88 protein-coding genes (2 of these 88 running past the window's edge) are annotated in these 115,343 nt (G+C 64.4%); 33 read left to right on the top strand and 55 right to left on the bottom strand.

Translation table 11 applies throughout. The annotated features are described in order from the left end of the window. The 6 genes from AC1DE1_RS00700 to AC1DE1_RS00675 all read right to left on the bottom strand — a co-directional run. A protein-coding gene (locus AC1DE1_RS00700) for a M20/M25/M40 family metallo-hydrolase (protein WP_441602827.1) crosses the window boundary here: on the bottom strand, positions 1 to 822 show its 5' end (the start). Its footprint begins 828 nt before the window's first position; the window shows 822 of its 1,650 coding nt (coding positions 1-822); the start codon lies at positions 820 to 822; the stop codon falls past the left edge of the window. Between the two features lie 120 nt (positions 823 to 942). Then, the gene (locus AC1DE1_RS00695; RefSeq protein ID WP_441602826.1) at positions 943 to 1,917 is read right to left on the bottom strand and encodes a glycoside hydrolase family 43 protein; all 975 of its coding nucleotides are present in this window, start codon (positions 1,915 to 1,917) and stop codon (positions 943 to 945) included. Continuing rightward, a complete protein-coding gene (locus AC1DE1_RS00690; protein ID WP_441602825.1) occupies positions 1,914 to 3,491 on the bottom strand; it encodes an exo-alpha-sialidase in 1,578 nt (525 codons plus the stop codon). Before AC1DE1_RS00690 ends, AC1DE1_RS00695 begins: the two co-directional genes overlap by 4 nt. 106 nt (positions 3,492 to 3,597) lie before the next feature. After that, a complete protein-coding gene (locus AC1DE1_RS00685) occupies positions 3,598 to 6,375 on the bottom strand; it encodes a TonB-dependent receptor (protein WP_441611445.1) in 2,778 nt (925 codons plus the stop codon). A 110-nt stretch (positions 6,376 to 6,485) separates the two neighbouring features. After that, positions 6,486 to 7,670: a glycoside hydrolase 5 family protein gene (locus AC1DE1_RS00680; RefSeq protein ID WP_441602823.1), complete on the bottom strand. Its 1,185-nt coding sequence runs from the start codon at positions 7,668 to 7,670 to the stop codon at positions 6,486 to 6,488. 126 nt (positions 7,671 to 7,796) lie between these two features. Then, positions 7,797 to 8,927, bottom strand: a complete 1,131-nt coding sequence (locus AC1DE1_RS00675) for an aldose epimerase family protein (RefSeq protein ID WP_441602822.1) — start codon at positions 8,925 to 8,927, stop codon at positions 7,797 to 7,799. Positions 8,928 to 9,352: 425 nt separating this feature from the next. Here AC1DE1_RS00675 and AC1DE1_RS00670 point away from each other — a divergent pair, with 425 nt between their 5' ends. The 7 genes from AC1DE1_RS00670 to AC1DE1_RS00640 all read left to right on the top strand — a co-directional run bounded on the left by AC1DE1_RS00670 (position 9,353) and on the right by AC1DE1_RS00640 (position 15,905). After that, a complete protein-coding gene (locus tag AC1DE1_RS00670) occupies positions 9,353 to 10,078 on the top strand; it encodes a FadR/GntR family transcriptional regulator (RefSeq protein WP_441602821.1) in 726 nt (241 codons plus the stop codon). Next, positions 10,075 to 10,995, top strand: coding sequence for a 2-dehydro-3-deoxygalactonokinase (locus AC1DE1_RS00665; protein WP_441602820.1), 921 nt, complete (start codon positions 10,075 to 10,077; stop codon positions 10,993 to 10,995). The genes AC1DE1_RS00670 and AC1DE1_RS00665 overlap by 4 nt, the downstream gene beginning before the upstream one ends. Before the next feature lie 4 nt (positions 10,996 to 10,999). Beyond that, positions 11,000 to 11,638 (top strand): 2-dehydro-3-deoxy-6-phosphogalactonate aldolase, encoded by a 639-nt coding sequence (locus AC1DE1_RS00660; protein WP_441602819.1) that lies wholly within the window; start codon positions 11,000 to 11,002, stop codon positions 11,636 to 11,638. Beyond that, a complete protein-coding gene (gene dgoD, locus AC1DE1_RS00655) occupies positions 11,635 to 12,783 on the top strand; it encodes a galactonate dehydratase (protein WP_441602818.1) in 1,149 nt (382 codons plus the stop codon). The genes AC1DE1_RS00660 and dgoD overlap by 4 nt, the downstream gene beginning before the upstream one ends. Positions 12,784 to 12,785: 2 nt before the next feature. Beyond that, positions 12,786 to 13,547 (top strand): SDR family NAD(P)-dependent oxidoreductase, encoded by a 762-nt coding sequence (locus tag AC1DE1_RS00650; protein WP_441602817.1) that lies wholly within the window; start codon positions 12,786 to 12,788, stop codon positions 13,545 to 13,547. Then, positions 13,544 to 14,449 (top strand): SMP-30/gluconolactonase/LRE family protein, encoded by a 906-nt coding sequence (locus AC1DE1_RS00645; protein WP_441602816.1) that lies wholly within the window; start codon positions 13,544 to 13,546, stop codon positions 14,447 to 14,449. The genes AC1DE1_RS00650 and AC1DE1_RS00645 overlap by 4 nt, the downstream gene beginning before the upstream one ends. A 64-nt stretch (positions 14,450 to 14,513) precedes the next feature. Further along, positions 14,514 to 15,905, top strand: a complete 1,392-nt coding sequence (locus AC1DE1_RS00640) for a sugar porter family MFS transporter (protein WP_441602815.1) — start codon at positions 14,514 to 14,516, stop codon at positions 15,903 to 15,905. A gap of 62 nt (positions 15,906 to 15,967) precedes the next feature. Here AC1DE1_RS00640 and hrpB read toward each other — a convergent pair whose 3' ends face one another. From hrpB to AC1DE1_RS00560, 16 genes are all read right to left on the bottom strand, one after another. After that, the gene (gene hrpB, locus AC1DE1_RS00635; protein ID WP_441602814.1) at positions 15,968 to 18,484 is read right to left on the bottom strand and encodes an ATP-dependent helicase HrpB; all 2,517 of its coding nucleotides are present in this window, start codon (positions 18,482 to 18,484) and stop codon (positions 15,968 to 15,970) included. Positions 18,485 to 18,884: 400 nt separating this feature from the next. Beyond that, positions 18,885 to 21,326: a type II secretion system secretin GspD gene (gene gspD / locus AC1DE1_RS00630; RefSeq protein ID WP_441602813.1), complete on the bottom strand. Its 2,442-nt coding sequence runs from the start codon at positions 21,324 to 21,326 to the stop codon at positions 18,885 to 18,887. A 4-nt stretch (positions 21,327 to 21,330) separates the two neighbouring features. Further along, entirely contained in the window at positions 21,331 to 22,056 is a 726-nt protein-coding gene (locus tag AC1DE1_RS00625) for a hypothetical protein (RefSeq protein WP_441602812.1), read from the bottom strand. Beyond that, positions 22,053 to 22,682 carry a type II secretion system protein GspM gene (gene gspM / locus AC1DE1_RS00620; RefSeq protein WP_441602811.1) on the bottom strand — a complete coding sequence of 210 codons (630 nt, stop codon included), beginning with the start codon at positions 22,680 to 22,682 and terminating at the stop codon, positions 22,053 to 22,055. The genes AC1DE1_RS00625 and gspM overlap by 4 nt, the downstream gene beginning before the upstream one ends. Next, on the bottom strand, positions 22,679 to 23,839 hold the full coding sequence (locus AC1DE1_RS00615) for a PilN domain-containing protein (protein WP_441602810.1): 1,161 nt from the start codon (positions 23,837 to 23,839) through the stop codon (positions 22,679 to 22,681). Before AC1DE1_RS00615 ends, gspM begins: the two co-directional genes overlap by 4 nt. Beyond that, positions 23,836 to 24,696: a type II secretion system minor pseudopilin gene (locus tag AC1DE1_RS00610; RefSeq protein WP_441602809.1), complete on the bottom strand. Its 861-nt coding sequence runs from the start codon at positions 24,694 to 24,696 to the stop codon at positions 23,836 to 23,838. Before AC1DE1_RS00610 ends, AC1DE1_RS00615 begins: the two co-directional genes overlap by 4 nt. After that, the gene (locus tag AC1DE1_RS00605; protein WP_441602808.1) at positions 24,693 to 25,376 is read right to left on the bottom strand and encodes a prepilin-type N-terminal cleavage/methylation domain-containing protein; all 684 of its coding nucleotides are present in this window, start codon (positions 25,374 to 25,376) and stop codon (positions 24,693 to 24,695) included. Before AC1DE1_RS00605 ends, AC1DE1_RS00610 begins: the two co-directional genes overlap by 4 nt. Next, positions 25,373 to 25,768 (bottom strand): type IV pilus modification PilV family protein, encoded by a 396-nt coding sequence (locus AC1DE1_RS00600; protein ID WP_441602807.1) that lies wholly within the window; start codon positions 25,766 to 25,768, stop codon positions 25,373 to 25,375. Before AC1DE1_RS00600 ends, AC1DE1_RS00605 begins: the two co-directional genes overlap by 4 nt. Beyond that, positions 25,765 to 26,256: a GspH/FimT family pseudopilin gene (locus AC1DE1_RS00595; protein WP_441602806.1), complete on the bottom strand. Its 492-nt coding sequence runs from the start codon at positions 26,254 to 26,256 to the stop codon at positions 25,765 to 25,767. Before AC1DE1_RS00595 ends, AC1DE1_RS00600 begins: the two co-directional genes overlap by 4 nt. Before the next feature lie 2 nt (positions 26,257 to 26,258). Further along, positions 26,259 to 26,684, bottom strand: coding sequence for a type II secretion system major pseudopilin GspG (gene gspG, locus AC1DE1_RS00590; protein ID WP_441602805.1), 426 nt, complete (start codon positions 26,682 to 26,684; stop codon positions 26,259 to 26,261). A 41-nt stretch (positions 26,685 to 26,725) separates the two neighbouring features. Next, a complete protein-coding gene (gspF, locus tag AC1DE1_RS00585) occupies positions 26,726 to 27,943 on the bottom strand; it encodes a type II secretion system inner membrane protein GspF (RefSeq protein WP_441602804.1) in 1,218 nt (405 codons plus the stop codon). Positions 27,944 to 28,105: 162 nt separating this feature from the next. After that, a complete protein-coding gene (gene gspE, locus AC1DE1_RS00580; protein WP_441602803.1) occupies positions 28,106 to 29,839 on the bottom strand; it encodes a type II secretion system ATPase GspE in 1,734 nt (577 codons plus the stop codon). A gap of 291 nt (positions 29,840 to 30,130) precedes the next feature. Continuing rightward, positions 30,131 to 30,304, bottom strand: coding sequence for a hypothetical protein (locus tag AC1DE1_RS00575; RefSeq protein WP_441602802.1), 174 nt, complete (start codon positions 30,302 to 30,304; stop codon positions 30,131 to 30,133). A 133-nt stretch (positions 30,305 to 30,437) separates the two neighbouring features. Then, the gene (locus AC1DE1_RS00570; RefSeq protein ID WP_477178828.1) at positions 30,438 to 33,107 is read right to left on the bottom strand and encodes an ESPR-type extended signal peptide-containing protein; all 2,670 of its coding nucleotides are present in this window, start codon (positions 33,105 to 33,107) and stop codon (positions 30,438 to 30,440) included. Between the two features lie 197 nt (positions 33,108 to 33,304). Continuing rightward, entirely contained in the window at positions 33,305 to 35,266 is a 1,962-nt protein-coding gene (locus AC1DE1_RS00565) for a S8 family serine peptidase (protein WP_441602800.1), read from the bottom strand. A 566-nt stretch (positions 35,267 to 35,832) separates the two neighbouring features. Further along, the gene (locus tag AC1DE1_RS00560; RefSeq protein WP_441602799.1) at positions 35,833 to 37,791 is read right to left on the bottom strand and encodes a S8 family serine peptidase; all 1,959 of its coding nucleotides are present in this window, start codon (positions 37,789 to 37,791) and stop codon (positions 35,833 to 35,835) included. Positions 37,792 to 38,148: 357 nt separating this feature from the next. Here AC1DE1_RS00560 and AC1DE1_RS00555 point away from each other — a divergent pair, with 357 nt between their 5' ends. Next, entirely contained in the window at positions 38,149 to 38,943 is a 795-nt protein-coding gene (locus tag AC1DE1_RS00555) for a TatD family hydrolase (protein ID WP_441602798.1), read from the top strand. Between the two features lie 54 nt (positions 38,944 to 38,997). Here AC1DE1_RS00555 and AC1DE1_RS00550 read toward each other — a convergent pair whose 3' ends face one another. The 4 genes from AC1DE1_RS00550 to AC1DE1_RS00535 form a co-directional block, all read right to left on the bottom strand. Next, a complete protein-coding gene (locus AC1DE1_RS00550; RefSeq protein ID WP_441602797.1) occupies positions 38,998 to 39,531 on the bottom strand; it encodes a pseudouridine synthase in 534 nt (177 codons plus the stop codon). 43 nt (positions 39,532 to 39,574) lie between these two features. Beyond that, positions 39,575 to 40,468: a class I SAM-dependent methyltransferase gene (locus tag AC1DE1_RS00545; protein WP_441602796.1), complete on the bottom strand. Its 894-nt coding sequence runs from the start codon at positions 40,466 to 40,468 to the stop codon at positions 39,575 to 39,577. Positions 40,469 to 40,653: 185 nt separating this feature from the next. Then, positions 40,654 to 41,766, bottom strand: coding sequence for an S-(hydroxymethyl)glutathione dehydrogenase/class III alcohol dehydrogenase (locus tag AC1DE1_RS00540; RefSeq protein WP_441602795.1), 1,113 nt, complete (start codon positions 41,764 to 41,766; stop codon positions 40,654 to 40,656). A 176-nt stretch (positions 41,767 to 41,942) separates the two neighbouring features. After that, the gene (locus tag AC1DE1_RS00535) at positions 41,943 to 42,851 is read right to left on the bottom strand and encodes a LysR substrate-binding domain-containing protein (RefSeq protein ID WP_441602794.1); all 909 of its coding nucleotides are present in this window, start codon (positions 42,849 to 42,851) and stop codon (positions 41,943 to 41,945) included. Between the two features lie 98 nt (positions 42,852 to 42,949). Between AC1DE1_RS00535 and AC1DE1_RS00530 the strand changes: the two genes are divergently transcribed. Continuing rightward, positions 42,950 to 43,141 (top strand): hypothetical protein, encoded by a 192-nt coding sequence (locus AC1DE1_RS00530; RefSeq protein ID WP_441602793.1) that lies wholly within the window; start codon positions 42,950 to 42,952, stop codon positions 43,139 to 43,141. Between the two features lie 39 nt (positions 43,142 to 43,180). On the opposite strand, the gene AC1DE1_RS00525 is transcribed toward AC1DE1_RS00530, so the two are convergent. Beyond that, positions 43,181 to 45,397: a beta-glucosidase family protein gene (locus AC1DE1_RS00525; protein ID WP_441602792.1), complete on the bottom strand. Its 2,217-nt coding sequence runs from the start codon at positions 45,395 to 45,397 to the stop codon at positions 43,181 to 43,183. A 131-nt stretch (positions 45,398 to 45,528) separates the two neighbouring features. Here AC1DE1_RS00525 and AC1DE1_RS00520 point away from each other — a divergent pair, with 131 nt between their 5' ends. Further along, entirely contained in the window at positions 45,529 to 46,473 is a 945-nt protein-coding gene (locus tag AC1DE1_RS00520) for an aldo/keto reductase (RefSeq protein ID WP_441602791.1), read from the top strand. 63 nt (positions 46,474 to 46,536) lie between these two features. Here AC1DE1_RS00520 and AC1DE1_RS00515 read toward each other — a convergent pair whose 3' ends face one another. The 7 genes from AC1DE1_RS00515 to AC1DE1_RS00485 all read right to left on the bottom strand — a co-directional run bounded on the left by AC1DE1_RS00515 (position 46,537) and on the right by AC1DE1_RS00485 (position 59,982). Continuing rightward, the gene (locus tag AC1DE1_RS00515; RefSeq protein WP_441602790.1) at positions 46,537 to 47,613 is read right to left on the bottom strand and encodes a TraB/GumN family protein; all 1,077 of its coding nucleotides are present in this window, start codon (positions 47,611 to 47,613) and stop codon (positions 46,537 to 46,539) included. 186 nt (positions 47,614 to 47,799) lie between these two features. Beyond that, complete coding sequence (locus AC1DE1_RS00510) at positions 47,800 to 48,651, bottom strand: nitroreductase family protein (RefSeq protein ID WP_441602789.1); 852 nt, start codon at positions 48,649 to 48,651, stop codon at positions 47,800 to 47,802. Positions 48,652 to 48,784: 133 nt separating this feature from the next. Next, positions 48,785 to 51,016, bottom strand: coding sequence for an NADP-dependent isocitrate dehydrogenase (locus tag AC1DE1_RS00505; RefSeq protein WP_441602788.1), 2,232 nt, complete (start codon positions 51,014 to 51,016; stop codon positions 48,785 to 48,787). Positions 51,017 to 51,321: 305 nt separating this feature from the next. Next, on the bottom strand, positions 51,322 to 54,450 hold the full coding sequence (locus tag AC1DE1_RS00500; protein ID WP_441602787.1) for an efflux RND transporter permease subunit: 3,129 nt from the start codon (positions 54,448 to 54,450) through the stop codon (positions 51,322 to 51,324). Between the two features lie 210 nt (positions 54,451 to 54,660). Beyond that, on the bottom strand, positions 54,661 to 55,182 hold the full coding sequence (locus tag AC1DE1_RS00495; protein WP_441602786.1) for an SLOG cluster 4 domain-containing protein: 522 nt from the start codon (positions 55,180 to 55,182) through the stop codon (positions 54,661 to 54,663). Positions 55,183 to 55,297: 115 nt separating this feature from the next. Then, on the bottom strand, positions 55,298 to 58,534 hold the full coding sequence (locus tag AC1DE1_RS00490) for an efflux RND transporter permease subunit (RefSeq protein ID WP_441602785.1): 3,237 nt from the start codon (positions 58,532 to 58,534) through the stop codon (positions 55,298 to 55,300). Positions 58,535 to 58,707: 173 nt separating this feature from the next. Beyond that, on the bottom strand, positions 58,708 to 59,982 hold the full coding sequence (locus tag AC1DE1_RS00485; protein WP_441602784.1) for an efflux RND transporter periplasmic adaptor subunit: 1,275 nt from the start codon (positions 59,980 to 59,982) through the stop codon (positions 58,708 to 58,710). A gap of 355 nt (positions 59,983 to 60,337) precedes the next feature. Between AC1DE1_RS00485 and AC1DE1_RS00480 the strand changes: the two genes are divergently transcribed. From AC1DE1_RS00480 to AC1DE1_RS00465, 4 genes are all read left to right on the top strand, one after another. Further along, complete coding sequence (locus AC1DE1_RS00480; RefSeq protein ID WP_441602783.1) at positions 60,338 to 60,859, top strand: c-type cytochrome; 522 nt, start codon at positions 60,338 to 60,340, stop codon at positions 60,857 to 60,859. 494 nt (positions 60,860 to 61,353) lie between these two features. Continuing rightward, complete coding sequence (gene ubiE / locus AC1DE1_RS00475; RefSeq protein WP_441602782.1) at positions 61,354 to 62,109, top strand: bifunctional demethylmenaquinone methyltransferase/2-methoxy-6-polyprenyl-1,4-benzoquinol methylase UbiE; 756 nt, start codon at positions 61,354 to 61,356, stop codon at positions 62,107 to 62,109. Further along, a complete protein-coding gene (locus AC1DE1_RS00470; protein WP_441602781.1) occupies positions 62,109 to 62,633 on the top strand; it encodes a hypothetical protein in 525 nt (174 codons plus the stop codon). Before ubiE ends, AC1DE1_RS00470 begins: the two co-directional genes overlap by 1 nt. Before the next feature lie 35 nt (positions 62,634 to 62,668). Further along, positions 62,669 to 63,328 carry a Pr6Pr family membrane protein gene (locus tag AC1DE1_RS00465; protein ID WP_441602780.1) on the top strand — a complete coding sequence of 220 codons (660 nt, stop codon included), beginning with the start codon at positions 62,669 to 62,671 and terminating at the stop codon, positions 63,326 to 63,328. On the opposite strand, the gene AC1DE1_RS00460 is transcribed toward AC1DE1_RS00465, so the two are convergent. From AC1DE1_RS00460 to AC1DE1_RS00450, 3 genes are read right to left on the bottom strand one after another with little or no spacing between them, the layout of a single operon-like run. After that, complete coding sequence (locus tag AC1DE1_RS00460; RefSeq protein ID WP_441602779.1) at positions 63,329 to 64,012, bottom strand: glutathione S-transferase family protein; 684 nt, start codon at positions 64,010 to 64,012, stop codon at positions 63,329 to 63,331. Positions 64,013 to 64,032: 20 nt separating this feature from the next. Further along, positions 64,033 to 64,329, bottom strand: coding sequence for a cupin domain-containing protein (locus tag AC1DE1_RS00455; RefSeq protein ID WP_441602778.1), 297 nt, complete (start codon positions 64,327 to 64,329; stop codon positions 64,033 to 64,035). 1 nt (position 64,330) lies between these two features. Then, complete coding sequence (locus tag AC1DE1_RS00450) at positions 64,331 to 65,251, bottom strand: DMT family transporter (protein WP_441602777.1); 921 nt, start codon at positions 65,249 to 65,251, stop codon at positions 64,331 to 64,333. Positions 65,252 to 65,358: 107 nt separating this feature from the next. Here AC1DE1_RS00450 and AC1DE1_RS00445 point away from each other — a divergent pair, with 107 nt between their 5' ends. Together AC1DE1_RS00445 and AC1DE1_RS00440 are read left to right on the top strand one after the other, a co-directional pair. Then, the gene (locus tag AC1DE1_RS00445; RefSeq protein WP_441602776.1) at positions 65,359 to 65,868 is read left to right on the top strand and encodes an Lrp/AsnC family transcriptional regulator; all 510 of its coding nucleotides are present in this window, start codon (positions 65,359 to 65,361) and stop codon (positions 65,866 to 65,868) included. 122 nt (positions 65,869 to 65,990) lie between these two features. After that, complete coding sequence (locus AC1DE1_RS00440) at positions 65,991 to 67,379, top strand: sensor domain-containing protein (protein ID WP_441602775.1); 1,389 nt, start codon at positions 65,991 to 65,993, stop codon at positions 67,377 to 67,379. A 111-nt stretch (positions 67,380 to 67,490) separates the two neighbouring features. Here AC1DE1_RS00440 and AC1DE1_RS00435 read toward each other — a convergent pair whose 3' ends face one another. From AC1DE1_RS00435 to glk (AC1DE1_RS00415), 5 genes are all read right to left on the bottom strand, one after another. Next, positions 67,491 to 68,564 carry an acyltransferase family protein gene (locus AC1DE1_RS00435; protein WP_441602774.1) on the bottom strand — a complete coding sequence of 358 codons (1,074 nt, stop codon included), beginning with the start codon at positions 68,562 to 68,564 and terminating at the stop codon, positions 67,491 to 67,493. Next, the gene (locus AC1DE1_RS00430; RefSeq protein WP_441611449.1) at positions 68,561 to 70,861 is read right to left on the bottom strand and encodes a family 20 glycosylhydrolase; all 2,301 of its coding nucleotides are present in this window, start codon (positions 70,859 to 70,861) and stop codon (positions 68,561 to 68,563) included. Before AC1DE1_RS00430 ends, AC1DE1_RS00435 begins: the two co-directional genes overlap by 4 nt. A gap of 21 nt (positions 70,862 to 70,882) precedes the next feature. Continuing rightward, a complete protein-coding gene (locus AC1DE1_RS00425) occupies positions 70,883 to 72,715 on the bottom strand; it encodes a glycoside hydrolase family 9 protein (RefSeq protein ID WP_441602772.1) in 1,833 nt (610 codons plus the stop codon). Positions 72,716 to 72,816: 101 nt separating this feature from the next. Further along, entirely contained in the window at positions 72,817 to 75,585 is a 2,769-nt protein-coding gene (locus tag AC1DE1_RS00420) for a TonB-dependent receptor (protein ID WP_441602771.1), read from the bottom strand. Between the two features lie 134 nt (positions 75,586 to 75,719). Next, the gene (gene glk / locus AC1DE1_RS00415) at positions 75,720 to 76,793 is read right to left on the bottom strand and encodes a glucokinase (protein WP_477178827.1); all 1,074 of its coding nucleotides are present in this window, start codon (positions 76,791 to 76,793) and stop codon (positions 75,720 to 75,722) included. Positions 76,794 to 77,411: 618 nt separating this feature from the next. On the opposite strand from glk (AC1DE1_RS00415), the gene pxpB reads away from it, so the two are divergent. From pxpB to pcp, 6 genes are read left to right on the top strand one after another with little or no spacing between them, the layout of a single operon-like run. Then, positions 77,412 to 78,125 carry a 5-oxoprolinase subunit PxpB gene (gene pxpB / locus AC1DE1_RS00410; RefSeq protein WP_441602769.1) on the top strand — a complete coding sequence of 238 codons (714 nt, stop codon included), beginning with the start codon at positions 77,412 to 77,414 and terminating at the stop codon, positions 78,123 to 78,125. Next, positions 78,122 to 79,093 (top strand): 5-oxoprolinase subunit C family protein, encoded by a 972-nt coding sequence (locus AC1DE1_RS00405; protein ID WP_441602768.1) that lies wholly within the window; start codon positions 78,122 to 78,124, stop codon positions 79,091 to 79,093. The genes pxpB and AC1DE1_RS00405 overlap by 4 nt, the downstream gene beginning before the upstream one ends. After that, entirely contained in the window at positions 79,090 to 79,881 is a 792-nt protein-coding gene (locus AC1DE1_RS00400) for a LamB/YcsF family protein (protein ID WP_441602767.1), read from the top strand. Before AC1DE1_RS00405 ends, AC1DE1_RS00400 begins: the two co-directional genes overlap by 4 nt. Then, positions 79,878 to 80,573 carry a DUF969 domain-containing protein gene (locus tag AC1DE1_RS00395; protein ID WP_441602766.1) on the top strand — a complete coding sequence of 232 codons (696 nt, stop codon included), beginning with the start codon at positions 79,878 to 79,880 and terminating at the stop codon, positions 80,571 to 80,573. The genes AC1DE1_RS00400 and AC1DE1_RS00395 overlap by 4 nt, the downstream gene beginning before the upstream one ends. Before the next feature lie 2 nt (positions 80,574 to 80,575). Next, entirely contained in the window at positions 80,576 to 81,544 is a 969-nt protein-coding gene (locus tag AC1DE1_RS00390) for a 5-oxoproline transporter, DUF979 family subunit (RefSeq protein WP_441602765.1), read from the top strand. Positions 81,545 to 81,568: 24 nt separating this feature from the next. Beyond that, on the top strand, positions 81,569 to 82,219 hold the full coding sequence (gene pcp, locus AC1DE1_RS00385; protein ID WP_441602764.1) for a pyroglutamyl-peptidase I: 651 nt from the start codon (positions 81,569 to 81,571) through the stop codon (positions 82,217 to 82,219). A gap of 69 nt (positions 82,220 to 82,288) precedes the next feature. Here the strand turns inward: pcp and AC1DE1_RS00380 are convergent, their stop codons facing one another. Further along, positions 82,289 to 85,078 (bottom strand): TonB-dependent receptor, encoded by a 2,790-nt coding sequence (locus AC1DE1_RS00380; RefSeq protein WP_441602763.1) that lies wholly within the window; start codon positions 85,076 to 85,078, stop codon positions 82,289 to 82,291. 78 nt (positions 85,079 to 85,156) lie between these two features. Beyond that, entirely contained in the window at positions 85,157 to 86,251 is a 1,095-nt protein-coding gene (gene glk, locus AC1DE1_RS00375) for a glucokinase (RefSeq protein WP_441602919.1), read from the bottom strand. Positions 86,252 to 86,705: 454 nt separating this feature from the next. Between glk (AC1DE1_RS00375) and AC1DE1_RS00370 the strand changes: the two genes are divergently transcribed. The 4 genes from AC1DE1_RS00370 (at position 86,706) to nagA (ending at position 91,382) form a co-directional block, all read left to right on the top strand. Beyond that, positions 86,706 to 87,992, top strand: coding sequence for a sugar MFS transporter (locus tag AC1DE1_RS00370; RefSeq protein WP_046970698.1), 1,287 nt, complete (start codon positions 86,706 to 86,708; stop codon positions 87,990 to 87,992). Positions 87,993 to 88,078: 86 nt separating this feature from the next. Further along, on the top strand, positions 88,079 to 89,131 hold the full coding sequence (locus AC1DE1_RS00365) for a LacI family DNA-binding transcriptional regulator (protein WP_441602918.1): 1,053 nt from the start codon (positions 88,079 to 88,081) through the stop codon (positions 89,129 to 89,131). Between the two features lie 62 nt (positions 89,132 to 89,193). Continuing rightward, complete coding sequence (locus AC1DE1_RS00360) at positions 89,194 to 90,228, top strand: SIS domain-containing protein (protein WP_441602762.1); 1,035 nt, start codon at positions 89,194 to 89,196, stop codon at positions 90,226 to 90,228. Continuing rightward, positions 90,228 to 91,382 (top strand): N-acetylglucosamine-6-phosphate deacetylase, encoded by a 1,155-nt coding sequence (gene nagA, locus AC1DE1_RS00355; RefSeq protein WP_441602761.1) that lies wholly within the window; start codon positions 90,228 to 90,230, stop codon positions 91,380 to 91,382. The genes AC1DE1_RS00360 and nagA overlap by 1 nt, the downstream gene beginning before the upstream one ends. A 167-nt stretch (positions 91,383 to 91,549) precedes the next feature. Here nagA and AC1DE1_RS00350 read toward each other — a convergent pair whose 3' ends face one another. Both AC1DE1_RS00350 and AC1DE1_RS00345 read right to left on the bottom strand, forming a co-directional pair. Further along, entirely contained in the window at positions 91,550 to 92,047 is a 498-nt protein-coding gene (locus tag AC1DE1_RS00350) for a hypothetical protein (RefSeq protein ID WP_441602760.1), read from the bottom strand. Between the two features lie 450 nt (positions 92,048 to 92,497). Continuing rightward, on the bottom strand, positions 92,498 to 94,222 hold the full coding sequence (locus AC1DE1_RS00345) for an LTA synthase family protein (protein ID WP_441611453.1): 1,725 nt from the start codon (positions 94,220 to 94,222) through the stop codon (positions 92,498 to 92,500). Between the two features lie 195 nt (positions 94,223 to 94,417). Here AC1DE1_RS00345 and AC1DE1_RS00340 point away from each other — a divergent pair, with 195 nt between their 5' ends. The 4 genes from AC1DE1_RS00340 (at position 94,418) to thrC (ending at position 100,608) form a co-directional block, all read left to right on the top strand. Continuing rightward, entirely contained in the window at positions 94,418 to 96,406 is a 1,989-nt protein-coding gene (locus tag AC1DE1_RS00340; RefSeq protein ID WP_441602758.1) for a bifunctional 2',3'-cyclic-nucleotide 2'-phosphodiesterase/3'-nucleotidase, read from the top strand. 802 nt (positions 96,407 to 97,208) lie between these two features. Beyond that, a complete protein-coding gene (locus AC1DE1_RS00335) occupies positions 97,209 to 98,303 on the top strand; it encodes a homoserine dehydrogenase family protein (protein WP_441602917.1) in 1,095 nt (364 codons plus the stop codon). After that, on the top strand, positions 98,303 to 99,280 hold the full coding sequence (locus tag AC1DE1_RS00330; RefSeq protein ID WP_441602757.1) for a homoserine kinase: 978 nt from the start codon (positions 98,303 to 98,305) through the stop codon (positions 99,278 to 99,280). Before AC1DE1_RS00335 ends, AC1DE1_RS00330 begins: the two co-directional genes overlap by 1 nt. Continuing rightward, positions 99,277 to 100,608 (top strand): threonine synthase, encoded by a 1,332-nt coding sequence (thrC, locus tag AC1DE1_RS00325; protein ID WP_441602756.1) that lies wholly within the window; start codon positions 99,277 to 99,279, stop codon positions 100,606 to 100,608. Before AC1DE1_RS00330 ends, thrC begins: the two co-directional genes overlap by 4 nt. Before the next feature lie 188 nt (positions 100,609 to 100,796). Here thrC and AC1DE1_RS00320 read toward each other — a convergent pair whose 3' ends face one another. Next, positions 100,797 to 102,149 carry a GH1 family beta-glucosidase gene (locus tag AC1DE1_RS00320; RefSeq protein ID WP_441602755.1) on the bottom strand — a complete coding sequence of 451 codons (1,353 nt, stop codon included), beginning with the start codon at positions 102,147 to 102,149 and terminating at the stop codon, positions 100,797 to 100,799. Positions 102,150 to 102,298: 149 nt separating this feature from the next. Between AC1DE1_RS00320 and AC1DE1_RS00315 the strand changes: the two genes are divergently transcribed. After that, on the top strand, positions 102,299 to 103,390 hold the full coding sequence (locus AC1DE1_RS00315; RefSeq protein WP_441602754.1) for an ABC transporter ATP-binding protein: 1,092 nt from the start codon (positions 102,299 to 102,301) through the stop codon (positions 103,388 to 103,390). Between the two features lie 8 nt (positions 103,391 to 103,398). On the opposite strand, the gene AC1DE1_RS00310 is transcribed toward AC1DE1_RS00315, so the two are convergent. The 8 genes from AC1DE1_RS00310 to AC1DE1_RS00275 all read right to left on the bottom strand — a co-directional run bounded on the left by AC1DE1_RS00310 (position 103,399) and on the right by AC1DE1_RS00275 (position 113,710). Continuing rightward, a complete protein-coding gene (locus AC1DE1_RS00310; protein ID WP_441602753.1) occupies positions 103,399 to 104,220 on the bottom strand; it encodes a carbohydrate ABC transporter permease in 822 nt (273 codons plus the stop codon). Next, on the bottom strand, positions 104,217 to 105,095 hold the full coding sequence (locus AC1DE1_RS00305) for a carbohydrate ABC transporter permease (protein ID WP_441602752.1): 879 nt from the start codon (positions 105,093 to 105,095) through the stop codon (positions 104,217 to 104,219). Before AC1DE1_RS00305 ends, AC1DE1_RS00310 begins: the two co-directional genes overlap by 4 nt. Continuing rightward, positions 105,092 to 106,402, bottom strand: coding sequence for a sugar ABC transporter substrate-binding protein (locus tag AC1DE1_RS00300; protein ID WP_441602751.1), 1,311 nt, complete (start codon positions 106,400 to 106,402; stop codon positions 105,092 to 105,094). The genes AC1DE1_RS00305 and AC1DE1_RS00300 overlap by 4 nt, the downstream gene beginning before the upstream one ends. Positions 106,403 to 106,405: 3 nt before the next feature. Next, the gene (locus AC1DE1_RS00295; protein WP_441602750.1) at positions 106,406 to 107,863 is read right to left on the bottom strand and encodes a glucoamylase family protein; all 1,458 of its coding nucleotides are present in this window, start codon (positions 107,861 to 107,863) and stop codon (positions 106,406 to 106,408) included. An 80-nt stretch (positions 107,864 to 107,943) separates the two neighbouring features. After that, positions 107,944 to 110,973: a TonB-dependent receptor gene (locus tag AC1DE1_RS00290; RefSeq protein WP_441602749.1), complete on the bottom strand. Its 3,030-nt coding sequence runs from the start codon at positions 110,971 to 110,973 to the stop codon at positions 107,944 to 107,946. Between the two features lie 32 nt (positions 110,974 to 111,005). Next, on the bottom strand, positions 111,006 to 112,052 hold the full coding sequence (locus tag AC1DE1_RS00285) for a LacI family DNA-binding transcriptional regulator (protein ID WP_441602748.1): 1,047 nt from the start codon (positions 112,050 to 112,052) through the stop codon (positions 111,006 to 111,008). Positions 112,053 to 112,297: 245 nt separating this feature from the next. Continuing rightward, positions 112,298 to 113,089, bottom strand: a complete 792-nt coding sequence (locus tag AC1DE1_RS00280) for a carboxylesterase family protein (protein ID WP_441602747.1) — start codon at positions 113,087 to 113,089, stop codon at positions 112,298 to 112,300. Positions 113,090 to 113,140: 51 nt separating this feature from the next. Next, a complete protein-coding gene (locus tag AC1DE1_RS00275) occupies positions 113,141 to 113,710 on the bottom strand; it encodes a hydrolase (RefSeq protein ID WP_441602746.1) in 570 nt (189 codons plus the stop codon). Positions 113,711 to 113,912: 202 nt separating this feature from the next. Between AC1DE1_RS00275 and AC1DE1_RS00270 the strand changes: the two genes are divergently transcribed. Together AC1DE1_RS00270 and AC1DE1_RS00265 are read left to right on the top strand one after the other, a co-directional pair. After that, positions 113,913 to 114,467 carry a TetR/AcrR family transcriptional regulator gene (locus tag AC1DE1_RS00270; protein ID WP_441602745.1) on the top strand — a complete coding sequence of 185 codons (555 nt, stop codon included), beginning with the start codon at positions 113,913 to 113,915 and terminating at the stop codon, positions 114,465 to 114,467. Positions 114,468 to 114,864: 397 nt separating this feature from the next. Further along, positions 114,865 to 115,343, top strand: the start of a protein-coding gene (locus tag AC1DE1_RS00265) for a 2-isopropylmalate synthase (RefSeq protein WP_441602744.1). Its footprint extends 1,129 nt past the window's final position; 479 of the gene's 1,608 nt are visible here — the first part of the coding sequence; its start codon is at positions 114,865 to 114,867; its stop codon lies beyond the right edge, outside the window.

Below are 115,343 nucleotides of genomic sequence, written 5' to 3'. Positions count from 1 at the left end.
CTGCAGTGCCTTGGCTGTGTTGCCACTGGTGCTCAGCAGCGCGTCCTCGACCTCGGCGGAGATCACCATGCTAGGGATATGGACCGGGCTGTCCGCCAGCGCCTGGGCGGGAATCGGGTTCGCCGCGTGCTCAGCCTGGTGGCCGATGCGCTTGCGCACCTCCAGCTGCGAGGGATGGTTATGCGAGGGCTCCGGCGCCAGCAGCACCGCCACCGCGCCGTGCTCCTGCGCATTCAACACCTTCACGTAGCCGGTCGCGTAGCGCGTATTGCCGGTGCCATTGAAGATCGACTTCGGATCGGTCTCCTGCGGCTCGTGATCGAACACCACGACGACCTTGCCCTTCACGTCGAGGCCGGCGTAGTCGTCATAACCCAGCTCCGGCGCGGTGATGCCGTAGCCGGCAAACACCACGGGCGCGGAGACGTCCTGATCGGTGGGAAAGGCGCCGGAGACTTCCGGATCCTTCCATTCGGTCTCCTTGCCGGCACGCTTGAGCGTCAGGCGCGTGGCCTTGCCATCAGGGCGATACTCGATCAACGGCACGGCCTGCAGAAAACTCGGCTGGCCTTGCGCATCGGTCGCCGCAGGCTTCAAGCCGGCCTTGGCAAATTCCGAGGCGATCCACTGCACCGACGCATCGTCACCCGGCTGCAGCGAGAGACGCCCTTGCAGGGCATCCGACGCCAGGAAGCTGATATCCGCACGCAAGTCGCCCGGGCGGATCTGTGCAAGGCCAGGCTGCTCCGGTGCGGGAACCGCGGCCAGCGCGGTGGTGGTCAGACTCGCGGCTAGCGCGAAAGCGAGAAACGTGCGGGACATGGACGCTCCAGTGGCGCGGACGGCATCGTCCGGGGGGTGTGGACTGGGAGGGTGCCACGCCCGCCGGGATCGATCAAACCAGACCAACGTCGGATCGCGCCCTGCCCCGCACGGTCCAACTCAGTTTTCGCGACCGCCCATGAAGTCCGGCTCGCCATTGGCCTTCCAGTGGAACGGCATGATGTAAGGCGCGCGGCGTGCAGTGCACTTCCAGTCCGCGCCGCCATTGGCGTGGAAGATGATCCAGTCCTGCTTGCCGTCCTGCGATTTGAAGAAGCCATTGTGCCCCGGCGCATAGAAGCCTCGCGCCGGCGAACTGGCGAGCGCCTGCGTGGGCGATTTGCGCCATGACGCAGGGTCGAGCAGGTTGGCGTCTGCGGCGGCGCTCAGCAGGCCCAGCGAATAGCCGTCCGACCAGCACGCGCTGGCGGAATAGGTGAGGAACACCTGCCCGCGCGGACCTTCGATGAACTCCGGCGCCTCCAGGATCTTGCGGCCGCCCTGCATCTCCCATGCATAAGTGGGATGGGCGATATCCACTTGCGGCTCGCCCAGCGTCCACGGATTGCTCATTGGCGCGATGATCAGGTCGCTGTGATCGTCGACATAGGCGGAATAGACAAAGTAGCGCTTGCCGGCATGATCGAACACGGTGCCGTCGATGCCGGTGAGATGCGTCTTGAGCATGCCTTTGTCGATCCACTCGCCCTGGGTGGGATCGCTCGACGCATTCTCCAGCACCCACACGTGGCGATGCGCGTCGTCGTCATGCGCCTTGTCGGACGCTGAGTAATACAGGTACCACTTGCCGTCCAGGTAATGCAGCTCGGGCGCCCAGATCGAATGGGAGTTGGGACCTTCGGCCGGCGGACGCCACACCACCACCGGCGTGGCATCGGCCAGATGCGCCATGTCGGTGGTCTTGCGCAGCGAGATGCGGTTGCCTTCGGTGCTCGTGTAGTAATAGACGCCGTCGCGCTGCGCTACCCACGGGTCGGGCCCGGACGGCAGCAGCGCATGCATGGTGGCCGGCGGCTGCGCATGCGAGGCCGCGATCAGCAACATGCCAGCGATGGCGGCGAACGTGCGCTTCACGGCTGACCCGCCGTGGCGGCATCGCCGTCGATCTGCAGATAGTCGACGTCGACCACGTGGGCGCCGCCGTCCACGTCGATGGTGTTGAACCCGGGCAACAAGGACGCCGAGATGTTCTCGAGCAGCCAGCCGTCATCCGTCTTGGTGAGGTTGGCATTGGCAAGACGCGCACCATTGACGACGATCGCAGGCTGCGCCGCCAGTCCGAGATCGGCGTAGCGCACACGCAGCGCGTGTTCGCCGCCCGTACTGTTGACCACGAAGCGCAGGCGACCTTCGGGACCCGCACTCAGGCGCGCCTTGCGGAAACTGGACGCCTTTCGATCCGGCACGGAGACCGCGCCGGTGAACTGCGCGTCTTCGGCTTCGTAGCGATTGAAGTTCAACTTCGCCGTGTTGAACAGGATTTCGTTGTGCTTGACACTGGTCGGCGCCTCGGGCGACGACGAGGTGGTGACATGCAGCATGCGGCCGTCATCACGCAGCAGCAGTGCCTGCGTCCAACCCGCATGGATATTGCCGGTGCGCTTTTGTACCGGTGCACGTACTTCCCACCATGGGCCGCGACCGGAAGCGTTGTTCCAGTACAGCGAGCGGCCGCCTTCATCCGCACCGCCGCCGCCGCGTTCCGCGGACACCACAATGACGCCTTCGGGACCGCCCAGCGGGAACCACTGAACCACGGGACACGCGGCGGGCCAGAAGCCCGAGAGCGTCATCACCGGTTCGCCGTGGCGTTGCGGATCGCCCCAGTCCAGTCCGTCGCGACTGAACTTGATGAACACCTGGCCATTCCTGGGCCCATCGATGTTCTCGTACGTCATGGCATAGCGATGGTCGCCCAGGCGCGTGACGATGGCCATGCCGGGGCGCTCCACGCCACCGGGTATCGCCACATCCAGCACTTCCTTGCCCCAATGCTTGCCGCCGTCGTCGGAGACCTTGTGTCCCAGCGCCTGGTTATAACCCTCGGCCTTGTGCTGCTCGGTGGAGTAATAGGCCACCATGCGGCCGTCGTCGAGCACGTGGATATTGGATTCCCACACGCCCTTGTTGTCCTTGTCCTCCGGCCGCCCGCCGCCCTTGATGATGGAGCTGCGGTAATGCCAGGTCTTGCCGGCATCGGTGGAGGTATACATTTGCAGGTCTTCTTCGTTCACCCTGCCCTGCGCATCGTTGCCGGTGGCGTTGGCCGAGAGCACCAGCGTGCCTGCCGGCAGATCGCCGCTCGCGCGCTGCAGTTCAGTGATATGCGGTTGCCAGCGCAGCTGCCAGTTCTTGTCCTTGCTGTGCGTCTGATCGGCGACATTCATGAGGAAGCGCCAATGATCGCCACCGTCGCGGCTTTCCCACAGCGGAATGCCGTTCATACCGTCCTGTTCGAACGCCATCAGCAGGCGTCCCTTGTCTTCCGGCGAACCGTGCTCGATGCGCGTGATCGACACATAGCCCGAAGCGTCCGCCAGATGCGTGCCCACGGCGGGTTCAGGAGCATCCTGAGCGGTCGCACGGGTGGACAGCAACGTGGCGATGCAAACGGCCAGCGTGGACAAACCTAACGTCAAGCGAGTCATGCACGGAATCCCGGTTCACGCCTGCAACGGCGCACGATGAGTGAGCCTCCCAAAAAAGGAGGCGGGAAACGGCATGTCACTACCGTTCCCGCCAAGTGGGAGAGGATTACATCTTGAAGCGCACGCCCAGGCCGTAGGTGCGGTCCTGGTAACGGATGTCACGCGGGCGGGTGTCGCCATCGCCCCAATACTGATGCAGGTTCGCGCCAAGGATATTGGTCGCGTTGAACACTACGGTGAAGTACTTGTTGATGTCGTAACCGAGCGAGAAGTCGACCTGGTTGGCCGGCTTGATCTCGTCGTTCACGCCGGCCACGGTGGGCTGGTTGAAGCCATCGATGAAGCGGCTGCGGTAGTTGTAGGCCAGTCGTGCGGACCAGCCGAACTTTTCATACATCAGCACGGCATTGCCGTTGTTCTTGGACACGTTCTGCAGCGGCGAGGTGACCACCGGCCCGCCGATGAACTGCGGCGAACGCGTGGAACCTTCGATATAGGTGTAGTTGAGCTGCATGCCCAGGCCGTTGAACGGTTCAGGCAGGAAATCGAAGAACTGCTGGTACGCCACTTCCGCGCCATCGAGGTGACCCGAACCCGCACTCTGCGGCGAATTGAGCTGGAACGGCTGGCCACCGATGGTCACATCCGTCACGTAGTTCTGGATGTAGCCGTTGATATCGCGATAGAACACGCTGCCGCTCACGTAGCTGGCCGGACCAAAGTAATACTCCAGCGCCGCGTCGTAGTTGTTGGAGCGAATCGGCTTCAGGTCCGGATTGCCGCTGCTCGCCACTCCGGCGCGATTGATCGTGCCCGGGTTGAGCGACAGCGACGGGTTGAGCTGGCCGAAATCGGGATACGTCAGCGTCTTCGCCGCCACCAGGCGCAACTGCAGGTTGTCCTTGATGTGCAGGTTGAAGCTGAGGTTCGGCAAGTACACCGGCGAGTCGGTCGAATCGGACAGCGGCGAGTACACGTTGGTGGAAGCGTCATACGAGAACGCATCGAGGTTGCGCTTCACGCGTTCGATGCGCATGCCCATCAGGCCATCGAACGGCATGCCCCACAGCTCGTTGCCGTAACCAAACTGGAAGTAGCCCGCATAGGACTTCTCGTCGATGTGATAGAAGCGGCCCGGATTCTCCGCCGCCAGACCGGTCGGCACGCCGTACAGCGTGCGAATCGCATCGGCATTGTTGGTCAGGTAATTGAAGCAGCCACTGAGCCACGGCTGCGGGATCGCATTGGTGGTCGGCTGGCTGCAGAAGTAGCCGCTGGGGAAGCGCGCAATCACCTGGTTGGCCGGATTGGGATTGAGCGAGATATCTCCCGTGCCACCCGGCGGCGGCGTGGATACTTCAATGCTGCCGTTGTACTGCGCCTTGTGATCAGAATAACGCAGGCCGAAATCCACGTACTGGAAGAAGCTGCCGTTGATGTCGTAGTTGCCGTCACCACGCCACGCCGTCTGCTTGCCGCGCTGGTTGTTCCAGGTCTGGAACAAGCCGTTGAGGTAGTAGTTCGACGGATCGTTGGCCGGGTTGCCCGCAAGCTGCCAGTTCTGCGCGCCGTTCCAGACCGTTGTGATCGGCGCCTTCAGGAAGGTGTCGACAATAAAGGTCTGCTCATGGAACGAGGACGAGTTGAACGACAGGTCGGTCGACAGGTTCAGGCGATCGCCATGCCACTTCGCGCCGATCGAGTTCTGGATGTCGTGGCCCCACTCCTGGTGCGCCTGCGTACTGGTGGCCGCATAGGTGTTGCCGGTCCAGCTGCCGCTGGCCGCGTCGCAGATGGTCTGGCCGTAATAGGTGGAACCGGTCAGCTGATTGGCGTAGCAGTTATTGGTGACCTTGATGTTCTGCGGATCGACCGAGCCCACCGGGAAGCTGAAGAAGAACGGCTGGTTGTAGTTATCCGAATCCCAGTCATACAGGCCTTCGACATAGATCTCGGTGCTGTCGTTGGGCTTCCACTGCAGCGCGTAGTTGAATTCCTGACGCGTGCGGTCGCCGATGTTGTAGTCGGCGCCGAAGCCGTTCGGGGCGGAAATGAGATTGCCGCTGGACGTGCGCACGGGTGCGCCGGAACCATCGGTGAGCACCTTCGGGAAGTCGTCCCATACGGCGTTATAGGCGTAATGCTGGCGGTCGTAGCCCACATTCATCAGCGCGCCGAACTCGCCCAGGTCGGTCTTCCAGCGATCGCTGAGCAACACGCTGCCCGAGGGATCGGTGTGGTCGCCGTACTTGCTGTGCGTCTCGTTGACCGTCGCGGCCACCTTGCTGCCGTCGAAATCGAACGGGCGGAACAGCTGCATGTCGACCATGCCGGCGATGCCGCCGTCGGGCAGGCTGGCCTCGCTGGTCTTGTACACCTGCACGGTCTTCACCGCCGTCGCCGGCAGGTTCTGGAACGCGAATGCGCGACCGACACCGCTGAAGATTTCGCGGCCATTGAGCGTCGTGATCACGTTGGGCAGGCCACGGATCACCACCGAGCTGGTCTCGCCCTGGAAGCCCTGCGCCACCTGCACGCCGGTGATGCGCTGCAGTGCGTCGGCGACGCTGTTGTCCGGCAGCTTGCCGATGTCTTCGGCCACGATCGAGTCGGTGATCATGCGCGAATCCTGCTTGAGCGTCTGTGCGCTCTGCAGGCTCTCGCGCAAGGGCGTCACCACCACGCCCGACAGATTCACCGCGTCTTTCTGCTGTGCGTCGGAGGCGGTGGCGGGCTTCTTCGGTGCATTCGCCGGTGGATTGGTGGTGTCCGTCGACTGTTGCGGATCGGCCGGCGCGGCCGGTGCATCGGCAGCGTGCGCGACGCTGAACGATGCGGCGATGGCGGCTGCCAACAAGGTTCTCTGGATATGTGTGCGTATCATGGAAAGCCTCCCCTCAGAGGTCATGGCCCGCCAGCTCAGCCGGCGGCATCGTTATTCAGGACGCCGTCGTTCTCCGCGACGGCGCTAGAAGTTGAAAAGACGGCGCCGCCTCAGCGGACGGCACCCGCCGCTTGCATCGGAAACGTCACTGCATCCGCCGGCACCGTGCCGCGCGGCGCGTGCGACAGCGAACGAAGGATGTCGATCTCGCGCTGGCGATAAGGCTTGCCATCGGCATAGAACAGGTCGTGGAACCACAAGGTGGGCGGCGCCATCGTGTACGGGCGCTGCCACGAATCCCACGGCATATTGGTCTGCGACTTGCCGAGCACGAAGCCCCAGTTGACCATGCCCACGTCGGCCTTCTTGGCGATGGGCAACACGCCGTCGATGGTGGATCCGTTGCCGCGCGCCATGTATTCGGTACAGATCAACGGACGTCCATACGTCTGCAACTGCTTCACGCGACCCGCAAAGGTTTCCGGCCAGCTGTAGTCGTGGAAGCTGATCACGTCGGACTGCTCGAGCTGGGTGCGCTCCACCGCATTGAGCTTGGCCGGATCGGTCCAGTCGTCGTCGTGCCAAAGACCACTGGTGAGCGGCTGCACTGGCGCGGTGCTGCGCGCCCAGGCGAATACCTGCGGCAACAGCGCGGCTACGTGGTTGATCTTGTCGGCCGGCTCCTTGGCGTCGTAGTTGCCGCCACCCGGATTGTCCGGTTCGTTCCACACGTCCCACGCCAGGATGCGCTTGTCTTTGGCGAAGCTGCCCACGATGTCCTTCACGTACTGCTCCAGGCGCGGGACCTGGCTGGGATCAGTCATCGCCACGCCCGGGCTCTGCACCCAGCCGGAGTTGTGCACGCCGGGGATCGGCGGGTGCTGCGGGCCGAGCTTGGGCTCCGGATCCCAGCAGGAATCGAACAGCACGAAGATCGGCTTGATGCCGTGCTTGTCGGCGATGGTGAGGAAGGTATCGATGCGCTTCTTGAAGCCCGCCGCATCCTGCTGCCACAGCAGGTCGTGCAGGAACACGCGCATGGTGGTCATGCCGGCCTGCTGCGCCCAGCCGAACTCCTGGTCGATACGCGCGGGATCAAACGTGTCGGCCTGCCACATCTCCAGCTGATTGATGGCGTCGGACGGCAGATAGTTGCTGCCCAGCGGCCACTGCTGCCTGGCGTACCAGGTCTTGGCCTCGGCAGGCGTCCAGCGTTGCGACGCGTCGCGCGCATGGGACGGCGCGGCGATCGTTGCCGCCAGACCCAAGGCCACTGCCAAAAATGCGTACTTCATCAGCTCTCCCTCGATGCCGTCGCGCTTCATGCAGCGACGTAGTAGTTGCGCATGGACGCCTTGTTCGAAGACAAAGCGACCCTACGAGCGCCCTCGCGGGCGCCCTTGTTTCGAATGTTCGATAGGTCAGTGCGCTCCGCGCGCCGACTCGGTGGTGAACTCGTACACGATCAGGTTGCGGTACTCATGGCCCGGCTCCAGCCGTGCCGATCCGAACGACGCCTGATTGGGCGTATCCGGATAAAGCTGCGGTTCCAATACAAACGCGTCGCCCTGGCGATACACATGACCACCCGTGCCCACGGTGGTGCCATCCAGGAAATTGCCCGAGTAGAACTGCAGGCCTGGCTTGCTCGACTTCAACGTCAGCACGCGACCGGATGCCGGATCTTCCACGCGCGCAACCATGCGCAACGCAGGTGCTTCGTCCTTGCTGATCACCCAGTTGTGGTCATAGCCATGACCATTGAGCAACTGCGTGTCGTTGGTACGGATGTCGCGGCCAATGGGCTTGGCCTGGCGGAAATCGAACGGCGTGCCGGCGACGTTGCGGATCTCGCCGGTCGGAATGGAACCAGCATCGACCGGCAGGTAAGCGTCGCCGGCGATGGTGAGGCGATGGTCCATCACGCTGCCCGAGCCTTCGCCGGAAAGATTCCAATAGGCGTGGTTGCTCAGATTGACGATGGTCGTCTTGTCGGTGCTGGCGCGGTAATCGATGGAGAGACGGTTCTGCTCGTCGAGCGTGTAAGTCACCATGGCGGTGAGCTTGCCGGGATATCCCATGTCGCCATCGGGACTCTCATAGCTCAGCGTCACACTGGCCTTGCCGGCATCGTGCTTCACCTCGCCCACGGTCCACAGCACCTTGTCGAAACCCTTGCTGCCACCGTGCAGGGAATTGACGCCGTTGTTCACCGGCACGCTATAGGCGTGGCCGTCGAGGGTGAACTTGCCCTTGGCGATGCGATTGGCGTAGCGGCCGACGGTGGCGCCGAAATATTGGGGATTGCTCAGGTAATCAGCGAGCGACGAATAACCCAGCGCGATGTTCGCGCTCTTGCCGTTGCGATCGGGCGTGGCCAGCGACTGGATGCTCGCACCCAGCGCGATGATGCGCGCCTGCATGCCATGGCCGTTGCTCAGCACCACCGCATCCACCTTGCTGCCATCGGGCATGCTGCCGAAGGTCTCGCGCCTGGCGTCAGCCGCATGCGCGGCCATCGACAAAGTCGCCAGGCCAAGAATCGAAGCCATCAAACCTGCGCGCTGCATGTCCCTGGTGTCCCCTTCGCCGTATCACGATGGAGCGCATGCAATCACATTGTATGATTATCGTGCAAGTGTTCATCGGCACCGAATTTTTTCTTGGTGCGATGCGACATTGCGTGAAGTGGCATGCTCGAAAAAACCAAAAGCGGCGCTTTCATGCGATGTTCGGAGGCGAACACGGCGACGCTGGGGACGTCATGCGGATGAGAACTTTCTGCATTGCGTCATCGCATGTTCCTGCCAGCGCACACCCGGCCGGGACCAACGCACCAAAAAATCGCTGCGGACACCTTGGCATCAGCGGGCCAAGTTGCTTATAGTCCGTTTGTATGACAATCGAATCGGGCGCATCTAATATGCCTGCACGCGCACGGATCACCCTTCGTCAGGGCCAGGGGTAAGAGGATTTCATGAAGAAGCCGATCGCAGTTCGCAGCCTGTACGGGCATGTCATGCACGAGATCGGGCTGCGCATCGTCAGCGGCAAGGTGAAGCCCGGCGAGATCCTGCCGCGCGAGGAAACCCTCGCCGAAAGCCTGCAGGTCAGTCGTACCGCCTTGCGCGAGGCCCTGAAGGTGCTGTCGGCAAAAGGCTTGATCGAATCACGCACCGGCGTTGGCGCCCGCGTGCTCGAGGAGCGCTACTGGAATCAGCTGGACGCCGACGTGCTGGCCTGGCGTTGTGCCTCCATGCCCACCGACGACTTCGTGGACAAGCTGGTGGAAATGCGCGAGATCATCGAGCCGGCCGCCGCGGCTGCCGCTGCGCGTCGACGTACGACGACACAGCTGGCGCATATCGAAGAGGCGTACAACGCCATGGACGCCGCACAGACGCTGGACGAGTGGTCCACCGCCGACCTGATGTTCCATGACGCGGTGTTGCACGCCACCGGCAATGAGTTGATGCAGTCGCTGTTCTCGGTGATCGAAACGGCGCTGGGCACCTTCTTCACCTTGTCCGCACGCAGCGCCAGCGATTTCAAGTATTCGCTGCCCTATCACCAGAAGGTGCTCGAGGCGATCAAGCGCAAGCAGCCGGAAGTGGCGCGCAAGACCATGCTGGCGATGATTGCCGACTCGCAGACCAACCTGCATCGCAGCCGCGGCAAGGCGCGCAAGAAGGCCAGCGCGTGAACACCGCGCTTATCGGCCTGGACTGGGGTAGCACGCAGCTGCGTGCCTATCTCTATGACGGTCAGGGCCAGGTGCTGGAGAAGCGCACGTTCTCGCACGGCATCCGCCATCTTCCCGAGGGCGGCTTTCCGGCCGCCTTTGCGCAGGCCGTCGAACACTGGCCCGAGCTGCCGGTGCTGGCCTGCGGCATGGTGGGCAGTCGCAACGGCTGGCTGGAAGTGCCTTATCTCGATACGCCCACCAGCGTCGATCGGCTCGCCGGTGCGCTGAGCACGTTAGCTGCCGATGGCCGCACGCTTCATCTCGTGCCGGGCCTGCGCGATCCCGCGCGTCCCGATGTGATGCGTGGCGAGGAGACCCAGGTCGTCGGCGTCGTTGCGCAATCGCCGGATGTCGCCGGCCATGGCTGCCTGTTGCTGCCCGGCACGCACAGCAAGTGGGTGTCGCTGCGCGATGGCATGGTGACTGGCTTTGCCACCGTGATGACCGGCGAGCTGTTCGGCCTGCTGACCCAGCATTCGATACTTGGCGCGCAACTGCCGCCCGCCATCGATGACGACAACGCGTTTCGTCGCGGCGTCTCGATGGCGCGCGACAGCGGCGCGGCCGGCGCGCTCTCGTGCGTGTTTTCGGCGCGCACCCTCATGCTCGACGGCGTGCTTGCCCCCAGTTCGGTGACCGACTACCTGTCCGGCCTGCTGATAGGCGACGAAATGCGCATCGCTATCGCCGCCGGCTGGGCCGATCCATCGTCCAGCGTGCACATGGTGGGCGAAGGTGCGCTATGCGATCGCTACCTCAAGGCAGCGGCGATGTTTGGGCTCACCGTCCACAAGGCGCCCGATGCCACCACCTCGCACGGCCTTTGGCGCATCGCCGAAGCCGCCGGCCTGATCCCCACGCAAGCAACGGCATAAACGCATGAAGTCATGGCTTGATCCACTCCCCCTCGTCGCCATCCTGCGCGGCCTGACGCCCGACGAATCGGTGGAGATCGGCCGCGTGCTGGTCGACGCCGGTTTTCGCATGCTCGAAGTGCCGCTCAATTCGCCGCGGGCGTTCGACAGTATCCGTCGCATGGTCGACGCACTGGGCGATGGCTATCTGATCGGTGCAGGCACCGTGCTCGACCCTGCCGACGTCAAGAACGTGGCTGATGCTGGCGGCCGCCTCATTGTGATGCCGCATGCCGACGTCAACGTGATTCGCGCGGCCAAGCAGGCAGGCCTCTATTGCGTACCGGGTGTCGCCACACCAACGGAGGCGTTCGCCGCGCTTGCCGCCGGTGCCGATGCGCTCAAGCTGTTCCCTGCCGAACAAGCCAGCCCCGCCGTGCTCAAGGCATGGCGCGCGGTGCTGCCCAAGGATCTCGCGGTGCTGCCGGTCGGCGGCATCGCGCCCGACAACATGGGACCGTGGCTGGCCGCCGGCGCCGGCGGCTTCGGCATCGGTTCCTCTCTCTACGCTCCCGGCCGTCCGGCCAGCGATGTCGCGGCGCGCGCACGCGCGTTCGCCGACGCCTGGCGCAGCCACTCTGATGCACAAGGATCGCATGCATGAAGATCACCCGCCTCACCACCTTCCTGGTTCCCCCGCGCTGGCTGTTCCTGCGCATCGAGACCGATGCGGGCATCGTCGGCTGGGGTGAGCCCATCGTCGAAGGGCGTGCACACACTGTCGCTGCGGCCGTGGATGAGTTGTCCGACTACCTGATCGGCAAGGACCCGCGTCATATCGAAGACCTGTGGAATGTGATGTATCGCGGCGGCTTCTACCGCGGTGGCCCGGTGCTGATGAGCGCCATCGCCGGCATCGACCAGGCGCTGTGGGACATCAAGGGCAAGGATCTGAACCAGCCCGTGCATCAGCTGCTGGGCGGCCCGGTGCGCGATCGCATTCGCGTGTACTCGTGGATCGGCGGCGACCGCCCGGCCGACACGGCGCGTGCCGCGAAGGAAGCCGTGGCGCGTGGCTTCACCGCGGTGAAGATGAATGCCACCGAAGAACTGCAATACGTCGACACCTACGACAAGGTCGAGCTGGTGATCGAGAACGTGCAGGCGATCCGCGACGCGGTGGGCCCGCATATTGGCATCGGCCTGGATTTCCATGGCCGCGTGCACAAACCGATGGCCAAGGTGCTGATGCGTGAACTCGCCCCGTTCAAGCTGATGTTCATCGAGGAGCCGGTGCTGTCCGATCACCTCGAAGCGCTGCCGGAACTGGCCGCGATTTCGCCGGCGCCGATCGCGCTGGGCGAGCGCCTGTACACGCGCTACGACTTCAAGCGCGTGCTGCAGATGGGCGGCGTGGACATCATCCAGCCCGATCCCTCGCACTCGGGCGGCATCACCGAAACGCGCAAGATCGCCGCCATGGCCGAAGCGTATGACGTGGCACTGGCGCTGCACTGCCCGCTCGGCCCGATCGCGCTTGCTGCGAATCTTCAGCTCGATGCGGTGTGCCACAACGCCTTCATCCAGGAACAGAGCCTGGGCATCCACTACAACGCCGGCAACGATCTGCTCGACTATGTGAAGGATCGCAGCGTGTTTGCCTACGAGGATGGTTTCGTCGCCATTCCGAATGGACCCGGCCTGGGCATCGAGGTCAACGAAGCCTACGTGGCCGAGCGCGCCGCCGTGGGTCACCGCTGGCGCAATCCGATCTGGCGCCATGCCGACGGCAGCGTGGCGGAGTGGTAAGCATGGCGTACGCGAGCTATCCCAGCCTGATCGACCGCCACGTGTTCATCTCGGGCGGCGCCACCGGCATCGGCGCGGCCTTCGTGGAGCATTTCGCGAAACAGGGCGCGCGGGTGTCGTTCATCGATATCGATCAGGCCAATGGCGAGCAACTTGTGGAAGGTCTCGCCGCCAGCGCACATCGCCCTTTGTTCGTACGTTGCGACGTCACCCAGCTCGACGCGCTGGAAGCCGCCATCGCGACGGCGCGTGAAGTGCACGGCCCCATCGGCGTGCTGGTGAACAATGCGGCCAACGACGTACGCCACGAATTCGGCAGCACGACGGCAGCCGAGTTCGAGCAGAACATGGCGATCAATCTTCGCCATCAATATTTCGCCACGCAGGCCGTGCGCGACGACATGCGTTCGCTGGGCGGCGGGTCGGTGATCTGCCTGGGTTCCACCGGCTGGATGAAGAAGAACGCCGGCTATCCGATGTATGCGATGGCGAAATCCGCGGTACACGGCCTGGTCAATGGCCTCGCTCGGGAGCTGGGCCGCGACCGCATCCGCATCAATGTGCTGGTGCCCGGCTGGGTGATCACCGAGAAGCAGCGTCGCCTGTGGCTTGATGCCGAAGGCGAAGCGGAGATTGCCCGCGTGCAGTGCCTGCCCGGCTATCTGATGGCCGACGATCTGGCACGTGCGGCGCTTTTCCTCGCCGCCGACGACAGCCGCATGTGCACCGGCCAGGACTTCATCGTCGACGGTGGCTGGGTATGAACATCCGCGCCGCTGTCGCCATGCAGGTGCACAACACGCTGGGCGAAGGCGTCACCTGGTGCGATCGCGGCCAGGTGCTGTACTGGACCGATATCCACGCCAGTACGCTGTGGCGCTACCGCCCGCACGACGGTGCACTTCACCAGTGGAGCATGCCCGAGCGCCTCGGCAGTTTTGCGCTGTGCGAAGCGGACGGCTGGCTGCTGCTGGGGTTGGCATCGCGTCTGGCGTTCTTTCATCCATCCACACACACGTTCGTTGGCATCACCGACGTGGAAGCCGAACTGCCCACCCGACTCAACGACGGTGGCTGCGATCGCCAGGGCCGCTTTGTGTTCGGCACATTGCATGAGCCCGCAAGTGGGCCAAAGAAACCGGTGGGTGGTTTCTATCGTCTCAATCATGACTTGTCGCTGGAGCGCCTGCCCTTGCCGGGCGTGGCGATCAGCAACAGCATCGCGTTCAGTGCGGATGGCGGCACGATGTATTTCTGCGATTCGCCCACGCGCACCATCCAGTGCTGCGATTACGGCGATCAGGTATCCAACGTGCGCCACTTCGTGACGCTGGACGATGCACGCGGCGAACCCGATGGTTCAGCCATCGATCGCGACGGCGGCCTGTGGAACGCCCAATGGGGATTGGGCCGCGTGGTGCGCTACACGCCGGCGGGCCAGCTCGACCGCATCATCGACGTGCCTGCATCGCAGCCCACCAAACCGGCCTTCGCCGGCACGGATTTTTCGACGCTGTACATCACCAGTGCGCGCGACGGTCTCGACGAGGCCGCGCTCGCTGCTCAACCCTATGCCGGCGCGTTGTTCGTCGCCGATGCAGGTTTTCGTGGCTTGCCCGAACCGCGTTTCGCCGGGCCGCCGCCACACGTCATCGCTGCCGCCTAGGGACCGCGGCTCAAGCACACCAGCCCATTAGAGGCACCACTATCGCCAGCGGGGGAGTTTTTCCATGAATGCCCAAGTCATCTCGCCAGCCTCGGCGCAAGCCAAGGTCACCATCATCTTCACCTGTGTGCTCGCCGCGTTGGCGGGCCTCATGTTCGGCCTGGACATCGGCGTGATTTCCGGTGCCACGCAATTCATCCAGGCCGAATACAAAGTCAGCGACCACATGATCGAATGGATCGTGAGCTCGATGATGTTCGGCGCAGCCGTCGGTGCGGTAGGCGCCGGCTGGTTGTCGGCCACGCTGGGCCGCAAGCGCTCGCTGATCCTCGGTGCCGTGTTGTTTATCCTCGGTTCGCTGCTGTCGGGCGGCGCGTGGTCGCCGGAAACGCTGATCGCCGCGCGCGTGGTGCTCGGCCTGGCGATTGGCCTGGCGACGTTCACTGCACCGCTTTATCTGGCCGAAGTGGCGCCGGAGCGCATCCGCGGCGCGATGATTTCCACCTATCAGCTGATGATCACCATCGGCATCCTGGTGGCGTTTCTCTCGGACACCGCATTGAGCTACAACGGCGCCTGGCGCTGGATGCTCGGCATCATCGCGATTCCCGGCGTGCTGTTCCTGCTCGGCGTGATGTTCCTGCCGGATAGTCCGCGCTGGCTGATGATGCGCGGTCGCCGCGACGAGGCGATCGAAGTGCTGCAGCGCCTGCGCGGCGACAGCGTCGTGGTGGCGCGCGAGGCCGCTGATATCGAAGAGCAGCTCAAGACCCCGCAACGCGGCTGGCATCTGTTCAAGGACAACCGCAACTTCCGTCGCTCGGTGTGGCTGGGCGTGCTGCTGCAGCTGATGCAGCAGTTCACCGGCATGAACGTGGTGATGTATTACGCGCCGCGCATCTTCAAGGAAATGGGCTACGACACCTCGGCGCAGATGTGGTTTACCGCGCTGGTCGGCCTCACCAATGTGCTGGCCACCTTCATCGCCATCGCGCTGATCGACCGCTGGGGCCGCAAGCCCATCCTCTACACCGGCTTTGCCGTGATGGCCGTAGGCCTGGGTGTCGTGGGTACGATGATGAACAACGGCATCCACGACCATGGTGCGCAGATCTTCACGGTGACGATGCTGCTGATCTTCATCGTGGGTTTTGCCATGTCCGCCGGCCCGCTGGTGTGGACGCTGTGCTCGGAGATCCAGCCGCTCAAGGGCCGCGACTTCGGCATCGCCTGCTCCACCTTCACCAACTGGATCTGCAACATGATCGTGGGCTTCACCTTCCTGAGCCTGCTCAACGGCATCGGCAATGCACACACGTTCTGGTTGTATGCCGCGCTCAACGCGGTATTCATCCTGGTGACGTTCTGGCTGGTGCCGGAGACCAAGGGCGTGACGCTGGAGCAGATCGAGCGCAACCTGATGAGCGGCAAGCGGCTGCGCGAGATCGGCCGCTGATCTTTAGTTGAAAGCTGCGTCTGACCAAGGCTGCCGCACCGAAAGGTCGGCAGCCTTTTTTATCAGGTGCCGCGCGGCTTGGCCCGATGCGTCGGCGCGGCCGTCCACGGATCATCCGGCCAGGGATGACGCGGGTAGCGTCCCTTCAATTCCTTCTTCACCTCAGGGTAGGTGCGCTCCCAGAAGCCCTTGAGATCCTGCGTGACCTGGATCGGGCGACCCGCGGGCGAGAGCAGGTGCAACGTGACGGGAATGCGTCCGTTCGCCACGCGCGGCGTGTCAGCCAGTCCGAACAATTCCTGCAGCTTCACTGCCAGCACCGGCGCTTCGCCTTCGGCGTATTCGAGGCGACGCGTCATGCCGCTGGGCACAGTCAGGCTTTCCGGAACCTGCGCATCAAGCTGGCGGCGTTGCTCGTAATCGAACAAAGAGCCTAGCGCCTGCGAGAGTTCTTCCGCGCTCAAGGCGTCGAGGCGACGCTTGCCGTTGAGATACGGGGCGAGCCAGTCTTCCAAAGTATCCAGCAGCGCCGTATCCGAGATATCGGGCAGACCCAGTTCCGGCACCCATCCACGCAAAGCCTGCATGCGTGCGCGCAAGCGTCTGGCGTTATCGCTCCACGGCAAGGTATCGATGCCTTTCGCCCGCACCGCGGCGAGCAATGCCGGCAGCGCGTCTTCAGGCTTCACCGGCACGCTGCGTCGTTCCAGCACGATGTTGGCGAAGCGGTGTTCGTCGAAGGCTTCCACCGCGTTGCGTTCGTCGTTCCAGCGCAAGGCGCGTTCGCGTTTGAACTGCGCCGGGTAGTCCCGCTCCAGCACGCGGTAATCGATCGGCGCGGCCGCGAGAATCAGGCTGTCCCGCGCCTCGAAGCGCAGGTCCAGCGCCACCAGCCACGGCTCGCCGTGCAGCGCAGTATTCTCGTGCAGGCGCGCACCACGACCATTGGCTAGCGTGTAACGCAGCGGGTTGTTGTCGTCGCGGCGCGCCACGCGATCCGGGAACGCATGCAAGAGCAAATCGCCCACGGCATGGCTGTCCGGCACACCGCTTGCCGCCGAACGCATGTCCAGGCGACGACGCCAACCTTTGCTCGCCAGCTCGATGGCCGCAAGCGCACCGGCGTCCGCACCACCGCGCGCGCCCGCGGTGTGACGATCGCGCCACACATGAAGCGCGCTCACGCGGGCACGGAAGTCATCGCTGCGCGCCTGCTCACCGCGCAGGGGCGAGCGCGCTTCCATCAAGGCAAGCAGATCGGCGACCAGCGCGCGCAATTCAGGCTCGGCGCGCAAGGCCGCCGCACCCAGCCGTGGCGTGGCGCCGAGTTCGAGCATCTGGCGACCGAGCGCGGTGATGCGCCCATCTGCCGTCAACGCAGTCAGCTGCACGAGCAACTCACGCGCCTGCGCCAAGGCACCCGAGGGCGGCGCATCGAGCCAGGGCAGCGTGTTGCCGCTGTTCGCGGTGATGCCCCATGCGGCGAGTTCCAAGGCAAGCCCCGACAACTCGGCTTGCGCCATCTCGGCCGTGCGCGACGGATCCAGTCGTTTGCTTTGCGGCCACAGGCGGTACGCCGTCCCTTCGGCGACGCGACCGGCACGACCGGCACGCTGATCGGCCGAAGCCTGCGAGACATTCACCGTCTCCAACCGCGTGAAGCCGGAGTTGGGATCGAAGCGCGGCTCGCGCGCCAGCCCGCTGTCCACCACCGCACGGATGCCCGGCAGCGTGACACTGGATTCGGCAACATTGGTGGCGAGCACCACACGCCGCGTACCGGGCTCCGCCGGACTCAACGCGGCCTGCTGTTCGGCCATCGACAGTTCGCCATGCAAGGCCACGATGTCGATGTTCTCGTCCAGTGACGATGCCAGCACAGCCTGCGTGCGCGCGATCTCGCGACGGCCGGGCAGAAACGCCAGCACGTCGCCGGGGTTTTCCTCCAGGGCCTGACGCACCACACGCGCCAGCTGATGCTCGGTGGTCTCCTGCGCGCGAGCGGCGGGATATTCGACCCGCACGGGAAAACTGCGACCCGGACTGCTGATCCGCGGCGCATCGAGCCACTGCGCGATGCGCTCGCCATCGAGCGTGGCGGACATCACCACCAGTCGCAGCGCCGGACGCAAGGTGCCCTGTATGTCCAACGCAAACGCGGCACCCAGATCCCCGGCGAGATGCCGCTCATGGAATTCGTCGAACAGGATCGCACCGATGCCGGTGAGCTCGGGATCGTCCTGGATCATCCGCGTGAGGATGCCTTCGGTCACCACTTCAACACGCGTAGCCGCGCTGACCTTCGCCTCGAAGCGAATCCGATACCCCACCGTCTGCCCCACCTCCTCACCCAGCTGCCTGGCCATGAACTGCGCCGCCGCCCGCGCAGCGATGCGGCGCGGTTCGAGCATCAGGATTTTGCCGTCGGCGAGCCAAGGTTGATCGAGCAGCGCCAATGGCACCTGGGTGGTCTTGCCGGCCCCGGGCGGCGCTTCGAGCACGAGGCGCGGATGTGCCGCGAGGGAGCTTGTGATCTCGGGCAGGAGGGGGGTGATGGGAAAGGATGAGACGGTGTTCATCAGGGGATGATAGCGGGGTGCGGATTGGCGTCGCGTGGGTGGCTTTTGCCTGTTCGCGCGTTTGCGATGCATGACGGTGTTGGAATGACACAGTCAAAACCGGGCGCACCCGCTTGTCTGTGGGAGCGCACCCTGTGCGCGACAGCCGCGCATGGGTGTACCGCTCCGTAGGTCTGTCGCGCACAGGGTGCGCTCCCACAAATGGCGGTCTGCAGCCGTTGATCCACGACCCGAAGCCGGTGCCATCCACTGTAGGAGCGCACTTGTGCGCGACCGCAACGCTGCGGCGCTCCGCTCCGTAGGCTGGTCGCGCACAAGTGCGCTCCTACAAGAGGTGTGCCAGGCCTGCAAAACGCCGGGCGGCATTTTCAGGCCGCCCGCAGGAAAGAGAGAAACCCGTTTACGGATGCGCCGTCGTACTCGCCGCCCCCGCGCCAGGACTGGGCGCTGCCGCCCCGCCCGCTGCAGTACCCGTCGCCCGCAACGGCGCCAGCGATTCAAACTTGCGCTGGTATTCGTCCGTCACCTGCTTGGCTTCTTCACTGCTGGTGATCACGCGCGGCGTGATCAGCACGATGAGTTCGGTGCGGTTGCGGTTGTGATTGGTTGTGCCAAACAGCCGACCAATGATTGGCACGCGATTGAGACCGGGGATGCCGGTATCCGTGCTGTTCTCGTTTTGCTGGATCAGGCCGCCGAGCAGAACAGTCTGGCCGCTTTGTACGGCGATTTGCGTACCCACGGCGCGTTGCTGGATGGTGAAGTTGCCTTGCGAGTTGGCTGAGCCGGTCGTGTTGCTCACCTGCTGCTGCACATTCAGATACACCAGCCCGCCGGGATTCACGCGCGGCTGCACGTCAAGAATGACGCCCGTCGGAATATAGCTGACGCTGCTTGCCGTCGATCCGGTGGTGTTGAGGCCGGTCACGATGGACGTCTGATTGATCGGCACCTGATCGCCGACCTGGATGTGTGCGACTTGATTGTTGAGCACGACCAGCGACGGCGCCGACAAGGTTTTGGTGTTGCCATTGGTTTCCAGGGCGCGAATGGCCACCTGGAACTTGCCGTTGGTGCTCAGGAAAGAATAGAAGAGCGGCTCGCCTGCGTATTGGTTGCCACCCGAACCCAGCGATATCTGACGATGCGCGCCTGGCGGAATATTGGTCGCGCCGTTGACGTTGCCGTTGCTGTCATAGCTGGGCGTGCTGCCGGCCAGGCCCTGCAGATACCACTGCACACCAAACTCCAGCTGCCCCGTGAGATCCACCTCGAGGATGCGCATCTCGATCTGCACCTGCAGCGGCACGTTGTCCAGGCGCTTGATGGCTTCTTCGATCTCCTTCCACTGCGACGGGCGCGCACGCACCATCAGCTGGTTGTTGGAGTCGACCGAGCCGATGCGGATGGAACCATCTTCGGAGACGTACTGTTGCCCGGCGCTGTTGTTGCCGCTGGCATTGTTGCTGGAACCAAACGAAGACATGCCGCCGGCGGCACTGCCGCCCGTGTTTCCGAAACCACCGCCCGTGCCCGTTCCCGTCGTACCGAAGCCGCCCGTGGTGCCGGTCGTACCCGTCGTTCCCGTGCCGCCAAAGCCACCGGCGTTACCAAACCCTCCGCCCACGCCATTGACGCTGGGCGAGCTGCCGAAGCTGCCCGCCGTGCTGCCCATGCCGCTGGCATTGCCACTGGCGTTGTCGGTGCCCAACGTGGAACCGGTGAGGCCCGGCCCGACTTTGCCGGCATCGTTGCCGCCGCCATTACCGCGCGTGTAGATCTGCCCGAGGTACTGCGCCAGATCCGACGCCTTGAGGTTGCGCACGTCGTAGACGAACAACTCCGGCTCATTGCCGCCGCCACGATCGATCCGGGTGATCCAGTCACCCACTTCCTGCAGATACTGCGGTTGGCTGCTGATCACCACGATGGCGTTGGTGCGTTCGATCGGCAGGAAGCGCACCATGCCGGCCAGTGGCGTGTCGCCCTTGGGGCCGAACATCTGATCGAGCTGCCCACCGAGTTCGCTCACGTTGGCATGTTGCAGGCTGAACACGCCCACCGACATGCCGCGCAGCCAGTCCACGTCGAAGGTGTGGATGGTGCGCTGGTAGTTGTCCAGCTCCGCCGTGGTGCCCGAGAGCACGATGACGTTGCGCGAGGGATCGGCCAACAGCACCGCGTCGGTGCGCGCGAAGGGTTTGATCAGTTTCTGCATCTCGGTAGCCGAGATGAAGCGCAATGGGAACAAGCGCGCCTGCAGGCCACCTTGCGGTGCCACCGCATTGAGGCTGGGCACGAGGTTGCCGCCCACGGCGTCTTTGGCCGGCATCACCACGTATTGACCGTCGCGCATCACCAACGCGTTGTTGGTCCACGACAGCAGCGTTTCCAGAATCGGAATCGCCTGGCTGCTGTCCACCGGCTCGGAGGTGGAGAAGGACACATTGCCCTGCACGCCCGGCACGATGGTGTAGTTCTGCTTGAGCAGGTCGCCGAGGATGGCCTTCACCACCGCCTGCACCGGCTGGTTCTCGAAGTTGAAGGTCACCGCACCGTCGCCGCTGGCCGCCTTGCGCGGCTGGCTGAGTCCGGTGGCGCGCACAAACTGGCCGCTGCCTTCGCTCAGTTGCGGCTTGGGTGTGACACCCTGATCGGGCGTGGTGTTGCGTGTGTTCAACGGTAACGGTGGGGGCACCGGCTTCTCGGTGCCGGCCATGGCCTCGCGCTGCAACGCGCCGTCGTCGCTCCGGGGCGGCGGCAGCGTCTGACAACCGGCCAGCCACAGGGCCAGGGTGAGCGTACTGATGCGGGTCAACCGCGGCGTGCGCTGGATGGACATGGCTTTAATGGGCTCCCTGGGGGGGCGCCGCCTGCTGTTGGGCGCGGCGCTTCTGGATGGCTTCTTTCAACAGACGAATACGGTCGGCCTGCGCGTCCACCCCGTTGGGCGACTGCAAGGCAGGATTGGGCGTATTCGTTGGGTTGGCGGTATTGAACATCGGTCCGCTTTGCGGTGCCGGCACCGGGCCGACGGCCATGCCCGGTTGCGGTGGCGGGGCCGGCGGCGCATTGCCGTCGGCCTTGGGCATGTCGATCGGCGCACCGGCCGGCAATTGCAGTTCGGTGCGGCCAGTGCCCGATTCGAACACGGCCGAGCGCGGCTTCAGATCGACCAGGCGCCAGCTGCCATCGGGCAGCGCATCCCCCTGGCGCACGCGCACTTCGTGCTCGCCGCTCTTGTCGCGCAGCAAAGCCATGTGCAGCGGCGGGGTGAGGATGATGCCGGTGAGCTGCATGTCGCCCAGGCTCGCGCCACCGGCGGCGGCATGCATCGTCGGTTTGCGGTCGTTGCTGAAGAGCGGCTGTGTCCACACGGCGGAGAACTGCGCCAGTGGCACGGGCGGCGGCAGGCCCTGGTCGTGCGTCGGTGGCAGAGGCGCCGCCGGGCGCTGGGCGCCCCAGGACACGCCGCGTCCCACACCGGCCAGCAAGACCAGCAGCAGCGCACCGAACAGCACGGCCACCGTGCCGAGCACAGGCGTCAGGCGACGTTGGGCGGCGGCGTTCATGGCGCGGCTCCCTGCGTGTCGCCGTTCGTCGCGCGTGGCTGGCGCACATAGCCGGACAAGGTGAATTGCACTTCCAACGGCGCCGCGGCTTGCTGCATCGCCGCCACCGGATTGCGGTAGATGCTCAGGTCATCGACGAACAGGTACGGCGTGCCCTGCTCCAGATCGTGCAGCGTTTCGGCCAGCGGCTGCACATCGCAGCGCAGGGTGATGCTCACCGCCACCTTGCGATACGGCTCGTCCGGCGCGGCGGGTGGATTGGTCACCGGCATTTTCTGCGTGACATCGCACGAACCGCCCTGCGGATGCGCGGCCACCGCATCGACCACGCGCTGCATCAAACCGGCAGCGGCGGCGTTCGGATCATCTTCCGGCAGGAAGGCGTGACTGGCGGCCTGCCCTGCGCCCATCGCGGCGATGCGTTGCTGCAGCTGCGGCTTCTCGGCGATGGCGGCGGCATAGCGCGCATGCGTGTCGCGCAGGTCGTCCATCTCCGCGTGGATCGATTGCAGCGGCGCGACGAACCACCAGTGCAGCAGCGCGAAGTACGCGACCACCAACACGACCAGCAGCAACAGCACCGCCGCGATGCGGCTTTCGCGCGGCTTGAGCGTCGTCATCTTCATGGTGCGCTCCCTGAAGCCGCCGGCGCCTTGGGCTTGGCATCGTTGGGCTTGCGCAGCTGCGCCACCATGTAGAAGCGCTCCTTGCCCGTCGAAGGGTCGACCTGGATGGTGCCCTGGAAGTTCGCATCGGTGATGACGGGTGAGCCCTTGAGTGCATCCACCAGACGCGCCGCCTGTGGGCTCTGGCCCTGGAAACCGACCTGCCCGCTATTGTCGATGCTCAAACGCTCCAGCCACGCCGTGGTGGGCAGTCGCTGGCTGATGTCCTGCAAGACGCCGAGCGCCGATACCGTGCGCTTCTTGCGTTCGGCAAGAAAACCGGCAGCGCCGGCGTTGTCCTGCAATTGCTGACGCAGTCCGGCCACCTGCTGCGCATCCGCGCGCATCGCTTCCACTTCGCCGCGCATCTGGTCCAGTGCGCTGGCGCGGTTATGCAGGAACTGCACTAGCGACAGCAGCAACAGCACCATCGCTGCAGCACCCAGCGCAAAATTCAGTCGTTGCCGCGGATGCTTGCGGCGCAGGGCGAGTTCCGCCGGCAGCAGGTTCGCGCCCAGGCGATCCGCGCCGAACGACACATCCACGGCATCCACCTGCAAACCCGAGGCGGCGAGTTTGGCCAGTACGGGATCCAGCGCCTGGCGCGGCACCACGACGAGTTCTGCGGCGAAACGCCCCGGCGGTGCGGGTGCGCGTATTTCGCGCACGTCGTAGCGCACTTGTTCGACGCGGAACGGCGTTTGCCGATCCATCTCGAAGGCGCCGATCTGGGTGAGATTGTCGCGCGCCGCCAGCGGCAGGTTCAGGCGCGGACGAAGGACATGGGTGGGATCCAGGCATAGCGCCATGCGCAGGTCTTCGGCATCGATGCCGCGCAACGCATCGGCCAAGGCCACCTGCTGACTGGCGGGATCGAGCTGGCTGCTCCAGCTCGCCAGCACTTGACTGCTGCCAGCTTTGCGCACCGTCCATTCGTCGCCTTCCAGCTGGAGCAGATACCAGGCCAGGCCGCCGCCAAAGCGGCTGTGCCAGGATGCTGGCAACAGCCCCTGCAGCTCACTGCCCCACCACGCAAAAAAGCGCGGCATGGGCGAGCCACGCCACGCACGACGTGCGCGATCGAACTGCAACTGCAGCGGCTGCGTTGTCGTATTCACTCGCCCTCTCCCTCCTGCCAACGCAGCACGGTATACGGCAATGCGCCCGGGCGTATGCCCTGTAATCGCACCGTGGCGCGCAGGATCGCGCGCGTACCGTCAGCCAGCGTGGCCTCCGCACGAATACTATCCGTTACTCCCTGTATAGCGACCAGGCCCGGCTGTTGCGGACCAGCGCCACGGGACGCGGCTATGGCCTGGGCCTGCTGCGGCGTCATTCCGGGCACGGCGGCCAGGGCCAGCGCCGGCGCGGTCTGCGGATCGGGCGAGGGCCGGCCCGACCACAGCGTGACCTGCGAGGCCACCGCGCGATACGTCTTGGGAGTCATGCCCAGCACCATCTGCAACTCCTCGACGGTGCCAAACGGCCCGTGCCGGGGACCGTAGTCCAGCCCGGCATTGGCATAGGCGGCATTGGGCACCGTGCCCGCGGGTGTATAGGAAAAGCTGCGCCAGTCCACGATATTGCGGGCCAGTGATTGCGCGTCCATGTCGGACATGCCGGCGGCACGAAAGAAGTTCTGCAGCACATCCGGCGTGGCGGCGTTGAGATCGACCTTGCCGGTCTCGCTGATGATGCTGATGATCACCTTGGCGCCATCGAACGCAAACGGATAGTTGCGGCCATCCGGCACCCAGCGCTGGTCCTGCTGCGGATCCTGCAAGGCATAGATGGCGCGCATCACCCCCGCTTCCGCCGCGTAGTGCGCCTGGGTCTGCGCAAACTGATAGCGCGCCTGCAGGCCTTCGGTGCGCGCCAACATCGCATAGCCGCCGACCAGGATGGCCAGCAGCGTGCACGCCCACAGCACCACCAGCAGGGCCACACCGCGCTGGCGCTGCAAGGCCGCGTTCATTGCGTGCTCCGGCGCTGCAGGCCCTGCAGCAGATCCACGGCCTGTCCCTGCACTGCGGTCACGTCGACGCGGATCGGCGCATCGAGCAAAGGCCACGTAGTCGTGCCATCCAGCTGCAGGGCGACGCGCACGATGCGCGGCATGGCGCGCGTGTCATCCCACTCGTCGCTCCACTGCCCGGCGCGATCCTGCGCATCGGCCGAGCGATAACTGAATTTGCCGCCGCGGATGTGATCCACCAGCACTTCAGGATCGCCCACCGGCTTGGGTGCGCTGCCATCGGGCGGCATGACCGCAAAGCTCGCTTCCAGCCGCGAGGTGCCGTCGCGGTTATCCACCAGCTTCAGCTGCTGCAATTGCGGCCCCAGCTTGCCGAGATAACCGGGCAGCGGCGCGACAAATTTGAGCTCTCGCGCATCGCCCTTGAAGTAAAGCGGATCGCCCTTGTCGGTGTGCGCCAGCGGCACGGCGCGCGCCTGCGCCAGTTCACGCCTGAGGAATTGCTGTGCCGAGCGCACTTCGTCCATGCGTTCGATCGACGCCTCGCCGGAGCGCACGGTATGCGTGGCCGTGCGCACACCGGAATAGACACCCAGCAGCAGGATGGCGAACAGCGCCAATGCGCCAAGCACCTCCAGCAGGGTGAAGCCGCGTGCACGATGGACGGCGTGATGCTTCATGAGGTCCTCGCCGGACCGAGCACACGCAAAGTGCTGAAATGCGCCGAACGCGGGTGCACCGATGGTCCCCAGATCACATCCAGGTCGAGCTTCAGCACGCGTACGGGCATGTTCTGACCAACCGGCGCCTGACTCCACGGCGTCACCACCAGGCGCCAGCGATAGTTCGCGTCGAAGCGACCTTCGGTGCTACCCGCTTGCAGAGGCGTGGTGATGTCCACGGTATCGAGCATTGAGCGCGCCCACATCGCGGCCTGGCTGTGGTCGTCCGCATTGCGGGTGAGCTGGATGGAGCCGCCCGCCACTTTCAGCAAGGCCGTAAATGCAATCGCGAGCAGCAAGGTCGCCGCCACGACTTCGAGCAGGCTGAAGCCGCGCGCGTGCCGCTTCATCGCTTTGCACTCACGTCAGCGACGCTGACGGCACCGGTGAGCCACGACACATTCACGCGCCACTGGCGCCGCTCGCGCTGCAGCGTGATGTGGCCGCCGGTGGAACTGCCATCGGGGAAGAAGCGGATGCGGCCGGTGTAACTGTTGACCTGGTCTTCCTTCGCGCTGGTGATCCCTAGGCGCATTCCCGAGGGAAGGCGCACGCTGGGACCGTTGTCTGCGCGATAGGTGTTATCGCGTGTATCGACATCGAAGGTGTGTTCGTTGCCGTGCACGATGGCCTGCGTGCGCACACCGCGCAGCGCAGCGGCGAGTTCACCGCTCGCGGCGTTGACGCGCGCACTGGCCAGGCCCTGCGTCACCGACACCGCGACGGCGGCCGCCGCGATGCCGATCAGCAGAATCACGGCCAGCATTTCGAGCAGGGTAAAGCCACGCGCCGCACCCGAAGTGCAGTGGGTTGACGTGCGTGGCGATATCCCTCGCATGCTTACTGCCAGTTGCCCACGTCAGCGCTGTAGCCATCGCCGCCGGGCTTGCCGTCCTGGCCGTAGAAGATCAAGTCGAAGGCACCGTGATCACCGGGGGCCTTGTAGCCAAACTCATGGCCCCACGGATCGTGCAACTCCGACTCCTTCGCATACGGCCCCTGCCAGTTGCGCGCGTTGGCCGGCTTCACCATCAGGTCCTGCAGCTGCTGCGGCGGGGCGCCGTTGTCGAGCGCATAGTTCTCGATCTTCTGGCTGAGCGTGGTGAGCTGGGCCTTGCCCGCGCCGTACTTGCCCTTGTCGACGTTCTTGCCGACCTGGGTCACCACCACCGCGCCGATGATGCCGATCAGCACGATCACCGCCAGCATTTCCAGCAGGGTGAAACCGCGCGCTGCCGTATGACGGCCGAAAGTCCTTTGTCGCATGGGGTACCTCATCGTGGTTCGAAAGCAGCTCTAGAAAGGGATTACTGGATATGGCTGGTCAGATCGAGCATCGGCAGCAGGATGGCCGCCATGATGAAGGCCACCATCACCGTCATCACGATGGTGAGCGCGGGCACCAGCGCCGCCAGCAGGCGGTCGATGGCGCGGCGGCTTTCCAGCTCGAAGGTGTCGGCCACCTTGAGCAGCATGGTGTCGAGCTGGCCGGCTTCTTCGCCCACCTGCACCATCTGCAAGGCAAGACGCGGGAAGCGCTGCGCCTGGGCGAGCGCAAACGACAAGCCGGCGCCTTCCTTCACCTGCTCGGAGGCCTGCGCCAGTGCCAGATCCAAGGCCTTGTTGCCGGTGACCTGGCGGGCAATGCCGAGCGAGGTCAGCAGGGGCACGCCGTTCTTGAGCAAGGTGCCGAGGGTGCGGGCGATGCGTGCCGTCTCCACTTTGAGCAGCAGCGGGCCGACCAGCTTCATGGTGAGCAGGCGCGTGTGCCACGCCAGCTTCGCCGCCGGATCGCGCAAGCGCGAGCGGGCAATCAGTACGCCGAGAATCAACAGGATCAGCAGCGCCCACCACCAGCTCTGCAAGGTGTTGCCGATCGCGAGCACCACCTGGGTGATCAACGGAATCGGCACCTGCATGTCGTCGAAGATGGGTACGAACTGCGGCACCACATAGGCGAGCAACAACAGCAGCGAGCCGAGCACACCGACCATCAGGAAGGCCGGATAGATCAACGCGTTGATGATGCTGCCGCGCAGCTGCTGCGAGCGCTCCAGATAGTCGGCGAGGCGACGCAGGGTGTCTTCCAGCGAACCGCCCGCTTCACCGGCACGCACCAGGCTGATGTAGAGCTTGGGGAACACGCTGTGCTCATCATCCAGTGCCTGCGACAACGGCGTGCCGCCGCGCACGCGGTCGCGCACGCGCTCGATCAGCTGCTTGGCGCTGGCGCCTTCGGGCAGATCCATCAGGATGCCGAGCGCGCGATCCAGCGGTTGGCCGGCGCCGAGCAAAGTGGCCAATTGGTGGGTGAACTGCGCCAGCTGATCGCCGGTGAAGGCGCCGCGCTTGAACCAGCCGGCCATACCGCCGCTGGCGGCGCCGCTGTCGGCGGCGCGCGCATCGAGCGGCGTGTGGCCTTGGTCCTGCAGACGGCTCACCACCTCGTCGAGGCTGGCCGCTTCCATCTGGCCTTGCAGCATTTCGCCGGCGGCGCTAACGGCGCGGTAGCGGAATTGGGTCATGCGACTAACCTCCTCTCCCCGTCGGGGAGAGGATTGAGGTGAGGGGCGGGTGCTCGCGATAGAGCAGCAACAGGCGTGGTCACACTTAGCCGCGTTTCCGCGAGCACCCGCCCCTCACCCCAGCCCTCTTCCCGCAGGGGAGAGGGAGCAAGTGCAATCGCGTCAGCCTTCCTGCGTAACACGCAACACCTCCTCAAGCGTGGTAACGCCCGCTACCGCCTTGGCGATCCCATCCTCGTACATGGTGCGCATGCCCTCGCTGCGCGCGAGGCGTTCAATCTCGCCTGCATCGGCGCGCTGCATCACCAGCCGGCGCAGCGGATCGGTCATCACCAGGAACTCCATGATGGCGCGACGGCCGCGATAGCCGGTGGGATTGGTCGTGCTGGTGCCGGGTTTCCACAAACGAATCGGGCGTTCGTTGGTGTACTTGTGCAACTCGAACTGCTCAATGACTTCGGGCAGCGCGTCATAAGGGATGGCGGTCTCCGGATCCAGTCGGCGCACCAGGCGCTGCGCCAGAATGCCGTTGACGGTGGAACCCAGGAGGTAATCCTCCACGCCCATGTCCAAGAGACGGGTGATGCCACCGGCGGCGCTGTTGGTGTGCAGCGTGGAGAGCACCAAGTGACCGGTGAGCGCCGACTGGATCGCGATGCGACACGTCTCCAGATCGCGCATTTCGCCGATCATGATCACGTCCGGATCCTGGCGCACGATCGAGCGCAAAGCCCCAGCAAAATCCAGCCCGATCTGCGGCTTCACCTGGATCTGGTTGATGCCTTCGATCTGGTATTCCACCGGATCTTCGACCGTGATGATCTTCACGTCGGGCGTGTTGATCTGCGACAGCGCCGTGTACAGCGTGGTGGTCTTGCCCGAACCGGTGGGACCAGTGACCAGCAGGATGCCGTGCGGCCGCTCCAGCACATCGACGAAACGCTGCTGGAAGTTGTCGGTAAAGCCCAGCGACGCAAAATCGAACACCACCGATTCGCGGTCGAGAATACGCATCACCACCGATTCGCCAAAACTGGTCGGCACGGTGGACACGCGCAGGTCCAGCTCCTTGCCCTGCACGCGCAACTGGATGCGCCCATCCTGCGGCAGGCGGCGTTCGGCGATATTGAGCTTGGCCATGATCTTCACGCGCGAAATCACCGCGGCAGTGGAGCTCGATGGCGGCGCTTCCACTTCATGCAGCACACCGTCAATGCGATAACGCACCTTCAGGCGATTTTCGAACGGCTCGATATGCACGTCCGAGGCGCGCTGTTCGACCGCGCGCTGAAGAATAAGATTGACCAGGCGGATCACCGGCGCCTCGGAGGCAAGATCGCGCAAATGCTCCACGTCGTCTTCCACGGCGGCACTGCCGTCGAGGTTCTCCACAATGGTGCCCATCGCCGAGCGACCGGTGCCGTAGTAGCGCTCGATCAGGTCGTCGATCTCCGAGCGCAGGCCAATGCGCATCGCCACCGGCCGACCGGCCGCCAGCTGGATGGCCTGCAGCGGATACGGATCAGCGGGGTCGGAGACGACCAGGCCTAGCCCGTCCTCGCCCACCCGGACAGGCACGACATGCTGCTGCTTGAGGAAGCGTGCGGACACGTCGAGCTCGGCCGGGGGCATATCAGGCGCGTCGCGGGCCGCCAGCAAGGGAATCGCGAGCAATTCGGACCAGGCCTCAGCCAGATCGCGCTCCGAGACCAGGCCCAGCCGGGCCATCAAGCCCGTGAGCGTGCCATCGGGCGACTCTTCGTGAAGACGGCGCGCACGGACGAGATCCGACTCCTTCAGCCGCCCACGGGAGACCAGCAGCGAACAGACCGCTACCTCGCGGCCTTCCGTTGCCGCACCCTCCGCGTTGGCCGCCGGCTTAGCGACTGCCGACATGCATCACCCCGTTTCAAGACTGGTTCCAACCCGGACGTCGCCCCCAACGGCACCGGAGGCGCATTGTTAACACACCCGCCTATACGCGCGCGAGCACGGTTTCTCACCTCGGCTCACTGGTTCGGACCACACCGCGCGGCCAGTGTTCCGCGATTCATGCAAAGGACGGGCAGCGCCAATGGGCACGGCTGCGAGGTACCGGCTCGATCGCCGATTCGCAAGAACTCACCGCCACGCCGGGTGCAAAACGGCAGCGCGGGGTGGTGGATGGCGACGGCAGCGATGACCTGGCTAGCGTCGACCCTTGCGCCATCGCGGGGAGCGCCCGGTTTCTTTCATCACGGGACGCCAGAACATGCAGGCGACGGCCAGGACCATGCCCTCGGCCAGCGAACCCGCCAACTCGGTACGCACCGTCGTTTCTCGCCAGACGATCGCCGTCGCCAGCAAGACGGGCGCAGCCATGGCAAGTCCCTTCAAAGTCGTGACAAGACACAACATGGCGGCTCCTTGGTTCCAAGCGCGGGCATCGCCCTGAGGCGCGACGACACCCAGCCAGGCAGCCGGCGTCAGTCGAACGCCGGCTGCCTGCCCCTCACTACCAACCGAAGCTCACGCCCACGGTGCCGCTGGATTCGCCGCCGCCCGCGATGGAGCCGCCGAGCAGCACGGCACCGTTGCCCGGTAGACGATGCGAGTAGCCCACGGCGAGTGCACTCTGTCCGCTATAGCCGCCCACCGCTGCACTGACGCGATTCTCGGTATTGGGTGCGGCGGCGATCGCGCCCGCCATGCCGGCCATGGCGCTCCCCATCGCACCGACGCGATCCAATCGCGTGTTGACAGTGTGGAACTGCTGGTTCACCTGGTCACGGAAGGCGTTGAAATCGCCGGTGGTGGTGAATCCGGTCAGCTTGGTATCGGTATAGGCCTTGGCCGATCTCAGCGTGTTCTGGTCGCCGGCATCGGCATAGGTCTTGGCGGTGACCAGGGCTTCCTGCACCTGCCCAAGGTTTGCCGCGTCGGTCTTTTGCACGCCCGCTGCTACATTGGTGACTTGCCGCTCATGACCCACCGAACCCACGGATACCGAGTTGTCGCGCGTGGCCACTGAGTTGCTGCCCAGCGCCACGGCATTGGTCGCCTTGGCTTGCGCGCTGCTGCCGATGGCCGTGCTGTTGGCACCGGATGCGAGGGCCGATGCGCCGCCGGCGGTGGCGTTGTTTCCGCTCGCCGTGGGCGCGGCAGCGTTGGTTCCGCTGACCTGAAACATGCCGGCCTGGCCGGTGCTCAGGTTGCTGACGTTGGCGATGGTGGCTTCCACCTTGCCCACGCGCGTGCCGAGCTTGTCCACCGCTTGATTGGTAGCGAATAGCTGGCCGCCGTTGACGGCGTCGGTACTGCCGTTGCCCAGCGTGCCATTGGCCAGGTTGGTGACGACGGTGCCGCTTGCGCCACCGAGCGCCACGGTGGACTTGCCTGCATCGCCGTACATCACGGCGCCGGCCAACGCGTTATTGGCGCTGGCGACAACGCTGTTTAGCTGCGACATGTTGACGGCGTCCGTGGCGCCCATGCCTGCAGCCACGTTGGTGATGCGACGCTCGCCGCCCATCGTGCCCACGGATACCGTATTGGCCTGATCCGACACCGAATAGGCGCCCAGGGCAACGCTGTTTGCCGCCTTCGCCACCGCGTTTACACCGATCGCCACGCTGTTCGCTGCATTGGCAAAAGCGTTGTAGCCCATGGCCGTGGCGTAAGTGGCATTGGTGCCGGCGCCACTGCCAAACGCCGACGAGCCGATGCCCTGAGCCACGGCGTTGCTGCCCATGGCGGTGCTGTTGTTGTCAAAAGCCGCGCTGCCGGCGCCGACTGCGGTGCTTTCAATGGCCGCAGAGACGCTGTTGGGGCCGACAGCCACACTGTCCTCGCCCACTGCCGACGCGTTCACGCCGATGGCTTGAGCGCGATTTGCCCATGCCTGGGAGGAAGCGCCCACAGCCATCGCGTCACTCACATCGCCTATCTTGCTGGCGCCGTCGAGAGTACCGGCCGAAGCGTTGTTGCCAATGGCAAGATTGCGCTTGCCGTCCCCACCGTCGGCCCGGGCGCCAGTGCCCATGGCCTGGTCCAGGTCCGATGAAGCCAGCGCACCGTGACCCACAGCCAAGCTGCCGGCCCCACCGGCGATGCTGGCGTCACCGATTGCCACGCCGTAGGCGGTACCCGAATCCGGGGCATTGGCAAAACTGTAGCGACCAATGGCGACACTGCCGGCACCGTTGGCCTGGGCCTGATAGCCAATGGCAACGGCACCACCGGCCTCGGGGGCACCGAGCAAATTGGCACCTCCCGCATAAGCCTCCACACCCAACGCCATGCTGTTGTTCAATTCCGCCCGCGCGCCTTTGCCCAGCGCGACACTCTGCGCACCTAACGAGCTCGTACCCATACCGAGTGCCATCGAGTTAGTGCCCACCGAATGACTGTTGGTGCCGAGCGCTACGCTGTCGTCACCGTCACCGATGGCACGGAAACCCTGGGCAATCGCACGGGCCCCGTTGGCCGCCGTGTTGACACCCAGCGCGAGGCTGCTGACGCCATTGGCGTACGCGCCATAGCCCATCGCCGAGGCAAAGTCCGCATTGGTGCTTGCGCCGCTACCGATGGCGGACGCGCCCTTGCCCTGCGCCACTGCCTTCGCACCCAAGGCCATGCTGTTGTCGTCGTAGGCCACACTGCCCGCACCCAAGGCGGTGCTCTCGCTGCCATCGGCAAGGCTATGGGAACCCACCGCGCTACTGCGAGCGCCAGCAGCCGTGCTGTTGGTACCGACGGCCATGCTCTCTTCACCGCCCGCCTCCGATTGATAGCCAGCGGCAACGCTATTGATGGCGTTTGCTTTGGCCATGGCACCAACGGCCAGTGCGTGCGTGGCCGTCGCGGCCGCATCTTCGCTGCCGTCGGTGGCGCCATTGGCATCGATGAGATGACCGGCGACGTCCGTGTTGCCGCTAGCGTGCATATCGATATTCGCAACGTGCGTGGGACTGCTGCTGGCTAGGATGGTCTCGTACCCGACCTTCTCTTGGGGGGCATCACCGGCCGTTGCGGACATCGTCGCCAGCAGCAACGCGACGCCTATCGACGGGATCACACCCGATACCTGCCTTGAACCGGTTGTGCCGTTTCGCTTTGCCAACTCCGATACAACGATCAGCTTGCCGAGAGACCGATTCCAGACCTTGCTGTAGATCTTGTTCATTCAACTGCTCCTGATGGGAGCGGCATGGAACTCGCCCTATGACGTGCCAGCGGCGGGACGAATTCCATGTCGTCCGTCTATGTAGTGATGCGCAGAGCCGCGCGCGCAAACCGCGCACGCAAGTGCCGCACAAGATGGTTCGTTCGATGGGGTGTGACGGCTGCGCAGCTCCTGGCGACGCAGCTGCCTGCGTTGTGTCAGGGTTTGTAGCTGGCCTGCACGCTCACTCCGCGATAGGCCTTCACGCCAACCACGCGCAGGTAGTAAGTGGTCGCTTTCGGGACGCTCCTGACGATCACCGATTCGGCGTTGCCCACGTGCACCGAGGACGCATCGAATGACGTCGCCGCCGGCAAGGCTCCTGCCTTCACGTAGAGCGAGACGTCGCCGGTGCCACCTGCGGTACGCATCACCAGCGCGCGTGCGCCAGCGGGAACGTCGATCTTGTAGAAGGCCTCGCTATCCCCATCGCCCTGTTGGCCGGTGAGCGCCACACCGTTCTGAAGCACCTTGGTTTCCGGCGGCGGAGCCGCTTTGCCAACGGCAGCAAACACGGCTGCCTTGGCATCAAGAATGCCCGCACCGAAGGTCTTGAGTGGATCGGGGGCGAAGTGCGGCTTGTGCGCGGTCTTTTTCAGAATGCTGAGCACGTCATCGGGCGAAAGCAGCGGCAATCCAGCGGCCAGGCGCGCGGACTGCATCAAGGCCACGGTGCCGGCCACATGCGGGGTCGCCTGCGACGTACCGGCCATTCCGCCGTATATATCGCCGGCAGGACTTGCCACCGGCGTGGTGTCTCCGCTGTTGAGCGCTTGCCAGGCGAAGCCTTCGGGGTTGAGTTTGGTGCCGGATGCATCCTCGTTCGCAAAGACACCGCCGCCGAAAGCAGCGAGCGCGATGGTGCTGTTGGTGGGAGTGTTGTAGTTGGAGTAGAACGCCAGGCGGCTACCCACACCGATCGACGCCACGCTGATGACACCGGGGCAGCTGGCCGGCGTAAATTCCTCCGCGGGAGCGTCGGAGTTTCCGGCGGCAACCACCACCGCAGTGCCGTTCGCCCGTGCCCTGGCGATGGCCTTCCCGTAAATGCTGGCAGCAGTACACCTACCCCCGCCACCCAAACTCATGTTGATGACTTGAGCGGGATGCTTGTTGTCGGGCACGCCGTCCACATGTCCGCCCGACGCCCAGACGATGGCGTCGGCGATGTCGCTGTCATAGCCACCGCAATGGCCGAGTACACGCACCGGCAACACCTTGGCCTTGTATGCAATGCCCGCCAGACCGATGCCGTTGTTGGTGATCTCCGCGCCGGTAGCGCTGGCGACGTGGGTGCCATGCCAGGAACTGTCATCCCCGTCATCGCCGGGGGAAAGGCAGGCGTCGTCACCCGATGCGTACGGCGCACCCTTGGTCCAGTCACCCAGATCCCAGCCACCTGCCGCACGGCCATCCGTGCCGCGACCGGACATGAAACCGTCGACGATGAAGTCGTAGCCGTCGCCCGCCGACGAAGTGTCGACGTCGGCGTGTTTGACGATACCGGTATCCAACACCGCGATGGTCACACCGGTACCGTCGGCCAGATTCCACGCGCCTGTGATATTTGCGCCACCCCAATTGGCCACACTATTCCCGGCCGCGGTTGGCATACCGTCGCCGGGCAGATAATCCGTCTGATATTTGTCAAACAGCTTGTCGTTGGGAACGAACGCCGCGGGCGCCTTGATGCCGATAGCATGTCGCAGCACGTCGGGCTGCACATAGGCAACCGTGGGATCGGCAGCGATCGCCTGCATGAAAGCGGCAGCTTCGTTTGAGTTCAATTTGCGCGATGTGGTGATGACATGCGCGCCGATGGCCACGGTGCGCTTGTAGGCCACCTTGGGCGCGTGGATGGAAAGCGAAGACTGCGACCTGGCAGCGCGAGCCATGGCTACCGCGGCAGCCTGGCCTGCCGCTACCGGCGCAGTCGGCGTGTCATCGCGATAACGGACGATAAAACGGTTGTAGGTACCGTTGTTTGCCAGCGAGCTGGTATTGATCCGTGCTGAAGCGTCGTTAACGGATGCCGCGCTTTGAGCATGAACCGTCACGCTGAACGAAAGTGCGACGGCAACGGCGGCAGCCAAAGCACTTCGGATGGTGGTGCATTCCATGAATTGAAACCTCCCTGATGATGTCGATGCCGCCTTTCGGCAGCCGGCCTTGCCTCCACTCAAGCTCACGGTTGCCGGCACTGCGAAAGGCAACCAATCCGTTCTTTTGCGGAGACCAAACAACTATCGACGGGCGATCAGGAGACGAACAATCGAATTAGGCGCGCGCAGCTCGCTGCATTTGTCGCCACCCATAGTCAGATTTATCCGATACGGACGCGCATTGCCGCACCGCAGGGAAGCGGGCCTCTGGTGTGCTTCTGGCCGGCCCGATTCTGCTTTCGACGTCATCTTGCTGCGTCCTCATGACGAGGAAACTCCGGAGTAATGCCCTGCTTCCAGATTTTGGCCACGTAACCTGAAGTGCGCGCCGTAGGCGACCAGTGCCGCGAAATGCTGGATGCAATGAGGCGCACATTTCAGCGACGGAGCCAATGACATGCCGTCCGTCAACGTAGTGATGCGTAGAGCCGTGTACGCAAAAAGCCCGCGAGGGCGCCGCACGGGAGAGGGTTCGATTGCATGGCAACTGCGCGGCACTTGGCCACACAGCTGCCACGGTTTCGTCAGAGCTTGTAGGTAGCCTGCACGCTCACTCCGCTATAAGCCTCCACGCCGACTACACGCACGAAATATGTGGTGGCTTTGGGCACGCTCCTGATGATGACCGACTCCGCGTTGCCGACATGCACCGAGGAATAATCGAAGGAGGTGTTTGTCGGCATGCTTCCCGCCTTTACATAGAGCGAGACATCGCCGGTACCACCCGCGGTGCGAATCAACAATGATCGCGCACCGGCAGGTACGTCGATCTTGTAAGTCGCCTCGCTGTCGCTGTCGCCCTCTTGCCCGGTGAGCGGCACACCGTTCTTCAGCACCCTGGGGTCCGGCGGCGGAACGGCCTTGCCTACAGCCACGAATACGGCGGCTTTCGAGTCGAGAACGCCCGCACCGAATGTCCTGCCCTTGGTGACACCGGCATGCGGTTTGTGTGCCGTCTTCTGCAGGATGCCAAGGACATCGTCCGGCGTGAGCAGCGGCAGGCCAGCAGCCAGACGAGCCGATTGCATGAGGGCAACGACGCCAGTCACATGCGGTGCCGCCTGCGATGTTCCCGCCATCCCACCATACGCATCGCCACCAGGGCTTGGCACCGGCTTGGTCTTTCCGTTATTGACGGCTTGCCACGCAAAACCCTCGGGATTGAGTTTGACGCCTGACGAGTCATCCTTGGCATAGACGCCACCGCCAAAAGCAGCAAGCTTGACGATGTTCTGCTCGGGTCCGTTGAAGTTGGAGTAGAACGCCAATCCGCTACCCACGCCAATCGAGGCCACCGTGATGACACCGGGGCAACTCGCCGGCGAATACCCCACGGCCTCGCTGCTACTGTTGCCAGCAGCAACGACGATGCTCGTGCCATTGGCTCTTGCTTTGGCGATGGCCTTGGCCGTCGAGCTGGCGTCGCTGCACGAGCCATCGCTACCCAAACTCATGTTGATGACCTGCGCCGGATGCTTGTTGTCAGGAACACCATCCACATGCCCGCCTGAGGCCCAGACGATGGCGTCGGCGGTATCGCTGACGTAACCGCCGCAATGCCCGAGCACTCGCACCGGCAGCACTTTGGCCTTGTATGCGATGCCAGCCAAGCCGACGCCGTTGTTGGTGATTTCCGCGCCCGTGGCGCTGGCGACATGGGTCCCGTGCCACGAACTGTCATCCCCATCCTCAGGAAGAACGCAGGGATCGTTGCCTGACGAATACGGCGCGCCGGTGGTCCAATCGCCGAGATCCCAGCCACCTGCCGCGCGGCCGTCCTTGGATCGGCCGGAAACATATCCGTCGGAGATGAAATCGTAACCGTCGTCCGCCGACGAGGTGTCGACATCGGCGTGCTTGACGATACCTGTATCCAACACCGCGATGGTCACGCCGGTGCCGTCTGTCAGATTCCAAGCGCCGGTAATGTTGGCTCCGCCCCAGTTCGGCACGCTACTGCCGCCCGATGTCGGAAGACCGTCGCCCGGCAGGTAGTCCGTCTGGTACTTGGCGAACATGGGATCGCTGGGAACAAAGGCGGCGAGCGCCTTGATGCCGATGGCGTGTTGCAGCACATCCGGCTCGACATAGGCGACACTCGGATCGCTGGCGATCGCTTGCATGAAGGCGCTTGCCTCGCTCGGGTTCAACTTGCGCGAGGTGGCGATGACATGCGCACCTATGGCCAATGGCCGCTTGTACGTCACTTTCGGCGCATGGACGGACAGTGAAAGCTGCATCCTGCCGGCGCGCGTCATCGCCGCAGCGGCAGCCTGGCTTGCCACGACCGACGCGGTGGGCGCGTCATCGCGATAGCGGACGATAAAGCGGTTGTAGGTACCGGAGTCTTCCAGCGAGCTGGTGTTGATCCGCGCCGAGACGTCGTTGACGGACGCCGTGTTTTGAGCATGAACCGTGATGGTGAACGACAGCGCTAGAGTAACGGCGGCAGCCAATGCGCTTCTTGTGATGATGCACTCCATGAATTGAACCTCCCTGATGATGTCGGTGCCGCCTTTCGGCAGCGAGCGTTGCCTCGACCCAAGCTCACGTCAGTCCCGCCATCCCCATGGCGAGACCTCCAGCCACTTGCGAAGACCGAACGACTATCAACGGGCGACCAGTAAGCGAACAATCGAATTAGGCGCGCGCGTCTCGCTACCATTGGCGTCGCGAGTGGTCGGATTTGTCCGATACGGATGCGCATTGACGCATCGCGGTCGACCAGGTGCCTGGTGGGATCGCCAGTCAGCCGGCTCCTATGCCCAATATCGTCCAGGATCGTTCTCACAGCACGGAAACTCTGGGAAAATGCCCTATTCCCAGACCTTGGCCAGGCCATGCAACTCGTCGATATTGGCGCCAATCTCACCCACGAATCCTTTCGGCACGACTTTGATGCCGTGCTCGATCGTGCAAAGCAACATGGTGTCGTCCAGCTGGTGGTGACCGGCGCTTCGCGCGACGGAAGCACGCATGCCTTGGCCCTGGCCCGGGCGCACCCTGGCACGCTCTATGCCACGGCGGGCGTGCATCCGCACCACGCGATCGATTACGGCGACGCCACCGATGCGCTGCTGCGCGAGCTGGCGGCGCATGCGGAAGTGCGCGCCGTGGGCGAAACCGGGCTGGACTACAACCGCAACTATTCCCCGCGCGATGTACAGCTGGCCGTGTTCGAGCGGCAGTTGCAGATTGCGGTGGACGTGCAGAAGCCGCTATTCCTGCACCAGCGCGATGCGCATCATGATTTCATCGCCCTGCTGCGCCGTTATCGCGACAAAGTGCCGGCCGTGGTCGTGCACTGCTTTACCGATACCGGCGAGGCGTTGCGTGATTATCTCGCGCTCGATTGCCATATCGGCATCACTGGCTGGATCTGCGACGAGCGACGCGGCACGCATCTGCGTGAGCTGGTGAAGGAGATTCCCGCCAACCGCCTGCTGATCGAAACGGATGCGCCGTATCTGTTGCCGCGCACGGTCAGGCCGCAGCCGTCGCATCGGCGCAATGAGCCGATGTTTTTGCGGCATATCTGCGATGAGATTGCGCGGGATCGCGGCGAGTCACCTGAGCAGACTGCCGCGAACAGCACGGCGGCCGCACGCGCCTTTTTTGGATTGCCTACCGACTGATGCACAAAGGCCCCGCCATGGCGGGGCCTTGATCTGGCGCACGCGTAGCAGTCGTCAACCGACCACGCGCGTGCTTCCCGGTGCGAGTCCATCCAGCGCATACGGCCCGATACGTTCGCGAATCAGGCGCAGCGTGGGAAAACCCACCGCCGCCGTCATGCGCCGCACCTGCCGGTTGCGTCCTTCACGCAACGTGATGCGCAGCCAGCTGGTGGGTATCAGCTTGCGAAAGCGCACGGGTGGATCGCGCGGCCATAGCCACTCGGGCTCGCTCGCATGTTCCGCGGGCGCAGGCAGCGTGGGGCCGTCATTGAGCACAACGCCGCGACGGAGCGCATCGATCGCTTCGTCGGTGATCTGTCCGTCGACCTGTACCAGGTAGGTCTTGGGTTCTTTGTGCCGCGGGTCGGTCAGCGTATGCGCCAGCCGGCCGTCGTCGGTCAGCAGCAGCAGACCTTCGCTGTCGTGATCGAGCCGTCCGGCCGGATAGACGTCTTTTTGCTTGACGAAGCCAGCCAGCGTGGGACGCCCATCCGCATCGCTGAACTGGCAAAGCACACCATAGGGTTTGTTGAGCGCAATCAGCATGCAGCGCGCGCAGCGACCCGCCGAACGACGGATCGCTGCTCTCTCAGTGTGACGAAGCCGTCGCTGTGTCCGGCTTCACGAAGCGCAGCGTCATGCGGTCCGATTCGCCGATGGCCAGGTACTTCGCACGATCCTGCTCACCCAGGGTCAGCGTGGGCGGCAGCGTCCAGACACCCTTGGGATAGTCCTTGGTGTCCTTGGGGTTGGCGTTGATCTCGCTCGATTCCTGCAGGCGGAAGCCTGCGTCGGTGGCGAGCTTGATCACGACGTTGGTGGGCAGGTAACCGCTGTTCTTCACCGCATCCAGGCTGGCGTTGTCGGCGGCGCGGTGATCTTCCACGCCCAGCACGCCGCCGGGACGAAGCACGGCAAAGAAGGCCTTGAACATGGCCGGCGCCGTATCGGCTTCCACCCAGTTATGCACGTTGCGGAAGGTCAGCACCATGTCCGCCGAACCGGCCGGGCCAAACGAGGGCGCCTTCGGGTCGAATTCCACCAGCTGCGCCTTGCCGTAATGCGCGGGGTCGGCAGCGAACTTGGCCTTCAGGGAATTCAAATCGCGGCTAGCCTCGCCATCGGCGGCGGGCTTGGAGGTGGCGGCGATGTAGTGGCCGTTGTTGCGCAACAGCGGCGCGAGGATTTCGGTATACCAGCCGCCGCCCGGGGTGATTTCGATGACGGTGAGATCCGGTCGGATGCCGAAGAACTGCAGCGTGCCCTTGGGATGGCGATAGACGTCGCGCGCCTTGTGGTCCTGCGCACGCCAGTCGCCCGCAATCACCTGATCCAGCTGGGAAGCCGTGAAGTCAGTGGCGCTGGTGGGTGGCACCAGGGCGCCGGCTGGCTGGTCCTGCGCCTGCGCGTTGGCGGGTGTGGAGTTGCCACTGCAAGCGGCCAGCAGCACCACGGCCAGCCCAAGAAACACACGGCTATTCATTGAAAACCCCTATTGAACGTCTGAAAGGCGCACGCAGCACCGCGCGTGAGCTTGCCGGCCACGATGTATACAAAGGGTGGAAATGCGGAGGTTTTCCACCCCTGGGTGAAACTAGCTAAACACGGGAAGCTGGAGGCGGTCTTTCGCGGCCTCGGGCGGTCTCGGGGAGGCGCCGGTGCTGCCGCTCAGTAATGAATGACCGAGCGGATCACCTTGCCCTCATGCATCAGATCGAAGGCCTCGTTGATGCTCTCCAGCGGCAACACCTTGGTGATCATCTCGTCGATCTTGATCTCACCGGCCATATAGCGGTCGACGTAGCCGGGCAGCTGCGAACGGCCCTTCACACCGCCGAATGCGGAACCGCGCCATACGCGGCCGGTCACCAGCTGGAACGGACGCGTGCTGATCTCCTGGCCCGCACCGGCCACGCCGATGATGATCGACTCGCCCCAACCCTTGTGGCAGCACTCCAGCGCCGAGCGCATCACGTTGACGTTGCCGATGCACTCGAACGAATAGTCCACGCCGCCCTCGGTGAGATCGACGATGACCTGCTGGATCGAGGTGTCCGCATAATCCTTCGGATTGACGAAATCCGTGGCGCCCAGCGCACGCGCCATCTCGAACTTGTCCGGGTTGGTATCCACCACCACGATGCGGCCGGCTTTGGCCATCACCGCACCCTGCACGACCGACAGGCCGATGCCGCCAAGGCCAAACACCGCCACGCTCGCGCCCGGTTCCACCTTGGCAGTGTTGAGCACCGCACCGATGCCGGTGGTGATGCCGCAGCCGAGCAGGCAGACCTTCTCCAGCGGCGCGGCCTTGTTGATCTTGGCCAGCGAGATTTCCGGCAGGACGGTGTATTCGCTGAAGGTGCTGGTGCCCATGTAATGCAGCAGCGGCTTGCCGTTGAGCGAGAAGCGCGACGACCCGTCCGGCATCACACCGCGACCCTGGGTGACGCGGATCTTCTGGCAGAGGTTGGTCTTGCCGCTGAGACAAAACTTGCACTCGCCGCATTCGGGCGTGTACAGCGGAATCACGTGATCGCCCACTTTGAGCGAGGTGACGCCCTCGCCCACTTCTTCCACGATGCCGCCGCCCTCGTGGCCGAGGATCACCGGGAACTGGCCTTCCGGATCGGCGCCCGACAGCGTGAACGCATCGGTGTGGCACACGCCGGTCGCCACGATGCGCACCAGCACTTCACCGGCCTTGGGTCCGGCCACATCGATCTGCTCGATGGACAGAGGCTTGCCTGCTTCCCAGGCGACGGCGGCGCGCGATTTCATGGCTTGGATCCTTGAGGGCTGTGGTGGGGAATGCGAATGATGAAGGGTTGGGGCGGGATGTGAAACTGTCGGGTACGTCGACTTTGGTGCATGCCGCTACCTTGTAGGAGGGCACTTGTGCGCGACAACCTCGCGTGATGGCATCGACATAGCGCCGGTCGCGCACAAGTGCGCTCCTACACAGGGCTGTTGCCAGTCGCGTACGACATCGTCTCCGCATACTTCCCCGCCTCGCACAGCAACCACTCACGGAACGTGCGCAGCCCCGCGTGATCCTTCGCGTGCTCGGGATACACAAGGAAATACGCCTCGGGAATCTGCTGATAGCGATCGCCGAGCACCGTGAGCTGGCCGGCTTCGATCAGCGGACGCGCCATCACCATGCGCCCCAGGGCGACGCCCATGCCTTCCATGGCGCCGCGCTGCAGCGCGTCGGTATTGTCGAAGTGGGCCACGTAGCGACGCGGCAACGCGCTTTCACCGTCGGCGAACCAGTCGCGCCAGCGATCGCCCGGATCGCCCAGCAGCGGCCATTGGCTGAGGTCGTTGGGATCGAGATCGCCCATGCGCTCGATCAGCGCGGGCGACACCACGGGCGCAATCCATTCACCGAATAGCCGCTCGGTGATCAGGCCCGGCCACGGCCCGCGTCCATAGCGTACGGCGGCGTCCACCGGATCACGTTCGAAATTGACCAGCTCCACGCTGGACTGCAGGTTGAGCTGGAGCTCGGGATGCGCCGCCACCAGTCGCGCCAGGCGTGGCACCAGCCAGCTGGACATGACACCGGGAATGGCGCTGAGCGTAAGCACATCGTCGCGGCGGCAGCGGAAGCCGGCCATGGCGCGATCGATGCCTTCGAAATGATGGCTCACCGATTCCATCAGGCGGCGGCCTTCTGCCGTGAGCTGCACGCCGCGCGGACCGCGCTCGAACAACTTGCGTTCCAGCCGTTGCTCCAGCTGCCGCACCTGATGGCTGAGCGCGCTCACGGTGAGGTTGGCTTGCTCGGCGGCGCGCGAAAGATTGCCCAGCCGGGCGACCTGGACGAACTGTTGGAGGAGATCCAGCGATACGCGTCCCATCTTGAATTTCCTTCAAGGCTGGTTTGCGAATATATCGCTTTTTGGTCGCGCGCGGCGGTTCTACCTTGAGGACTCACTCAAACGGACGGGAGGGTGTCATGAGCTCGATTTATACGAATTTGCTGTTCATGCATGGCCATATCACCAACCTGGAGTTGGCGCGTCGTCTGGCTGACGCACCGCCGAGCCAGCCGCGCTCCAAGGGCAAGCGCCAGCCTACCCCCAACCTGATGACGGCCATCCGCAAGAGCGTGGCGCCCTCGAAACTTGCCCACGACGGCTGCGGCTGAGCTGGTGACACCGGCCCCGTGAGGCCGGTGTCAGAACAGTCAAAGCTTGCTCGCGGCCAGTTGGACGTTGACCGGCGTACCCAGGTCTTCCGAGGAACGGCCTTCGACGACGCTGTACTGCCCGCCACGGATCACCCAGGCGTGCTTGGCGGTATCGAAATCCGCCAACAGTCGCGGTTCCAGCGAGATGGTGAGGGTGCGGTGCTCGCCGGGTTTGAGGAATGCCTTGGCGAAGCCGGCCAGGCGGGCCGACTTGGCCCCGGGTACGTGTACATAGACCTGCGCTACCTCGGCGCCGGCGCGTGAGCCCGTATTGGCGATCTCCACCGTCGCTTCGAGCTGGGCGCCCTTTGCATCAACCTTCAACGGGCCATGCTGGAAGCTGGTGTAGGAGAGGCCATAGCCGAACGGGAACAGCGGCTTGATGCCACGCGACTGGTACCAGCGATAACCCACATTGGCGCCTTCGATGGCGTAGTCGACGGACTCGGGCTGCGTGCCGCCGGAGACGCCGGGAATCTCCTTGCGCGGCAGCTGCGAGAGATCGCGCGGCCAGCTCACCGGCAAGCGGCCCGAGGGATTGACCTTGCCCGACAGCAGATTGGCGATCGCCTTGCCGCCGTCGCCGCCGGGATACCAGGTCTCCAGCACGGCGCCAACCTGATCGAGCCACGGCATCGCCACGGGACCGCTGTTTTCGAGCACAACGATGGTGCGGGGATTGGCCTTGGCCACTGCATCGACCAGGGCATCCTGGTTGTCCGGCAGCGACAGATCCGGCGTATCGACCGACTCCGCCTGCCACTTCTGCACGAACACCACCGCCACCTGCGCCTTCGCCGCGAGCGCCGCCGCGGCGGCCACGTCGGTGCCCTCCGCAAACTGCACATCGGCCTTGGGTGCCGCATCGCGCAGCGCCTTCAACGGGGCGTACGGGTGATACATCACGGGGCCGGGCCAGGTGGTCGGCGGCAGACCCGGCACGGCATTGCCGCCCATGGCCGTCACCAGCGACGAACCGCCGCCGGCCAACACGCCCTTGTCGGCGTGCGCGCCGATCACCGCGATCGATTGCAGCTTGGTGAGATCGAGCGGCAGCAGGCTGTTTTCGTTGCGCAACAACACCGCGCCCGATTCCAGCGTTTCACGCGCGACTTTCAGGTTTGCCTGCGCATCGATCGGCGCCTTGCCGGCCGGATACTGGAACACGCCGACGGCAAACATGCTGCGCAAAATACGTTGCACCATGTCGTCGATGCGCGACTGCTTCACTTCGCCCTTGGCCAGCGCCGTGCGCAGCGGTGCGTCGAAATACACTTCCTTGTCGAACACTTCGCCCGCGGACTCCTGGTCCAGTCCCGCATTGACCGCCTTGGCCGCGCTATGTGCGCCGCCCCAGTCGGACATCACGAAGCCGGGATACTTCCAGTCGCGCTTGAGCACCTGGTTCATCAGGTAATCGTTCTCGCACGCCCAGTCGCCATTGATCTTGTTGTACGAGCACATCACCGATGCGGGCTTGCCGCGCTCGATGGCGATCTCGAAGGCGAGCAGATCCGATTCGCGCATGGCCTGCTCGCCAAGCTGCACGTTGATGGTGTTGCGCGCCGTCTCCTGGTCATTCAAGGCGTAGTGCTTGATGGTGGAGATGACGTGCTGACCCTGGATGCCCTTGATCGCTTCGGCGACGATGCTGCCGGCCAGCAGCGGGTCTTCGCCGGCGTACTCGAAATTGCGACCATTGCGCGGCTCGCGCGTCAGATTGACGCCGCCGGCCAGCAGCACATTGAAGCCCTTGTTGTGGGCCTCGCTGCCTATCATCGCGCCACCGCGATAGGCGACCTGCGGATCCCAGCTCGCTGCCGTCACCGGGCCTGCCGGCAGCGGCGTGGCGTGATCGCCGGGACGCATGCGGTCGGAGCTGGCCACGCCCAGGCCCGCATCGCTTTCTTCCAGTGCCGGGATGCCAAGCCGTTCGATGGGTGGAACGTAGCCGGCCGATGCAATCGCGCCCTTCGGGAACGGCGCCGTGGCGGGACGATCCGGACCGGCGTAGTAGCTGCGGATCAGCTGGAATTTTTCGTCCTGGGTGAGTTGCGCGAGCAGCAGCTGGGCGCGCGCATCAGGCGAAAGCGTGGTGTCGTTCCACGGCCGGGCCGTGGTTTGCGACGGCGCCGCGCCGGCCGACGTGCACAATCCCATCACAACCAAACCGGTCAAAACTGCACACCGCAGTGCGGTCATCTTGCTATTCATCCGTCCTCCTTCGCTGTCGCTAGGCCATCGTGCTCGCCTGGGCATCACACGGGCGGCGCGTATACTCGCGGGCCTTGGCACCCGAGTATGCCCCAAGATTTTCTTCCCCACATCGAACACGGAGCACATCCATGCAACTGCGTCCCCTGGGTCGATCCTCCCTTTCCGTCGCGCCGCTGGCTTTCGGTGGCAACGTCTTCGGCTGGAGCGCGGATGAACAACGCTCGTTCGAGCTGCTCGATGCGTTCGTCGACGCGGGCTTCAACCTGATCGACACCGCGGACGTCTATTCGGCATGGGTTCCCGGCAATTACGGCGGCGAATCGGAAACCATCATCGGCAAGTGGCTCAAGCGCAGCGGCAAGCGCGACAAGGTGGTGATCGCCACCAAGGTGGCGAAGTGGGCGGAGCATCCCGGCTTGTCGCCGATGAACATCAACCAGGCGGTCGAAGGTTCGCTCAAGCGCCTGCAGACCGACTACATCGATCTCTACCAGGCGCATGAAGACGACGCCACGGTGCCCTTGCATGAAACGCTCGAGACCTTCGGCAAGCTGATCGAACAGGGCAAGGTGCGCGTGATCGGCGCGTCGAACTATGTGGCAGACCGCTTTGCCGAGGCCTTGAAAGTCTCCGCCGAACACGGCTTGCCGCGATACGAAACGCTGCAGCCGGAGTACAACCTGGTCAGCCGTGGCGGTTACGAGAAGGAACTGGAACCACTGGTGGTCGCGGAAAACATCGGCGTCATCAACTACTACGCGCTGGCCAGCGGCTTCTTGAGCGGCAAATACCGCAGCGCGGCGGATCTCGCCAAGAGCGCAGCCCGAAGCGGCGCCGTGCAGAAATTCCTCAACCCACACGGGCTGCGTGTGCTCGAGGCGCTCGACAAGGTGGCCAAGGCGCACAGCGCGACGCCTGCACAGGTGGCCCTGGCGTGGTTGATTGCGCGGCCAAGCGTAACGGCACCGATCGCGAGTGCGACCACGGTGCCGCAGCTGAAGGAATTGCTGGGTGGCGTGAGCTTGCAGTTGAGCAAGGATGAGATTGCGGCGTTGGATCAGGCGAGCGGTTGAGGTTTTCGCGAAAGGCTGTCGCGCACAGGGTGCGCTCCCACGGGGGAGGCGGGAGCGCCAGGTTCAAGGCGATGGGGAGGGGGACGCCACGCCTTCCGCGTCGCTGCCGTCGGGCGCTTCGACTTGGTAGCCCTGGGCCTTGAGGCGGGCGATCAGACCTTTCGGCGACAGCACTTCTTCCATCGGAAGCATGGCGAAGGTCTGCGTATGGGTGGAAAGTGCTTGTTCCGCCGCGCCTATCCACAAGGCATCGGCCTTCTGCTTCACATCGTTGAAACCCAGCTGCTTGGCGAAGCCCGCCTCGGTCACGGCCGAGATGCATGCTTCGCGCTGGTCGTTCATCGGCAGCTTGCGCAGCGTGTCGATATCGCCCGTAGACCAGGCATTCGCGCGCTCGGTGATTCGGCCCATATCGCGCTCCACGGTATCGAGCGTGCGGCCGAAGCATTCGCGGTCGTCCATGGGCGATGTCTTGAACGTCTTCACCGCGTTGCGCGGTTCCTCGATCATCACTGTGTAGCGCGCCGTGACGAAGTTGACGTTGTGCTTCTTGGCGATATTGCGGACCGAATCCTTCACGCCGCCGGAGGAGGTGAGTCCGTAGTGCTTGATCGCCTTGTCGTACAACTCGACCGCGGCAAAGATCGGGCGCCAGTTCTCGATGCCGCTGTCGTTGCCGATGTATTGCTTCTTCAGCGTCAGCCAGCGCGCATAGTCTGGCGCCGGCACCATTTGCTGCAACGTTTGGCCATCCGGGTTCTTGCGTGCGCCCACCAGCGACGGCAGCAGGAAGAGCTTGCCGAAGAAATTGGTCTTGGGCTTGAGCGATACCGACGGCGGCCCCAACACCTCCTGCGACTCGGCGATGGTTTGCTCGACTTCGTCGGTCTTCCATTGGATTTTGTCGGGCAGCGGCGACAACGTGCCGAGCACCCACATCACGTGATCGCCCTTGCTCACCTTCCACAGGCCGGGGCCGGGCTGGATGCCGCTGACGGTCACCGCTTCGAGATTCTGCACCTGGCCCGCCGCGCTGCTTGCCGGCGCAGGTGCCTGCTGTGCAACCGCCGTGCCCGCCATGGCGAGCGGCCCCGTCAGCAGGAGCATGGATAACGAACGAGCCAGGCGGGTGGGTGTCATCGTTTCGAATTCCTTGAAGGGCTGCTTTGAGACACGCGTGCAGCAGCCGGGTTCCTTGTGGAGGTGCGTTCGGCGAGCCGACGCCGCTGCCTGCGCGCCATTCTAGAACGCTGGCTCGCGGAGAACGGCGACAGCCGATGGATCTTTATCCAGCTGCCGTTTGGTTTCGCATCAACGCGGCGTTCATCATGGCCCGCGAGATGCTGGCGCGCCCAGGCAAGGCGCGACGACGCGTTTCAACACGCCGCTGTCGTCCGGCCAGCGAAATGTCGCCTTAAGCGTCTCGCCGCCCTTGGCAGCCGGTATGGCGAGCGTCACGCTTCCACCGCCTGCGAGCCCCTGTTTCGCCACCGCATCAATGTCGCCCGTGGACGCGCCAAACACGAACGGCGTACCGACATTGAACGCACCGCCATCGCCATACCAGCCGCCAACCTTCAGCTTGACGGATGTCGCCGGCATACCCGTCACGACGAGGGGACCGTGCGCCGTCGCGTCAGGCCCCTCAAATGGGTCCGTATCAAAGCCCAATGCCTTGGGGTCGATCACCAGTTCCATCGATACGCGTCCGCCATCCGTACGACAGGCGAATGCCAGCGTCGCGTTGGCCGTGTAGTGCTGAAACGTCGCGCTGCCGGCGATGCGTGCGCGATACAGCGGCGCCGCTTGCTCCGGCTGCTCGAACAACCAGAGGTTGGCTGCGCCATGGGGCGTTGCGCTGAGCGCGAGCGATGGACACAACGCCAGCCACGGCAAGAGACGCCAGGCCCTGCGAATGCTGTGTGCGTCACTTCGAATGATTGATGGTGTCAGCATGACTGTTGTTCTCCAGCGAGCGCGCATCCGGATCATTTTGACCGGCCAGGGTGATGCGGTCCCCAAATGGATGGTCGATTTCCATCTGGCCCACAGCCGCGACACGGTGTGCCCGGCCTCTTCAAAGATCCCAGAATTCAACAACGAGGCCTGCCCGAAAGGCGCCAGGAAAGCCGTACGAACCCTCCCGATTTCTCCGGGGTCGAGCGGAAATTGGCTCACCGCAACAACGTGCTCTTCGCTCTGGCGCCGGTCAATCTGATTATTTCGTGCCAACTGTCGCCAACGTACTGCACCAAAAGCAGAAGGGCGCCATCGGCGCCCTTCTATTTCACTTGCTTGGTCGACAGTTGGCTCAGCCCTGCAACGGCGCCAGTGCGTCGTTGAAGGTCTTGCTCGGGCGCATGGCCTTGGTGATCAGCTCGACGTTCGCGTGGTAGTAGCCCTTGATGTCGACGGGCTTGCCCTGTGCGCCGTTGAGCTCGCCGATGATCTTTGCTTCGTTCTCGGTCAGCGCCTTGGCGATCGGCTCGAACTTCGCCTTGAGCTTGGCGTCGTCGTTCTGCGCGGCGAGTGCCTGTGCCCAGTACATGGCCAGGTAGAAGTGGCTGCCGCGGTTGTCCAGTTCACCGACCTTGCGGGCCGGCGACTTGTTGTTGTCGAGGATCTTGCCGTTCGCTTCGTCCAGCGTCTTGGCCAGCACGCGGGCGTCGGCGTTGTCGTAACGGTTGGCCAGATGTTCCAGCGACGCGGCGATGGCGAGGAATTCGCCCAGCGAATCCCAGCGCAGGTAATCCTCTTCCACGAACTGCTGCACGTGCTTGGGCGCCGAACCGCCGGCACCGGTTTCGAACAGGCCGCCGCCAGCCATCAGCGGCACCACGGAGAGCATCTTCGCGCTGGTGCCCAGCTCCATGATCGGGAAGAGATCCGTGAGGTAGTCGCGCAACACGTTGCCGGTCACCGAGATGGTGTCCTGACCCTTGCGGATGCGCTCGAGCGAGAACTTGGTGGCGTCGACCGGCGACAGCACGCGGATGTCCAGACCCGACAAATCGTGATCCTTCAGATAGCGCTCGACCTTCTTGATCACCTGCGTGTCATGTGCGCGGTTCGCATCGAGCCAGAACACGGCCGGCGTGTTGGACAGGCGCGCACGCGAGACGGCGAGCTTCACCCAGTCCTGGATCGGCGCGTCCTTGGTCTGGCACATGCGCCAGATGTCGCCCGCTTCCACCGGCTGCTCCAGCAGCACCTTGCCGGCTTCGTCGATCACCTTGACCACGCCGTCGCCGGCGATCTTGAAGGTCTTGTCGTGCGAACCGTATTCTTCGGCGGCCTGCGCCATCAGGCCTACGTTGGGCACGCTGCCCATGGTGGCCGGATCGAACGCACCGTTCGCCTTGCAGTCGTCGATGACGACGGCGTAGACACCGGCGTAGCTGCGATCGGGAATTACCGCCTTGGTGTCCTGCAGCTTGCCTTCGGTGTTCCACATCTTGCCGGAGTCGCGAATCATCGCCGGCATCGAAGCGTCGATGATCACGTCGCTCGGCACGTGCAGGTTGGTGATGCCCTTGTCCGAATTGACCATGGCCAGCGCCGGGCGGTTGGCGTATTCGGCCTTGATGTCGGCGAGGATTTCATCCTGCTTCGGCTGAGGCAACTGGCCGAGTCGCGCGTACAGGTCGCCGATGCCGTTGTTCGGCTCGAAGCCCACGCTCTTGAGCGCATCGGCGTGCTTGGTCAGCACGTCCTTGTAGAACTCGTTGACGGCGAAGCCGAACATGATGGGGTCGGAGACCTTCATCATGGTCGCCTTGAGATGCAGCGAGAACAGCACGCCCTGTTTCTTCGCGTCTTCGATCTGCGCGTCGATGAAAGCGGTCAGCGCCTTCTTGCTCATCACGGCGACGTCGATGATCTCGCCGTCCTTCAGCGCGGTCTTTTCCTTCAGCACCGTGTTCGAGCCGTCCTTGCCGAACCACTCGATCTTCACGCTGGTGGCTTTTTCAACGACCGTCGATTTCTCGCTGCCGTAGAAGTCGCCGCCGTCCATATGCGACACGTGCGTCTTCGAATCCTTGCTCCACGCGCCCATCTTGTGCGGATGCTTGCGCGCATAGTTCTTCACCGAGAGCGGTGCACGGCGATCGGAGTTGCCTTCGCGCAGCACGGGGTTCACGGCGCTGCCCTTCACCTTGTCGTAGCGCGCCTTGACGTTCCACTCACTGACGTCCTTGGGATCTTCCGGATAGTCCGGCAGCGCGTAGCCCTGGGACTGCAGCTCCTTGATCGCGGCCTTGAGCTGCGGCATCGAGGCGCTGATGTTGGGCAGTTTGATGATGTTGGCTTCCGGCGTGGTCGCCAGCTTGCCCAGCTCGGTCAGATCGTCGGCGATCTTCTGGTTGTCCGGGAGGATGTCCGGGAACTGGGCAATGATGCGGCCGGCCAGCGAGATGTCACGCGTCTCCACCTGGATGCCGGCGGTAGCGGTGAAGGCCTTGATGATCGGCAGCAGCGAATGCGTGGCGAGGTACGGCGCTTCGTCGGTGAGCGTGTAGATGATCTTGGGCGTGTTCGACATTGTCTGCTATGACCTCGCTGGCTACGGCGTATTCAAATTGGGGGTTGCGCGCCCGAAGGCAGCGCCGTGCGCGGACGCACACGTCGCCCGAAGCGTTCGACATGGGGTCGAAACGGGCGGACGAAAGCCCCTCATTGTCACGATTTCGCGGAAGGGGCGAAAGCGTGGGGGTGTAGCCATGCGCAAACGTATGGTGCGGCGAGGTTTTTTTGTGGGAGGCCACCCTGTGGGCGACCGGCGACGGAGCGCGGATTCTGCGCCGCCGCAGTCGCGCACAGGGTGCGCTCCCACAGGAATGCGTTTGATCAGACGCCCTCGACGGCCGGATGACGCTTGGGCGCACGACGCCGTGCACGCCACGCGGAGTAGCGATCGGCCAGGCAGGAGAAAATCACATACAGCGCCGGCGTGCTGAGCAGGGTCAGGCTTTGCGAAATCAGCAGGCCGCCGATCAAGGCGATACCCAGCGGGCGACGCAGGTCCGAACCCTCGCCCAGGCCGATCGCGATCGGCACAGCGGCAAGAATCGCCACCATCGTCGTCATCATGATCGGGCGGAAGCGCACCATGCTCGCTTCATAGGCCGCCTCTGCCGGACTCAGGCCATGTTCGCGCCGCGACACGAGGGCAAAGTCGATCATCATGATCGCGTTCTTCTTGACGATGCCGATCAACAAGACCAGCGCAATCTGCGCGATCACCGACAGCTCGGTATCCGTGTACCACAGCGCCAGCAACGCGCCGACACCTGCCGCGGGCAGCGTGGAGAGGATGGTCACCGGATGGATCAGGCTCTCATACAGCATGCCCAGCACGATGTAGACGGTGACCACCGCGCCCAGCAGCAGCCATAGCATGCCGCTCTGCGATTGCTGGAAGCGGCGGAAATCGCCACCGATATTGATGCGGATGTCACCCGGCAGGCGCATCTGCGAGCCAGTCTGCTGGATGATCTCCAAGGCCTCGCCCATGCTCACGCCGGGCGCGAGATTGAAGCTCATGCTCATCACGGTGTACTGGTTTTCGTGCGAGATCTGGGTCGGCGCGAGGCCTGGCACCTGTTGCGCGAACGCCGTGAGCGGCACCATCTTGCCGTTGGTGCTGGCCACGTAGACTGCATCGATGGCCGCCGGCGTGGCCGTCTGATTCGGCAACGCGTTGACGACCACCTTGTACTGGTTGAGGTCGGAATAAATCGTGCTGATCTGGCGCTGGCCGAACGCGTTGTACAGCGCGCCATCGATGGTCCCGATGCCCACGCCAAGACGCGCGGCCTTGTCGCGATCGATCACGATGTTCTGCTGCAGGCCGGCGTCGTCGACATCACTGCCCACGTCCTTGAGCTTGGGATTCTTTTTCAGCTCGGCGACGAGTTTGGGTAGCCACAAGGTGAGCTCTTCGGGATTGTCGCCCTGCAGCGACACCTGATACTGCGCGCCCTGGCTGGTGCCGCCGCCACCGCCGAAACTCGGCAGATCCTGGATGGGACGCAGTCGTACATTGAGATCCGGGTAGCGCGCCGCCTTGGCGCTCAGGCGCGCCAGCACGGCAAACGTATCGTCCTTGCGGCCTTGCGCATGCGTCTTCAATTCGATGTCGAAGGTGCCCGAGGAACCCTGGCGGCTCGTGCCCAGACGCGAGCCCACGCGCGCCACGTCGTGGTCCTTCTTGAGCATGTCGATCAGGCGCTGCTGGCGGGCCACCGCATCCTGGAACGACACGGTGGCGCCGGAGGTGGCGCGGCCACGGATAAGGCCAGTGTCCTGCGGCGGGAACAGGCCGGTCTTCACCTGGCCGAACAACAGGATGGTGATGGCGATCAGCACCAGCGGGGTCAGCGAGAACGCCAGCGCGTGCTTGATCGAGAACTTCAGGCAGCGCGAGTACACGCCGAGCATGCCGGCCTGGAATTTCTCCAAGGCCACGCCCACCTTCGTGGTCGGCTTGTCCTGCTCGTGGCCGCTGAGGAACTGGCCGCACAGCGAGGTGGTGAGCGTGAGCGAGACCAACGCCGAAACGATGATCGCCGCTACCAGCGTGATGGTGAATTCCTTGAAGAACAGGCCGGTGATGCCGCTCATGAACAACAGCGGCAGGAACACCGCTACCAGCGACGCGGTGATGGAGACGATGGTGAAGCCAATCTCCTTGGCGCCCGCCAGCGCCGCCTCCATCCGCGTCATGCCCTGGTCGATGTGGCGCACGATGTTCTCGATCACCACGATCGCATCGTCCACCACGAAGCCGATCGCAATCACCAGCGCCAGCAAGGTGAGGTTGTTGAGGGTGAAGCCCAGCACATACATCACCATCGCCGCACCAGCGAGCGACAACGGCACCGCCGCCGTGGCGATCAGGGTGGGCGCCAGCCGGCGCAGGAACAGCGCCATGGTCAGCATCACCATCAACAGGCTGATCAGCAGAGTGGCCTGCACTTCATGCAGCGAGGCGCGGATGGTGGGTGTGCCGTCGAAGTACGGCGTCAGCGTGGTGCCGGGCTGCAGGTAATCGCGCAGCAGCGGCACCGCATCTTTGACGCGATCCACCGTGCCGATGATGTTGGCGGTGGACTGGCGATACACGTACATCAGGATCGCCGGCTTGCCCTGGAACCACGCCGCCTGATACGCGTCCTGCAGGCCGTCGTACACCTTCGCCACGTCGGACAAGCGCACCGGCGTGCCGTTGTTGGAGGCGATCACCAGGCTGGCGAAGTCGGCCGCGTTGTGCAGCGAATCGTTGGCGGTCACCGCCATGGTGGTCTTGCCGTCGGACAGGAAGCCCTGCGGCGAGGTCACGTTGGCCGCGGTGAGCGCATTGCGCAGCTGGTCCGGCGAGAGGCCCAGCGCGTTGAGCTGGCGCAGGTTGACGTCGACGCGGATGGCCGGTGTCGCAGCGCCGAGGATGTCCACTTCCGACACGCCTTCGAGCTGGCGAATGCGCTGCGCGAGCAGCGAATCGGCGATGTCGTAGAGCTCGCGCGCCGACTGCGTTTCCGAGGTCAGTGCGAAGGCGATGATCGGATCGTCGTTGGGGTTGGCCTTCTGGTAGCTCGGCGGCGCATTGAGTCCGCTGGGCAGGTCCGACTGCGCGGCATTGATCGCCGCCTGCACGTCGCGCGCTGCCGAGTCGAGATTGCGACCCGCCTCGAACATCAGGAACACCTGCGTGCTGCCCAGCGAGCTGGACGAGCGCATGGTGTCGATGCCCGGCACCTGGCCGAGGTGGCGCTCAAGCGGCGCAGCCACGGTGGAGGCCATGGTGCTGGCGCTGGCGCCGGCCTGGCTGGCCTGCACGAAGATCACCGGGAACTGCATATTCGGCAACGCGGCCACGCCAAGCAGCGCGTAGCAGATCAGGCCTACGGCGAAGACGCCCATGGCCAGCAACGAGGTACCGATCGGGCGGCGAATGAAAGGACCGGAAATGTTCATGCCGTCAGGAAACCAGGTACGACGCGCGGGGCGCGAAGGAATTCAAAGAAGCCGCACACCACTGAGGAGGCGCGCGCACGAAGGTACGTATATACCGCACATTAACGCAAGAACGCATGACGGTCGGTTTGGTTGAAGCCGTTTGAGCGTGGATCGACGGAATATCTCCTCGCCGTCATTCCGGCGCAGGTGGCTGGAAGTCAATCGGTATTAGACGTCTAAATGCAGGAGTCTCAGGGATTGCAGCTGCGCTTTGAGCGCGGCCATGGAATCCCACGGCAGGATGGGCGAATTGCCGCGCTCGTCGGGCGGGTTCTGCAGCAGCCCGTCTGACCAGCCGCCGCAACCGGTCAACGGCAGCAGCGGACGATGATGCAGCCAGGCCAGGCACACTTCGGAGATCGTGCCGGCGCGTCCGCCGATCACCAGGCAGGCGTCTCCCGCCAACGCCATCAACAGGTTGCGCGCGTCGCCCATGCCGCAGGGAATGACTACGCTGGCGGGCCAGTCGTCCTCTGGCATCGCATCGGCCGGAATGATGCTCAGGACCAGTCCGCCCGAGTCGATGGCTCGCTGCGCCGCGTGCCGCGTGGCGGGACTGCCGCAACCGCTGACCACGGTGATACCTGATCTCGCCAACAGCTCGCCTGCCTGACCGGCCAGCTCATAGGCCTGCGAGCCCGGTTCGGCGCTGCCCAGCACGCAGACCTGCGGCTTTCTCAGTTTGCTCATGTCGTCACTCCGGACCTGGGGAAATTGCACAACGAAAAGGGGCGCGCCATCCCGGCCGCGCCCCTTTCGTGGTTTTGCCGCCGACCCGGCAGGTGCCGGATCGGCGTGGTTGCCATTACATGGCGCCTCGCGTCTGCGCACGCGCCAGCGCGCGCTGTTCGCGACGCTCCTTCAGCCAGTCGGCGAAGCGTTCCATGTAGAGATAGATCACCGGCGTGGTGTACAGCGTCACCAACTGCGACAAGAGCAGGCCGCCGACGATGGACACGCCCAGCGGACGGCGCAGTTCCGCGCCGATGCCATTGCCCAGCGCCAGCGGCAATGCACCGAGCATGGCCGCTGCCGTGGTCATCATGATCGGGCGGAAGCGCAGCAGACACGCGCGACGGATCGCCTCGCGCGGATTCATGCCGTCGCGCTGCGCCTCGATCGCGAAGTCGATCATCATGATCGCGTTCTTCTTCACGATACCGATCAGCAGCACGATACCCACGATGCCGTCCACCGACAGGCTCATATCGCACAGGATGAGCGCCAGCAACGCACCCACGCCGGCCGGCGGCAGGGTCGAGATGATGGTCAGCGGGTGGATGTAGCTCTCGTACAGCACGCCCAGCACGATGTAGATCACCACGATGGAGGCAACCAGCAACAGCACTTCATTGGTGAGCGAGGTGGAGAACTCCGCCGCCTTGCCGATGAACTGGCCACGCACCTGCGGCGGGAAGTTGAGCTTCTGCTCGACCCCACGAATCGCATCCACCGCCTCGGACAGCGAATAACCCGGCGCGAGGTTGAACGACACCGTCACCGCCGGCAACTGCTGCTGATGGCTCACCACCAGCGGCGCCGTGGTCACTTGAGCCGTGGCCAGCGAAGCCAGCGGAATGGTGCCGCCGCCACCGATGATCACGCCGGTATTGGCCACGCCCAGACCCGTGCTGGTGGACGAGTTGCTCGAGGCCACCTGGCCGAACGCGGTGGCATTGCTGCCGGTCAGCGCGCCGCTGCCATTGCTCTTGACCGTGAGCTGGTTGAGCAGCGCGGTGCTGGTGCGGAACTGCGGCGCCACTTCGAGCACCACGCGGTACTGGTTGAGCTGGGTGAAGATGGTGGAGATCTGGCGCTGGCCGAACGAGTCGTACAGCGTGTCGTCGATGGTCTGCACCGGCACGCCCAGGCGGCTGGCCTTTTCGCGATCGATGGTGAGCTTGAGCGAGGTACCCTGGTCGGCGAGGTTGTTGTCGACGTCGGCCAGCTCGGGCAGTTCGCGCAGCGCCTGCGTCATCTGGTTGGCGTAGCCGGAGAGCTCGGTCGCGTTCACGTCGGACATCGAGTACTGGTACTCGGTGGCCGATACGCGGCTATCCAGCGTCACGTCCTGCACGGGCTTGAGGTACAGCTCCACGCCCGGAATGCCGGCCGCTTCCTTCTGCAGTCGCGCCAGCACCTCGTCCAGGCCGTCGCGGTCGCCGCGATCCTTCAGCACGATGCTGAGCTGGCCCTGGTTGAGCGTCGGGTTGATCGAACCGGCGCCGATGAAGGCAGCCACGCCTGTCACGGCCTTGTCGCGACGCAATGCATCGGCGACGGCCTTGGTGCGCACTTCCATCTGCGGGAACGCCACATTCTGGTCGGCCTGCACCACGCCGGTGACCAGGCCCGTGTCCTGCTCGGGCAACAAGCCCTTCGGAATCACGACGTAGAGGAACACGGTGAGCACGACTGCCGCCGCTGCAACCAACAGGGTGAAGCGCTGGTGGCCGAGCACCCAGTCCAGCGAGCTCTCGTACACGTTGACCGTTCGCGTCCACCAGGTTTTCTTGCCGGCGGCGGCGTGGCGCTCGTGCGCGTCGTCGCCCTCGGGCAGCGCGTCGGGCTTGAGCAGGTAGGCGCACATCATCGGCGTCAGCGTCAACGACACCAGCATCGAGATGGCCACCGCGATGGTGAGCACCCAGGCGAATTCGTGGAACAGGCGACCGGTGACGCCCGGCATCAGCAGCAGCGGCAGGAATACCGCGATCAGCGACACCGTCAACGACAGCACGGTGAAGCCGATTTCCTTCGCACCGATCTCGGCCGCTTCCTTGCCGTCCTTGCCCTGCTCGATGTAGCGCACGATGTTCTCGATCATCACGATCGCATCGTCCACCACGAAGCCGGTGGCTACGGTGAGCGCCATCAGCGAGAGGTTGTCCAGCGACATGCCGGTGAAGGCCATCACGCCGAACGTACCCATCAGCGACAACGGCACCGCCACCGACGGAATGATGGTGGCCCACAGGCGACGCAGGAACACGAAGATCACCGCCACCACCAGGAAGATGGTGAGGATCAGGGTGAACTGCACGTCTTCGACCGAGGCGCGGATGGTGATGGTGCGGTCGGCGAACACATCCAGATGGACGTCCGCCGGCAACACGGCGCGCAGCTGCGGCAGGATGTTGCGGATCTGCTCCACCGTCTGCACGATGTTCGCGCCCGGCTGGCGACGGATGTCGAGCAGCACGGCGGGCTTGCCATTGGCCCAGGCGGCGAGCTGGTCGTTCTCCACGCCGTCGATCACGTTGGCCACGTCCGACAGTCGCACCGGCGCGTTGTTCTTGTACGCGATGATGGTGTCTTTGTATTCGGCCGCATCGGCCAGCTGGTCGTTGGTGCCGATGCTGTAGGACTGCGTGGCGCCGTTGAGCGTGCCCTTGGGCGCGTTCACGTTGGCCTCGGTGAGCGAGCTGCGCACGTCCTCCATGGTGAGGCCGAGGTTGGCCAGCTGCGACGGATTGACCTGCACGCGCACGGCCGGGCGCACGTTGCCCGCAATCGACACCAGGCCCACGCCCTGCACCTGCGAGAGCTTCTGCGCGAGGATGGAGTCGGCGTAGTTGTTCACTTCGCGCAGCGGCAGGCTGTCGGAGGTGAGCTTGAGCGTGATGATCGGCGCGTCGGCCGGATTCACGCGGTTGTACACCGGCGGATACGGCAGCGTGCTCGGCAGCGTGCCGCGCGCCTGGTTGATGGCCGCCTGCACGTCCTGCGCCGCGATATCGATATCGCGGTCCATCGCAAACTGCAGCACGATGGTGGACAGACCCGCCGACGAGTCGGAGGTCATCATGGCGAGGCCGGAAATCTGGCCGAAATTGCGTTCCAGCGGCGTGGTGACCAGGGACGCCATGGTCGATGCGCTGGCGCCCGGATATTGCGTGGTCACGACCAGGCTGGGCGCGTCGATCTCGGGCAGCGCCGACACCGGCAGCTCGCGGTAGCCGAGGATGCCGAGCAACAGCACCGCCACCATCAACAGCGAGGTGGCGATCGGTCGGCGAATGAAGAGTGTGGAGAAGCCCATGGGGTTAGCCGTCGATGTGTGTGGCGGGTGCCTGTCCTGCGGCGCCCCGTGTCGTTGCTGAAGGGGTTAGCAGCGAGTAGCGAGGGCGCAAACCCGAACTGCTCGCCAGCCTTCATGAGTGGCGATGGGCCCGGTTGTCGCGCCCTCGCCACCCACCCCTCGCCCCTCTCAAATCAGCCGCCGCGGCGGCCGCCCTGCTTGGCGTTCTTCTTGGCCTTGTCCATCTCGGCCGCGGTCGGCGCTGCCGGCACTTCACCCGGCTTGAGCGCCTTGACCTTGCTGCCCGGCTTGAGGCGGAACTGGCCTTCGGTCACCACCAGATCGTTGAGCGCCAGGCCCGAACCGATCATCACGTGGCTGTCGCCCACTTCACCGGCCACCTTGACCGGGTTCATCTTGACCGTCTGGTCCTGCTGCACCAGGTACACGTAGTCGCCATCCGGACCGCGCTGCACCGCCTGCGCCGGGATCACCAGGCCGCCCTTCACGGTGCGCACCTTCAGGCGCGTATTGACGAACTGGCCCGGCCACAGCTCGCTCTTGGCGTTCTGGAACACCGAGCGCAGCTTGAACGTGCCGGTGGTGGTGTCGATCTGGTTGTCGACCACGTTGAGCGTGCCATCGTCCGCAATGGTGTGCGCGTCGGAGCGGTCCAGCGCCAGCACTTCCAGCGGATCGCCCGAGGCGGCGGCAGCGCGCACCATCTCCAGGTTCTGCTCCGGCAGGGTGAACATCACATAGATCGGATGGATCTGGGTGAGCGTCACCACCGCGGTGGTGGTGGTGACCACATTGCCCGGATCCACGTTGCGGATGCCGGCCACGCCGTCAATCGGCGAGACGATGTGGGTGTAGTCGAGGTTGACCTTGGCGGCGCGCACGGCGGCCTTGTCGGCCGACACCATCGCGGCGAGATTGGCCACGTTGTTGCGGAAGGTGTCCATGTCCAGCTGCGCCACATAGCCCTGGGCCACCAGCGCGTCGTTGCGCTTGAGCGTGCTCTGCGCGGTGGAAAGCTGCGCCTCGTCCTGCTGCTGCTTGGCAGTGGACTGGTCGTAGGCGGCCTGGAACGGACGCGGGTCGATCTGCGCCAGCAGGTCGCCCTTCTTCACTTCCTGGCCTTCCTTGAAGTTGATGCTCAGCATCTGGCCGCTGATCTGCGGATTGATGGTGACGGTGTTGAGCGCCTGAACCGTGCCCAGCGCGGTCAGGTAGACCGGCACATCCTGCTTGAGCACCGGCTCCACCGTCACCGGCACCGGTGCGGCGTCCTTATCCTTGTCCTTGTCCGAGGCATCGCCGTCGGCCTGTCCCTGTCCCTTGTGCTGACCGCGGTGCTGACCCTGTGCGCCTTCCTCGGCAGCGGGCTTATGCAGCAGACGGAAGCCCACGGCTCCCACCACGATCACGGCCACAACGATCAGCGCGATCTTCCAAAAACGCGACATGAAAAAACTCCCAGAATGAAAGACAGGCCACCCGACCCCACCGGTGCGCTCCGCGCGCCTGACCTATGTGTCGAGTGAAAGGATAGGGTCAGATCAACGAAAATAGACAATGCCAGTTGACAGGGGTGCCCCATGACCGATGGCAGGGTTTTCCAAGCGTATCGCGTCCAAATGACGAAACTTGCATGAAATCAGGGCTTATTCGGGCGCGACACGTTGTCCGCCCGACCCGACTGAAACTTGCCGCGGCCTTCGTCTATACTCGGCTAATTGTTGCCTGAACCATAGCTAATCCGGCCTCTTCGGCTGTCCATTGATCTGTCCATTGAATTGGAGTCATTGCGTGAGCGGTTCCATGACGAAGTCCGACCAGAGCTTCATGCGCAGCTTTTCCATGCTGATCGCGGGCCTGAGTGTATTGACCCTGTTGCTGATCGGCGGCGCCTGGTGGATCTACGACCACGAGCCGAAGGAAATAAATCCCCAGACCACCGCACAAACCCAGGCCCGCATCGCGCCGGCCGGTGCGGTTTACGCCGGCGACACCGGCCGCGCCGCCATGCAGGCCGCGCAGGAAGCCGCCGCCAAGGCTGCCGCCTCGCAAGTGGCCTACGGCGGCAGCACCGACGGCAAGACCATCTACGACAACCTCTGCCACGCCTGCCACACCGCCGGCGTCGCCGGTGCGCCCAAACTGGGCGACAAGGCCAACTGGGGTCCGCGCGTGGCCGAGGGCATCGACACCCTGGTCAAGCATGCCATCGACGGCTACAAGGGCCCGGATGGCAACATGATGCCGGCCAAGGGCGGCAATCCGGCGCTGACCGATGAGCAGGTGAAGGCGGCGGTGCATTGGATTGTGGATCAGGCGAAGTAAGCGCTTCGCTGTCGGTAGTCGCAAGAATTTGGATGTTGGGAAAACGCCGCCGCTGGGCGGCGTTTTTCTTTTGTGTGGTGTGCACTTGGGTGTGGTGAGGGCCGCATTCTCTTGCTGCGCATCGGCCTCAGCCCTTCAGCCACCGTCCTGCCCGCTTGTCTGTGGGAGCGCACCCTGTGCGCGACGGCCACGCCGCGGTGTATCGCTCCGTAGGTTCGTCGCGCACAGGGTGCGCTCCCACAAAGAGCAGGCCGTCACCCACGGGCCCGGGCGCACACTTGTAGGAGCGCACCTTGTGCGCGACCGCAGCGCTGGGGTCTACCGCTCCGTAGGCTGGTCGCGCACAGGTGCGCTTCCGACTTTCGCCGGGACGACGAATAGACACGTTCCCGCGAGCACCCGCCCCTCACCCCAGCCCTCTCCCCGGCGGGGAGAGGGAGCAAAGCAGACGTCCCACACGACGAAGCCCAACCCCAATCCGCTACCATTACCCCATGAACGACCAGTCCCCCAACACCACCCATTTCGGTTTCCGCGACGTCCCTGTCGCCGACAAGCAGAAGCTAGTCGGCCAGGTGTTCACTTCGGTCGCGAGCAGCTATGACCTGATGAACGACCTGATGTCGTTCGGCATCCATCGCCTGTGGAAGCGCCACTTCGTCGCCATCAGCGGCGTGCGCCGCGGCGATCGCGTGCTCGACCTGGCCGGCGGTACCGGCGACATCGCCGCCCTGCTCAAGCCGGTGGTGGGCGCCGACGGCGAGATCATCGTGGGCGACATCAATGCGGCCATGCTGGGCGTGGGTCGCGATCGCATGACCGATCGCGGCCTGGTGTCGGGCCTGCGCTGGACCCAGCTCAACGCCGAAGCCCTGCCGTTTCCGGACAACAGCTTCGATGCGGTGACCATGGCCTTCGGCCTGCGCAACGTCACCGACAAGGACAAGGCGCTGGCGGATATCTGCCGCGTGCTCAAGCCTGGTGGTCGTGCGCTGGTGCTGGAATTCTCGCGCGTGCAGAGCGAGCTCTTCAGCAAGCTTTACGACTTCCACTCCTTCAAGGTGCTGCCCAAGCTCGGCCAGCTGTTTGCCGGCGACGCGGACAGCTACCAGTACCTGGCCGAATCGATCCGCAAGCATCCGGACCAGCAGACGCTGAAGGGCATGATGGAGCGCGCCGGCTTCGGCCGCGTGGACGTGCGCAACCTCAGCAACGGCATCGTCGCCATTCATCGCGGTTACAAGTTCTGATGTTTGCGGCGGCTCGCACCAAGGTGCTCCTGGCCGCCGCGCTCCCACTGCTGTTGGTCATGCCCAGGCTATGGGCAACCGAGGAGCAGCGATTCGAGTTGCTTCCGGTCTCTGCGCTCAACGCGACCATGAAGCAGTGCTCGCGTGACACCCCGCATGCCACTGGAGCCTGGACGCCTACGACTGCCCAGTTGCTCGAATTGGAATCCCAGCTTCCCCAATTGGCCACACTCGCGACGCAACAGGGCATATCCCCATCCATCGGCGATCGGACGGCTTCCTTTCGGCAATATCTTGGTGTGATCGTCGACGGCCATCGCTTTATTTACGTCAACGCCGCAGTACCGAAAGAGAAACCGGCCAAGGTTGCTCACATTGCGAGCAAAAGCACTGGCACTCCTTTTCAGGCAGAGGCAGAGCCCGAGCCCATCATCGTCTGTGACGGCGGGAATCATTTCTGGGGTGTGCTTTATGACCCGGAAACCCAGCAGTTCTCACAGCTGAAAACCAACGGCTTCGCCTAGTGCCACGGCCGCTGCGTCGCCCTGAGATTGACACCGTGCTGCAGCCCTATCGCCCGCTCGCCCTGTTCGCCGCCCTGCTCGGCTGGTTCGGCCTGGCGCTACAGCTGTGGTTCTCGATCCGCCTGACCCAGGGCAACGGCGGTACGGCGCTGGAAGGCGTGTGGCTGTTTCTCGGCTTCTACACGATTCTCTCCAACCTGCTGGCCACCAGCGTATTGACCGCGGCAGCTACCGGCCCACGCAGTCGGCTCGGCGTGTTCCTGTCGCGGCCCGGCGTGCAGACGGCGGCGGCGATGAGCATCGTGATCGTCAGCGCCATCTACAACCTGATGCTGCGTCAGTTGTGGAGCCCGTCGGGCTGGTTGCTGGGGGCGGATGTGATCGTGCATGACGCCATGCCGCTGCTGTATGTCGGCTACTGGTGGCTGGCGGTGCCCAAGGGCGGACTGCGTTGGTCGCAGGTGCTGGTGTGGCAGAGCTATCCCGCCGGGTATTTCTTCTACGTGCTGCTGCGTGGCGCGGTGAACGGTTGGTATCCCTATCCGTTCCTCGACGTGCGCGCGCTGGGTTATGCGCAGGTGCTGATCGATGCGATCGGCGTGCTGGCGGCCTTCATCGTGGTCGCCTTGCTGCTCGTGGCCGCCGGTCGATGGCAGGCGCGCCGACAACGGCACGCCGCCGCCGAAGTGGCCTGATCAGCCCGTTCGAAAGTCGTCGACCACATCGCCGTACAGACGCGTTTCCGCCTCGTGCGCGTGATCGCGCCACGGCTCGGCCAGTGCGGCGGTGTACCACTGGCGCATCGCTGGCAGCGCGAGCATGCGATGGACATACGCGGTCGCTGCGCCGTCCGTCGGAATGTCGTAGCTTTGAATGCGAAACACCACCGGCGCGAAGAACGCATCGACAGCCGTGAAAGCATCGCCTGCGAGGAAAGGACCGCCGAAGCGCGCCAGGCCCTCGTTCCACAATTCATTGATGCGCGCGATGTCCGCCTTCAGCGCAGCATCGACCGCATGCAGCCGCACGCGAACGCCGCAACTCATGCCGCAGGCATTGCGCAGCGTGCTGAAGCCCGCGTGCATTTCTGCCGAGGCACAACGAGCCCAGGTGCGCGCATCGGGTCGGGATGGCCAGACGCCGGCGTGACGCTCGGCGAGATACTCAATGATGGCCAGCGAATCCCACACGACGGTGTCGCCGTCGTGCAGGCAGGGCACGCGCCCGTTCGGTGAAAACTGGCGAAACACATCCCAGTTGGAGCCTTCGCCGAACACGTGCAGCTGTTCTTCGAACGGGATGCCCAGCTGGGTCATCAAGACCCAGGGACGCAGCGACCACGACGAGTAATTCTTGTTGGCGATATAGAGCGTGGTCACGGCGGCTCCGGCAGCGCTGATCAGGTGTCGATGATCAGCAGCGTACCGCGACTGCCGCCCTCCACACTGTGCGGCATGCCCGCCGGAACCACATACAGTTCGCCCGCTTCCACCCGCAGCACCTCGCCGTGGATGCGCAGCACCATCACGCCGTCGAGCACCAGCAGGGCTTCGTCGTAGTCGTGGCTTTCTTCCGGGTAAGACCGCTCGTCCATGCGCAGCAGCTTCAGGCGCGCGTTGCCGAAGCTGGCGAGCACGCTTGAGGACCAGGCCTGGGGCAGCTGGGCGGCGACATCGGCCAAGCGGAGCGGCGCCACCTCAGTGCTGCTTGGCCGGCGCGGCCACCACCGGCGCGCTTACCGGCGCGCGGCGGCGGGCATTGGCGAGCACCACGCCACCCACCGTGATCACGCCGCCCACCAGGGTCAGCAGCGTCGGGCGCTCGCCCAGCCAGACCCAACCGATCAACACAGCGATCGGCGGCGAGAAATAGATGAAGCTGCTCACCTGCGAGGCAGGCGCGCGCTGCAGGGCGGCGTTCCACGCGATATAGCCGATGAAGGTGGGCGCAATGCCCAGCCACAACAGCGCACCGATATGCGATGCCGGGGCATGCATCAGTGCCTGCGGCAGATGCAGGCCAAACGGCAGCGAGGCGAGAGCACCGACGAAGAAGGTGAAACCCGTGACGCCAAGCATGGTGTTGCGCGCGAATAGCGGCTTTTGCCACACGAAGAAGATCGAGCACGCCACCACGCTGACCAGCACCAGGGCCGCCATGGGTTCGATCTTCACGTCCTTGCCGCTGGTCAGCACGACCACCACCACGCCCACCAGCGCGATGCCCAGTCCGGTCAGCGTGCGTGGCGACAGGCGTTCGCGCAGCCAGATCGCCGACAAGGCCGCCGTTGTCGCGGGCACAAGTGAGATCAAGATGGCGGCGGTGCCGCTGGCCACGCGGGTTTCGGCCGTATTGAGGCACAAGTGGTACACGGTGAGGCCGATCACGCCGAGCAGCGTCAGTTGCGGCCAGTCGCGCCTGTCAGGCATCGGCACTTTTTTCACCACCAGCAGGGCGGCGAAACACAGCGCACCGATGGCCAGGCGCGCCAGCGCCACCTCGCCCGGGGTGAACGAAGCCAGCGCATAGGCGATCGCGGCATAGGCCGACGACCAGGTAAGCAGCGCGATGCCGATAAAAACCAGCGCGCGCCCATCGAGGCGTTCCGGGGTTTGCATGGACTTGATCCGGGTGGGGAATACTGCGCATCGTAAGTTTTGCCGTGCTGCGCTTGAATGATGAATCAGCGTAGGATGGTGATGTTTCGCCAACGAACGAAATGTCTATGAACGCAGTCACCTTTGAATCGAAACCGATCTGGGACGCCACGGATTGGTTGCTGCTGGAGGCCCTCCAGCAGGACGCCCGCCTGGGTTACGCCGAGCTCGGACGCAAGGTGAAACTCTCACCACCGGCCGTGGCCGAGCGGGTGAAGCGGCTGGAGGAAGCCGGCGTGATTTCCGGTTACCGCGCCGTGCTCAATCCCCGCAAGCTCGGTTATGAGATCGACGCCATGATCCGTCTGCGCTGCGATGGCGGCATCTGCGCCCGGGTGGGCGTGCTGGTGGCGGACATCCCCGAAGTGCTCGATTGCCGCCGCCTGGCGGGCGAGGACTCGGCCCTGCTGCGTGTGGTGGCCATGTCCATCCAGCACCTGGAAACCGTGCTGGACCGGCTGCTGAAGATCCACGCCAGCATCAGCACCACCACGCTCGTCGTGCTGCAGACCCCGCACGAGAACCGACCACTGACCCGCACGATGTGGAATGCTGGCCGGGCGCTGCTGGACGACTAGCGTCCGGCACCGGCGCGCTGGGAGGAGGACGTTGGCGCCATGATCACCGTAGCGGCACGCATCTTGCCTGAGAGTGGCATACCGCCAGCTCCGAGCCAGCCCTAGCCTGCCGAACGCGTCCCATGGAACCCGACTTCCTCAACAAGATCATGGATCTCCTGTGGGATGCCATCTGTGTCGTGGACATGGAGGGGCGCTACGTCTTCGTCAGTGCGTCCTACGAGCGCATCTTCGGTTACAAGCCGGAGGAAGTGCTCGGCAAGCGCATGATCGAGCTGGTGCACCCGGACGACCGCCAGGCCACCATCGAGGTGGCCGCCGCCATCATGTCCGGCCAGCCGCAGTCGCACTTCCAGAACCGCTATATCCGCAAGGACGGCACGGTCGTGCACATCATGTGGTCGGCGCGCTGGTCCGAGGCCGACCAGGTGCGCATTGCGGTGGCGCGCGACATCACCGCGCTCAAGCGCGCCGAATCGATGACGGCCGCGCTGCACGCGATTTCCGAAGCTGCGCACACCGCAGACAACCTGCCGGCGCTGTATGAAGAGATTCACCGCATCGTCGGTGCACTGCTGCCCGCGAACAATTTCTTCGTGGCGCTGTACGACCCCTTGCACGCCGAACTGAGTTTTCCGTATTTCGTCGACGAACGCGACGAGGCGCCGCCCGCCCAAAGCATCGATTCGGGCACGTTGACCGCGCAACTGATCCGTACCGGACAGGCCTTGCTGGTCACGCCTGGCACGCCGACCGACCCATCGCTGCCGGTGATCGGCACTGACGCCTTGCACTGGCTGGGCGTGCCGCTGTGCTCGCAGGGCGCCGCAGTGGGTGCACTTGTTGTGCAGAGTTATTCGGACGCGACGCGCTATACGGAAACCGACAAGGAGCTGCTGCAATTCGTTTCCACCCAGGTCGCGGCGGCAATCGAACGCAAGCAGGCAGAGCAGCGGCTGCATCACATCGCGCGACACGATCCGCTGACCGACCTGGCCAATCGCGACCTCTTCCACCAGCAATTCGAGGCGGCGCTGGAGAACGTGTCGCGCTTCGGCGGCAATCTCGCCCTGCTCTATATCGACCTGGACAAGTTCAAGCAGGTGAACGACCGCTACGGCCACCACACCGGCGACCTGCTGCTGTGCGAAGTGGCGCAGCGCATCCGTGGCCATCTGCGCGAAGGCGATGTGGTGGGTCGCATGGGTGGCGACGAATTCGTGGTGCTGCTGTGCCGACTGCAATCGGTGGCCGACAGCATCCAGGTGGCGGAGAAACTGCGGGCCGCGATCAACCAGCCATTCCAGCTGGCGGATCGCACGCTGCACGCATCGACCAGCGTGGGTGTGGCGACTTATCCGCGGCATGGGCACACCTCGCGCGACCTCACCCGCGCGGCCGACGCGGCGATGTATCAGGTGAAGAAGGAGGGCGGCAACCGCGTGCGCGTGGCGCTGCCAAACGACCTGCCCGAAGACGGCGAGCGCGCCGGCGCCGGCTCACCGCGCTGAGACGTCGCGGTAACCCGCGAGTTTTTTGTGGGAGCGCACCCTGTGCGCGACAACCTGACGGAGCGGGAACGACGAGGCGCCTGTCGCGCACAAGGTGCGCTCCCACAGTATTCAAAGCTTGAGGTAGATCTTCTTCCGATCCATGGCATAGACGATCAGCCACCACAGCGCCACGAACGCGATGGCAAAGGTCACCGACGCCACGTACGGTCCGGCAATCGGCGTGATCCAGCTGGCGAACACGCGACGATAGAGGGGATCGAGAATGCCCAGGCCGAGCAGCAGGATCTGCATCAGCTCGGAACCGCCGTAGGCCGTCACGGCATTCACGCCAAAGCGTCGCCCGATGGCCGGCCAACCGCGCTGGTCAATCAGCACATGGAACAGCACCAGCGCGAGCGTGGCCCAACCTGCGGTCCACAGCACGAACGACGAAGTCCACAGATTCTTGTTGAGCGGAAACAGCAGCGACCATGCGAAGCCCAGCAGCAAGTACGCGATACCGGACAGCGCCAGCGCCTTGATGTTTTTGTCGCGCAACCAGTGTCCGGCACGCAGGCCGAGCAGACTGGTGGCAAGCGAAGGCAGGCAGCCCAACAGTCCTTCCGGGTCATGGCCGCGACCGCTGACCGGATCGATCTGATAGACGGTGTGGCCGAAGATGGCGAAGTCGATGCGGCTGACGATATTGGCGAACGGCTCCAGCGAACCTCCCGCCAGCAGCAATACCCAATAGCCCAGCAGCAGCGCGGCGATGGTGATCCATTGCAGACGCGGCTTGACGTAGATGGCGAACGCAGCCGCCCCCGCGAAGCACACGCCGATGCGTTGCAAGACGCCAGGGAAGCGCAGGTGCGCCTGCGGCATGATCGCCCATGCCAACAGGTTGATGGCCACGCCGAGCAACAGGATGCGCAGGCCGCGCTTCAGCGCTGCGCGCATCAGCAGCCCTTGGTCGGCGCCCTGCTCCACCCGCGGACCGATGGCGAGCGCAATGGAGACGCCCACCACGAACAGGAAGAACGGAAACACCAGGTCGGTCGGCGTGCAACCATGCCACTGGGCGTGTTCCAGCGGCCCGTACACGTGATCCCAATCGCCGGGATCATTGACCAGCAACATCAGTGCGACCGTACATCCGCGCAACGCATCAACTGAAGGCAGGCGGCGAAGCGCATCACTCATGGTGCTGGTTTATCTGCCGGCACCAGCGTCACCGCGCCCACACCGTAGATCGGCCCCGTGATCGGCGAGGTGAACACCAGACACAAGTCATGCGTGCCGGCCTGTTTCGCCAAGGCGCCCTTCAGGGTGAACGTGGCCGGCTGATCGGTAGGCAACGGGAGCGAGGCAAGCTGCTTGCCCTTGCAGCTGTCCATATGCACCACCAGCTCGCCCTGCGGCGTGGCCGACGGATATGCCTTGACCAGCTTGGCCTCGTGCGCCAGCGCGTAGTTGCGCGGCAGGCTCGCGGTGTCCACGCGGATGGCGGCGATACCGTCGAGCCTGGCCGCGCGATACATGCGGCAGTTGTCGAACACGTTGATCAGATACGTCGGCGCCATGCTGGTGGCATCCGGCGTGGGCTGTACGCGCAGGCGGAAATCGCTGCCCGGACAGTTCTCCAGCTCACCCGTGGTGCGCGTGCGCAGCGATGGCAGATCGAGCACACGCGTACGCGCGGCAGCCAGCGGCGTGCCGTCAGCGGCCAGTGCCACGGCCTTGATCGTGGTGGGCAGCTTCACCGTGAAGGGACGCACATACAGCGGCGAGGACGCATCCGGCTCGCGGCCATCGGTGGTGTAGTGCAGGCTGCCGACCTTGGCCTGGTTCGATAACTTCACGCTGGCCTGGCCGCTGCTGATGGCGGCATTGCGATCCGTGTCGATCGACGCCGCGAATGCGCTGTCGGCGTATGCGATGTCCTGCATGCGATAGCGCGCCAACTGGGACGGCATGCGCTCGAGGAAACCGTGCCAGTCGTGTTCCTTCGCCGGCGTCCACGCCGCTTCGGACAAGGCGGCGATGCGCGGGAACACGTTGTGCTGAACATGCCGCATGGTCGGCATATGCTCGGTCCACAGATTGGCCTGCATGCCTAGCACGTGTTTCGCCTGCGCCGCGCTCAGCGCCTTGGGCACTGCCTCGAAGTCGTAATAGCTCTGCAGCGACATCGACGGCAGGCGGCCGGTGGTCTCGTCCGGCAGATCGCTCTGCATCTGGTCGAGATACAGCTGCGGCGCCGGCGACAGCACCACATCGTGGCCAAGCTTGGCCGCATCGATGGCGCCCTGCGTGCCACGCCACGACATCACCGTGGCACTCGCCGGCACGCCGCCTTCGAGGATTTCATCCCAGCCGATCAGGCGACGATTGTGGGCCGCGAGGTACTTGCCCATCTGATCGATGAACCAGCTCTGCATCGCGTCTTCGGTCTTGATGCCCAGCGTCTTCATGCGCGCCTGCACGGTGGCAGACGCCTTCCATTGATCCTTGACCGCTTCATCGCCGCCCACATGGATATAGGTGGACGGGAACAAGGCCATCACTTCGTCGAGCACGTTCTGCAGGAACTGCAGCGTGTGATCGTCGACGTTGTAGAGGTAAGGATTCACACCCCAGTCCACCGACACCGGCGGTCGCGTGCCGGTGACGCCAAGCTCCGGATACGAAGCGACCGCGGCCTGCGCGTGACCAGGCATATCGAGTTCCGGCACGACGGTGATATGCCGCTCGGCGGCATAGGCCACGATGGCCTTGATGTCGTCCTGCGTGTAGAAGCCGCCGTAAGGAGCCGGCGGTGCCTGCTTGCCGAGCGTGGGCGGCGTGCGCCAGGCGCCTATGCGGGTGAGTTCGGGGTAGCGCTTGATCTCGATGCGCCAACCCTGGTCATCCGTGAGATGCCAATGTAGCGTGTTGAGTTTGTGCTGCGCCATCTGATCGATGACGGTGCGCACTTCGGCCGGTGTCCAGAAATGGCGCGCGGAGTCCAGCATCATGCCGCGCCACGCGAAGCGTGGTTCGTCGCGGATATGCGCGGGTTCCACGCGCACATCGCCGGTACCCGGCGATGGCGTCATCAGCTGCCATGCGGTGATGGCGCCGTAGAACAGGCCGGCTTCGTCGCGCGCCGTGATGCGGATGCCTTGGGGCGTCACATCCAGCGTATAGCCTTCGGCGTTGGCGACCGGCGCCTGCGGATCGCGCTTGAGCACGATGGCACCCTCGCCGGGTGCACCCGCTTTCACGGCGAGTTGCAGATGGCGCGTGTGAGCCGTGAGCGAGGCAAGATACTCGGCCGTGCGGCGCGCATCCGCATCGCCGCTGTCGACCACGATGGCCGTCTGCGGCGTCACGGTGAATCCTTGACCACTCACGCTCAGCTGCGCCGGCATCGGGATCAGGTTCACCGGTGTGGCGCCGTGGGCGAAGGCGGAGAGACCACAAAGGGCGAGGGCCAGTACGCAGGATGTTTTCTTCATGGTTCGTCTCGTCATGTGACGTCAATCATGGGGAAGGCTGATGGCGAACAGATACCACGCATCGTGCGGAATCCACTGTTCGGTCCAGCGCCAGTCTTCGTCCTTGCCGGTCTGGGCGTAACCGAGGTCGAAGGCGATGCCCTCATCGTCGTTCAAGCCCGAGGTGATGCCGTTGATGATCGCGCCCGGCGCATTGGTGTACGCGTACGAGTCGAAGAACATGTACGGCGCGTTGTTGTGGCCGCTGCCCATCAGCATGCTGCTGTCGTACGGATTGCGGCCGAGTATCCAGTGCAGCTGGTTCCAGGCGTAGGTTTGCAACTTCTTTCGGAAAGCTTCGTCGCCTGCACTGGCGTACAGCGGCGCAGCCACGCGCGCCGCCGCCGCCAGCGAGGCGATGCGCGCATTCTCTCCCTGCCACCACGGCGCGGCCTCGGTGTCGTGTGGGAAGAAGAACGCCGTGCGCACGCGGCCATCGCCGCCGCGCACCAGCTGGCGCGCATAGCCGAACGGATTGCTGACCTCGCTCGTGACGGTCAGCTCGGCTTCGAGCGAGCGCTTCACGATGTCGCGCACCTTGGCCTGGCGCTTCGTATCGGCGATACCGGCGTACTCAACCAGCGCGACGACCGGCAGGCCGGCGTCCGAGGGATGGAAGAACGGACGCGTGCCATCGTCGGCGCGCCAGTAGTCGCGATGGCCGTCGTGCGTGATCAGGCGCGCAAGCAGGCGATCCGCTCGCGCATCCGCGGCTTTGCGCCAGGTCTCGTCGTGCGTGGTGCGATACAGCTCCACCGCAGCGAGCAAGGCGCAGTAATCGTCGGTGATGTTGTCCTTGCCGTCGTTGGTCAGCTCGCGATTGTGGGCGTCGAGAAAGCGATAGGCGTCCTCGGCGGCCTTGAGGTAATCCTTCGCAGTGAAGTCGCCATCGACGCCGGTACGTGCCGCCAGTGCGAGCGTGGCAATCGCCATGCCGCCGCCAGCGCGGAAACTGGCCTCATACGCATGCGGACCATGAGCCGGCTGATCGACGCGCTCGGTGTGATCGCCTGGCTTGAGCTTGATCTGCGTACGCCAGTTCGGATCGCCGATGCGGCGATCCTGCGGCAGCTTGCCGGGACCGGGACCGTCGATGGACTGATAGAACGAACCGTCGGGACGCTTGTCGCGCACCAGGAAGTCGGCACCGAACAAGCCCTCGTCGAGCAGGCGACGGATGTACTCACGGAAATTCTTGTCGTTGCGCGCTTCCAGCTGCTGCCAGGTGCGCAACAGGCTCCAGGCGGCTAGCGGCAACTGCTGAGTGTTGAAGTAACTGGTCGGGTTCTGGTGCGACAGGTGGATGCCGTAGTCGCCCGTCGCGTCGTACCAGCCACCATGGATATCGAGCGTGCCCGGCGTACCGTCGGGATGCGGAAGATGGGTGTCGGCCTTGTCCAGCAAGCCGCTGGAGCGTTGGCCCTTGAAGTAATAGACCACGTTGGAGAGCGTGTTGCGCTCGAGCACGTTGTCCTGGATGGCGAAGGTCGAGGAGCGTGTGTCGCTGCTGTCCTGTGCGACGTCCACGTAGTAGTGCCCCGGTGTACGCATGCTGCTGAAATCGGCGATGGCGTAGCTGCCGTTCCAGCGAGCCACACCCGTGGGCGCGGAAAGCTTGCCTTCCATGGCCACCTTGCCTGAGTTGGCGTCCACAACGCGAAACGTCTGCGGCGATGGGCCGGACGCATCCATCACGATGGCCTGCTTGACCGCGCCGGTGTCGTAACCGACCTGGTCGACCAGTACCTTCCCTTCCGATGCCAGCGCACCCTGCGCGACCAGCACCGCGAAGATCATCGCAAGACGTTGCTTCATGCCATCGGCTCCCGCAGGTTCTTGGAACGGCATTCGAGACCCCGAAGAAAAATCGGGCCCGGCAAGTGTGCCGGGCCCGTTGGCGGGGAGGAAGCCTTAAATCAGATCTTGAAGCGAAGGTTCACGTAGTACTGGCGGCCGTTCACGTAGAACGCGTAGGGCTGCTTGCCGTAGTTCGGGCTGAGCGTGTAGTACTTCAGCTTGGGGTTGTTGAGGTTCATGGCGTCCAGGGTGAGCGACATCCACGAGTTGATGTTGTAGCCGAACGAGGCCGCCAGGTTGCCAATGCCATCCTGGTAGAACGTATCGGTACGGCTCACGCCGGCGTAGAACGACGAACGGTAGGTGTAGCTGATGCGGGCGTTGAACATCTGGTTTTCGAAGTAACCGGAGACGTTGAACGTGTTCTTCGAGGTGCCCTGGAGCGGCACGCCGTTTTCCGCCGAACCGCTGGCGTAGGTGTAGTTGGTCTGCACGCCGAAGTTGTCGCCGATCGGCTGGATGTAGTTCAACTCCACGCCCTTGACGTGACCATCGACGTTGGTCGGCACGCTGACCTGGTACGTCGCGAACACATCGCGGCCGGCCGTGTTGCTGGCCTGCTGGTCCTTGAACTGGATGTTCTGGTTACCGAAGTTGATGTAGTCGCTCAGCTGCATGTCATACACGCCGGCCGACACCAGGCCACGCGGAGCGAAGTACCACTCCAGCGCTGCATCGAAGTTGGTCGAGATCAGCGGCTTCAGCTGCGGATTGCCGCCGGTGCCGGTGTGCGTGAGGTCATCCAACGAGTACGAACCGGCCAGTGCCGAGTAGTCCGGACGGGTCATGGTCTGCGAGGCGGCGAAGCGTGCCAGCAGGTCGTCGGTCAGGTTGAACTTGAAGTTGAAGCTCGGCAGCAGCTTGTCGTAGCTGTGCTTGTAGGTGTTGGTGTAGTAGTCGCCGAACGCGGAACCGGTGATCGGGCCGTTCGTGGTGTAGATCGACACCGCGCTGGAGTTGTAGTTGATGTCTTCCTTGGTATAGACGTAACGGAAGCCCGCGTTGGCGCTCCAGCGCTCGCCGGAGAAGTTCGCCTGCAAGTAGGCAGCCGTGTCCTTCTCGTTGACCTTGTAGATGTTCTGCCAGTTGAAGCGCGTCACCGGATCGCGGTTGGCAAACTTCGCATTGAACGCGGCCAGGTCACCCGGGCTGTAGTACCAGGCCGGACCGGGGCCATTCACGCCCAGATCGCTGTTGAAGCTGCCCGGATAGTTCTTCCAGCTGGTCGGGTAGTTGGCCGGATTCTGCCAGTCGCCGGTCGGACCCTGACCGATGTCGGTCTTGTTGTCGCGGGTGTGATCGGAATAGCGCACGCCGAAGTCGAGCGTGGTCAGCGCGATCGGCGAGCTGTCGAAGGCGTATTCGCCGTCGGCCTGGAAGAAGTTTTCCTTGTCCTTCACGTGGATGTTCTGGTCGCCGAAGATCCAGCCAGCCGACGGAATGATGCCCGACGGCGTGGTGTTGTCGCCGCCGATCGACCAGTTGGTCGGATTGCCGGTGCCACGCATGCCCCAGCTCGCGCCGGCGCCGGCGCCGAAGCCCAGCTCGCTGACGTTCTGCTCGTCGCTGTTGCCCTTGCCCTGGGTGGTGCCGACCTGGCCGGTGAACGTCAGGTGGTCGGTGGCGCGCCATTCGGCATCGAGCGTGGTGAACGCAGACGAGGACGAAGCGCCCGGACGCGAGATCTGGTCGTACACGCCGTACGGCGTGGTGCTACCCGGCTGCGGAGCGAACACGGCATTGGTCAGCACGTTGCCCTTGACGGCATAGCTCTGCAGGCCTACGCCGCTGGGCACGTACTGGCTGTTCCACAGCATGTAGTTGCGGTTGAAGTTGTCCGCTTCCAGCTTGGAATAGAAGGTGTCCAGGTTCAGCGTGAGGTTGTCGAGCGGCTTCCACTCGATGTCGATCGTGCCGCCCTTGCGGGTACGCGTCTGCGTGAAGAGCGTCTGGCCGATCAGGTTCGGGTAGTACTTGTTCGCCAGGTCCGGATGGGCCACGGCGATCGCATCGGTGGCCGCGATCTTGTTATAGCCACCGACGATTTCCTGGCCGTCGCGCTGCAGGCTGCGCTTCTCATAGAAGCCCTGCGCCATCACGCCGAAGGTGTTGTCGTTGTTCTTCCAGTTGACCAGGCCGTCGAACTGCGGCTTGGTGTCGCCAGGCAGATCGGAGTACACGCCACCCACGGCAGCCTGCGCGGTGAACGGCTGGGCGAACTGCAGCGGCTTGCGCGTGGTGATGTCGACGGTGCCGGCGCTGCCGCCTTCCTGCAGCTTGGCTTCGGAAGTCTTGTGCACGGTGACTTCGCTGACGATTTCCGCCGGCAGCAGGGTGTAGCTCACGCTGCGGCCCACGGTCTGCACCTGGCTCAGCACGAACCAGTCGCCGGTGCCCACGGTGTGACCGTTGACGAGCGTCTGGGTCATGCTCGGGTTGGTGCCGCGCAGGCTCACGCGATCGTTTTCGTCAAAGCCGCCTTCGCTGGCGCTGGACGAGCTGATGTTGATGCCGGGCAGGCGCTGCAGCGTGTCGGCCACGTTCTTGGCCGGCAGCTTGCCGATGTCTTCGGCGGTGATCACTTCGATATGCGAGTCAGCGGCCTTCTTGAGGTTCAGCGATTCGGCTTCCGAATCGCGGATACCGACCACGGTGACCGTGCCAAGCTCTTTGGCCTTGGCCTTTTCAGCGGCAGTCTGTGCGTTGTCCTGGCCCGACGCGGCCGGGCCGGACTGCGGCGCAGGCGTGTTGTCGGCGGCATAAAGCGAACCGGACAGACAGAGTCCGGCGATGATGCTGGCGGCTAGCAGAGTCTTGCGGTGTGACATGGTGATCCTCCCCTCGAAGGCGTTTTCTGCAGCGGATGTTGTGGGTCGTCCGGCTGCGGCGTGGCTGTCTGGGCGTGTGCCCGGTTCAGTGCAACGGTGTAGTGCTGAGTCGGTACTTCGTTTTCCCGCGGTCTTTACGTGCGTCCGTCCAGGTACAAGCCGGCCGCACCGATCACACCGTGCTGGCCGTGCTCCATCAGTCGTACGGGAACCTGTTGCAGGAAGACGCGCATGACGCCCTTGTTGAAAAAGCGCTGGCGGAAGCTGCTGGCGAGCAACACTTCGCGGATCTGCGGAAGAATCCCGCCGGCCAGGAACACGCCCCCGCGTGCGCCATACAGCAGGCATAGATCGCCCACGAAGCTGCCGAGCAAACCGCAGAACACGTCCAGGGCTTCGACCGCTGCCTCGTCGCTGCGCTCCAGTGCCGACTGCGTCACCTGGCTGGGCAAGCTCAGCAGCGGGGCCTGGCCGCGCAGTGCGCACAGCGCGCGATACAGATTGAGCAAACCAGGGCCAGACAGTGCGTGTTCGAACGACACGTACTCGCGATCACGGGCCAGGTAGCGAAGAATCTCGATCTCGCGTTCGTTGCCCGGCGCCAGCGCAATCTGGCCTGCTTCGGTGGCGAGCACGGTCGCGTGCGGCTTGCCGGGCAATAGCACCGCCGAGCCCAAACCCGTGCCCGGACCCATCACCAGCACCGGGCCTTCGGCCGGCGCGGCGTCGGTGGCGATCACCGGCGTGGTATCGGCCTGATGCAGGAACTGCGTGGCATAGGCCACGGCTTCGAAATCGTTGACGACAGCGAGCTGCTCGATACCGAGGCTGTCGCGGATATCGCGGATGGAGACCGGCCACGGCAGGTTGTCGTTGACGATGGCGTCGCCCAGCACATACCCCGCACTGGCCACGGCACAGCGGTTCACGTGCACGTTGTGATCGAGCTGGCCGACGAAGTCCTGCAGCACGGCGGTGAGGCTGGGCCAGTCGGCGCAGGCATAGCGGTGGTACTGCAGCACGGTCACCGGACGCGTGCCGTCCGGCTCGCGGCTCACCAGTCCGATGCGAGCGTGCGTTCCTCCGACGTCCGCAGCGAGAAACATGGCTTCTTGCGCCAAGAACTCACGTGCGTTGTGGCTGACCCCTTCGACCACTTGCGATCCCCTCGTCATCCTGATGTCACGTTCCTGTGAACTCTCCCTCATTTGGCCGGAGTCTGGGTAATGGTTGACAACGTTGTCAACAATCCATCCGGCACATACGAAAATGGCCTATGCGGCAGGGCAGCATCTTGGTTCTACTGGCAGGCTGCCACAGGTCCCATGATCGTCATCAATCGCTTGTTTAATATGTATTTTTAATCCATTTCAGCATCGCCAGGAAACGATCTCGCAGCGCGCCATGGCGACCCCCATGGCGCTTGACTCAGGCCAGCCATTTGCCCTCTGACACGGGGGGATTTTCGGCCTCTATTCCCCTGTCGCGACAGATGAAAGCGGGCTCATTTGACAACGTTGCGAAGTCCGCGAGTCGCAGGAGCTCGCGACGTAACTTCACGTCTCCTCAATCCGCCAGTGATGTGAACCTGCGCCGAAAAGATCGCAAAGAACTGCGCAAACAGGCTGTTTTCGTGTGATGAGCGCCAATGGGAGCGCAGGGTTTTGCCTGGACACGGGTGTGTCGCAGTGCAAGTCGGCAAACTCAGTCTCTTCTGCAACACTCCACCTGACCCGCCCCCCCCGCCCACGAATCGCCCGCATGTCGACACGCACAGAGCAACTCAGCCCACGTGCTGAAAGAGACGATGCCGGGAAGGTGCGCGCGTGACATTTCCGCTGGCCGACGTACAGATCGAAACACTGGCCGAGGACGCATGGCTGTTGCGCTTTGGCGAAACCATCGACGCCGCCGTCAACGATCGCGTCCACGCCGCAGCCGCCAAGCTGCAGGCGGGCCTTGAGAACGTGGAATGCGTGCCAGCCTATGCCAGCCTGTTGCTGCGTTTCGATGTGCTGCAATGGCTGGACGATGACGGCCGCTTCGGTGCCGAACGCCTGCGCGCAGCGATCGCTGCCGCATGGAACGAGCACTCGTCAGTGGCAAAGGCGGTGCGCGAAGTGAGCATTCCGGTCTGCTACGACGGCGCCGACTTGCCTGAAGTAGCCACGCATGCGCGGATATCGATCGAAGAGGTGGTCGCGCGCCACACGGCTGCGCGCTATCGCGTCGCCATGCTCGGCTTCGCGCCCGGATTTCCCTATCTGCTCGGCCTCGATCCCACGCTGGCCATGCCGCGCCGCAGCCATCCGCGTACCAGCGTGCCCGCCGGCAGTGTCGCGATCGGTGGGCAGCAGACAGGCATCTATCCGCAAAGCCTGCCTGGTGGCTGGCAACTGATCGGGCGCACGCCGATGCGTCTGTTCGACCTCGCTGCCGCATCGCCTTCCCTGCTGGGGCCCGGCGACCATGTGCGCTTTCGCGCGATCGACCAGGACGAGTACGAGCGACTTGCCACCGACCCGGTTACACGCCCATGAGCGTCGAGGTCATCAAGCCTGGATTGCTCACCAGCCTGCAGGACGCAGGGCGTCGCGGGTATGCACATCTGGGACTGGGCCGCGCCGGGGCCATGGACGAGCCGGCCAGGCGGCTGGCCAATGCCCTCGTCGGCAATGCCGGCGACGAAGCGGTGCTGGAGATCACGCTGGCCGGTCCCACGCTGCGCTTTCAACACGACGCCGTCGTGGCGCTCACCGGTGGCCTGATTGAAGCGCGCGTGGAGGGCCAACCCTTGCCCGCGTGGACCAGCTGCTTCCTGCCCGCCGGCAGCGTGCTTCGCCTCGGCGGCATGCGCCACGGGTGCCGCAGCTATCTGGCGGTGCGCGGCGGCTTCGACGGCGCGTCGGTACTGGGCAGCCGCAGCAGCGATCTGCATGCCGGCGTGGGCAGGGCTGCGCAGAGCGGCGACGTCATCGACATCGGTGAACGCGCATCGGCATCCTGGTTCCGCGCCGGACTCACCATGCAGGCGTTGCGCTGGGGCCTCGATCCGCAACCCTGGCTCGACTATGCCCGCGCGCCGCTGGCCTTGTTGCGCGGTCATCACTGGCATGCGTTGGACGATGCCTCGCAACACGCGCTGTTCACCCAGCGCTTCATGGTGAGCAAGGACAGCAACCGCACCGGCAATCGACTGGAAGGCATGCCCCTGCACTTGCGCCAGCCGCTGGAACTGATTTCCGAAGCAACCCTGCCCGGCACCTTGCAGCTGCCGCCCTCGGGCCAGCCCATCGTGTTGCTGGCCGAAGCGCCGGTGACCGGTGGCTATCCGCGCATCGGCCAGCTGGCCATGGTGGATTTGCCGCGTCTCGCGCAGCGTCGGCCGGGCGATACCGTATCCTTCCGCGAGACAACTCTGGACGAGGCGCTGCAACGCCTCACCGAGCGCGAGGCCTCGCTGCAACACCTGCTGCAACGCATCGAACAACGCCTGGAATCCGCATGAAACTCTCCATCGCCAAGACCATCGACATCAACAGCGACCTGGGCGAATCCTTCGGCGCCTGGCGCATGGGCGACGATGCCGCGCTGCTTGCCATCGTCAGCTCGGCCAACATCGCCTGTGGCTTCCATGGCGGCGACCCGGACATCATGCGCGGCACCGTCGCCATGGCGGTACAACACGATGTGGCGATCGGCGCGCATGTCTCCCTGCCCGACCTGCAAGGTTTCGGGCGACGCGAGATGGCGGTGACGCCGAACGAAGCCTATGCCATGACGCTTTATCAGATCGGCGCGCTGCAGGCGTTTGCGCAGGCGGCAGGCACACGACTGCGCCACGTCAAGCCGCATGGCGCGCTGTACAACATGGCGGCACGCGATGCCAGGCTGGCGGCCGCGATTGCGCGGGCCGTCCACGATTTCGATCACTCGCTGTTTCTGTTCGGCCTGGCCAACTCGGCGCTGATCGATGCCGGGCTGGCTGCCGGCATCCCGGTGGCGGCCGAAGCGTTTGCCGATCGTCGCTATCGCGCCGATGGCTCGCTGCAACCACGGCGCGAACCCGACGCAGTGATCCAGGAAGGCGATGAGGCGATTGCCCAGGCGATGGCGATGGCACGCGAAGGTCAGGTGCGCGCCATCGACGGCAGCATCGTGGCCTTGCAGGCTGACACCTTGTGCGTGCATGGCGATGGCGAGCACGCCGTGGCCTTCGCACGTCGATTGCGCGCCGCACTGGAAGCGGCCGACATCGGTATCGCCGCGCCGCACGCCAGCGGGGCACGCGCATGAATTACTGGCCGCTGCTCGGCGTCGCGGTCATCGTCATCGGTTTTGCGCTGCGCTTCAATGCCGTTCCCGTGGTGGTGTGCGCTGCGCTGGTCAGCGGTTTGCTCGCCGGCTTGCATCCCGCCGACCTGCTGGCCCTGCTGGGCAAGAGCTTCGTGTCCTCGCGCATGCTGTTGATGTTCGTGCTCACCCTGCCCGCCATCGGTCTGCTCGAACACGCCGGCCTGCGCGAGCACGCCCAGCAATGGATGAACCGCCTGCGCGGCTTCACGCTGGCCCGGCTCTTGATCGGTTATCTGTTCATACGCGAAGTGCTCGCCATGTTCGGGCTCACCGGCGTCGCCGGCGCCGCACAGACAGTGCGCCCGCTGCTGGCGCCGATGGGCGAGGCCGCGGCCGAGAAGATCAAGCCTGACCTGAGCGACGCCGAGCGCGACGAAGTGCGCGCGGTCGCTGCCGCCACGGACAACATCGGCCGCTTCTTCGGCGAGGATGTCTTCATCGCGTTGGGCGCGGTGCTGCTGGTCCAGGGCTTCTACGCCCAGCACGGCATCGATCTCACGCCACTGGCCATCGCATTGTGGGCGCTGCCCACGGCCATCGCCGCCTTCGTGATCCAGTCGGTACGCGTGTGGTTGTTCCAGCGCCGCCTGCAGCGGCGCGCCGCGCTCGCCCGCGTCGAAGCGGAAGCCTGAGCATGTTGCGCATCGAATACGCGTACTGGCTGATTGCAGCTTTCCTGTTCTACACCGCCTGGCGCAACGCGCGTGCGCAACAGATCGCTCGCGCCTCCTTCTGGGCGCTGCTGGGCCTGCTGTTTGCCGGTGGCGACGTGGTGCTGGCGCAACAGAAGGCCGGCAACGCCCTGCCTGCGCAGATCGCCGGATGCATGGTGATCGCACTCGCGCTGCTCGCGCCCCGCCTTCGCCGCCAGGCCCACCCGGAGACGGCCAGTGCATCGGCACGCGAGGCGTCCGCCCTGCGCCTTGGCCACAAGCTGTTTGTGCCCGCCCTGCTGATTCCACTGGTGACCTTGCTGGTGGCCTTGTTCGGCGAACATCTGTCCATCGGCGGTTACGCGCTGTTCGCCAAGCCGCAGATGACCTTGACCGGGCTGACGCTCGCCTGCGTGCTCGCGCTGTTCGCGGCGGCGCGCGTGGCGCAGGCGCCGCTGCATCAGGGCTTGTCGGAAGGCCGGCGCCTGCTCGATGCGATCGGCTGGGCGGCGCTGTTGCCGCTGTTGCTGGCCGCACTGGGCGAAGTGTTTACCCAGAGCGGCGTTGGCGCGGCGATCTCGGCGCTGGCGCAGATGATCCTGCCCGAGGGCAATGCCTTCTTGTGCCTGCTGGTGTTCTCGCTGGGCATGGTGTTGTTCACCGTGATCATGGGCAATGCGTTCGCCGCATTTCCGGTGATGATGGCGGGCATCGGACTGCCGCTGCTGGTGCATCGCTACGGCGCCAACCCGGCCATCCTCGGTTCCATGGGCATGCTGTGCGGCTATTGCGGCACCCTGCTCACGCCCATGGCGGCCGACTACAACCTGGTGCCGGCAGCACTGCTGGAGCTGCGCAATCCCTATGGCGTGATCCGCGCGCAGGCGTGGAGCGCTGCCAGCATCTTCGTCGCCACCTTCGTCATCATGTGGCTGCTGGTCTTTCGCTGACGCCGCACGACTTGAGATCCGATCATGAGCCAACCGCGCATCCTGCTGACCGGTTTTACGCCGTTCGGGAATGAAGACATCAACCCATCATGGGAAGCCGTGCGCGCGCTCGACGGCAAGCACATCGCTGGCCATCGCGTGGTGGCCCGGTTGCTGCCGACGGCCTTCGCCGATTCGCAGCGCGAGCTGGCGCTGGCCATCGACGAGGTGCAGCCCAAGCTGCTGCTGGGCGTCGGGCAGGCTGGCGGACGTAGCCGACTATCGATCGAACGGATAGCGATCAATGTGCAGGACGCCCGCATTGCCGACAATGCCGGAGCACAGCCGATTGACATGGCCATCGTTGAGGACGGCCCCGCGGCGTACTTCAGCACACTGCCGATCAAGGCCATGCTCAAGGCACTGCTCGCCGAAGGGCTGCCGGCCGAAGTGTCCAATACGGCGGGCACCTTCGTGTGCAATCACGTGGCGTATCTGATGCTGCACCTGGCCGAGCAGCATCGCGGACTGCGCGCGGGTTTTATCCACATCCCCTACCTGCCCTCGCAGGCGGCGCGCTTTCCGAACGCGCCCAGCATGAGCAAGGACGACGTGGTGCGCGCCCTGTCCATCGCGTTGGAGGTAGCGGCCACGCAGCACACCGACGATCGTTACGGCGCCGGCGCCCTCGACTGAGCGACGCCGCGACGCATAAAAAGAGGGCCTGGCAAGACGCCAGGCCCTTACCGGGGAGGTTTGGGTAAATCAGAGCTTGAAGTGCGCTTCGAGGATGTACTCGCGACCACTGGCGTATTCGTTGGCCAGTTCCGTCATGCTGGAACCGTAGAACTGCTTGTAGGTCGAGTTGAGCAGGTTCAGCGCGTCGAAGGTGACCGACATGTGATCGTTGAACTTGTAGCCCAGCGAGGCATCGAGTTCCTTGTAGCTGTCGGTATACGAATCGGGCGCACCGGCCACGTAGCCGCCTGCCAGATACTTGCTGCGATAGTTGTACGCAATGCTGGCACTGTACGGACCCTTCTCGAAGTACGGCGAGAGGTTGTACGAGTCCTTGGAGTTGTACGGCAGCGGGCCGCCGGCCGCGGTGCTCGAATCGGAGTACGTGAAGTTGGCACGCAGACCGAAACCGCTGTCACCGAAGGCCTGCTGGTAGCTGATCGCGGCGCCCTTCACCTTGGCGCGACCGCCATTGATCGGCGCGGAGACGCTGTACTGGCAGAAGCCGGCCAAGGTACACATGCCGTTGTTCACCAGCATCTGGCCGGTGGAACCCTGGATCAGTTCCGCCCACGAACCGTTCTGGCGACCCTGCACGGTGGCGGCATTGACCACGTAGTTCAGCACGTTCTTGTAGAAGCCCGAGACCGCGATCACCGACTCGTTGTTGAAGTACCACTCGCCGGACAGGTCGAAGTTCACCGACCGATACGGCTTGAGGTTCGGGTTGCCTGCGGTCGCGGTGAGCACCGTGTCGTTGGCTTCGAAGTACGGCGCCAGCTGGTTGTAGGGCGCGTACGCAATCGTCTCGGAACCCGCGCCGCGCAGGATGATGTCAGGCGCCACGTTCCAGGCGACGTTGAACGCCGGCAACCAGTCGTTGGACGTGCTGGTGGTGCCGACATAGCCAAAACCGGGCGGGAACACGCAATCCCAGGTGCTGCAGGTGCTGGGCACGTTGTAGCCGAAGGAGTCGATCTTGGTGTGCACGAAACGCACGCCAAGGTTGCCGTGCACGTTGTCGTTGCCGAAGTTCAGCTGGGCAAAGCCCGCGCTGTTCTGCTGCTGCACATTGAACGTGTTGTCCCAGTAGTCGACCGGATCGTTGGAGCTCAGCTGGTTGCCGTCGAGCACCGCGTTGTAGATCGACTGGAAGCCCAGCGTCTGCACGTGATGCACGGTGCTGCCGGACAGGCCGATGCTGGACGCGCCGCTCAGATCGCTGATGCCGCCGTAACCGATCTGGTTGAGTGTCTGGTTGGGCACGCCCACGTTGTCGATCAACAGCGACTGGCTTTCCCAGTGCGACGCCCAGCGGGCACCGATCTGCAGGCTGTTGAAGAAGCCGTCGAAGTCCTTGGTGAAGTCGGCCTGGGCATACTCGTCGCGCGCCTTGTACGGCTTGTAGCCGATGTTGCCGCCGAAGTTGTTGTCGGCCCAATAGGCCGGGTTGTTCGCCGTGGCAAGGTCGGTGTAGTTGAAGCCCTTGTTGATGTTCCAGTCGAAGCCGCCGCCGTAGAACAGTTCCTTGAAGGCCTGCGTGATGGTGTTGTCGGAGGTGCTTACGCCCAACTGCCCGTTGATGCGCCAGCCGTCGCCCTTGTAGGTGCCGCGCCAGTCGGCGCCCTTGGTACGGATGAACGACTTGCGTGCGTCGTTATCCATGAAGGTTTCGGCCGTGCTGGTGCACGAGGTGGTGTTGAAGCAGGGCGTGCCGACTTGGGTACCCGCCACCACGATGCCGTTCGGGCCTTCGGTGAGATGCGAGATGCCGGCGTAGTTGAAGCCGGCGATCGGGTACATCGACACGTTGAGGTTGTCGAGGCGATCGGTCATGTACAGCAGGCTGAGCGTGCTGTCGAAATGGTCGTTCGGCTTGTACTGCAGATTGACCAGGATGCTGCTGCGCTTCTCGGTCTGCTGGAAGTCGGCCGCGTTGAGTTCCGTTGGCATCTGGTCGGACGCCTTGAGCGTGCCGGCGGCAATCTGCCCCGCAATGGCCGGATTGGCGGCGGCGATGGCCGATACCGGCGTATAGCCGAAGATTTCCTGGCCCTGGCGATCGGTCTTTTGCTCGTAGTGCGAGAGGGAGACATCCGCACCAAACGTCTTGTCGGCGTTGTGCCAGCTGTAGAACAGCGACGCGTTCGGACGGCTCTGCTCGACCATGTCGTTGTAGTTCACGCCGAACGAACCGCTGAGCGTGTTCGCCGGCACGTCGAGCGGCTGGATGGTGTGCATGATCACCGTGCCGCCGAGGCTGCCCTCAGGCAGGCGCGCTTCCGGGCTCTTGTAGATCTCCAGCGAGCCGAGGATCTCCGGCGGCAGCAACGAGTAGTTGAAGCCGCGGTTGGGACTGTCGCCGTAGAGCCACATGGCCTGCGCGATCGGATGGCCGTCAAGGAACGAGAGGTTCAGGCTGGGATCGATGCCGTTGATGCTCACGCGCTGCGTGGCGCCGAACGCACGGTCCAGCGTGACGCCGGGAATCTGCGCCAGTGCTTCGGCCACGTTGGTGGCGGGGAACTTGCCGATGTCTTCGGCCGTGATGGCATCGACGATGGCGTCTGCGTTGCGCTTGGTGTCCAGCGACTGTTGCAGGCTGGCGCGGATGCCGGTGACGGTCACCGTTTCCAACTGCTTGGCCTGCGATTGGTCGGCGGTCGTCTGCGGGTTGCTGTTGTCCTGTGTCGCTGCCGCGGGTGCGGGTTGCGGCGCCGGTTGCGCAGCGGGCGCCGTATCGGCGGCGCGAAGCGAACCGGATAGACAGAGTCCAGCGATGATGCTGGCGGCTAGCAATGATTTGCGTTGTGACATGGTGTCCTCCCCTCGAAGGCAATCGGCAGCCAGCACGTGGACATGGGCTGCGGCGTGGCTGTTGGGCATGGGCCCGGTTCAGTTGGACGATCTGAGTACTTCGTTCTCCCCGGCGCGAGAGCCTGCGGACATGCCCTCTCGGTCTTGCAAGTCAAGGAACAGCCCGGCGGCGCCGATCACACCGTGCTGGCCGTGCTCCATCAGTCGTACGGGAACCTGTTGCAGGAAGGCGCGCATCACGCCTTTGTTGAAAAAGCGCTGGCGGAAGCTGCTGGCGAGCAGCACGTCGCGGATCTGCGGAAGAATCCCGCCGGCCAGGAACACGCCCCCGCGTGCGCCGTACAGCAGGCACAGATCGCCGGCAAAGCTGCCGAGCAATCCGCAGAACACCTCCAAGGCTTCGACGGCTGCCTCGTCGCCGCGCTCCAGCGCCGACTGCGTCACCTGGCTGGGCAAAGTGAGTTCGGGTGTCTGCCCGCGCAGCGTGCACAGCACGCGGTACAGGTTGAGCAGGCCGGGGCCGGACAAGGCGTGTTCGAACGAGACATACGAACGGTCGCGCGACAGCGCACGAAGAATCTCGATCTCGCGTTCGTTGCCCGGCGCCAGCGCGATCTGGCCTGCTTCGGTGGCCAGCACGGTGGCGTGCGGTTTGCCGGGCAACAGCACCGCCGAGCCCAAACCGGTGCCGGGCCCCATCACCAGCACCGGACCTTCGGCGGGCAGTGCCTCGCTTTCGATCACTGCAGTGGTGTCGGCCTGGCTGAGGAACTGGGTGGCATAGGCCACGGCTTCGAAGTCGTTGACGACGGCGAGCTCTTCGATGCCGAGGCTGTCGCGGATATCGCGAATGGAAACCGGCCAGGGCAAGTTGTCGTTGACGATGGCATCGCCCAGCACGTAACCCGCACTGGCCACGGCGCAGCGACGGATGTGCACAGAGCGATCGAGCTGGCCGACGAAGTCCTGCAGCACGGCCGTGAGGCTAGGCCAGTCGGCGCAGGCATAGCGGTGGTACTGCAGCACCGTCACCGGGCGCGTCCCATCCGGCTCGTGGCTGACCAGGCCGATGCGGGCATGCGTCCCGCCGACGTCAGCCGCCAGGAACGCCCCCGCAGGGAGCGCCAGGCGACGTGCCTCCAGACTGTGGTTACCGCGTTGCGCCACCGTCATCCCCTCGTCATTGCTGTGTCGCATTGCACGACCTGCGACCCGATTTTGGCCCGAGTCTCGCCACGGATGACAACGTTGTCAACAGGCCGTTTTTTCATGCGAAACAAGGGTTTGGCGCGGTCCAGCAATCGCAGCAAATGACGTCCTTGCCGCAAGATCATGATGCAGTGCAACACACTGTAAACAAAGGGATTTTTAACTAGTCAAAAGAGCCGTCCTGCTGCCAAAACATCGCTATTGCGGCGCAACAAGCGAGGTTTTTGCGGGGTCGGTGCAGCCACCGCTTTGTGCACCTTTGGATGACTCACTCGTGTCAGAATTTGACAACGTTACGCATAGCGTCGATAAACGCTCATCTCTCCCTCTCCTTCGCGGCGAGGGAAGGGCTTTGAGGGGGAATCGGACCGTCATGGGTCCATCGTTCAGCGGCCATCCGCGGGGAGTAAGTCCATCCATGTCTGCCACTACGCTTGCCGCTGGCGAGCCACGCTCTTCCAGCGTGGTACCGATGCTGATCATCGGCGTGCTGTTTTTCATCTTCGGCTTCGTGACCTGGCTCAACGGTCCGCTGATCACCTTCGTCAAGCTCGCCTTCAACGTCGATGACGTGTCTGCTTTCTTCGTACCGCTGGTGTTCTATTTTTCGTACTTCTTCCTGGCCATTCCCGCGTCCAGCGTGCTTCGCCGCACCGGCATGAAGAAGGGCATGGGACTGGGCTTGTTCGTGATGGCGATTGGCGCGGTGTTGTTCGGCCAGTTCGTCAGCATGCGCATCTTCTATCCGGCGCTGGCCGGATTGTTCGTGATCGGCGCGGGCCTCGCCCTGCTGCAGACCGCTTCCAATCCGTACATCAGCATCCTCGGCCCGATCGACAGTGCCGCGCAGCGTATTGCCTTCATGGGCATCTGCAATAAGGTCGCCGGTGCGCTGGCACCGTTCGTGTTCGGCGCGCTGGTGTTGTCGGGCATCGACACCTTCGACCAGCAGGTGAAGGCCGCGGCCTCGCCCGAGGCAAAGGAAGCCCTGCTCAACGCCTTCGCCGCCAAGATCCACATGCCGTACATGATCATGGCCGGCCTGCTGGTGGTGCTGGCGATCTGGGTGGTCCGCTCGCCGCTGCCGGAAATCAAGCCGTCCGGCGCCAATGCCGAGTCGGATATCGGTCACTCCAAGGGCGGCATCTTCAGCTTCCCTCACTTGTGGCTGGGCGTGCTGTGCCTGTTCCTCTACGTGGGCGTGGAAGTGATGGCGGGAGATGCCATCGGCACCTATGGCCAGGGCTTTGGCCTGCCGCTGGATGAGACCAAGCACTTCACCTCGTTCACCCTGATCGCCATGCTCGCCGGTTACCTGGCGGGCCTGGTGCTGATTCCGCGCTTCATCTCGCAGCAGAGCTACCTGGCGGTGTCCGCCGTGCTCGGCGTGCTGTTTACGCTGGGCGCGTACATCACCACCGGCCATACCTCGGTGGGTTTTGTCGCCGCGCTGGGTTTCGCCAACGCCATGATGTGGCCGGCGATCTTCCCGCTGGCCATCCACGGCCTGGGCCGCCTCACCGAGCGCGGCTCGGCGCTGCTGATCATGGCGATCGCCGGCGGCGCGCTGGTGCCGCAGCTGTTCGTGCACCTGAAACAGCACTTCAACTTCCAGCTGGTATTCATGGCGCTGATGGTGCCCTGCTACCTGTACATCCTTTACTACGGCGTTAAGGGGCACCGCGTCGGCCAGCACGCGCGCTGAAGCCTGGGTCGGCGCCCGCCGCGCCGCCAGGTAAGGCTTCGCTGGGCTACGATGCCGCTACTTACCGATTGCCGGAGTTTCTTGTGTTGCGCAACCCCACCATCAAGGATGTCGCCAAGCGTTCCGGCGTTTCGCTCAAGACCGTCTCGCGCGTCATCAACCACGAGGCCTCGGTTCGCGCCGATACGCGCGAAAAGGTCGAGCGCGCGATCGAGGCTTTGGGCTACCAGCCCAATCCTTCAGCACGTGGTCTGCGCAGCACGCATGCCTATGCGATCGGACTGGTCTACGACAACCCGAACGCGCACTACGTGATCAGCATGCAGGACGGCGTGTTGTCCGCCTGCCGCGAACGCGGCTTCGGCCTGCTGATCCATCCGTGTGATTCCTCCTCGCCCGACCTGGCGGCGGAGCTGTGCGCGCTGGTGGAACGCAATCGTCTCGCCGGCCTGGTGCTGGCACCGCCGATGTCCGAGCAGGCCGAGCTGGTCAATACGCTGATCGCCAACGACATCAGCTTCGTGCGCATCATTTCCTCGCGCGACGATCCCCATGACGGCGCGCCGTGCGTCTACATCGACGACCGCAGCGCCGCCTATGCGATCACCGAACACCTGATCCAGATGGGCCACAAGCGCATCGGCTTCCTGTGGGGCGAACCGCACCATCGCTCCAGCCCGGAGCGTTACCAGGGCTATGCCGATGCGCTGCGCGACTATGGTCTGCCGCTGGACAAGAAGCTGGTGCTGCCCGGCCGTTATGCGTTCGACGACGGTTTCCGCGGCGCCCGCAAGCTGCTTGCGCTGAAGGATCCGCCGACCGCGATCTTCGGCAGCAACGACGAAATCGCCGCGGGCGTGCTCGCCGCGGCCCGTTCGAGCAACGTGGATGTGCCGTGGGGGCTTTCCATCGCCGGCTTCGAGGACAGCCCGTTCTCCAAGCAGGCGTGGCCCGCACTCACCACCGCGCGTCAGTCCACCAGCGACATCGGCCGCCATGCGGCCCTGCAGCTGATGGCGGAATTGCAGCGCAAATCCGGCGCGGCGGTTGAACTGCCGCACAGCGAATGTTTTGTACCCGAATTGGTCGTGCGTGGATCCACCGCGCCACCGCAAACCCCGGCGCCCCGCAAGGGCTGAGGTCGCGCTCGCGCACCTTGGCCTCGCGGCATGCGCCTCGTGCATGTCACCGAGATAGGACGATGAAAGAAGCAAGCCAGACCCTGATGTACCGCGAGGCCCACGAGGCGGCCGCCGTGGTCGAGCGACAGCTGCGCGAGAATGCGCCCATCCTCAAGGCGCTCGGCGAGCAGCTGCGGGCCAGGCCGCCCCGCTTCATCGTCACCTGTGCGCGCGGCAGCTCCGATCACGCCGCTGCCTATGCCAAGTATGTGTTCGAGACCCGCCTGGGTCTGATCACCGCCTCGGCGTCGCCGTCCATTTCGTCCATCTACGACGCCGACCTGCACATGGACGGCGCCTTGTTCGTCGCCATCTCGCAGTCGGGCAAGAGCCCCGACTTGCTGCGCAGCGCGCAGGCCGCCAAGGATGCCGGCGCCCATGTGGTGGCCCTGGTCAACGTGGAGGATTCCCCGCTCGCGCAGATGGCCGACACCTTCGTGCCGCTGCGCGCCGGCCCTGAACTTAGCGTGGCCGCCACCAAGAGTTACCTCGCGACGCTTGCAGCCGTGCTGCAGCTCACCGCGCACTGGAGCAACGACGCGACGCTGCACGACGTGGTCGATCGCCTGCCCGACGATCTGCGTCGTGGCTGGGACTGCGACTGGAGCGCCATGGTGAAGGGCCTCACCGGTGCCAGCAGCCTGTTCGTGGTCGGTCGCGGTTTTGGTTTCGGCGCCGCGCTGGAAGCGGCGCTCAAGCTCAAGGAAACCTGTGGACTCCATGCCGAGGCCTTCAGCGCCGCCGAAGTGAAGCACGGCCCGATGGCCATCGTGGGTGAAGGTTTCCCGGTGCTGTTCTTCGCACAGGACGACGGCACGCAGGACAACACGATTGCCGTGGCGAACGAGTTCCGCTCGCGCGGCGCGCGCGTGTTCATCGCCGCGCCGGGCAATCACGATCCGGACAAACTGCCGCTGCCGGAAAACATCGCGCCCATCGTGACGCCGCTACTCGCCGTGCAAAGCTTCTATCGCGCAGCCAGTGCGCTGTCGCTTGCACGCGGCTTTGATCCGGACGTACCGCCGCACCTGCGCAAGGTCACGGAGACCATGTAATGAGCACGCCACTCACCGCACTCATCAATGCTCGCCTGCTGACCGATCATGGTCCGCGCGAGGGACTGGCTGTGCTGGTGCGCGGCGAGCGCATCGAAGCGATCGTGCGCGACGACGACAAGCGCATTGCGGAGGCCACGAAGCACGACCTCAAGCGCCAGCTGCTGCTGCCCGGCTTCATCGATGTGCAGGTCAATGGCGGTGGCGGCGTGCTGTTCAATGCCGAACCTACGGTGGAAGCGTTGGCGACCATCGGCGCCGCGCACCGCAAGTTTGGCACCACGGGTTTTCTGCCTACCCTGATCACCGATACCGCGGACGTGATGCGCAAGGCGCTTGATGCGGTCGATGCCGCCATCGAGCAAGGCGTGCCGGGCGTGCTGGGCATCCATCTGGAAGGCCCTTTCCTCGCGACGGCACGCAAGGGCATCCATGATGCCTCGCTGTTTCGTCTGCCTGATGCCGAAGATATCGCAGCCATCACGCGCAATCGCCGTGGCGTGGTGATGCTCACGCTCGCGGTGGAAGAAGTACCGCGCGACACCATTCGCCAGCTCAGCGAAGCCGGTGTGCTGGTGGTTGCCGGCCACACCGCGGCGACTTATCACGCCACGCGCGCCGCGCTCGATGCCGGCGTGTGCGGCTTCACCCATCTGTACAACGCGATGACGCCGCTCGGTAGTCGCGAGCCCGGCGTGGTCGGCGCCGCGCTGGACGATCCGCACAGCTGGTGCGGCCTGATCGTTGACGGCCATCATGTGCATCCGGTCGCGCTGCGCGTCGCGATTGCCGCCAAGGCCAAGGGCAAGAGCGTGCTGGTCACCGACGCGATGCCGCCGGTGGGCGCGGACAGTCCCGAGTACGTGCTCAACGGACAAACCATCATCGCCCGCGACGGCATCTGCCAGAGCGACGATGGCGTGCTCGCCGGCTCCGCGCTGGATATGGCCACTGGCGTGCGCAATCTGATGGAGATGGTCGGCTTGCCGCTGGCCGAGGCCTCGCGCATGGCAAGCGCCTATCCCGCCGCGTGGCTCGGACTGGATCGCACGCATGGTCGCATCGTCGCGGGTCAGCAAGCGGACTTCGCCGTGCTGGACAAAAACCTTGTCGTCACCGAAACCTGGATTTCAGGCGTCCGCTACGACGCCTGAAACCAACGCGATACTTTTGTGGGAGCGCACCCTGTGCGCGACAGCCGGGCGGAGCGACAGCGCTCTGACGCTGCGGTCGCGCACAGGGTGCGCTCCCACACGGTCAGCACGCTCGGCTGGCGCGCAGCCAGCGTAGATTGATCTCTGGTCGAAGCAAACCCGAAATTCTACGGTTCACAGAGTTCACCATTTTCTCTCGCGCGACGGCAGGCATAACCCCTGTAGCTGAATTCTCGCCAGCCACCCGCTCTGCCCTCGAAAACGTAGATCCACGATTGATAGACGGTGGTGGTCTGACTGATCATGGTCAGGGTCTGACCCTCACTGCCGTTTGCCGGCAACGGCATCGGCGGGCCCATATTGGGCGGGTCGAGCGGCGGACCCGGCAACATCGCTGGCCGCACGGTACCTGACGTGATCGTCAGGGTGATGCGGCCAACGTCATACGGTAGACCCAAGCCCCAACCCAGTTTGCGTCTACCGATGTTCTGCTGGTCAATAAAAGCTTTCCACGCGTCATATAGCGGCGTGCCGCGCGTGAGCACGAACGTCTGGCTGGAAGCAGCCACTGTGTAGTCAGATTCAGGTGCTGATGCCGATGCAATGACCGGCAAGGGAGCGACGGACAGGATGAGAACAAGCAAAGACGGCCTGAGCATTTTCATTTGAACTCCCGCGTTGCGGCGAGGCCTGGCTTGCCCTGCCCGCGGAATTTGCAGCGCGGACATCGGCGCTACAAATACGAGTAATCCCTGTTCTGGGGGAGCAGCACACGTTGGCAGTCGGCGTAGCCGTCTGCATGTGCATGCTGAAGGTGATGGCGATTGGAAGTCCGTCGCTGGCTGGTTGCGCACAGGGTGCACTCCTACAGCACGACTGCGGGGGCAATGCAGCTTCGGTGTAGGAGCGCACATTGTGCGCGACCGCAGCGCCTCGACGCCATCGTTTCGTTCGGCTGTCGCGCACAGGGTGCGCTCCCACCGAAATGCCCAAGCTTGCCGCACCCTTGTAGGAGCCCACCTTGTGGGCGACCGCGGCGCTCGGCGTCGCCGCTACGTCGGCTGGTCGCGCACAAGTGCGCTCCTGCAATGAAAGAGATGATCGCGTCGCGGCGCCTATTCGTACACGTGCAGCCGATTGAATATCCACGCGTGATACGACTTCACCAGGTCCGGCTGCGCGCAATCGGTGTAGAGACCGTTGCAACGTGTGCGCAGCGAAATCGCCGCTGAGAAATACGGATCGGTCGGCAGATCCGCCGCCTGCAGCACCATGCTTGGCAGCAGCGCGATGTCGAGCATCGGGTAATGCGGCAACGGCGCACCCTGGAAGTTGCTCTTGATCATGTAATACGTGAGGTAGTCCTTGACCGAGGACAGCTCATCCGGCCACGTGCGCGGCATCTCGCGGATCAAGCCACTGAACGAGGGCTGGTGATCGCCGAAGTGCACGATCACGGTAGGCTGCGCGCGATCGAGGAAATCGTGTTCCAGCCCGTGCATCGCCGCATCGGAATTGTGCAGGTTCGCCAGATAGGTGTTGAAGTTGAGCGACTCGCGCGTCGGCAGGCCCTTGAGCACGCCCTTGTTGAACGGCGCCGGCAACGAGGACAACGGATCGGTATCGTGCGGGCCGTGCTGCGCCAGCGTCAGGATCATCACGAACACCGGCTGACCGGGCTTCTTCACCTTGTCGTAGACGCGCTTGGCTGCGTCGAACATCTGCTTGTCGGTCTCTTCCCACTCTTCCAGGCCGAGCTGGCCGGCGTCGTAGAACTGATCGAAGCCGTACGCGCGATAGGCGTTGCGTCCGTTGAGGAAGGCGCCATTGGTCGGATAGATCGCCACGGTGAGATAGCCCAGGCGTTGCAGCTGACGCGGCAGGCTGTCCTGCACGTGCGGTGCGAGCACGTACGGGGCGTACATGCCGCCCGGGCCGAAGATGTCCTGCGGCATGCCGGTGAGCGTGGCGAATTCGCTCACCCAGGTGCCGCCGCCAAAGGTGTGCACGCGCATGGGGCCGGTCGAGCGCGTGCGCACGTCCGGCTTGAACATCGCCACGCGACACTCGGGGATGTTGCACTGGGTGAAATTGGCCGGATTGAAGGTGCTTTCTTCCAGCACCTGCACGATGTCCGGATAGGATTCCGGCGAACGCGGAATCGCCGCCGGCTCGCCTGACGCCGTGGAACCCCACTCCTGCTCGGCCTGGGCGTCATCGCCCATGTCCGGCATGCGCACATCCGAGTCGCTGAAGTTGACGAAGAAATTGGTGATCTGCGCGTCGTCGGAGAGTTTCTCCCACACGTTCCTCGCATGCACCTCGGCGAACGGGCCGTTGGGCAGCAGGCACACCCAGAACGCCAGGGCCCATAGCGCCATGCCGCTGAGGCGCATGCTCCATGCACGACGGCGGCTGAGATGCGCCACCAGGCGACGATCGAAATGCCACACCGCCCACAGCACCAGCGGCGTCACCACGCACACCACCAGGGACAGCATCCACAGGTGCGGGTAATGGCCCAGCGTTTCGAGCAGGCTGCTGCGCGCGTAATAGACGAAGTCCGCCGGCATCAGCGGCGAGTCCAGATAGCGCAGCTTCATCACGGACAGGAAGTTCAGGCCGAGGAACAAGCCGCCGCTTACCACCAGGGCCGTGGCGGGGCGCGCAAACGCCGACAGCAGCACGCCGAACGCGCACACCATCAGCGCAATCACGAAGGCCTGCTGCAACAAGGCGGGCTCGCGCAACGCGGTCATGCTGACGCAGAACAGGAAAAATCCTGCCGCGACCAGCCAAGGTCCGGTTTTTCTCAGAAAGCCCAGTGTTCGTTGCGGCATATGGATAAGGCCCCCTGTTTGGCCCCGGTGTCATTCGAGCGCAATTCTACGGACTTGCAACTGTCACATGCACAATGGCCGGCAACGGCCAAACGGCGCCCCTATGCGGTTCAGCAGCCGTTGCGCCGGCAAGACGACATGCCGATCTGCTAGGTTTCCCGCTTTGCCCCCGTTGCCCACCCCATGGACCGGCCGATGACCCACCGCCTTCTTCCCCTCGCCGCCCTCGCCGCCGCCGTGCTGGCGGGCTGCGCCAGCCAGACCACCAGCCATTCCGCCGCCCTGCCCGACGGCAGCCGCGCCCAGGTAGCCATCCTGGAAACCACTGACGTCCACTCCAACGTGCTCAGCTACGACTATTACAAGCAGCGCGAGGACGACACGGTGGGCTACGAGCGGGTGGCCACCCTGATCCGCCGGGCCCGCGCGCAGTACCCCAACAGCTTCCTGTTCGACAGCGGCGACACCATCCAGGGCAGCGTGCTGGCCGACTACCAGTCGCTGGTGAAGCCGGTGGGCTGCGATGAGGAGCTGGGGATTTACCGCGCCATGGATGCCATGGGCTACGACGGCGGCACCGCCGGCAACCATGAGTTCAACTACGGCCTGGGCTTTCTTTCGCAGGTCACCGGCACCCCGATGAACGTGGAAGGCGGCCACGCCAACCGCTGCGCCGGCCCGCATTTTCCGCTGGTGCTGTCCAACGTGTTCAGCAGCCGCGACGGCGCGCCCATCTTCAAGCCCTGGACCGTGGTGCAGAAGGACATCACCGTCACCGGCCCCGATGGCAGCACGCGGAAAGTGCCGCTCAAGGTCGGCATCATCGGCTTCACCCCGCCGCCGATCCTGGACTGGGACAAGCAGAATCTGGCCGGCAAGGTGACGGTCACCGGCGTGGTCGAGGCGGCGCAGAAATACCTGCCGGAACTGGAAGCGCAGCATCCGGACATCGTGGTCGCCGTGCTGCACGGCGGCCTCAACACCGCGCCGTATACCTCCGACATGGAGAACGGCGGCTGGTACCTGGCCGGCGTGCCCGGCATCGACGTGCTGCTGATGGGCCATTCGCATACCGAATTCCCGGGCCCGCACTACAAGGGCATGAAGGACGTGGATGCCGAACGCGGCTTCGTGCGCGGCAAGCCGGCCGTGATGGGCGGCTTCTTCGGCAAGGACCTGGGCGTGATCGACCTGGCCTTGCAGCGCAAGGACGGCCACTGGGTGATCGACGACAGCCAGACGCACAGCGAAGTGCGTCCTATCTGCCCCAAGAAGAACGACTGCGTCCCGGCCGACCCGGCCATCGCACCGCTGGTGAAGCAGGCGCATGAAGCGGCCGTGCAATACGTCAATACGCCGATCGGCGAGACGCGCGTGCATCTGAGCAGCTACTTCGCCGACGAGGGCAATATGACGGCGCTCGCGCCGATCAACGCCGCCATGCGCGATTACGTGCAAAGCGAATTGCCCAAGACGCATCCGGAACTGGCCAAGCTGCCGGTGCTCTCCGCCGCCGCGGCCTTCCGCACCGGCTTCGGCGGCCCGGATGACTACACCGACATCGCCGTGGGACCGCTCACCCTGCGTAGCGCCGCAGATCTGTATTTCTATCCGAACACGCTCTCAGCCGTGAAAGTCGACGGTTCCGGGCTCAAGGCCTGGCTGGAAAAAGCAGCCGAGCGCTTCAACCGCATCGACCCCAGCAAGGACGGCGAGCAGGAACTCATCAGCGACCGCCTGCCCGGCTACAACTTCGACCAGATCCAGGGCGAGCTGAGCTATCAGATTGATGTCACCAAGCCGGCCGGCGAACGCATCGTCAAGCTCAGCTACAAGGGCAAGCCGGTGAAGCCCGACCAGCAATTCGTCGTGGCCACCAACAACTACCGCGCCAGCGGCGGCGGCAACTTCCCCGGCCTGGTCGGCAACAACATCGTGCTGGCCGCGCCGGACGGCGCCCGCGAAATCCTGGCCAAGTGGCTGCAGCGCAAGCAGACCCTGACCGCCAAGGATCTGCCCGTTACTTCGTGGCATTTCGTGCCGGTGAAGACGCACGGTGAGGTGGTGTTCAAGGCCGCCTCGAACAAGCAGGATGTGGCGCGCGAAGCGGGGCTGAAGAACATCCGCCAGCTCAAGGACAACGGCGACGGCACGGCGGTGTACGCGATCGACCTGTCGCATTAAACCGGCCACTGGCGGTGAACGCGCGGCGGCGTAGACTGCGCCGCGCGTTCACCCAGGGCATGCTCGGAGGCAAAGCCTTGCAAGGCGACAAGACGTACTGGTTTCCCGCAAAACGTGACGGCTGGGGTTGGGGCTTTCCCACCACGTGGCAGGGCGGGACTGAGCGTTTGTGGGAGGCCACCCTGTGGGCGACCGCCGCGCCACGTCGTCATCGCTCCGTAGGGTAGTCGCGCACAGGGTGCGCTCCCACAAGAAGCCTCCCGCTTGACGCACCCTTGTAGGAGCCCACTTGTGGGCGACCGCGACGCGACAGCGGCGCCGCTTCGCAGGTGAGGTCGCGCACAAGTGCGCTCCTACACAAGAGCGGTTCGCGCAACGGCGGCATCGAACTGCTACACCGCTGCAACACCTTGTAACGCCGCCTCGACGACTCGCTCTGGCCACCCCGAAAGTTTCAAACGAATCTGTTGACTGCAGTGCAGCATCGGGCCTAAGGTCGAGCCATGTCGCCATCTATTGCGCCAGCACGCAAGTTCCAGCACCCGGTCCACACTGGGTGCGCGTCGCTGTCCGCCGGCGCCATGACCCACGCCACCACCACCACCACGACCACTATTACCACCAGGTCGGGGTGGAGCTGCGTGCGCGAATAAGTTTCTGACGCAAACGGCCCCGCCCTCGATGAGGCGGGCCGGCGCACACTCCGACTCCCTCTGCGAGCACGGGCCATCCACAAGGAGAGGCCATCGTGAACGCTGTCGCAGCACCTTCGCTCGAACAACCGTCGTTACCGCCACATGCCATGGCGCTGCCGACGACCACCGCGCGCCAGCGCGTCCTCGCCGTGGGCCTGGTCGGTCCCGGCCGCGTCGGCAGCGCCTTGCTCGAGCAGCTGCGAACCGCCCAGCCGCGGCTTGCGCGTGCCGGATTGGAGCTGCGCTTATGCGCCGTGGCTGCCAGCCGCCGCATGTGGCTGGATGCGGACGATCCTGAGCTCAACGGTCGTCACGGCAGCGCGCAAACCTGGCGTCCGAGCAACCTCGACGAATTCGCCGCGCATCTGCGTGGCGACGATGGCCGCCATGCGCTGGTAATCGATTGCAGCGCCAGCGAAGCGGTGGCATCGCACTATGCCGAGTGGCTCGCTGCCGGCTTGCACGTGGTGACGCCGAACAAGCTGGCCAGCAGCGGCCCGCTGGCGCGACTGCAGGCGATCCGCGCCGCTTCCTTCAGCGGTGCCCGCTTCCGTTACGAAGCGACCGTGTGCGCCGGCCTGCCGGTGGTGCAGACGCTGCGCGACCTGCTCGACACCGGCGACGAATTGCTCGCGGTGGAAGGCATGTTCTCCGGCACGCTCGCATGGCTTTGCCATCGCTACGACGGCAGCCGCCCGTTTTCGGAGCTCGTGCGCGAAGCCCACGCCCTGGGCTATACCGAGCCCGATCCGCGCGATGATCTTTCCGGGCTGGACGTGGCGCGCAAACTGGTGATTCTTGCGCGCGAGGCGGGTTGGTCGCTCTCGCTGGAAGATGTGGACGTGCAGAGCCTGGTGCCGCGCGAGCTGGCCGAGGTGGCGGCCGATGAAGTGATGGACCAGCTGCATCTGCTCGACGCGCCGATGGCGCAGCAGGTGGCGCATGCCCAGGCCCAGGGCTGCGTGCTGCGCCATGTCGCCAGCCTCGACGCCAAAGGCCATGCCAGCGTGCGGCTGGCGCTGTTGCCGGCCTCGCATCCGTTCGCCCATACGCGGCTCACCGACAACATCGTACAGTTCACCACGCACCGCTATCGCGACAACCCGATGCTGGTGCAGGGTCCTGGCGCCGGGCCGGAAGTGACGGCGGCAGGCGTATTCGCCGATCTCCTGCGTATTGCCGAAACGCTGGAGGCGCGGTGATGAATGCACAACTGATCGATCCCATGCCCATTCCCCAGCGCGCGTTGAGCGCACAAGCCATGGCCTATGCCAGCGTCGGCAACGTCGCGGTCGGCTTCGACATTCTTGGCCATAGCGTGGCCGGCGCCGGCGACCGCGCCATCGTGCGTCGCATCGACGAGCCCACCGTGCGCATCGCCGCCATCCACGGGCGCGTGACCGATCTGCCGCTGGAGGCGAGCAGCAATACGGCGGGTGCGGCGCTGCTGTCGCTGCGCCGCGCGCTTGGCCTGCGCCATGGTTTTGAAGTGGAGTTGCACAAAGGCATCGCGCTGGGTTCGGGCATGGGTGGCTCGGCTGCCTCGTGCGTGGCCGCGCTGGTGGCCGCCAACGCCTTGCTCGAACGCCCGCTGCCGCGCGAAGCGCTCTATGGCTTCGCGCTCGACGGCGAGGCCGTGGCCAGCGGCAGCCGCCACGGCGACAACCTGGGGCCGATGCTCCTCGGCGGCCTGGTGCTGGCCACGCGCGATCGATTGCTGCGTTTGCCGGTGCCCGAAAACTGGTACTGCGCGCTGGTCCATCCGCACGCCGTGCTGGAAACCCGCAAGGCGCGCGCCGTGCTCGCCGATGGCTTCTCGCTGCACGACGTGGTGGCGCAACAGGCCAACCTCGCCCTGGTGCTTACCGGCCTTCATCGTGGCGACGCGGAGCTGGTGCGCGAAGGCCTCAAGGACGTGTTGGTGGAACCAAGGCGCGCGCCGCTGGTCCCAGGCTTCGCGCGCGTGAAACAGGCTGCCCTGGATCACCACGCGCTCGGCGCAAGTATTTCCGGCGCCGGTCCCAGCGTATTTGGCTGGTATGAGCGACGCGAGGACGCCGAGCGCGCTGCGGTGGCCATGTCGGCGGCGTTTGCCGACGAAGGCCTCGCCAGCGACGTGCTGGTGTCACCCATCAACGGACCGGCCGCCACGCTGGTCGACGAGGACGAGGCCGCATGAGCGAGCCGTTGCATTACCGCAGTACGCGCAGCGCGAAACACGCGGCGCGCATCGAGGAAGTCATCGCCGCGGGCCTGGCCCCCGATGGCGGGCTGTATGTACCCGAGGCCTTGCCGCAACGGGATGCGAGCGAATTCGATGCGAGCCAGACGCTGGCGCAGACCGCTGCCACGCTGCTGGATCCGTTTTTTCGCGGCTCCTCACTTGCCCATGAACTTCCGGCGATCTGCCGTGAAGCGCTCGACTTCGATACGCCGCTGCGACCGCTGGCGTATCGCGACGATGCCTCGGTGCTGGAACTTTTCCATGGACCGAGCGCCGCATTCAAGGACGTGGGCGCGCGCTTTCTGGCCGCCTGTTTCCGACGTCTGCGAGGTGATGCGCAGTCGCCGCTGACGATTCTTGTGGCAACTTCCGGCGACACCGGCGCTGCGGTGGCCGCCGCGTTCCATCGTCAACCCGGTGTGCGTGTGGTGATCCTCTATCCGGATGGCCGCGTGTCGCCACGCCAGGCGCACCAGCTCGGCTGCTTCGGCGACAACGTGCAGGCACTGCGCGTGGACGGCACGTTCGACGATTGCCAACGCATGGTGAAGGCCGCGCTCAACGACGGCTCGCTGCAGCAGCGTGTGCCGATGTCCTCGGCCAACAGCATCAGCCTCGGCCGCCTGCTGCCACAGATGAGCTACTACGCGCAGGCCTCGCTGAGCTGGTGGCATCGGCACCGCGCACCGCTCAACTTCATCGTACCCACCGGCAACCTCGGCAACGCGCTGGCCTGCGTGTGGGTGCGCGACATGGGATTGCCGGTCGGAGAAATCCACCTCGCCTGCAATGCCAACGCCACGCTCAGCGATTACTTCGACGGCTCGCCCTACTCGCCACGTCCGGCCGTCGCCACTCTGGCCAATGCGATGGATGTAGGCGCACCCAGCAATTTCGAGCGGCTGCGCTGGACCTATCCGCACGACCATGAGCTGCGCCTGCAGCTGCATGCGAGCAGCGTCGACGACGACGCGATCCGCGAAACCATCGTGCGGCACGCATGCGACCATGGCGAGGTGTTCTGTCCGCATACGGCCACAGCGATGCATGTGCTCGATGGCATGGGTTCGACGGGGCTGCCTTGGGCGGTCGTCGCCACGGCGCATCCGGCCAAGTTCGACAGCGTGGTCGAGCCGTTGATCGGCCGTCAGCTGGACGTGCCGCCGGCTTTGGCGGCGATGTTGCAGCGTCCGGCGTATGCGGAGCCGATGGCGGCCAGCGACGATGCGTTGAAGTCGTGGCTGGATGGGCGGGTGGAAAGCGCTCGGGCGGCGGCCGGCTAAATAAGGGCCATGCCTATCCCTGTGGGAGCGCACCCTGTGCGCGACCGCGGCGCGATGTCGTCACCGCTCCGTGAGGTGGTCGCGCACAAGTGCGCTCCTACACGAGATCTGCGCACGCGGCCTGTCGTCGCCGCTCCGTCATCAGGCTGTCGCGCACAGGGTGCGCTCCCACAGTAAGCAGCCTGTTGTCAGGTATCCAGCACCGCGCCATGGGTTTCAATCACGCTCGCATAAAGCTTCGCCGTCGCCTTCGGCGTGCGTTTCTGCGTGGCGAAATCCACATGGTAGAGACCGAAGCGCTTGGCAAAACCCAGCGACCATTCGAGGTTGTCCAGCAACGACCACGCGTAATAGCCCTTGACGTTCACGCCTTGCTCGATGGCATGGTGCATCGCCTTGAGGTGCTCGCGCAGGTAGCTGCTGCGCAGCGGGTCTTGCACGATATCGCCCTCGGCCACGGGCGCGTCATAGAAAGCCGAACCGTTCTCGGTGACGTAGATGGGGATATCGCCGTAGCGATCCTTGAACCACGTGAACATGTCCGTGAAGCCCTGTGCATGCACTTCCCACCCTGTCTCCGTATACGTCGTGTTGGGCTGTTTCACCGGCACGGCTTTCAACGGATAGGCGTTCGGATCGTTCTTCACCACCGCACGCGTGTAGTAGTTGAGGCCGACAAAATCGACCTTCTGCTTGGTGAGCTTGAAGTCGTCTTCCGGGAAATCCGGCCAGGCAGGCCCAAAGATTTCCTTGAGCTCCGGCGGATAGCTGCCCAGCAGCGCGGGATCGGCGAACTGCTCGTTCATATAGGCATGCGCGCGGCGTGTGGCGGCGATGTCTTCCGGGCTGTTGGAGGCGGGATATTTCGGCTCGATATTGAACACCACGCCGATCTCGTGCTTGCCTTCCGCACGATATGCCTGGATGCCCGCACCGCTGGCGCGCATGAGATTGTGCGCGGCAATCGGCGCCTCGTACTTGCTGCGATGTCCCGGCGCCAGCGCGCCATGCAGGTAACCGCCATCGGTGACGACCCAGGGCTCGTTGAGCGTGGTCCAGCGCTTCACGCGGCCGTCCAGCGCCTTGTACATCACGCTGGCGTACTCGGCGAACCAGTGGGCGATATCACGATTGAGCCAGCCGCCACGGTCGTCCAGCGCCGCGGGCAAATCCCAGTGGAACAACGTGGCGTTGGGCTCGATGCCGTTTTCCAGCAACTCATCGACCAGGCGCGAATAGAAGTCCAAACCCTTCTGATTGATGCGACCGGTGCCTTCGGGCAAGACGCGCGCCCACGCAATGCTGAACCGGTAACCTTGCAGGCCGAGCGCGCGCATCAGCTGCACGTCATCCTTGTAGCGGTGGTAGTGATCGCAGGCGATGTCGCCGGTGTCGCCATTGGCCATCATGCCGGGCGTATGCGCGAAACGTTCCCAGATGCTCGGACCCGCGCCGTCGGCCAGGGGTGAGCCTTCGATCTGATAGGCCGAGGTCGCGGCGCCCCAATGGAAGCCTGGGGGAAAGCGATAGCTCTGGGTCATTGGAAAGAATCCCCTATGCCGCAGTGCGGCTTGATGTAAACGATTACATACTGAGAATAGCGGAGCGCGGCCGAGATGTGCACCGGTTGCATCCACATTCGTATACGGTGAGCCATGCAGCCGCCGGAAAGAAGGAGCGTCAGGCGTCGATGGCAACGGTGAATCTGGATCGCATCAGCAAGGTCTACTCCAACGGCCATATCGGTGTGGCCGAAGCAAGCTTCGATATCGCCGATGGCGAACTGCTTGTCCTGGTGGGCCCGTCGGGCTGCGGCAAGACCACGCTGCTGCGCATGATCGCGGGCCTGGAGTCGATTTCCTCCGGCACGCTGAGCATTGGCGGGCGCGTGGTGAACGAGGTCTCGCCGAAAGATCGCGACATCGCCATGGTGTTTCAGAACTACGCGCTGTATCCGCACATGACGGTGGCGGAGAACCTCGCCTTTGGCCTGCGCCTGCGCGGCAAGACCAAGGCGGAGATCGACCAGCGCGTCACGCAGGCTGCCAAACAGCTGGAAATCGAGCATCGCCTGACGTCGCTGCCGGCGGCGTTGTCCGGCGGCCAACGCCAGCGCGTGGCGCTGGGCCGCGCCCTGGTGCGCGAACCGAAGGTGTTTCTGCTGGACGAGCCGCTGTCCAACCTGGACGCCAAGCTGCGCCTGTCGATGCGCGTGGAAATCGCGCGCCTGCATCGCCAGCTCGGCGCCACCATGATTTATGTCACCCACGACCAGGTTGAAGCGATGACGCTGGGCCAGCGCATCGTGGTGCTCAACGGCGGGCAGATCCAGCAGATCGACACACCGATGGGGCTGTATGAAAAGCCCGCGAACCTGTTCGTGGCCGGTTTTCTTGGTTCGCCAGCGATGAATCTGCTGCGCGGTCCGCTGCGCCACGGCAACGGCTGGCAGCTCGACACGCCGCAAGGCAGCGTGCGATTGGGCGCGCTCGACGCGCAGACGCCCGAGCTGCTGCCGTGGATCGATCGCGAAGTGGTGATCGGCGTGCGTCCCGAAGATCTGCGTCCTGCGGGTGAAGCGAGCGCAACGCTGAGCGCCGTGCTGGAAGTGACCGAGCCGGTCGGCAACGAGATCTTCCTCAACCTGCGTCGCGGCGAGCAGTCGCTGGTTTCGCGCGTACCGCCCGGCGCGCTGCCCGAAGTCGGCAGCGTGATGCATTTCGAGCTGGCGCTTGATCGTCTGCATGTGTTCGACCCCCTCGCCGGCGCACGTATCGCCTGAGTGGACCATCACCCCTTCACGCTGCCCAGTAACAGTCCTTCGATGTAGTAGCGCTGCATCGCAAGGAACAAGGCAAGCACCGGTATCACGGTCACCACCGACCCGGCCATCATCAGCTCGCTGTCTTGCGCGTGCTCGCGCGAGAGCGAGGCCAATCCCAACGGCAGCGTGTAATGCTCCTGTCCGGTCAGCGCGATCAGCGGCCACATGAAATCGTTCCATGCGGTGAGAAAGGTGAAGATGGCCAGCGTCACCATGATCGGCTTGAGCAGCGGCAGCACGATCTGGCCGAAGATGCGCCACTCGCCCGCCCCGTCGATGCGCGCTGCTTCCAATAGCTCATCGGGAATGCCTCGTGCGTACTGGCGCACCAGGAAAATGCCGAAGGCGGTGGCCATCGCCGGCACGATTACCGCGCCGTAGCTGTTCACCATACCCATGTATTTCAGCATCAGGAACAAGGGCAGCATCGCCACCTGGGCCGGAATCACCAGCATGCCCAGCAGCACCTGGAACAGGCGTTCGCGTCCGGCGAAACGCAGTTTGGCAAAGGCATAACCGGCCATCACGTTGAAGGCGAGTGACAAGGCGGTGATCGCCGTCGATATCGCCAGGCTGTTGAACAGGTAGCGCCCCACGCCTGCGCGCAGGAACAGCACTTCGTAGTTGTGCCAGCTGGCATGCGCGGGCCACAGCGGCGGCGGCAGGTTGCTGGCCTCGCCCGGGCGCATGAACGACACCGAGAACATCCACAGCAGCGGAAACACCGCCACCAGCGTGCCGCCGATCAGCAAGCCGTAGATGACGGCTCGGGCGAAGCGCGGATTCATGCCGGCTCTCCGCGCCGGCCCACGCGCAACATCAGCGCGGTGACGACGAACATGATCACGAACAGCAGGAAGGCCACGGCCGAAGCGGTGCCGAAGTTCCACCATTTGAAGCCTTCGTTGTACATCAGGTACAGCACGCTGGTGGTGCTTTGCAGCGGGCCGCCTTCGGTCATTACATAAGGCTCGGCGAACAGCTGGAAATAGCCCGACACGGTGAGGATGCCCACCATCAGCAGGGTGGGCGCGAGCATGGGCAAGGTGATATGCCGGAACTGCTGCACCATCGAAGCGCCGTCGATGCGCGCCGCCTCGTAGAGGTCTCGCGGGATCGCCTGCAGACCGGCGAGGAAAATGATCATGTTGTAGCCGAAGTTTTTCCACACGGCGAACACGATGATCGACGGCATCGCCCAGTGCGGATCGCCCAGCCAGTCCACCGGGTGTATCCCGGCCAGACCCAGCGCGTAGTTCAACAAGCCGTACTTGGTGTTGAAGATGTAGCGCCACACCACCGCCACCGCGACGACCGTGGTGACGACCGGCGCGAACAGCGCGGTGCGGAACAAGGTCTTGAAGCGCACCAGCGGCGAGTTGAGCAGGAGCGCGGCGCCGAGCGAGACCATGATCGACAAGGGCACGCCGACGACCACGAAATACAGCGTATGCCCCAGTGCCGACCAGAACTTCGGCTGGTGCAGCAGATCCCAGTAATTGTTGAGCGCGACGAAGCGCAGGTGGCGGATATCCGCCAGGGCGTAGAGATCGTAGTCGGTGAGACTCAGTCCCAGCGCCGCCACTACGGGCAGCAGGAAGAACACGCCGAGCACCAGCAGTGCCGGCGCGAGAAACCACGAGGCGGCGCGCTGCCCATTCATGGCGAGGCCTCGGAAACGCGGGCGTGGTCGAGTATCCAGCGCCGTTTCTCGAGGATGCGATCGGCGCGGCGGTCGATTTCGGCAGCGGCCTGATCGATGGTCAACTCGCCCGCCACCGCCTGCGCGGCCACCAGCTGCATCTCGTTGGCGATCTGCTCCCATTCCGGCACGGGCGGGGTCGCCTTCACGTGTTCGAGCTGCTCGCGGAACGCCTGCACCTTGGGATCGGTACGCAGACTGCCGCCGTCCCAGGCGCTGCGCCGGGCCGGCATGTCGCCGAGCAGATCGTAGAAGCGCTGCTGCACGTCGGGGCGCGACAGGTATTCGATCAACGCCCACGCCTCATCCTTGTGCGCCGATCGGCGGAAGATCACCAGGCTGGAACCGCCTGCCGCACCTGTGCCGGCACCGTCGGGCCCGGGCAAGGGAGCGGTAGCCCATTCGTTCTCGCGGTCGGCGGGAAGACGCTGGCGGAACTCGCCGATGTTCCATGGACCGGAGAAATAGAACGCGTAGACGCCGCGCCCGAATTCTTCCCAGGGGTTGCCCGCTTCCACCGCGGTGATCGCCGGCGCCTGCTGCAAGCGGAACGTGTCCACATAAAACGCCAGCGCACGCTTGAAGCCGTCGCTGCGGAAATTGCCGTAGCGTCCACCGTCACGCAGCATCGATTCGGGCTGCTCCAGCGCCAGCGACATCAGCTGCTCGTATTCGTTGGTGGGCAGAAGAATGCCGTAGGTCCCCTTGCCCGGCTGGCTGAGCGCGGCGAGCATTTGTCGCCACTCGGCCCAGTTGCGCGGCGGTGCATCGAAGCCGGCGGCCTTCAACAGATCGCGGCGGTAGAACAACAGGCGCGTGTCGACATACCAAGGCACGCCGTAGAGCGCGCCGTCGATCAGGTTGGTCGACCAGATGTGGTCGAAGTAATCGTCGGGCTTTACCACCGTCGATGTCGCCACGCGTTGCTGCAATGGCGCCAGCGCCTGCAACGCGACGAACTCCGGCAGCCAGGTATTGCCGAGCTGGCTGAGGTCCGGCGTGGATCCGCCGGCAAACGCGGTGAGCAGCTTCTGATGTGCCGCGCTGAGCGGCAGCTGCTGCACCTTCACGTGAATGCCAGGATGCTCACGCTCGAACTCCGGCAGCAACTTCACCACCGCCTCGCCTTCGCGGCCGATGGTCCAGAAGGTGAGCGTGTGCGCGTCCTGCGAGGACGAGCAGCCCGCCAGCAGCAGCGCAGCGACGGACAGCAGGCGGCATGCCACCCGGCCCGTCGTTGCGTTGATGCGGCGAGACAGCTCAGGCATCGCTCATCGCTGCTTGGACTCCAGCCAGCCGCCGGTGAAGCCGGCGCGCTCCAGACCCTTGCGGACATACGGATTCTTGCGCATCACGTTCCATACAAAACCGCTGCGCCAGTTTTCAATCATCAACACGATGGGACCCTGGTCGATGCCGATCTGCTTGTCGTCCGCCCAACCCATGTTGGGCACGACGCGGCCTTCACTCGGCCTGGCGCCCGTATCGTAACTGGGGTTGAAGGCATCCACGAAACCGTACTTGCCATACACCGCGTCACCGTAGCGCTTCTTCATCTCCAATAGCGCCGGCACCACGATTTCCGGGGCAAACGCGATGGAGCCGATGGCGGCGGTGGGCGCGATGGTGCCGTCATCGGAAATGTAGTCGAGCCCGGCGCCACGTGCCGTATAGCCGTAGAACGCGCGCGTGCTGCCGTCGTCGCGTTTCACCACCGCGTCGCCCGGGCCGTTGCACGCGGTGAGGCCCCAGATGTTCTCGCCGTAGTCTTCCCAATGATTGGGATTGGCGATCGCATAGGAGCGCTGCGCGTAGGTCGCCTCGCGGCTGTTCTGGAAGTAGTCGGTGTTGTGATCCCGGCTCCAGGCATCCTGGATGCCACGGAAGTCGATCCAGCTGTGGCTGAACTGATGGCCGAACAGCGGCGCGAAGTTGAGGAAGGTGCGCCCCTGGAATTCCCCCCACTGCTTGGGATAGCTCTTGGCCCAGGCCTGCCACGCGTCATCGCTTACCGGATGCGTGGGCGATCCCATCGCCAGCACGTACACCATCATGCCTTCGTCGTAACCCTTCCAGTTGGCCGGGATGAACTTGCCGCCCGGCGTCCAGCCCATGCTGATCAACGGCGCCTTGGGCTGCATCCAGGTCCACTCGACGCGCTTGTAGATGGCGTCCGCCAGCTCGCGGATCTGCTTTTCCTTGGCGGAATGGCGATCGAAATACGTTTGCGCGAACAGCACGCCGCCGAGCAGCAGCGTGGTGTCCACGCTCGACAGCTCGACGCCGCGCCCATAGCGCTTGCCGGTCTTCATGTCGAGGAAGTGGTAGAAGAAGCCGTGATAGCCGCTGGCGTCGTCTTCGCTGTCGTTCTGCGTCGCGTCGTTGAAGAAGCGCAGCGTGGCCAGCGTGCGATCCGCCGCTTGCTCGCGCGTTACATAGCCGCGCTCCGCACCCACGCCATAGGCGGTCAGGCCGAAACCCACCGAGGCGATGCTGGCGAACGACTCGCCCGGCCAATGATCGGGAATCAATCCCGTCTTCGGATCGGCGCTGTCCCAGAACCACTGGAACGTGCGCTGTTCCAGTTCATCGATGGCGGCGCGCTGGTCTTTGGGAAGCGCGTTGTACTTGAGCCCGGCGGCGGCATCCGACGCAGGGGCCGCCCAGGCAGTGCCGATGGCGAGCGTGAGAGCGCCGACCAGGACGGCGCGAAGGAGAGGCTTGATCATGATCGGCTGCTCTTTAAAGAGAGGCCCGCAATATGCGGGCCTCGAAGTGCCGTCATCATGACGGCCATGGGGGGTGCCACTTAGAAGTTGATACCTGCAGTGACCTTGAGCGTACGCGGGTAACCCGTGATATCGCCCGTGGGGTTGTAGATCACCTGACGCTTGTTGAGCACACCATTGTTGCCGATGGTCTCGATGTAGTTGACGTAGTTGTTCCAGTTGAACGCATTGAGCAGGTCGATGCGCACATAGGCGTTGAGGTTTCCGTAGACCTTGAAGTTCTTGGTCGCCTGGAAGTCGATGTCGCGGTAACCGAACACCTTGCCACCGATCAGGAACTTGCCTTCGCCCGGCGGACGGACCGCAAAGTTCAGGCAGCCGCCGCCGTTGGTGAAGCCGCTGTCGTAGCCTGGCGCGGGTGCGCCATAGCAGGACAGGCCCAGATCGGGTACCGGGGTGGCCAGCGTCAGCTTGCTGCCGAACACGAAGCCCCACGGGCCGTCGAGCGAGCCGGTCGCCACCAGGCGATGCTTGGCGACGCCCGGAGCCGCCGAGTACGGATAGTTGCCGATCTTCTCGTAGTCAAACGCGTACTGGTCGGTCGGGTCGTTGTTGTCGTTGTTCTGCACGGCGTTCGTGTAGGTGTACGCGAACGAAGCGCTCCAGTGCGAATCCACCGTATAGGGCTTTTCGGCAGAGATCAGGAACTGGTTGGTCTTGGTCTGCAGGCCGTTGTTGCCGATGATCAGCGTGCCGTAACCCGGGATGCCGAAGCTCCACGGCTGGCTGCCGCCACCCCAGAAGGTGCCGTCCGGACGACGGTTGCCCAGCGTATAGACGATGCCGTCGTGGCTCTTGATGTTCACGAAGGCGACGCTGGTGTTCCACTCGCCGATCTTGTTGCGCATGCCGATGCTCAGCTGATCGGAATACGGCGCCTTGAGGTTGTTGTTGATCATGTCAACTTCCTTGCCCGCGTTGCTGTTGGCAACGAGCGCTTGCAGGGCAGGAATGCTCAGGTAGGCCGGGTTCCATGCCAGGCAGGTGGCGCTGGGCGTGCACGGCTGCGATGGCGTGTTGAAGAACAGCGTGGGCTGCGACAGCACCGACTTGGTCTCTTCGACCTGCAGCGATTCGTACAGGTTGCGATCGTACGAGCGGCCCCAGCCGCCGAAGATCACATGCTCTTCGTCGCCGAACAGATCGTTGGAGAAGCCCAGGCGCGGCTGGATTTCGTTCTTCTTCGCCTTGCGGTTGTTGCCGTTGCTGATGTAGTCGTTGATGTTCACGCCGCCCAGGGCGAGCGACTGCGCATAGGTCTGGCCCGCCGGTCCGTTCGGATCCTGCGAATTGAGCGCGGACACCACGCCAGCCGGCGTCTGGTAGTCGAGGTACGAAGGCGTCTTCTCATAATCCCAGCGCACGCCCAGGTTGAACGTCCAGTGGTCGTCGACCTGCCAGTCATCCTGGATGTACGTGCCGAACTGCTGGTCACGGCTGGTCGCCACCGGGCTCTGGCCCGGCGTCGGGTTGCCGAACTGCACCTTGTACGGAATCGACTCGGTGCCGTTTGGACCCACCGCATAGGTGTACAGCGCGTTGGTGTCGCCCGCGTCCTGCGCGGTCAGCTTCACCGACTTGAACTTCACGCCCATCTTGATCACGTGGTCGCCATGCCACTGGATGTCGTTGAGGGTGAAATCGTCGGAGATGGCCGGGCCCTTCTGGCCCTTGTTCTGATACGACAGCGGCGAGGAGCCGTCCACGAGCAGCGTGGAGTTCTGGTCGCTGGCGTCGGTGTACGACGCGCCGTAGCCCGTGGTGATGGGCGTGGGGTTGTACTGGGCGTCTTCGTACGTGGCCTGCAGGCGGTTGAACCAGCTGTCGGTGCTGTGATCCCAACGCAGGTCGAAGCGCTTGTCGGTGTTGCGCGTATTGAGCGAGGCATTGGCCGTGCTGTTGCCGCCGATACCGCTGATGGCGGTTTCGTCACGGTACTTGCCGCTCACTTCGATGCGGTCGCGGTCGGTCGGCTCCCAGTCCACCTTGCCGAACCAGTTGTTCTCCTTGAACGGCAGGTTGGCCGGGCCGATGCCGGCCTGCGCGCTCGCCGGCAGGTTTGCCCACAGGGCGGAGTTGCCCGTGGGTACCACGGTGATGGGGCTGTTGAATTCCTTGCCTTCATAGGCAAGGTAGAAATGCGCCTGATCCTTGAGGATGGGGCCGCCGATGTCGAAGCCGTAATCCTTCTCTTTGGAATCGACTTTCTTGTTGTTCGCCTGCTCAGAAGGCGTCTCTGCGCGCATGGCCGTGTTGGTGAAGCTGCCGAACACGTCGCCGTGGAACTCATTGGTGCCCGACTTGGTTTCGGCCGTCACCGCAGCGCTGGAGAGCTGGTCGTACTCGGCCTTGTAGTTGGACGTGATGACCTTGTACTCGGCCACCGCCAGCTGCGGGAACGGATTGCCCTGGCTGTTGTTCTGGCCGGTGACGCCGCCGGGCAGCACGTAGTTCTTCTGGCCCACGCCGTCGATATAGACGTTGATGTTGGAGCTGGCCTGCGCGCCCGAACGAAGGCTGGTGTTGCCGTTGGCGTCGCGCGTGAACACCATGCCCGGCACGGTGTCGGCGAATTCGAGGAAGTTGCGCGACGCAGCCGGCGTGGTTTCGATTTGGCGCAGGGACACCAGCTGGCCCACTTCGGAGGTCTTCACTTCCTCCAGCGTGGTGGCCGACACCGTCACGCCACCCAGGTTCTGCGCATTGGCTTCGGCCGGAGTCGCTGCAGCGGCCTGCTGCGCCGTGAGGTTCAGGGTGAAGGTGGAAGCCACCGTCACCGTCACCGTGCGCGCGGTGCCCGGACCGGCATCCACCTGATAGGTGCCCGGCGGCAGACCGACCAGCGCGAAGCTGCCGTCCTTGTCCGAATGCGTGCGGCGGGTAGCGCCCGTGGCGGTGTTCTTGGCCACCACGTCGACATCGGCGGGAGCCTGGCCACGAATGTTCGCATCCGAGCTCTGCGCCCACGAGATGGCCGGCGCGGAAGAAGCCATCGCGAGGGCAATGGCGGTAGCTAGTAAACGTTTACTTTTTTGGCGTTGAATATTCATAAGGTGTCTCCCCTCCCACAAAAGGCCGCCGCTCAGACGAGCGCCGGAGGCTGTTTCGTTGCTACGTTGGTCTGATGAGCTCCGCACGAATCGCGCACGACGACGTCGCAACGCAAAGTGCGGCTGTTGGAGCCGGTGTGCCCCTTGCCTTCCATGAGCTCGGTGAGCAGGAGCAGTGCGCTCTTGCCCAAATCTGCAATGCTGACGCCCACGGTGCTGAGCGAAGGCGAAACGTACCGTGCGATCAGGATGTCGTCGAAACCGGCCAACGCGATGTCCTCGGGGACTTTCACGCCAGCCTCTTTGAATGCCATCAGGCACCCCACCGCCGTCATATCGTTGGCAGCGAACACGGCACGCGGACGCGTCGCCTGCGCCAGTATTTCCTGGCCGGCCCGATAACCCGATTCCTCGGTGAAGTCGCCGGCAATGATGTTGAGCGTGGCCTTGGGCGCGTGCCTGGCCATCGCCGCGCGATAGCCTTTCTCGCGCTCTTGCGCGTCGTAGTTGCCGGCCGGGCCAGTGATGAAGGCCACCGATTCGTGGCCGGCATCGAGCAGATGCTTCACCATCGCCTGGGCGCCGGCGATGTTGTCGATGTTGATCGACGGATAACGCGCATGGTCGACCGGGCTGTCCAGCAGCACGGCCGGCAGGTCCGAGGGCAGGTTCCGGTCAAGGAACGGGCCATCGACGAATTCGGAAAGAATGATCATGCCGTCCACGCGGCCACGCATGGTGCGCACCGCCACCGCCGCGTCTTCCACGCCGTCGTGCGAGCTGGATACGAGCAGATGCAGGCCCTTGGCGCGTGCCGCCAGATCGATGCCGCGGATCAGTTCGGAGAAGAACTCACCGTACAGGTCGGGCAGCACCGCCCCGATCGTGTGGGTGCGGCCGGTGATCAGGCTGCGCGCGGCAGAATCGGGAACGTAGTGCAGATGAGCCGCCGCCTTGCGCACGGCATTTTGCGTTTCCGTCGTGACCCCGCCCAGGCCATTGAGCACACGGGACACCGACGCGATCGAGACTTTCGCCTCCCGCGCCACATCCTTGATGGTGGCCTTCTTGGTGGTCACATCGGCTCCTAGGACAGGGCGGCAGGGGATTCCCCGGCGGCGCTGCGGCGGAACGTAAACGTTTTCATGGAAACTTGTAAAGCCACCATTTCGGGCTTTTTTCGCTGCGCTGCAATACTTTCAAGCATAAAAACTTGCGAGCCGGGGACACAGCAACGCTGCCGCCTAGGCCGTCGGCCATATGGCGTCGCAACATCGAACGCTAAAATTTCGGTGGGGAACCAGACACGGTTGTGAACGAACCGTCAGCCTGCCGTAGCTTTGCGATGCGCAAACATCCATGGCCATAGCGCCGGCGAGTCGTAGGTCGGCACCCAGGAACCATGGTTCACACCGGGAAATTCGGTGTAACGCACTTCATCGCCGGCGCGGGTAAGCGCCTTGTTCATGGCCCGCGAATCGGCCGGCGGTACCTGGTCGTCGATCGCGCCATGGAAGATCCACATCGGCGTCGGCCTCACCCGGTTCGCCACCCAGGCGTAGGGATCGGCACCACTGGGCACGCCGTAGACCTTCAGTTCGGGCATGTCGTCGAGCCCGAGGATGCCGCCGCACACGGGCGCGGCAGCAGCGAACATGCCCGGATGATCGACCGCCAGCTGCCACACGCCATAACCGCCCATCGAGAGGCCGGTCAGGTAGAGCCGCGATCGATCGCCGTGATAGGTCGCGATGCTCTGCTCGAGAGCGGCCACGGCGGCGCGCTCCACTTCACCGCTCCACACCGTGTCGTCGGGCGCCTGGGGCGCCACCACCACGGCAGGAAATTCATCGCCATGTTTGGCCAGCCACGGCGGCAGGCCCTGCTTGAGCTGGGCTTCGTTGTCGTTGCCGCGCTCGCCGCTGCCGTGCAGGAACAACACCACCGGCCACGGGCGATCCGCCGTCCAGCCGGTGGGCACGAACACCTGGAAGGGATAGCGGTGACCATCCACCGTCACTTCGCTGGCGACGAAATGCGCGTCAGCGGCGTGCGTCGATCCGGCCAGGCCAAGCAGCAGCGAGGCTGCCATCCATCCCACGCGCTTCATCAGCATGTTCGTACTCTCCGTCAGTCGATGCCCGGAGAGTACAGACCCTTCGACGGATCAGGCCAGAGCAGCAAGAACCTGCTCCGTGGACCGCACGCGACCCAGGCGCGGGAAGATGTGCTCCACCGCGAAACGATGATGCGCGGCATCGCCCGAGCTCATGGCGTCTTCCACCAGCACCTGGTTGAAGCCCAGCTCGAAGGCCTGGCGAGCGGTGGATTCCACGCCGATATTGGTGGAAATGCCGGCCAGCACGATCTGCGTGATGCCGCGACGGCGCAGCTGCAACTCCAGTTCGGTGCCGTAGAACGCGCCCCACTGGCGCTTGGTGATGTGCAGGTCGCCCTCGGCCACGGCCAGTTCATCGGCGTAGTCCCACCAGTTGTCCGGCAGGGTGAAGTTGCGTGCAGGCTCGTCCGTCAGCGGACGCAACATGTCGCCGGCGTCGGCCGACCAGCCCACGCGCACCAGCGCCACGGGCGCCTTCAACTCGCGAAAACGCGCCGCCAGGCGACCGGCACGCTGAAAGACTTCAGCGCTCGCATGGGGGCCCGCGCCAAACGGGGCAATGCCCTTCTGCAGGTCGATCAGGACGAGCGCGGTGGTGCGGGGATCAAGCTTTTCCATGGGAGAACTCCAGCGATGTGCAGGGATCAGGCAGGGATTGCGCCGGCATCAACGTACAATCGACCCTGTTCGGGCCGCGCCCATGCGCCGGCTTTCAAGACTATTATGTGAGGACAGCCTCACATTGGAGTTTATGAGGATGTCCTCGCAAAACACAAGCCAGGGGGCGCGAGCGCCCAGCCGTCGCCGGGGCCACGAACGCGTGGCGGCGCTGCTTTCTGCGGCATCGGATTGCTTCGTCGAAAAAGGTTTCGATGCCACCACCATGACCGAGATCGCGGCTCGCGCTCAGGCCTCGATCGGCTCGCTCTATCAGTTTTTCCCTACCAAGGAGGCCGTTGCCGAGGCGCTGATCACCCAGCATGCCAACGGACTGAACGAGCGCATGGAGACCCTGGTCGCGCAAACGCCGAACTGGTCGACGGAGGAACTTGCGGCGCGGCTGATCCGCGCGTTCGCCGATTACCGCAAGCAGCATCCGGCCTTCGCCACCCTGGTCGAGGCCGCCGGTTCGCTGCCCTCGATGCTGGGCCGCACCATTCGCCAGCGCATGCGCGATTATTTGAGTCAGATTATCGCCATTCACGCGCCAGGGATTGCCGCAGGCGAGCTACGTCCGGCGGCGATGGTGGTGCAGCAATTCATGAAGGCCGCTGTCGCGCTCGAAAGCGAGCAACCGGCGAACCTGCGCAAGGCCGCGCAAAACCAGCTGCAGCAAGCACTTTCGCTCTATCTGCGAGAACTCGCGTCGCGCTGATTGCGGCGACAACTGTGTCGCACGTGCAACACGTGCGTAGGACGTCCAGCCATCTGGACGTCCGAATGCCTAACTCGACACGCGATTTAAACATTTTCAAAAGAAACTGTTGACAACCCGTCGGACGGGCCATTAGGTTCGTCTGCATGTCGCAGCGCAACAGCCATGACCGCATTGCCGAACCGATCCGTCCCCCGACGGTCGCCGGCCTGCTGCGACTTCGCACCAACCTCCTTCTTGCCCTTGTACTCGTACTCCTTATTACCAACGGAGGTGCGGGCTGAGGGCGTGTGTCCAGGTAACTAGAAAGACCACCTGAATACGACCAAAGAACCCCGCACCCGGTAACGGATGCGGGGTTTTTTGTTGCCCAAGGCGTGTGCCCATGGAGCCAGCGATGAACCCCGATAACACCCCGCCCCAGAGCGGCAACAGCGAGAACAGCGACGTGGGCGACGTAGCCGCCGAACGCCTGCGCATTTTCGATACGACCCTGCGCGATGGCGAGCAGGCACCCGGCTTTTCGATGGATCGCCGGGCCAAACTCCGCATGGCGCATGCGCTCGAGGCGCTGGGTGTGGACATCATCGAGGCCGGCTTCCCCAGCGCCTCGCCGGACGATTTCGCCTCGGTCGCGGAGATCGCCCGGGTGCTGCGCGGCCCTACCGTATGCGGCCTGGCACGCTGCCACGACAACGACATCGACGCCTGCGGCCGCGCGCTGGAAGTGGCGCGCCACGGACGCATCCACCTGTTCCTGTCCACCAGCCCGCTGCATCGCGAGCACAAGCTCAACATGAGCAAGCAGCAGGTGATCGACACGGCCTGCGCCGCCATCGAGCGGGCCAAAAAGCTGTGCCACGAGGTGGAGTTCTC

The organism is Dyella sp. 05T440 (assembly GCF_056395965.1).
Note: the sequence above shows the minus strand (reverse complement) of the source record. Positions and strands in the feature narration are given on the sequence as shown.

What these genes read in the sequence shown, in the direction of transcription:
- AC1DE1_RS00690 (WP_441602825.1), bottom strand. Translation starts at nt 3,491, where the DNA reads ATGACTCGCTTGACGTTAGGTTTGTCCACGCTGGCCGTTTGCATCGCC.
- AC1DE1_RS00685 (WP_441611445.1), bottom strand. Translation starts at nt 6,375, where the DNA reads ATGATACGCACACATATCCAGAGAACCTTGTTGGCAGCCGCCATCGCC.
- AC1DE1_RS00680 (WP_441602823.1), bottom strand. Translation starts at nt 7,670, where the DNA reads ATGAAGTACGCATTTTTGGCAGTGGCCTTGGGTCTGGCGGCAACGATC.
- AC1DE1_RS00675 (WP_441602822.1), bottom strand. Translation starts at nt 8,927, where the DNA reads ATGGCTTCGATTCTTGGCCTGGCGACTTTGTCGATGGCCGCGCATGCG.
- AC1DE1_RS00670 (WP_441602821.1), top strand. Translation starts at nt 9,353, where the DNA reads ATGAAGAAGCCGATCGCAGTTCGCAGCCTGTACGGGCATGTCATGCAC.
- AC1DE1_RS00660 (WP_441602819.1), top strand. Translation starts at nt 11,000, where the DNA reads ATGAAGTCATGGCTTGATCCACTCCCCCTCGTCGCCATCCTGCGCGGC.
- dgoD (WP_441602818.1), top strand. Translation starts at nt 11,635, where the DNA reads ATGAAGATCACCCGCCTCACCACCTTCCTGGTTCCCCCGCGCTGGCTG.
- AC1DE1_RS00650 (WP_441602817.1), top strand. Translation starts at nt 12,786, where the DNA reads ATGGCGTACGCGAGCTATCCCAGCCTGATCGACCGCCACGTGTTCATC.
- AC1DE1_RS00645 (WP_441602816.1), top strand. Translation starts at nt 13,544, where the DNA reads ATGAACATCCGCGCCGCTGTCGCCATGCAGGTGCACAACACGCTGGGC.
- AC1DE1_RS00640 (WP_441602815.1), top strand. Translation starts at nt 14,514, where the DNA reads ATGAATGCCCAAGTCATCTCGCCAGCCTCGGCGCAAGCCAAGGTCACC.
- hrpB (WP_441602814.1), bottom strand. Translation starts at nt 18,484, where the DNA reads ATGAACACCGTCTCATCCTTTCCCATCACCCCCCTCCTGCCCGAGATC.
- gspD (WP_441602813.1), bottom strand. Translation starts at nt 21,326, where the DNA reads ATGTCCATCCAGCGCACGCCGCGGTTGACCCGCATCAGTACGCTCACC.
- AC1DE1_RS00625 (WP_441602812.1), bottom strand. Translation starts at nt 22,056, where the DNA reads ATGAACGCCGCCGCCCAACGTCGCCTGACGCCTGTGCTCGGCACGGTG.
- gspM (WP_441602811.1), bottom strand. Translation starts at nt 22,682, where the DNA reads ATGAAGATGACGACGCTCAAGCCGCGCGAAAGCCGCATCGCGGCGGTG.
- AC1DE1_RS00610 (WP_441602809.1), bottom strand. Translation starts at nt 24,696, where the DNA reads ATGAACGCGGCCTTGCAGCGCCAGCGCGGTGTGGCCCTGCTGGTGGTG.
- AC1DE1_RS00605 (WP_441602808.1), bottom strand. Translation starts at nt 25,376, where the DNA reads ATGAAGCATCACGCCGTCCATCGTGCACGCGGCTTCACCCTGCTGGAG.
- AC1DE1_RS00600 (WP_441602807.1), bottom strand. Translation starts at nt 25,768, where the DNA reads ATGAAGCGGCACGCGCGCGGCTTCAGCCTGCTCGAAGTCGTGGCGGCG.
- AC1DE1_RS00595 (WP_441602806.1), bottom strand. Translation starts at nt 26,256, where the DNA reads ATGCGAGGGATATCGCCACGCACGTCAACCCACTGCACTTCGGGTGCG.
- gspG (WP_441602805.1), bottom strand. Translation starts at nt 26,684, where the DNA reads ATGCGACAAAGGACTTTCGGCCGTCATACGGCAGCGCGCGGTTTCACC.
- gspF (WP_441602804.1), bottom strand. Translation starts at nt 27,943, where the DNA reads ATGACCCAATTCCGCTACCGCGCCGTTAGCGCCGCCGGCGAAATGCTG.
- gspE (WP_441602803.1), bottom strand. Translation starts at nt 29,839, where the DNA reads ATGTCGGCAGTCGCTAAGCCGGCGGCCAACGCGGAGGGTGCGGCAACG.
- AC1DE1_RS00575 (WP_441602802.1), bottom strand. Translation starts at nt 30,304, where the DNA reads ATGGCTGCGCCCGTCTTGCTGGCGACGGCGATCGTCTGGCGAGAAACG.
- AC1DE1_RS00570 (WP_477178828.1), bottom strand. Translation starts at nt 33,107, where the DNA reads ATGAACAAGATCTACAGCAAGGTCTGGAATCGGTCTCTCGGCAAGCTG.
- AC1DE1_RS00565 (WP_441602800.1), bottom strand. Translation starts at nt 35,266, where the DNA reads ATGGAATGCACCACCATCCGAAGTGCTTTGGCTGCCGCCGTTGCCGTC.
- AC1DE1_RS00560 (WP_441602799.1), bottom strand. Translation starts at nt 37,791, where the DNA reads ATGGAGTGCATCATCACAAGAAGCGCATTGGCTGCCGCCGTTACTCTA.
- AC1DE1_RS00555 (WP_441602798.1), top strand. Translation starts at nt 38,149, where the DNA reads ATGCAACTCGTCGATATTGGCGCCAATCTCACCCACGAATCCTTTCGG.
- AC1DE1_RS00550 (WP_441602797.1), bottom strand. Translation starts at nt 39,531, where the DNA reads ATGCTGATTGCGCTCAACAAACCCTATGGTGTGCTTTGCCAGTTCAGC.
- AC1DE1_RS00545 (WP_441602796.1), bottom strand. Translation starts at nt 40,468, where the DNA reads ATGAATAGCCGTGTGTTTCTTGGGCTGGCCGTGGTGCTGCTGGCCGCT.
- AC1DE1_RS00540 (WP_441602795.1), bottom strand. Translation starts at nt 41,766, where the DNA reads ATGAAATCGCGCGCCGCCGTCGCCTGGGAAGCAGGCAAGCCTCTGTCC.
- AC1DE1_RS00535 (WP_441602794.1), bottom strand. Translation starts at nt 42,851, where the DNA reads ATGGGACGCGTATCGCTGGATCTCCTCCAACAGTTCGTCCAGGTCGCC.
- AC1DE1_RS00530 (WP_441602793.1), top strand. Translation starts at nt 42,950, where the DNA reads ATGAGCTCGATTTATACGAATTTGCTGTTCATGCATGGCCATATCACC.
- AC1DE1_RS00525 (WP_441602792.1), bottom strand. Translation starts at nt 45,397, where the DNA reads ATGAATAGCAAGATGACCGCACTGCGGTGTGCAGTTTTGACCGGTTTG.
- AC1DE1_RS00520 (WP_441602791.1), top strand. Translation starts at nt 45,529, where the DNA reads ATGCAACTGCGTCCCCTGGGTCGATCCTCCCTTTCCGTCGCGCCGCTG.
- AC1DE1_RS00515 (WP_441602790.1), bottom strand. Translation starts at nt 47,613, where the DNA reads ATGACACCCACCCGCCTGGCTCGTTCGTTATCCATGCTCCTGCTGACG.
- AC1DE1_RS00505 (WP_441602788.1), bottom strand. Translation starts at nt 51,016, where the DNA reads ATGTCGAACACGCCCAAGATCATCTACACGCTCACCGACGAAGCGCCG.
- AC1DE1_RS00500 (WP_441602787.1), bottom strand. Translation starts at nt 54,450, where the DNA reads ATGAACATTTCCGGTCCTTTCATTCGCCGCCCGATCGGTACCTCGTTG.
- AC1DE1_RS00495 (WP_441602786.1), bottom strand. Translation starts at nt 55,182, where the DNA reads ATGAGCAAACTGAGAAAGCCGCAGGTCTGCGTGCTGGGCAGCGCCGAA.
- AC1DE1_RS00490 (WP_441602785.1), bottom strand. Translation starts at nt 58,534, where the DNA reads ATGGGCTTCTCCACACTCTTCATTCGCCGACCGATCGCCACCTCGCTG.
- AC1DE1_RS00485 (WP_441602784.1), bottom strand. Translation starts at nt 59,982, where the DNA reads ATGTCGCGTTTTTGGAAGATCGCGCTGATCGTTGTGGCCGTGATCGTG.
- AC1DE1_RS00480 (WP_441602783.1), top strand. Translation starts at nt 60,338, where the DNA reads ATGACGAAGTCCGACCAGAGCTTCATGCGCAGCTTTTCCATGCTGATC.
- ubiE (WP_441602782.1), top strand. Translation starts at nt 61,354, where the DNA reads ATGAACGACCAGTCCCCCAACACCACCCATTTCGGTTTCCGCGACGTC.
- AC1DE1_RS00470 (WP_441602781.1), top strand. Translation starts at nt 62,109, where the DNA reads ATGTTTGCGGCGGCTCGCACCAAGGTGCTCCTGGCCGCCGCGCTCCCA.
- AC1DE1_RS00450 (WP_441602777.1), bottom strand. Translation starts at nt 65,251, where the DNA reads ATGCAAACCCCGGAACGCCTCGATGGGCGCGCGCTGGTTTTTATCGGC.
- AC1DE1_RS00445 (WP_441602776.1), top strand. Translation starts at nt 65,359, where the DNA reads ATGAACGCAGTCACCTTTGAATCGAAACCGATCTGGGACGCCACGGAT.
- AC1DE1_RS00440 (WP_441602775.1), top strand. Translation starts at nt 65,991, where the DNA reads ATGGAACCCGACTTCCTCAACAAGATCATGGATCTCCTGTGGGATGCC.
- AC1DE1_RS00435 (WP_441602774.1), bottom strand. Translation starts at nt 68,564, where the DNA reads ATGAGTGATGCGCTTCGCCGCCTGCCTTCAGTTGATGCGTTGCGCGGA.
- AC1DE1_RS00430 (WP_441611449.1), bottom strand. Translation starts at nt 70,861, where the DNA reads ATGAAGAAAACATCCTGCGTACTGGCCCTCGCCCTTTGTGGTCTCTCC.
- AC1DE1_RS00425 (WP_441602772.1), bottom strand. Translation starts at nt 72,715, where the DNA reads ATGAAGCAACGTCTTGCGATGATCTTCGCGGTGCTGGTCGCGCAGGGT.
- AC1DE1_RS00420 (WP_441602771.1), bottom strand. Translation starts at nt 75,585, where the DNA reads ATGTCACACCGCAAGACTCTGCTAGCCGCCAGCATCATCGCCGGACTC.
- glk (WP_477178827.1), bottom strand. Translation starts at nt 76,793, where the DNA reads ATGAGGGAGAGTTCACAGGAACGTGACATCAGGATGACGAGGGGATCG.
- AC1DE1_RS00405 (WP_441602768.1), top strand. Translation starts at nt 78,122, where the DNA reads ATGAGCGTCGAGGTCATCAAGCCTGGATTGCTCACCAGCCTGCAGGAC.
- AC1DE1_RS00400 (WP_441602767.1), top strand. Translation starts at nt 79,090, where the DNA reads ATGAAACTCTCCATCGCCAAGACCATCGACATCAACAGCGACCTGGGC.
- AC1DE1_RS00395 (WP_441602766.1), top strand. Translation starts at nt 79,878, where the DNA reads ATGAATTACTGGCCGCTGCTCGGCGTCGCGGTCATCGTCATCGGTTTT.
- AC1DE1_RS00390 (WP_441602765.1), top strand. Translation starts at nt 80,576, where the DNA reads ATGTTGCGCATCGAATACGCGTACTGGCTGATTGCAGCTTTCCTGTTC.
- pcp (WP_441602764.1), top strand. Translation starts at nt 81,569, where the DNA reads ATGAGCCAACCGCGCATCCTGCTGACCGGTTTTACGCCGTTCGGGAAT.
- AC1DE1_RS00380 (WP_441602763.1), bottom strand. Translation starts at nt 85,078, where the DNA reads ATGTCACAACGCAAATCATTGCTAGCCGCCAGCATCATCGCTGGACTC.
- glk (WP_441602919.1), bottom strand. Translation starts at nt 86,251, where the DNA reads ATGACGGTGGCGCAACGCGGTAACCACAGTCTGGAGGCACGTCGCCTG.
- AC1DE1_RS00370 (WP_046970698.1), top strand. Translation starts at nt 86,706, where the DNA reads ATGTCTGCCACTACGCTTGCCGCTGGCGAGCCACGCTCTTCCAGCGTG.
- AC1DE1_RS00360 (WP_441602762.1), top strand. Translation starts at nt 89,194, where the DNA reads ATGAAAGAAGCAAGCCAGACCCTGATGTACCGCGAGGCCCACGAGGCG.
- nagA (WP_441602761.1), top strand. Translation starts at nt 90,228, where the DNA reads ATGAGCACGCCACTCACCGCACTCATCAATGCTCGCCTGCTGACCGAT.
- AC1DE1_RS00350 (WP_441602760.1), bottom strand. Translation starts at nt 92,047, where the DNA reads ATGAAAATGCTCAGGCCGTCTTTGCTTGTTCTCATCCTGTCCGTCGCT.
- AC1DE1_RS00345 (WP_441611453.1), bottom strand. Translation starts at nt 94,222, where the DNA reads ATGCCGCAACGAACACTGGGCTTTCTGAGAAAAACCGGACCTTGGCTG.
- AC1DE1_RS00340 (WP_441602758.1), top strand. Translation starts at nt 94,418, where the DNA reads ATGACCCACCGCCTTCTTCCCCTCGCCGCCCTCGCCGCCGCCGTGCTG.
- AC1DE1_RS00335 (WP_441602917.1), top strand. Translation starts at nt 97,209, where the DNA reads ATGGCGCTGCCGACGACCACCGCGCGCCAGCGCGTCCTCGCCGTGGGC.
- AC1DE1_RS00330 (WP_441602757.1), top strand. Translation starts at nt 98,303, where the DNA reads ATGAATGCACAACTGATCGATCCCATGCCCATTCCCCAGCGCGCGTTG.
- thrC (WP_441602756.1), top strand. Translation starts at nt 99,277, where the DNA reads ATGAGCGAGCCGTTGCATTACCGCAGTACGCGCAGCGCGAAACACGCG.
- AC1DE1_RS00320 (WP_441602755.1), bottom strand. Translation starts at nt 102,149, where the DNA reads ATGACCCAGAGCTATCGCTTTCCCCCAGGCTTCCATTGGGGCGCCGCG.
- AC1DE1_RS00315 (WP_441602754.1), top strand. Translation starts at nt 102,299, where the DNA reads ATGGCAACGGTGAATCTGGATCGCATCAGCAAGGTCTACTCCAACGGC.
- AC1DE1_RS00310 (WP_441602753.1), bottom strand. Translation starts at nt 104,220, where the DNA reads ATGAATCCGCGCTTCGCCCGAGCCGTCATCTACGGCTTGCTGATCGGC.
- AC1DE1_RS00305 (WP_441602752.1), bottom strand. Translation starts at nt 105,095, where the DNA reads ATGAATGGGCAGCGCGCCGCCTCGTGGTTTCTCGCGCCGGCACTGCTG.
- AC1DE1_RS00300 (WP_441602751.1), bottom strand. Translation starts at nt 106,402, where the DNA reads ATGCCTGAGCTGTCTCGCCGCATCAACGCAACGACGGGCCGGGTGGCA.
- AC1DE1_RS00295 (WP_441602750.1), bottom strand. Translation starts at nt 107,863, where the DNA reads ATGATCAAGCCTCTCCTTCGCGCCGTCCTGGTCGGCGCTCTCACGCTC.
- AC1DE1_RS00290 (WP_441602749.1), bottom strand. Translation starts at nt 110,973, where the DNA reads ATGAATATTCAACGCCAAAAAAGTAAACGTTTACTAGCTACCGCCATT.
- AC1DE1_RS00280 (WP_441602747.1), bottom strand. Translation starts at nt 113,089, where the DNA reads ATGCTGATGAAGCGCGTGGGATGGATGGCAGCCTCGCTGCTGCTTGGC.
- AC1DE1_RS00275 (WP_441602746.1), bottom strand. Translation starts at nt 113,710, where the DNA reads ATGGAAAAGCTTGATCCCCGCACCACCGCGCTCGTCCTGATCGACCTG.